Origin of the sequence: Desulfobaculum xiamenense (assembly GCF_011927665.1) — a bacterium.
In the GTDB taxonomy this organism is placed as follows: Bacteria; Desulfobacterota; Desulfovibrionia; order Desulfovibrionales; family Desulfovibrionaceae; genus Desulfobaculum; species Desulfobaculum xiamenense.
In genome coordinates this window covers 680,497-793,311 of the sequence record NZ_JAATJA010000001.1, presented here as the reverse complement: position 1 = coordinate 793,311, position 112,815 = coordinate 680,497, and the positions used below count along the sequence as shown (strand labels likewise).

Below are 112,815 nucleotides of genomic sequence, written 5' to 3'. Positions count from 1 at the left end.
CGCTGTCGCAGGCGGCGTGGATGCGCGAACGAGGCCTGCCCCTGCCCGAGGGGCCGGACTGGGTGCACGTCATCGCGCGGATGCAGTTGGAGGAACTGCGACCGGACATCCTCTACCTTACCGAACCCATCACCTTTGACGGGCGCTTCGTACGTTCCCTATCCTTCACGCCGAAGCTCGTTCTGGGCTGGCGTGCGGCGGATATCCCGCAGGGTACGGACTGGGGCGGCTTCGATGTCATGCTCTCCAGCCTGTCGCGATTGCGGGAGGAGGCGGTACGTCTGGGCGCGGCGCATGCCGAGGAGTTTTCTCCCGGCTTCCCTGAATTTCTCGCGCAGGCGACACAGGGCACCCCGCAGGAGACGGATGTGGTCTTTTGCGGGCAATGGACCCTTGGCCAGCATCGGCGGCGCAACGCGCTGCTTTCCGCGCTGGGCCGTGCGGCGGATGCGCCGTCTGGCGGTTTTTCCTGCGCGCTTCATTTGAGCGGCGACCTGCACGCCATCCCGGCCGACCTGCAACCGTACGTTCACGGGCCGCTGTATGGCGTGGCCATGCACCGGGCGCTGGCGAGCGGGCGCATTGCCTTTGACGGGCGCGGGCGCATAGGCATCCCCGATGGCTCCCGCATGCGCGACCTTGCCGGTCGCGAGAGCGCCAACATGCGCATCTTCGAGGCCACGGGTAGCGGGGCCTTCCTGCTGACCGAGCATTTCGACAATCTGTCGCGCTATTTCGAGGTGGGGCGCGAGATCGAGACCTTCCGCGACGAGCGCGAGCTGGTGGACAAGGTCCGCTACTACCTCGCGCATGCCGACGAGCGGGAGGCCATTGCCCGGCGCGGGCGCGAGCGTTGCCTCGCGGAGCATTCCATGTCCGCCAAGGCGCGGCTTTTCGACACCATTGTCCGCAGACACCTTGCAGCGCGGCGCGACGACGCAAAGGGGGCGGAGCTTCCGCACTCGGCCCCACGAAACCCTGAGGAGTCCGTATCCATGCAACCGGTCATCAAGCGCCTTGAAGCGTCATTCGACGCCATGCGCGGTATCCTGAATGGTTTCGATCACTCCTCGCCAGCGGCGAAGCAACTCATCGACGCCAACATCCGTCCCTTCCTTGGCGATGTGGTTGGCGTTTCGACCGGAATGGTCGCGGCGGGCGACAACGCGGGAGCACTGCGTCTGACGAGCCGCGCCAAGTCTCTGCGTGTGCCGGTCCCCGGAATGGATTTCGTCCGTGCGCGGGCCTTCATCGGCCTGCGCGATGCTCCTTCGGCCGTGGAGGCCCTCAAGGAGGAACTGCGATATTTCCCGGATAACGCGCAGGCCCGTGAAATGCTCGCGCAGTTGCGGCGTCATGGTTTTGGCGGCGTGGGCGCAGGCCATGAAGGAGAATTCGCGGAACTGCTTGCCGCCGTGAAGCCCTACACCATGGTTCCCGAGGCGCGGCTTCAGTCGCTTTATCGCCTCGCCCGACGGATCTGCGAGGAGGACGTGCCCGGAAACTTCGTGGAGTGCGGCGTGGCCGCCGGAGGCTCCAGCGCGCTCATCGCCTCGGTCATCCGTCGCTACAGCCGCCGCGAGCGGGTGCTGTATTCCTTCGATAGCTTTGAGGGCATGCCCGAACCCACGGCTGATGACGTTCACGAGGGTGTCCACGCCGAGGACACCGGATGGGGTACGGGCACCTGCGCCGCGCCCGAGGACAGCTTACGCGAGATTTGCGCGAAGCTCGGCGTGGCGGACATCGTGCGCCCGGTGAAGGGGCTCTTTGGCGACACGCTGCCGTTGATGCGCGGCGAGATAGGCTCCATCGCCTTCCTGCACATGGATGGCGATTGGTACGAGTCCACCCGCGACATCCTCGTAAACCTCTATGATCTCGTTCATCCGCAGGGACTCGTTCAGGCGGACGACTACGGCTTCTGGAACGGATGCAGCAAGGCGCTGCACGAGTATGAGCGCGAGCGCTGCATACGCTTCGACCTGCACCCCATCGACCGCGACGGCGTGTGGTTCGCAAGGGCCGAAACGCGCAGCGCCGAGGAGATCGCGCGATGAAGGTCGTCCACGTGTGCATGCAGCATTACGGCGGTGCGGGCACGGCGGCCTATCGTCTGCACCGGGCGCTGCTCGGGGTTGGTGTGGAAAGTTCCATGTGCGTGTTGAACCGGCGGGGGGACGATTCGTCCATCAAGGTCGCGGTGCCGCAGGGGGGCGGCATGCACGCATTGCCCGGCGAGAATGGGGCCGTGACCTTCGTCTCCGACGAGTGGATTCGCGCGGGAAGGCGCTGGCGGAGCATGCTTGATGACTATCCGGCGCGTCCCGGTAATCTGGAGATTTTCACCGACGTGCATTCGGGGCTTTCCCCGTACGATCTGCCCGGTGTGGCGGAGGCCGACGTGGTGCATCTGCACTGGGTTGCGGGCATGATCGACTGGACGGCCGACCTCGGTCCGCTGGTGGACAAGCCCGTTGTCTGGACGCTGCACGACATGAATGCATTCACCGGCGGCTGTCACTATTCGGCGGGATGCGAACGCTGGCGCGAGGGCTGCGGCGCATGCCCGGCCCTCGGCTCGTCTGCGCAGGACGACGTGTCGCGTCGGGCATGGGATGTGCGTCATCGTGCCTATGCTGACTTCGACCCTGTGGTGGTGACGCCCAGCCGTTGGCTGGGGCGTTTGGCTGCGCAGAGTCCGCTGTTTGCCGGGCGGCGGGTGGAGGTCATCCCCAATGGGCTGGATACGGAGCAGTTCCGCCCGTGGCCTGCGGACGCCGTGCGCTCCGGGGTGGGGCTTGATCCCGACTCGTTCGTCATTCTATTTGGCGCAGCCAGCGTTCACAATCATCGTAAGGGATTCCGGCAGATGGTGCGTACGCTTGAGGCCCTGAAGACGGAGTGCGGCGTGGAGAATGCCGTGCTGGTCATTTTCGGTCAGTGGTCGGGTGGCGAGCCGGACCTGCCGTATCCGGTGATGGAGTTCGGTTACATGGATGACGAGATGAAGCTCGCCGCCGTGTACAGCCTTGCCGACGTATTTCTGCTCCCCTCGCTGGAGGACAACCTGCCGAGCGTGGCACTGGAATCGCTTGCCTGCGGAACTCCCGTCGCGGCTTTCGATGTGGGCGGCATGGGCGACATGATTGTCCACCGCGAAACCGGATGGCTGGCGCAACCCTACGATGCGCTTGATCTCGCCAAGGGATTGGTGTGGGCCAGAGCTATGCGCCATGCGCGAAAGGGGCTGGCCGCGCGGTGCCGCGCCACCGTACTGGAACATTTTACGGCACAGGCGCAGGCGCGGGCACATGCCGCCCTGTACCGCTCCATCCTTATGCATGCTCCCGCCTGACGCTGAAGGCAACCGAACTCCCACAGCGGCTTCGAACGATGCGGAAAGCCTGCTGTTTTCAGTTGTCCCGATTTCCTCTATTGTTCCGGCGAAGGACGGGGCGTGCGATGTACGCCCGCGTCCGCAATAGGACCGGGAGGCATGACATGGAAAGACGGGATGACTGCCTCGTGAGGGCGCTGGGCGTACGGCGCGGAGGGTTGGCGTGATGCGCCGTATCTGCGTGGTCAACATGGGCGACCTCGCCCGCGAGTTCGAGACCATGGGTTTCGAGGTGCTGAATCTGGCGCTCGAACCCGGCGTGCATGACGTCTCCGCCATTCTGGACGAGCGGGGTTTCGTGCCCGATCTGCTGGTGGAGGTGGAGAGTCTCGGCCCGCGCACCATTCTCGCCGGACTGGAGAATCTGCACTGCGTCCGGCTGTTCTGGTCCATCGACACGCATCTCAATTCATGGTGGCAGCGCCATTACGGGCGGCTGTTCGACGCGGTGCTGACCACGCAGGGCCACTGGGTGCGCCGTCTGGAAGAGATGGGCGTGCCCGCCGCGCATTGGCTGCCGTGGTTCGGAACCGAGCGGCCCTTTGTCCCGTGGGACGAGCGGGAGCACGACATGGGCTTCATCGGCCGTCTGACCGGATTCCGCCCCCTGCGCAAGCGCCTCGTCGATTTTCTTTCCGAACGCTATGGGCTGGCACATTTCGACAATGTTCCCTTCGCGCGATTGCTTGAGACCTACGAGCGCTTCCGTATCGTTCCCAACGAATCCATTCTGTCCGAGGTCAATTTCCGTCTGTTCGAGGGTGCGAGCGCGGGATGTCTGGTCGTCAACCAGCAGGTGGGCTGCGACGTTGGCCAGCTTTTCGTGCCCGGCCGCGAGATTCTCGTCTATTCCGACATTCTTGAGCTGGACGAACTGGTCCGGCGCACGCTGGCCCGTAGGGACGAGGCGCAAGCCATGGCCCGCGCCGCGTGGGAACGCGTCCGGCGCGAGCACCTGCTGTCGCATCGTGCGGCATCCATCCTGTCCATCGCCAGTGAGGCCGCTGGCCGCGCCGCAAGTGGGGCTGAGGCGCGGACGGCCTTCGTGCGCACGCTCGCCATTCTGCGCGAGGCGGAATTCATCATCTGCAACGACGCAAAGCTGTTGGCCATGCTCGATGCCCTGTCCGCCGATCCGGAGCTTCTGGCACGGGCGCTACGGCTGCGGACCATCATCGACAGGCGCGACGAGGTGCGTTCGGCGTGCGTGGGCATCCTCGACGCCGCAGCGCATCGCGAGAGCTTCGACGTCAACTTTGCCGGAAGCATGTGCATGCTGGCCTGCGGCGAATGGGACATGGCCAAGAGCTTCTGGTACCGGCAGGTGGACGCATGCGGCGCGAAGTGGTGCAAGCCGGAGTCCCCGCGTGATCTGCATCTGGCGTGGTCGCGCGAGTGCGTGCGCCGGGGGGCGCTGTATCGGCCCGGCCTGCGTTATGACGTGGTGGAAGGTCTGCCCGAGGCGGCATTGGAAAGCCTCATCGCCGCCGACTCCGCCGCGCCGGGCGACATGGAGGTCAAGAGCCGCATGGAGACCGTGCTGTCGCGGCTGGAAGGCGTGGACGAATTGCGCCTAGGCGTGCTGTCCGAACTGTCGCTCCACGCGCCGGACAATTGGCGGATCGGCCTTGAACTGGGGCTGGTGAATCTGCGGGCCATGCGGCTGGAGGCGGGGCTTGAGGAATTGCGGCTGGCGCTCGATATCGCCGTCGGTCAGGGCAAGGAGACGATGTTCATGCGCGCCTTGGCCGCGAGGGACATTTCTGGGCGCACGGCCCGTTTCCTGAAGCTTGGGCGGCTTATGAGCGGGGCATCGGCGAGTTTGTGAGAAACACGCCCTCGGCGATCCACAGTCCGTCGTAGGCCGTCCATCCGTCGCCGTTGCCGTCGCCATGGTGGACGCAGACCGAGAGGGGGAGCGGATGCTCTGCCCGGACGCGTTGGCCGAAGGCGCGAAGCCTCAGCTTTTCGAGTCCATCGGCTTCGATGTGGATATCGAAATGGCTGGTCTGCACGGGAAGTGGTGGCAACGCCCGGATGCGGCGGTTGTTGGCCAGTTGTTCGCCGCGTAGCGCTGTGCAGTTGTTGCCGGGGTGAACGCGGTACCAGTAGAGGCGTTCGGGGAGGAAGTGCGTCTTCCACATCCCGGCGCGTTCGATGAGCTGAAAGTAGAGCGCGAGGTCGCCCCCGGCGCGGACCGGACGGCCATCGGCACCGTTTACGGCCTCGCGGTCGAGTCCTTCGAGCAGATAGCCCTTGAAGCTTCGAAGTTGCGACAGGCACCACAACTGCTGGCGTACGGGAACGCCGGGAATGAGCGCCGCGCCTGTGGAGCCGGTGATGCCCTGAATGTCCATGTCCGTCCAGACCACGTCGTAGCCCTGCGAATGGGCTTCCCATATTGCCGACAGCGCTCCGGGCAGGAGCCTGTCGTCCCCGTCCACGATGGCCACCACGTCCGCCGGGCCCGGAGCCACCTCGTCCAGCGCCGAGAGCGTGTTGCCCATCAGCCACGTCCGTTCGGGTAGCGTGCGCAGGGTGATGCGCGGATCGTCGAGGAACGCCTGCGCGGCCAGCGTGGTGTCGTCCGTGGAGGCGTCGTCCGCCACGAGGACCGTCCAGTTCTCGAAATCCTGTGTCACGATGGATTCCAGACATTCGGTTATCCACTGCCCGCAGTTGTGGCAGGGGATGACGATGCGCAGGGCCGTGGGAAAGAGTTTGCTTTTCATTGCGGAGTGTTTCAGCGCAGGGTGTCGTAGAAGCCGCACAGCCGTTCCACCACCTTGCGCTCGCTCCAGTGGCGTTCCATGAAATCGCGGCTGCGTGCACCAATGGCATCGCGCAGGTCGCTGTCCGCCGTGAGGGTGCGGATGGTCCGCGTCAGTTCCTCGCGCCCCCGCGCCACCACCCACGGCAGGTCGCCCGTATCCGCGAATTCGCGCATGTGGGCGGCGCACCAGTCGTCCAGCCCCGCCACCGTGGGTAGGCCCTGACTCAATCCTTCCAGACTGCTCATGCCGTAATAGCCCTGCATGTGGTCGAACTGCATGTGGCAGCGGCGCTTGCGACGCAGGCATTCCTCGTGGGGCGCGTTGTCGATGAGTTCCAGCCGCGGCCCGTTGCCGTCCATGCTCGCCAGCACGTCCAGCAGATCGTCCGTGTTCTTGAGATCCCTTCGCGTGGGGGAATGGGCCAGACGCACGGGGCCGCAGGGGCGTTCGTCCAGCGGCGTGTAGAGGGGCGCTGTTTCCGGCACGAGGTTCGGCTGCCATGTGGCCTCAGGCAACAGGCGCAGCAGGTCCGGCGTGCTCACCAGCAGGTTCTCGCGCCCAAGCCGGGCGTATTTATCGCGATACTTTCCGGGGTTGCCCCGGAAGTCCGGGTGCCCGTGATGGTGATGCACCAGCGTCTTGCCATGCAGGTGGTCGGCCGGGAGAAAGGGGCCGAGGCGCAGATGCTCGTCCGCCGTCATGTGGAAGTGGAAGACGTCCGCGTTGGTCAGCTCGCCGTGCAGTTCCTCAAGCCCTGCCTCGTCGAGGTCCGGGACGTGGAGGTCCTTGCGCCACGAGTGGGTGTAGCGGGTCTCCAGCGTTACCACGCGGCAGAAGTGGTCCGTCAGGCGGTTGAGCGCGTCGGCGAAGCCGATGGCCGTTCCGGCGGGGTCGTTGATGGCGATCATCAGGATGCGCATGGCGAGTATTCCTCTTATTCCGCCGCGGCCCGCAAGGGCTGTTTCGCGAGCATGGCGTCCCATGCAAGCTGGCCGTCCGCCGCAATGTCGCGCACGAGGACGCGCCCGATCACCTCGTCCCACGCGGCCGGGGAAATGCCGGTGCCGGGGCAGCGTACGGTGATGTCCGACTCTGTCAGCATCGTGCCTGCGGTGAGATTTCGTGCGGCGACGATGCTCTTCCGCAATTTCGCGGCGCAACGGGCTTCCGCCTCGAAGACGCGCTTGTCGGTGATGCGAAGCGCGGCCTCGGTTTCACGAATCATGAGGACGAGGTGGGCGAACTCTGCGGGGTCGAGGGATGCGGTGTGGTCGGTGCCGCGCATGGTGCGGTCGAGCGTGAAATGGCGTTCCACCACGCAGGCCCCGTGCGCCACCGCCGCAAGGCTCGGCGCGATGCCGCCCTCGTGCCCGGAGTAGCCCACGGGCAGGCCGTAGCGCGTGCGCAGGCGGTTCATGACCGGGATGGCGGTCTCCTCCGGCGGGCAGGGGTAGGAACTGTTGCAGTGCAGCAGAACGGTGCGCGAGCGGTCCAGTTCGTTCACGGCGAGGTCGATCTCGGCGAGGGTGCTCATGCCCGTGGACAGCAGCACCGGTCGCCCCAGAGCGGCGATGCGGCGCAGCATGGGGACGTTCACGAGGTCGGCGGAGGCCACCTTGAACAGTTCCACGCCCATGGCGGCCAGCCCGTCGAGGCTTGGCATGTCCCACGCCGAGGCGAAGAAGACCATGCCCAGTGCCTCGGCCTGCCGCTTGAGCTGTTCGAGCTGTTCGAAGTCGAGTTCCAGTGCGCGGCGGTGCTCGCCGTAGGTGGGGCCGAAGCTGTTTGGGCCGGTGTAGGGAGCGTCCAGCCCTTCGCGGGTGAAGAGCGCGGCGTTGTCGCGCTTCTGGAACTTCACCGCGTCCGCACCGGCCTCTGCGGCGCTACGCACCATGGCGCGGGCGATGTCGAGGTCGCCCTGATGGTTGTTGCCGATTTCGGCGATGACGAAGCAAGGGGCCTCGTGGCCGATGGCTGCGCCGTGGGGCAGGCGGATGAAGGGGACCGTTCTCATAGTCTTACCACCGGGATGTTTCGGGTTTCGGCCAGCGGGCGCACCTGTTTGAGAATGTCGTCCGCCTGTCCGAAGGACGTGACGACGATGGCGTCGCAACCGATGCTTTCGATGACGCGCGGGGGAAAAATGGTGTGCCCAGCCAGCACCTCGCCGTGCTTGGCAGGGTTGTTGTCCAGAAGCGCGAGCACGGTGAGATTCATGGCACGCACGGCGGACAGGGCGATTTCGCAGGTCTCCGATGCGCCGAAGAAGACGAGGCGGCGTCTGCCGTCGCGCTCCAGCCCGGCGAGCTTGCGATGCACGAGCTGCTTGAGCGCCGTGTAGCTGCGCACGATCTCCGCGCAGTAGTCGGCGAAGAGGTCGCGGCGCAGGCGCTCGCCCTGTGCGGTGAGGACGTATTCGTTGCTGCGGGCGTTGAGGGGCCGGACGTCGAGGATGTTCCTGTCGCGCAGGTCCTTCAGGTAGTGATTGACCATCGCGCCGGACAGGCCCGTTCGTTCGCCGAGTTGCGATTGGCTCAGCGTGTTGTCCTCGGCCAGTTCCTCTAGGATGGCGAGGGTGCGGTATTCGGTGCTTGGCCGCAGGAATTGGCCGTTGATGTGCAGCATGCCGTCTCCGTCGGGTTCGTGTCGATCGTTCACCAGCTTATCATTTATATGCAAGGCGTGCGCCACTGTCAAAGAAGACAGCGATTGCGGTGTGTGACGAAGTTGGGCCGACGGCGGTGAAAATGCGCCCTCTGAATAACCTGAAATTTCGGTAGGATAACCATTTCGCTTCGGGGGCGGTTTTTGTCGGAATTTCGACGGCTTTGGAGACGGTGCGGAAAATCCGTCCATGACGGGGGGATTCATCGTTCAGCGAATGAACAATCTGCCGGGTGCCATGCCCTCGAAGAGAAAAAAGGCCCTCGCCGGAGCGAGGGCCTTGTCGTTTCGGGGAAACGCCGCATGTGCGGCGAGTGCGACGAAAGCGAGGGAGATGGGCGCGCTGCCCGGAGTCTATTCGGACTTCGATGCCGCGGCGGACATTTTTTTCTTGGCGAAGGTGAGCATCTTGCGGGCTTCGGTGAAATCTGGCGACAGCTTCACGGCCATCGCCGCAACCCGCGCGACCTTGTCCCACTTCTTCCAGTCGATGTAGAGCCTGCCGATGTTGAAGTACAGGCCGGGGTCTTCCTTGGCCAGCTTGAGGGCCTTGGCGTAGTACTTCTCGGACATTTCGAAGCGCGTCATCTTGCGCAGGACCATGCCCACCCGGTTGTACAGGTGCGCGGACTCGGGGAATTCCTTGAGCGCCTGCGTCAGGAATTCCAGCGCGTCCTCGTGGCGTTCGGCCTTGAGCAACATTTCGGCGATCTGGGTCTTCAGGTCCGTATCGTCGGCGAACTGGAGCACCAGCTTGTTGAAGACGAACTTGGCGTCCTTGAACTTCTTGCGGGCGAGGAGCTCCTCGCCGCGCTTGAGGCCGATGACCTTCTGCTCCTCGATGGCGGCCAGAAGCTGCTTGGCCTCGTCCACGGCCGTGCCCTGAAGGTCCTCCAGCAGTTCCTTGAGGCTCGATAGGAGCTGCCGTTCTCCGCCCTCGTGGTATTCGAGGATGATGGGGCAGACCTTTTTGAACTCGGCATCGTGGTTGAGGACGTAGAGCGCCTGCTCGACGGATGTCGCGAACTCCTTTTTCTCGTGCCCCATGAGCGGCGTGCGCAGGATGATGTTCAGCGCGTCATGCAGGCTGACGATGGCCGGAAGCAGCTTGTCCTGCTTCAGGTACCGCGATATTCCGGCCAGTTGGGTGCGAGCCTTGATGAGTTCGGTAGACATTCCGTTTCCTTGAGTGGTGCTGTTTGCATCCTGTATAGGGCAAATGCGCCGCGCATGCAAAGCATGTTAGACGCCGGCATGCTCCCTGATGAGTTCGCGGAAGCGGTGGAAGAAGTACTGGCTGTCGTGCGGGCCGGGGCCAGCCTCGGGGTGATGCTGGATGGCGAGCACGGGCTTCTTCGTGTGGCGGAATCCTTCAAGCGTCTGGTCGTTCAGGTTGATGTGGGTGATTTCCACATCCTTGAGGCTCGTGATGTCCACGCAGAACCCGTGGTTCTGGGAGGAAATCTCGATGCGACCGGTGGTCAGGTCCTTGACCGGGTGGTTCAGGCCGTGGTGGCCGAACTTGAGCTTGTAGGTCTTGCCGCCGAGCGCCTGTCCCAGAATCTGGTGGCCAAGGCAGATGCCCGCCAGCGGATAGCGGTCCGCCAACTGGGACACGTTCGCCACGACATCCGTGAGGGTGGCGGGGTCGCCGGGGCCATTGGAAAGGAATACCGCATCCGGGGCAAGGCGGTCCACCTGTTCGGCGGTGAAGCTCGGGGGAACCATCAGCAGGTCCAGCCCTTCGGCGGCCAGAAGGCGCAGGATGTTCCACTTCACGCCGAAGTCGTACGCCACGACCTTGGGGCCGTTGCCGGGCCAGCGGTAGGAGCCGTCGTCCTCAAGGGACACGGAGCGCGGGCCTTGCGCCGTCCAGACGTAGGGTTCGGCGGGGCAGACGCGGGCGGTGAGGTTCTGGCCTTCCATGGAGGGCAGCGCGCGTGCGCGGTCCACGAGTTCCTGCGGGGTGACGTCGTCGGTGCTGATGATGGCGCGCATGGCGCCATGCAGGCGCAGATGGCGGGTGAGGGCGCGGGTGTCGATGCCCTCGATGCCCATCACGCCGTGTTCGACGAGGTAGTCGGGCAGGCTCTTCACGGAGCGCCAGTTGCTCGGCACCTTGCAGCATTCCTTGACGATGAACGCCTCGACCCAGACCCTGGAGGATTCGACATCCTCAAGGTTCACGCCGTAGTTGCCCACAAGGGGATAGGTCATGCACACCATCTGTCCGGCGTAGGAGGGGTCGGTGAGGACCTCCTGATAGCCGGTCATTCCGGTGTTGAAGATGGCCTCGCCTCCGGCGTTGCCGTGGCCGGTGAAGGAGCGGCCCTCGAACCAGGTGCCGTCTTCCAGGGCTAGAATGGCTTTCATCAACTGTTCTCCGATAAAGCTTTGATGACTTTGTCGATGTCTTCGGGACGGTCCACGCCGTGCGTGCGGTGCTGGGTGGGAACGACGTAGATGGGAATGTCGTTTTCCAGCAGCCGCAGCTGCTCAAGCTTCTCCAAACCTTCGAGCTCGCTTTGTCCCAGGGCGACGAAGCGCCGGAGCGTGCTCATGCGGAAGGCGTAGAGACCGATGTGCCCCCAGTAGGTCCCTTCGCCGCCATCGCGGACGAAGGGGATGGGTGCTCTTGAAAAGTACAGTGCCGAGCCGCTTCTGGTCCAGACAACCTTCACCTGATCCGGGCTTTGCGCCTCTTCGGCGCTGATCCGGGTGGCGAGGGTTGTGACGCGGATGTCGGGATCTGCGAAGGGTTCCAGCAGTTCCGTAAGCATGGCCGGGGCGAGAAGCGGTTCGTCGCCCTGTATGTTTGCCACCACGGCATCCTCGGGCAGCGAGAGCATCTCGGCGGCTTCCAGCACGCGATCCGTGCCGCTGGCATGGTTCGCGGAGGTCATGACCACCGGGATGTTGTACTTGCATGCCGCGGAGTAGATGCGGTTGTCATCCGTGGCCACCACGACCTTGCCGAACAGCGGGCACTGGATGGCGCGCTGGTAGACGTGCCAGAACATGGGGCGGCCGAGTATGTCGGCCAACGGCTTGCCCTCGAAGCGGGACGAGCCGTACCGCGCGGGGATGATGCCGTAGCAGGGTGGAAGTTTGGGCATGTCTAGAGATACCTGGCTATGCAGGCCGCTGCCTGGGCCGTGCCGCCCCGGCGTTCCGCTATGTAGCGGGTGGCGCGGTCGCGTACGGATTCCCGAGGTTCCGGCTGGTTCAGGTTTCTGATCAATTGGTCCGCCAGCGCGTCGGCATCGGTGACTTCGTGCACGAGGCCGCAGTCGATGATCTCGCGGCCGATCCAATCGAAGTTCTTCCAGTGGGGACCGATGACGGGTGTGACGCCGTGAATCAGGGGTTCAAGGAAGTTCTGCCCGCCCAGAGGGTGCAGGCTACCGCCGACAAAGGCGGCCGAGGCGAAGCCGTAGGCCGCGCCCAGTTCTCCGAAGGCGTCCCAGAGGACGGTCGTCCCAGCGGGTGGCGTTTCGGTGAGCTGCGAGCGCAGCACAACGGGCAACCCGGCTTCATACAGGGCTTTTGCCCAAAAGTCGAGCCTGTGCATGTGCCTCGGGAACAGGGCCGTCAGCGCGTCGGGGCGCGCCTCGCGCACGCGGGCGATGGCGCGGACGACCTCCGTCTCCTCCTTGCTGCGTACGGAGCCGAAGATGGCTAGCGGCGCGGCATTGCCGAGGATGCGGGCAACCGGGGCGTCTGGCGCGGGCTGGGCGGCTTCCAGCGGGCATCGGTCGAACTTGATGTTCTGCATTTCCTCGACACGGTCGGACCCGAAGACGAGGGAGAAGCGCTTGGCCGAGGTGCCTGCGATGGCGAGTACGCGTTCCGGGGCGATGTCGCGCAGGAAGCTTCCTGCGGCCATGTAGCCGCCGAGGCTCGACGCGCTCATGCGGCCGTTGACGATGATGGCCGGGATTTCGTTTTTGCGGGCCGCCCAGAGCAGGCCGGGCCACAGTTCGGTTTCGAGGATGACCATGAGGCGCGGGGAGAAGCGTTTCATGGCCATGTCCATGAGCGCGGGCATGTCGAGCGGGAAGAAGGCCTGCCGGGTGGCCAGCATGGGCTTGGAGGCCGCCTTTTCACAGGCCTTGGCGAGGATGTCCATGCCCTGCCGCGTGCCGGAGGTCACCAACACTCGAAGCGGCTTGTCGTCCGGAAGGGCCATGAGCAACTCTTCGGCGAGGTAGGCCTCACCAGCGGAAGCGGCCTGCATCCAGATGTCCACCGGGCCCTCGGGACCGTTGAGCAGCACACGTTCACGCCAGCCGTCGCGCATCCGCCGGGATAGCGCGAGGGCTGGCATGGCCAGCGGCCAGACCAGATTGTATAGCCCCAACAGCGCCCGCGTCGTGGCACGGGGGTAGGGGCGCAGGGGCTGGGCTTCGATCATCGTGCCAGCCCCAGTTCGATGAGCCTGCCGATGAGGGCGGGGAAGTCCATTCCGGCCTGCGCCGCCGCCTGCGGGACGAGGCTCGTGGGCGTCATGCCGGGAAGGGTGTTCATCTCCAGCAGGTAGGCCGTGTCGCCGTCGACGATGAAGTCGCCACGGCTGTAGCCGTACAGGCCGAGGGAGCGGTGCGCGGTCAGCGTGGCGGTGCTGATCTTCTTCGCCACGGTCTCGTCGATGGGTGCGGGGCAGATTTCGCGGGCCATGCCGGGCTTGTATTTATTGTCATAGTCGAAGTAGCCGGCCTTGGCTGTCGGCTCGATGAGAATGAGCGGCAGCGCTTCATCGCCGAGGATGGAGCAGGTGACTTCCTTGCCGCGAACCAGCGGTTCGAGGAGCGCCGTCTCGCCGAGGGCGAAAATCTTGTCGAGGGCGGGGGCGAGTTCCTCCTCGCTTCGAACCATGCTCATGCCGAGGCTCGATCCGCCGGTGTTGGGCTTGGCGAACAGGGGGCAGGGCATGGCGGGCTTCCAGTCCGCGTCCGGGTGGGACGTGACGAGCTGCCAGTCCGGCGTGAGGATGCCGTTCGCGCGGAAGACGTTCTTGGCGGCGGCCTTGTTCAGCGCGAGGAAGGAACCGGCGGGGCCGGAGCCCTGATAGGGGCAGCCCACGGTATCGAGCATGGCCTGCACAAGTCCGTCCTCGCCGGGAGCGCCGTGCAGATTGATGAACGCGAAATCGTGCCGACGGGCGGTTTCGATCAGGCTATCGAAGGATTCGGAAAGGTCGAGAAACGTGACGTCGTGCCCGAGCTGTTCGAGCGCGGCGCGGACGGCCTTGGCGCCGCACAGGGAGACTTCCCGTTCAGTCGACCAGCCGCCCGCAATCAAAAGTACACGCATTGAGATCTACCTTGAGATGTTCGTTGAAGCAGTTTTCTATGGCCTGGGATTGGGCCAGCGCCTGTCCGATGCGGTCGCGCGCCGTGTCGTTCTTCCCGTAGCGCTCGAAGAGGTCCGAGAAGCGTACGCCAAGGGGGACTATCTCGTCGTGGCGGACGCGCTTGTCCGCGTAGAGCACGGCAAGCGGCAGGAAGTGGCGGATGGGGTCCACGGTGAAGGGCCACCATACGTGGTGCAGCACGCCCTGCGCGAGGAGTGGGTTGCCCGTGTGCTCCATGACCCATGCCGCGCCGAGCTGGCTATGATGCCCGCCGTGGGTGATGCAGTAGATCTTGGCGAGATCGTGCAAGAGGGCCGAGGAGCGTACCGCCTGTACGGCGGCGTCTCCGCGGATGAGGTTTTTTTCTGCGGCGCGACGGGCCATCGCCGTGGCGATGAGCGCCACGTTGGTCGAATGGTTGCGGATGTGTTCCGGCATGTCGCGCTGGTCCCAGTAGCGTTCGCAGGTCGCGTCGTCCGGGACGAAGAATTCGTCGGGGTCGAAGGGGATGCGAATGTCCAGCTCATCGGGCGTGGGCGGAAAATCCCTGTCGACTCGGGAGGCCTCCCGGGTGGGGCAGGAAGAGTCGGGGCGATTGGATGACCGCATGAAAACAGGTGTCCTTGCAGGAATGAAGGTGGGGTCCGGCGCATGCCGAACGCGTGCTTCTTCTACCAGCCGTCGGCGGAAAAATAAAGGGGCGGCTTGTGCTTCCGGCCCCTTTCGTAGTATGCCCCGAGTCTCCCGCAACACTTCGAAATGTTCGGGAATCTCCCATGTTCCGGTCTGCCCGGTGCCATGGGTGAACTGCAACCCGACCGGAAACCGGCGAAAGGATACGACTGTGAGTGTGCTCGACAAGTTCAGCGATCCGAAGCTCTGCCGTTCGCTTCTGGACCGGATTCATGCGGAACTCGACGGCGAGCTGCGCTTCATGGAAGTCTGCGGCACCCATACGGTGTCCATCTTCCGTAGCGGCCTGCATTCGCTTCTGCCCGACCGCGTGATTCATCTCTCCGGACCCGGATGTCCCGTGTGCGTGACGCACGAGAGCGAGGTCGCCATGTATCTCGATCTCGCTTCGCGCGATGACGTCATCGTCGCCACCTTTGGCGACCTCATGCGGGTGCCCGGACCGGGTGGCCGCAATCTCAAGGCCGCACAGGCCGACGGCGCGCGCGTTGCCGTCGTCTATTCGCCGTTCGACGCGGTGAAGCTGGCGCAGGCCAACCCCGATGCCAAGGTCGTCTTCCTCGGCATCGGCTTCGAGACCACCGCCCCCACCGTCGCCGCCACCATCCAGATGGCCGCGAAGGCGGGGCTCGACAACTTCCATGTGGTCTCCTTCCACAAGCTCGTTCCGCCCGCGCTGCGCGCCCTGATGGCGGACCCCGAACTTCGGGTCGACGCGCTCATCATGCCCGGGCACGTCACCTCCATCATTGGCCCCCGCGCCTACGACTTCCTCGCCGAGGAATTTCATCTGCCCTCCGTGGTCACCGGATTCGATCCGCTTGACATTCTCCAGTCGCTGTTGGAACTGGTGCGCCAGAAGAATGCCGGACGGGCCGAGGTCGTCAATATGTACACCCGCGCCGTGCCCGAGGAGGGCAATCCCAAGGCCATGTCCATCATGAACGAGATATTCGTTCCGGCGGACGCCCTGTGGCGCGGCATCGGCATGATTCCGGGCAGCGGTCTGGAGATCGCCCCGGCATACGAGCGTTTTGACGCGAAGAAGGTCCTTGGGCTTGAGCTTGTGGATGTGCCGCCCATCAAGGGCTGCCGCTGCGGCGACGTGCTTCGGGGCAAGCTGACGCCCAACAAGTGTCCGCTGTTCGGCAAGGCCTGCACCCCGGCCAAGCCCGTGGGACCGTGTATGGTTTCCACCGAGGGATCCTGCGCCGCGTACTTCAAATACAACACGGAGCTCTAGGCCATGAGCGACAAGAAGGTTCTTCTGGACTACGGCAGCGGAGGCAAGGCCTCCCAGCGTCTCATCAGCGAGCTGTTCAAGGCGCATTTCTCCAACCCGGTGCTGAATAGGCTCGACGACGCCGCATTCCTCGACATCGCCGGTCCCATAGCCATGAGTACCGACACGTTCACCGTCGATCCCATTTTCTTCCCCGGCGGCGACATCGGCTCCCTCGCTGTGCACGGCACCGTGAACGACGTGGCCATGCTTGGCGCAAGGCCGCGCTTCCTCTCCTGCGCCTACCTCATTGAGGAAGGGCTGGAGTTCGAGGTGCTGGAGCGCATCGTGGCGTCCATGGCCCGTGCCGCCGAGAAGGCGGGCGTGTACATCGTCACCGGTGACACCAAGGTCGTGCCCCGCGGCATGGCCGACAAGATCTTCATCAACACCACGGGCGTCGGCACCATGCTTACCGACGCATATCCCAGCGGCGAGAATGCCCGCCCCGGCGATGTGGTGCTGGTGTCCGGCACCATGGGTGACCATGGCCTGACCATCCTCGCCCAGCGTGAGGGCCTGCCCCTTGAGACGAAGGTCGAGAGCGACAGCGCCGCACTGAACCACCTGACCGAGAAGCTCGTCACCGAGGTCGGCGACATTCACGTCCTGCGCGATCCCACGCGCGGCGGCCTCGCCACCACCCTCAACGAGATCGCGCAGTCCTCCTCCGTGGGCATCCAGCTCGAAGAGGAACTCATTCCCGTGAACGACGGCGTGCGTTCGGGCTGCTCCATCCTCGGACTCGATCCGCTCTACCTCGCCAACGAGGGCAAGTTCCTGTGCATCCTGCCCGAGGACAAGGTCGAGAAGGCCCTTGAGGTCATGCGGGCCGACGAGAACGGTCACGGAGCCTGCCGCGTGGGCACCGTGTCCGCCGAGAACGCGGGCAAGGTCATCATGCGCACGCCGCTTGGCGGCAAGCGCCTGCTCAACATGCTCGAAGGCGAACAGCTTCCGCGCATCTGCTAGCGTCCTTCCCCACGATGATAGGAAGCCCCCGGTGGAACATGGTTCCGCCGGGGGCTTTTTGTTCGGATATGCCGGTGCGACCTCGCGGCGCGTCAGTAGCTCAGGCGTGCGGCAAGGGGCATGCGCCAGCCGGTGCCGAAGGCGCGGTCCGTGATCTTGATGCCCGGAGCGGCCTGCCTGCGCTTGAATTCCGCGATGCGCAGCAGATGGCGCACGCGGTCGATGGTGGCGCGGTCGTACCCCGCCTGCTCGATGGCGTCTGGCGACAGGCGCTGCACAACGAGGCGGTCGAGGATGGCGTCGAGCACCTCGTAGGGCGGCAGGCTGTCCTCGTCCTTCTGTCCGGGGCGCAGTTCCGCCGACGGGGGCTTGGAAATGACGTTTGCGGGGATGATGTCGCGCCCGCGCGAGCTGTTCAGCCAGCGGCACATGGCGAAGACCAGCGTTTTCGGAACGTCGGAGATGACGGCGAGGCCGCCGGACATGTCGCCGTAGATGGTGCAGTAGCCCACGGCCAATTCGGACTTGTTGCCCGTGGACAGGAGCAGCGAGCGGAACTTGTTGGACATGGCCATGAGCAGGTTTCCGCGGATGCGGGCCTGTATGTTCTCTTCCGTGACGTCGGCGGGGTGGCCTTCGAAGGCCTCGCCAAGCGCGTCGTCGAAGGAGCGCATGAGGCGCTTGATGGGGATGGTGCGGGTGCGGATGCCGAGGTTGGTCGCCAGTTCCTCGGCGTCTGTGATGCTGCCGACGCTGGACCACGGTGAGGGCATGAGCACGCCGAGTACGTTCTCCGGGCCGAGGGCCTCGGCGGCGATGGCCGCCACGAGGGACGAGTCGATGCCGCCGGACAGGCCGAGCAGCGCGCTACGGAAGCCGCACTTGCGGGCATAGTCGCGCACACCGAGTACGAGGGCGCGCCATGACTCGCTTTCCGGCGAAAAGTCGTCGTTCTCCATGCGGCCGGTGCGGGCGTCGGTATCCACGATGAGGATGTCCTCGGCGAAGGATTTGGCGCGGGCGAAGAGCTTGCCGTCCGGCCCGAAGGCCATGCTGCGCCCGGCGAAGACGAGGTCGTCGTTGCTGCCGATCTGATTGGCGTAGACGATGGACATGCCGTATTTGCGCGCCGTGAAGGACAGCATGTCCTGCCGGATGCGCTGCTTGCCGATGACGAAGGGCGAGGCCGAGAGGTTGACCACGATGTCCGCGCCGCGTGCGGCGATCATTTCGAGGGGGTCGCTCGGGTAGAGCGGTGAGGACCAGAAGTTGGAGTCGTTCCAGATGTCCTCGCAGATGGTTACGGCGATGCGCCTGCCCTTGTGGACGAGGATGTCCGGACCTTTGCCCGGCTCGAAGTAGCGGTCTTCGTCGAAGACGTCGTAGGAGGGCAGAAGCGTTTTGCGGAAGACGTCGCGCACTTCTCCGCCGTAGAGGAGCGCCGCGCAGTTGTGCAGCGGCTTTCCCGTGCCGGAGTCGTTGACGGCGGCGATGCCGACGAGCACCGGTGGCATGTCCTTGAGTTCAAGGGCGAGGGCGGCGAGGCGCTCCCACGCCGCGCTGACGAATCCGCCCTGAAGCAGAAGGTCGCGCGGGGGGTAGCCCATGAGGGCCAACTCCGGGGTGACACACAGGTCCGCCCCGGCGGACGCGGCGGTGCGGACCGCATCGGCGATGCGGCGGGCGTTTCCCTCGATGTCTCCGACAGTGGGGTTCAGTTGCAGCAGTGCGAATTTCATGCGCAGGTATGACGCATCCCGGCTCCGAGGCGGGACCGGGATGCGGTTTTGCAAGCGTTGTCGGGACGTTGGAGACCTATTCGGACTCTTCCATGTATTTGGCGATGAGATCCTTGGCGCGCAGGGCAAGCCGCGACACTTCGGGTTTCGATATCTGTTCATCTGCGCCGACGGAATCGCCCTTGTGGCGAAGCTTGTCGGTGATGAGCGAGGAGAAGAGCATGACCGGGAGCTTTCGCAGCACCGGGTCCTGCTTGACGCGCAAGGTCAGGTTGTGGCCGTCCATGCTCGGCATTTCGATGTCCGAGACGAGGACGTTGACGTAGTCCCAGATGGGTTTTCCGTTCTGGGTCGCGAGGTTGCGCAGTTGTTCGAGGCGATCCCACGCCTGCTTGCCGTTGTGCACGGTCTCGACGATGAATCCGGCCTTCTGCAACAGGTCCTTGAGCATTTCGCGCACGAGGGTGGAGTCGTCCGCCACGAGGGCCTTGTAGTTCTCGGACTTCTCCCAGACGATGGATTCGTCGAGGCGCAGGCCGAGGGACGGGTTCAGGTCCGCCACGATCTTTTCGAGGTCGAGGATGAAGATGATGCGATCCTCCATCTTGACCACGCCGGTGATGGAATCGCCGGACAGGGTGGAGACGAAACGGTTCGGCGGTTCGACCTCCTCCCAACTGATGCGGTGGATGCGCGTGACGCCGGAAACGAGGAAAGCTGTGGTCACCTTGTTGAACTCGGTGACGATGACCTTCGGAGGTTCCTTTTCCACGCGTTTCTTGCCGAGCCACATGGAGAGGTCCACCAGCGGGATGATGTGCGAGCGCTGGTTGAACGCGCCGAGCACGCAGGGGTGGCTTACCTCGGGCATCTCCGTGACCTGGGGCATGCGGATGATTTCGAGGACCTTGGCGACGTTGACGCCGTAGTAGCCTTGGTAGTGGCTGCCCTCCACGGCGGGTTCGTCGAGGTAGAACTCGACGATTTCCAGCTCGTTGGTGCCCGCTTCGAGAAGAATGTTGGTCTGGGCCATGGGAACTCCTTCGGCGATTCGTCGTGAACGGCCGCTGGTGTTAGAAAGACTGCAGCCTTTCGACTATCTCTCTTATGATTTTATCGGGGGTGGAAGCGCCGGCTGTCAAGCCGATTCTGTTGAGTCCCCGGAAATCGTCGGCGTTGAGCTCGTCGGCGGTTTCGACATGGGTGCATGGCGTGCCCTGATCGCGCACCACCTGCACGAGGCGGCGGGTGTTGCCGCTGTTGCGTCCGCCGGCCACCACCATTGCCTCGACCTCGCGGGCGATGCGTATGGCTTCGTCCTGTCGGATGCGCGTGGCGTCGCAGATGGTTTCGAGCACCGGAAGCGGGCGCGTGGAAACGTGTTTCAGATATTCGTGGATTTTCTCGAAGAGCTTGCGGTCCTGCGTGGTCTGCGCGGCGAGAAAATAGTCCGTGCCCGGAACCACGCGTTCTTTCAGCTCATCGAGGGTTTCGAAGACGATGGCGTTTTTGTCTGCGTAGGACAGAAGGCCCCGCACCTCGGGATGGTCGGCCTCGCCGTACAGCAGCAGCGTTCTGCCGCGCTCGGTCTGGCGGGCGATGAGCAGCTGTGCTTTCTTGACCCTGGGGCAGGTGGCGTCGTGAACCGTTACGCCGCGTGCCTGAAGCTCGCGCTCCGTTTCCTGCGGCACGCCGTGGGCGCGGATGACCACAGTGTCGCCGGGCATGGCCTCGGCGGGCGTGGTGATGACGTCCACTCCGCGCGCGGCGTAGGCTTCCAGCACCTGCGGATTGTGGATGATGGGGCCGAGGGTGCGGATGCGGTTGCCCGTGGCTTCCTCCAGCGTGGAATCGAGCTTCTTGAGCGCGAGGCTCACGCCCATGCAGAATCCGGCCGTTTCGGCAAGAATGACGTCCATTGCGAATCTCCTCGTTCCTTGCGGCGGACTAGAGTGCGCCGTCGGTATCCTCGGGTTGGCGGCACAGGAAGTCCGTGACGATTTCGTCCAGCTCCTCCCACGATGTGCAGGCTACCACGCGTGAGCGCAGGATGCGCGAACCCGGTGTGTCGCGGACGTAGCGCGGCACGATGGTGCGCATCTTCACCAGCGCCTTGCGACCCTGAAAATATTCGCGCGCCAGTTCGGCGTGGCGGCGGATCATGTCCGCAATGGCCGGGCCGTCGGGCGTGATGGGCGTCTCGCCGTGCATGAGAGCGCGGAAGCGTTCGAAGATGTGCGGGCCGTAGAGTGCGCCGCGAGCGAACATGACGCCGGAAACGCCGGTCTCTTCGATGCAGCGCACGCCGTCCTCGGCCGTGAAGAGGTCTCCGCTGGCGATGACCGGGGTCTCGACAGCGCCAACCAGTTCCGCAAGGGCGTCCCAGTTGGCCGTGCCGGAGTAGCCCTGCTTGGCGTGGCGCGGATGCAGGGACAGCCACGAGGCTCCGGCCTGCTCCATGCGCTTGCCGATTTCAAGATAATTTTCCTCGCCAGCCGCCCAGCCGAGGCGGAACTTCACGCCCGTGCGGCCCGGTGCCAGCTTCGCCATGACGGCTACGATGGCTTCGAGGCGGTCCACATCGTTGTGCAGGGCCGCGCCCGCGCCGGTCTTGGTCACCTTCTTGACCGGACAGCCCGAGTTGAGGTCGAAGTATTCGTAGCCCCGTTCGAGCAGGATGCCCATGGCCTTTTCGATGAACTCCGGCTCCGCGCCGAAGAGCTGGACCACCAGCGGCGTGTCCTGCGGCGAGGTGTCGAGAAGGTTGCCGGTGCCGGGGCCGCCATAGACGAGCCCCTTGGCGCTGACCATTTCGGTGCAGGCCACACTGCATCCGTGCTCGCGGCACAGCAGGCGGAAGGGCAGGTCCGAGAACCCGGCAAGGGGGGCGAGCCAAGGACTGTCCTTGGCGATGAGTGGATGGCGTTTTTCGTTCATGTCCGGTCTGGTGTGAAATATCCCTGAAAATGTCCGCAGCGGTTACGTCGCCGGGAAGAGGTGTCTACCATTGCGGTCGCGCGAACTCAAGCGCGTGCGGTTAGACGCGAAGGCGCAGCCTGTGCCCCGGGCCGCCCTGCGCCAGACGGGCCAGCACCCCTGCGTGTGCGTCCTGCGGGAGCGGCTGGGGTGGCAGCACGCTTGCGGCAAGGCCAGCGGGCACGAGGTCGAGCGCGGCTTGATGGAGGCGGGGCGACGGGGCCGGATGTTCCATGGACAGTCGGCAGGTGGCACGGGGTGGAGCCGCGTAGATGCGGATTTCGCACTGCCCCTCATCGGGGAGGGAAAAAGAGAAGCCCGCTTCGCCGCCTTCGCCACGCATGAGTGCGCTGTCGAGAAGGATTTCACTGGAAAGGGCCTCGGGCAGCAGCCACGGCTGGTAGTCGGCACGCCATGGCCCACGTGAGGTCAGGAGCGCGTTGAGCGCGGCAAGGGCATGGGCGATGGCCGCCCACGCGTCCCCGATGTCCGTCGTGCGGGAGACGCCGTCGAGCCATGCGTCATGACGTTCGGAAAGCGTGGTGTTTTGCGCGGCAATGTCGGCGCGCAGGGCGTGGGTGCGGCTTTCCAGCGTTGCGCGCGCGGCCCAGAAGGCATGCAGCGCGGCGAAAAGCGGATCGTTGCCGCCATCGGACACGCCGAGTTCCTGCAATACGATCTCGGGAACGAGACGCAACACGCGGAAGAGGACGAATTGTCCGGGCAGCGGCAGTGGGGTCGATTCGATGCGGGCGGTGAGTTCGAGGCCCTGAAAGTCGATGCGAGCGAGGCCGGGGCGCTCGTAGGCGATGAGCCGTCCGCTCAGGCGTTCGCCGAGGCGGTGCCTACCACGGAAGGTGTCCGCGCGATTGCGGTCCCGTCCGGAGCCGTCGCCGGAGCCGTTGCCGCCATATCCGCCAATGCGCATGGTGTTTGCCTAGAGTCCGGCCTGTTCGAGGATGAGCTCGACCTCGTCCACAGAGAGCCCGGTGGTCAGAGCCAGTGCCTGCGGGGACTTGCCCTTGCGGCGTCCGGAGATGATGACTTCGCGCAGGAACTGCGGCGAGCGGGAGATTTCCTCGGCCTGCCGTACCAGCTTGCGCAGGTCCTTGGCGCGCTCTTCCAGCAGGTTGTCCAACTGCGACAACTCAGACTGGCGCTTCGCAAAGGTGGAGACCAACTCCTGTTCGAGTTCCGCGTTGAAGTGGAGCTTGGCGAGGATGGATTCCTGCTTCTGTTGCAGCGTATTGAGCGCGGATTCGGAACGGCGCAGGCGCAGGAAGAAGACGAGCAGCAGGCCGAGCAGCAGAAATTCGGTGATGCTCATGATGAGCAGAAGCGTGAGCGTGGGGTTCATTGTCGGGCTGCCGTGGTCGTAGGGTGAGTGGGCGGATGCGCGTGTTGGACGCTAGATTTTCCTGTTGATGATGTTTCCGGACCACGGGCTCTTGGACGGAGCGGGGGCGTCTTCCTTTTCCTCGTCGGCCTTGCGTTCGCGTTCGCGCATGCGTTGGTCGCGCCGGTGGTCCTTTCGCTTTTCGTCGCCTACGGCCTTTGGCCGATCCTGCTTTTCGACTTCCTCGACGGATTCCTGTCGGCGCTTTTCCTCCTCGCGGGCCAGACGCTGCGAAAACGCGGCCTGCGTGTCCGGGCGCGTCTGCTCTGCGCTGGTCAGCTTGGCCAGATGCGGTAGCTGGGCCAGCAGCACGGGGAGGTTTATGTTCGTCGACATCTACTTCACCAGATATTCCTCGATGAGCAGGGTCTCTATCCTACCGGTGCTGAGATACTGGTTCATCACGGACAGGATGTCGGCCTTCAGGGCTTCGGCGTTATTCGTGTCGGCCAGATAGGTCAGGTCTTTGTTCTTGAGGTAGTAGAAGATCGCATCGCGCAGGATGACCATCTTCTGGGCAACCTCGAAGGAAAGTTTCTCGTCGTCGGTCACGGTGGAGAAGCGGCAGACCAGAAAGCGGACGTTGCCCGACGTGTCGCGCTGCTCCACCCAGAACGGCTCGAAGGCGACGAGGAATTCCTGCATCTCGCCTTCCGGTACGGCCATGGGCTGTTCCTCGGCGGGAATGACCTCTTCGGTCGTGGCCTCGGGTTCAGCCTCTGGCGGCGCGGGCTGGCGCATGAACAGCCAAACGGAAAGACCCGCCACGACGAGCAGGAGTGCTGCCGCAGCGGGAATGACAATCCGCAGATTCTTGAACCAGACCGGGCCCTTTTCTCCGGCTTCCTCAAGGACGGGAGCCGGTGCGGCAGCCTCGGGCTGTGGTTCTTCCTCTTCTTCCTCTTCCTCGTCGAGGAATGGTGCGTCTTCGAGGTCGAGTTCGACCTTCTGGGACTCACGGGGAAGCGAGGCGTTCAGTTCGTCGGTGTCGAGCTCGGCCTTTGCCGCGTCGTCACCGTTGAGGAGATCCTCAAGCTCATCGATCATCGCAACCCTTCCGGCCACCGTCCGCTATGCGGATTAAGTGGCTATCCCTCGAAAATCTTGTTGATTTTCTGGCTGAGGGTCTCTGCGGTGAAGGGCTTGACGATGTAGTTGGACACCTTGGCCTGCACGGCTTCGATGATGTTCTCCTGAAGTCCCTCGGCGGTAACCATGAGGAAGGGAATGTGCGCGAACTCCTCGCTGGCGCGGACCTTGCGCAGCAGGTCGATACCGGGCATTTCGGGCATGTTCCAGTCGGAGACGATGAAGTCGATCTTGTCTTTGTTCAGGATGTCCCAGGCCGTGGTGCCATCGTCCGCTTCAACGATGTTGTTGAAGCCGAGCTGGCGGAGGATGTTCTTTACAATCCTGCGCATGGTGGAGAAGTCGTCCACAACGAGAATGCGCATGTTCTTGTCGATGGCCATGTGTGTCTCCCGATTCTTGCGAGTTATTCCCGGCCGTATGCGGCGCGGAATTTCGTCTTGAGTTTTTTGAGTGCCTGCGAGTGGAGCTGCGAGACGCGGCCTTCCGTGATGCCCATGACCTCGGCAGTCTCCCGCATATTCAATTCTTCGCTGTAGTAGAGGGATAATACCAGTTTCTCCCGCATCGTCAACTCATCTATCAGACTGGCGATTTTGTCGATGATGTCCTGAAGCGCGGTCGTCTTGTAGGGTTCGTTATCGATGTGCGCGCTCTGGTCGGGCGAGAAGTGGTCCTGAATGGCGTCGAGGCTCAGACAGAGCTGATTCTGGAGCGCACCAAGCGCCGCCTCCACCTCGCGTTCCGAGAGGCCGGTCTCCTGACTCAGCTCGTCCTTGCTGGCGCGGTGGCCGGTGCGGTTCTCGATCTTGCGGATGGCCTCCTCAAGCATGCGCACGCGCTGGCGCAGCCCGCGCGAGAACCAGTCCATGCGGCGGAGTTCGTCCAGCATGGCACCGCGGATGCGGTTTTCAGCATAGGTCTCGAACTTGATGTTCAGTTCGGGCTTGAATTTGCCAAGGCACTCGATGAGACCGAGTGTGCCCGCAGAGAGCAACTCGTTCAGTTCCACCTGCTGTGGGAGCTTCCCCTTGAGCCGGAGCGCCAAGATCTTGATCTTGGGCGCGTAGTGCCGGACGATCAACTCACGCTCAAGGGACGAGAAGTCGTCCCAGCGGCAGTCGCCGGACTCCAGGCGTTTCCAGGGCTCAGTCCTGGAAGAGGAGTTTTTTCCAGAAAAACTTAATGTTTCCATCGAGTTGCGTGGGCGCCTTCCAGGCGTTGATTCTTCGTGCCACTCCCGCCAGCGCCATGCTGGCGGGGCTTTCGGGGTAGACGCTGGTGAAGGGCTGCTGACGGATCACGGATGCCCGCACGTTGGGGTCGTGGGGCAGCACGCCCAGAAGGTCCAGCGAAATCCCGGAAAGGAACTGATCGCAGGCCATGTGCAGCTTCAGGTACACTTCCTTGGCCGCGGCCATGCTCTTGGCCATGTTCACCACCACACGGAACCGTTCCACACCGTGCTGGGCCTTGAGCACCTTGATGAGGGCGTAGGCGTCGGTCAGCGAGGTCGGCTCCGGCGTGAGGACGAGGATGCGCTCCTGCACGGCGAGGTTGAAGTACAGTACATTGTCGTTGATTCCCGCGCCGGTGTCCACGAGCAGGTAGTCTATCCTGTTCTCCAGCGTGTCCATGGATTCCAGCAGTTCGAGCTTCTGCCCGGTGTCGAGCTCCAGCATGTCCGAGACGCCGGACGTGGCGGGCAGGATGTGGAAGCCGTAGGGCGTGGGGAACAGGATGTCGTCGAGCTTCGCGTTCTCGTGGAACAGGTGGAAGATGTTCTTCTGCGGCGTCAGGCCGAGGATGACGTCCACGTTGGCCAGCCCGAGGTCCGCGTCGAGCAGGACCACGCGCTTGCCCATGGATGCCAGCAGGTATGCCAGATTGGCACTGACGTTGGTCTTGCCCACGCCGCCCTTGCCGGACGTGATGGAGATGACGTGCGGAAATCCCGTCGCGGTTTTGGCGGGTCCGGTGGGATGTTTGCTAATGAGCGTAGTTGCCACGTTTTTCCTCGAGAGTGCTTTCGGGAAGCTGACGCTTGAAAACGAGTTTCCAGAGCATGACGGTTTCGGCCGGAACGAGCGTCCCGCGCAGGCCGGAACCGATGGACAGGGCGGCCACGGGCAGCCCCGTGGCGTAGGCCGTGTTGACCACTGCACCGAAGTTACAGGCTTCGTCGAGCTTCGTCCAGACGACGGAGGCGCATTTCGGGCAGTTGTAGCGCCGTGCGAAAAGCTCCAGCTGGCCGGGGGCGTAGTGCGGCGAGAGGACCATGTGCACGGCCATGTCGTCGCATTCGCCAAGCCCGATGAGCGAAAGATAGCGGGTGAGGTCCATGCCTGCGGGAAGCGTGGGCAGGTCCACGAATATCCTGTCAAATTTCCGGCTGTCCCGAAGCAGGGCCAGCATGTCCCGAGCGCTTGCGATCTCCACGTAGGCCATGCCCGAGAGTTCCGCGAAATGCTTGAGATACAGGCGTCCCTTGCCGCCGGTGGCGTCCACGTTGGCCACGCAGATGCGCGTGTCGGGACGGGCGGCATGGCAGGTCATGGCCATGCGCAGAAGTGTCGAACTTTTGCCACTGCCGCTCGGACCGGCCAACACATGGACCCTCTGCGTCCAGTTGCGCACGGTCCACGGGCGGGTCTTCACGATGTCGCCAAGCGGGGCGAGGATGGACAGGTTGCGGTCTTCGCGCAGGCGGTCGTAGATGGCGAGGTTGACGCCCTCGGAGACGCCTTCCTTCTCCAGATGCTCAAGGGCCATGCGCTGGCGCGGGGCAAGGCTACGCATGTCGAGCTGGGGCTTGATGAGCGCCATCATGTGCGTCTTGATGAGGTCCCATTCACGGTGCCATTCATCCCATCCGGGAACCGGAGCCGACATGCCGGTCGTGTCGTCCTCGCGAGGGGCTGTCTTCGGAGCGTCCACCGCTGCGGTGATTTCGCACCATTTGCGGCCATCCTCGCACACATCCTGCGTGCCGAGGATGACGGCGTCCGCGCCGAGGTCGATCTTGACCTGTCGCAGCGCGTCGGAAGTGTTTCTGCCTCGGAATGTCTTAACCTGCATAATTGATGTCCACGTTTGCGAGGGTTACGAGTTTGATGTCAGCAGGAATTTCAGCTTGCGAGATGACAGGCAGGTTGGGAATGAACCGAACCAGAAGCTGTGCCAGATGCGGACGGGTGACGGGGGTGGTGAGCAGCACCGGCTGCCCGTCCGTCGCCACGGCGCGTTCCGCGGCCTCGTTGATCTCCTGAATTATGCGCTGAGCCAACCCGGGTTCCATTGCAAGGAAGGTGCCTTGTTCGGTCTGGCGCAGGCTTTCCGTGAATGCTCGCTCCACGTTGTGGGACATGGTCACGATGGGCAGCGTGCCTTCGCTGTCCAGATAGGGCTTGATGATTGTGCGGGCCATGCGCGAGCGGACGTACTCCGTGAGCTGGTCCGGGTCCTTTATGCTGGAGCCGAAGTCGGCCATGGTTTCCGCGATGGTCAGCAGGTCGCGCACGGAGACGCTCTCGCGAACGAGGTTCTGAAGCACCTTCTGCACCGTGCCGAGGGACAGCGTGCCGGGCACCAGATCCTCCACGGCTTTGGGCGCGCGCTTGGAGAGATTGTCCAGCAGGGCCTGCGTCTCCTGCCTGCCGAGGAACTCGTGCAGGTTGCGGCGGAAGACCTCGGTGAGGTGCGTGGCGATGACCGTGGACGGGTCCACAACCGTGTAGCCCGCAAGCATGGCCTCTTCCTTCTGGCCCTCGGGAATCCACAGCGCGGGCAGGTTGAACGCGGGTTCCTGCGTTTCGATGCCCTGAATGCGGTGCTTGGCGTCTCCGGGGTCCATGGCCAGATAGTGGTCGATTATGATTTCGCCGGTGGCGACCTCGTTGCCCTTGATGAGCACGGAGTACTGGCCGGGCTTCAGCTGCAGGTTGTCGCGCAGGTGCAGCGAGGGCACCACCACGCCCATGTCCAGCGCGAACTGGCGGCGGATGGAGCGGATGCGGGCCAACAGGTTGCCGTTCTGGTCCTCGTCCACCAGCGGGATGAGTCCGTAGCCGACCTCCAGCTCCAGCACGTCGAGGGGCAGAAGGCTCTGCACTTCCTCGGGGGTGTCGAGGGCCGGGGCCTGCGCGCTCTTCTTGCCGCCAGCCTTGGGGTCGCCACCGAATTCCGCCACGGCCTGATGGTAGCGGGCGGACATGATGGAGATGGCGTAGAGGATGCCCGCCAGCAGCAGGAAGGCCATGGTGGGCATGCCCGGAACCAGCGCGAAGATGATGAGGATGAAGCTCGTCAGCTTGAGCGCGCGGGAGTGGAAGGTCAACTGGCCGATGAATTCCTCGCCCATTCTGGCCTCGGCGGCCGCGCGGGAGACGATGATGCCCGAACTGGTGGAGATGATGAGCGAGGGAATGGTGGAGACCAGACCGTCGCCGATGGTCAGCAGGGTGTAGGTTTCGGCGGCCTCGCTCCACGGCATGCCTTTCTGGGCCATGCCGATGAAGATGCCGCCGATGATGTTGATGAAGGTGATGAGGATGCCAGCCTTCACGTCGCCGGAAACGAACTTGCCCGCACCGTCCATGGCGCCGTAGAAGTCGGCTTCCTTGCGGATGGCGTTGCGGCGGGCGGTGGCTTCCTCCTCGTTGATCAGTCCGGCGTTGAGGTCGGCCTCGATGGCCATCTGCTTGCCGGGCAGGGAGTCGAGGGTGAAGCGCGCGGCCACTTCGGCGATGCGCGTGGTGCCGTTGACGATGACCATCTTGTTCAGCGCGAACAGGATGAGGAAGATGACGACGCCGATGACGAAGTTGCCGCCGACGACGAACTGGCCGAAGGATTCGATGACCTTGCCCGCCGCGTCCGTGCCCTGATCGCCGTGGAGCAGGATGAGACGCGTGGACGCCACGTTGAGGGCGAGCCGCAGCAGGGTGGCCACCAGAAGCAGTGTGGGGAAGATGGAGAATTCGAGGGGGGACGTCATGAACATGGTCGTGATGAGCACCACCAGACTGAGCGAGATGGAGCAGGTCAGCATCACGTCGAGGATGATGGTCGGCAGTGGGATGAGCATCACGAACAGGATGATCACCACGCCGAGCGCCAGCATGATGTCGCCCTGCTTGGCGAAGCGCTGGTAGTCCATGTTCATTATCGGAGTCGGTTGTGCCATAAAATTGACGTCCTATCTCGGGCGGATTCGGGTTCAGCGACGGCGGAGTTTGTATATCTGGGCCAGAATCGAGGCCACCGCCTGGTACAGCTCCTCGGGGATGACATCCCCAATCTCCACCGATTTATACAAGGCCCGTGCCAGCGGCTTGTTTTCGCGGATGGGAATGTTGTTTTCGCGGGCGATCTGCTTGATCTTCTCCGCAAGGTGATCGACGCCCTTGGCGAGGACCATGGGGGCCGGAGCCTCCATGGCGTCGTACTTGAGGGCCACGGCGATGTGCGTGGGGTTGGTGACCACCACGTCGGCCTGGGGTACCTTCTGGAGCATGCGCCCGGCCATGGTCTTCATCATCTTCTCGCGCTGCTTGCCCTTGACGATGGGGTCGCCCTCGGCCTGCTTGTGCTCGTCCTTGATCTCCTGCTTGGTCATCTTGATGTTCTCGTTGTAGTCCCAGAACGTGTACACCGTGTCCGCTATGCCGATGATGAGCATGGGGATCAGCGCATAGATGGACATCTTGAGTCCGATGGTCAGGATGTAGGCCGCGATACCTTCGGCGTTGGAGAAGAACAGCGGGGCGAGCTTGGGAATCTCGCTCTTGAGGACGATGTAGGGGGCGATGCCGATGAACAGCGCTTGAAGCACGCTCTTGCCCAAACGGATGAAGACCTTGGGGTCGAGGAGTAGGCGTTTAATGCCGCTGAAGACGTTGAATATCTTCTCGAACTTCGGCTCGAAGACCTTGGTCGTCCACAGCTGGCCCACCTGAAGGCGCATGGTGAGGAAGGCCACCACCAAGAGGACGGCCATGATGGGCAGGATCATCAGGGCGAGGCTTTCGGAAAGCGACGTGAACAGCGCGTAGACGCTTTGCGGGTTCACCTCGAAGAGCAGCCCCTCGCCACAGAACCACGCGAAGATGTGCTTCATCTCCTTGGCGATGAGATCCATGAAGATGTAGAGAGCCACCAGACCTCCCATGAGGATGGTGGCCTTGCCAAGTTCCTGACTCTTGGCGACGTTGCCTTCCTCGCGGGCCTTGTTGCGCCGTTTCGGTGTGGCTTTTTCTGTTTTACTCGGATCTCTCGCCATGTGCGGTCCGTGGGTATCGTATCGGGCCTATCCGCTCATCGTCCTGAGCAGGGTGTGGAACATCGGCCCCATGGTGTGAATGAATTCCTCCACGTGCCGTGAGAGGTACGTGAAGAGGATGCCAAGGAAGAAGAAGCCCACCGTGATCTTGATGGGAAAGCCCAGAATGAGCACGTGCATCTGGGGAGCCGCGCGGCCCACCAGCGCGAGGGCGAGGTCCACCATGAACAGCGCGGCCATGACCGGCGCGGCGATGCGAATGGCCAGCACGAATATCTGCCCCGCCATGCGTAGTATGCCCTCGCCCAGTTCCGGCGTGATCAGAAGGCCCCCCGGCGGGATCAGCGCGAAGCTGTCCGCCAGACCCTGAATCAGGTACAGGTGCCCGTTGAGCGTCAAAAACGTAAGCAGGGTGGTCATGTACAGGAAATGCGAGGTGACCACAACGGAGGTGCCCGTCAGCGGATCGACGATGTTGATCATGGCGAAGCCCATCTGGAAGCCGATGAGCTGGCCGCCCATCTGCACCGCCGCGAAGAGGAAGCGCACCACCAGCATCAGCACGAGGCCGATGAGCAGTTCCCCGGCGATCATGAGCGTGATCTGAAAGATGTTCTTGGGGAACATGACGCCCGTGAACGACAGCGCGGGCCATACCGCCCACGACAGCACGAGGCATAGGGCCGCTTTCACCGGGTTGGGGATGGAGTTTCCGCCGAAGAAGGGCAGCACGAACAGGATCAGGCTGACCCGGAAGAGGGTCAGGAAGAAGCTGAAGATGGATTCGGGGTCGAATGCGAAGATGTCCATGCGCGCAAATGTGCAAGAGGCGGACCATTTGCACAGTGGCGTCCGGCGGTGCGCATGGGGCCTTGCGCGGCGCGATCAGGAGCCGTCGTCCGGCGTGTACTCCGGTACGATGCGGACGAGATTTTGGCGGATGAGCGTATGGTCGCGCGCGTCGGCGGCGGCCTTGAGGTCGTCGATGAGCGGGGCGAGTTCGGCGCTCTCGCAGGTCTGCCCGCGCAGGACCATGATCTTGTTGTGTCCGGTGGGTACCACGCCCTCATCCTGCGTGATGAGTTCCTCGTAGAGCTTTTCTCCGGGGCGCAGGCCGGTGAAGCGTATCTCCACGTCGCGCCCCGGTTCGCGGCCGGACAGGCGGATGAGGTCCGCCGCCATGTCCGCGATGCGCACCGGGCGGCCCATGCGCAGCACGAAGATTTCCCCGCCTTCCCCCATGCTTCCGGCCTGAAGGATGAGCTGACAGGCTTCCTCGATGGTCATGAAGTAGCGCACCACGTCCGGGTGCGTCACGGTGACTGGTCCCCCGCATTCGATCTGGCGGCGGAACAGCGGCACCACGGACCCCGCCGAACCCAGCACATTGCCGAAGCGCACGGCCATGAGCCGCGTGCCGTTGCCGCAGTGGGACTGCATGATGCGCTCCGTTACGCGCTTGGATGCGCCCATGACGCTTGTCGGGCGTACGGCCTTGTCCGTGCTGACCACCAGGAGGCGCGGCACGCCGAGGCGTACGGCGTGGCCGATGAGGCTCTGCGTGGCGAGGACGTTGTTGTAGATGGCCTGCCACGGGTTGACCTCCAACATGGGCACGTGCTTGTAGGCGGCGGCGTGGAAGATGACGTCCGGCCGATGGGTTTCGAGGGTGTCGCGCAGCCATTTTCCGTCGCACAGGCTACCGAGGAGCGTTTCATAGTCGTGGAAGCGCAGTTCGTGCTCCAGCTCCATCTGGATCGTGTAAAGGGCGAATTCGCTGGCGTCGAGCAGCAGGAGTTTTCGAGGACCATAGCCCGCGATCTGGCGGCAGAGTTCGGAGCCGATGGACCCGCCCGCCCCGGTGACGAGCACCGTCTTGCCGCGCAGGTATCCGGCGATGCCTTCCACGTCGAGGTTTACCGGTTCCCTGCCGAGGAGGTCGCGGTAGTTCACGTCGCGCAGGTTCTTGATGGATACGCGCCCGGCCGCGATTTCCGACAGGCTCGGAATGCGACGGCAGGTCAGGCCAGAATCTTCGCACAGCTTCATCATGTGGCGCATTTCCTCGCCAGTTTGCGCGGGCGTGGCGATGAGCGCCTCGGTCGTCTTGAATTTCTCGATGCGCTTCCATTCCGGGAGCGCATCGAGCGCGCCGACGACGGGCACGCCGTGGATGCAGCGTCCATGGCTGCTCTTGTCGTCGTCGAAGATGGCCACGATGCGGATGTCGGAGTTCGGATTGCCAACGCTTTCGCGGAGCATGCCCTCACCGGCTTCGCCCATGCCGAGTAGCACGCAGGGCGTGCGCGGGCGGGTTGGTCCGCGCCGGGTGAACATGCTGGAGAGCGCGACGAAGCCTGTGCCGTAGACCATGCGGATGCCGAGGCGCAGCCCGGCCACGAGGGCCACGGTGTAGAGCGCGTCGAGAATGAAGACCGAGCGCGAGAAGCCCTGAAAGTTGTGGAACAGGACCACGTAGGCCAGCACAAGCACCGAAGCCACGGCTGTGCCCTTGGCGATGTCCACGAGCTCCGGCAGGCTGGTGTAGCGCCACATGCCCTTGTACAGGTCGAAGGACAGGAAGCACACGAGCTTGATGGGCACGAGCATGGGCAGCACGGCCACGAGCTGTTGCAGGTGCTGGGGCGGGATGTCGAATTCGAAGCGGGTGAGGTAGGCCAGCAGATGGGCCACGCTGACGAGACCTGCGTCGAGGGCGATGAGCACGTAGAAATTGATCGACTTCAGGCGCTTGTTCACCGATTCCGTCTCCTGTCCTCAATGGGCCTGTGCGGGCGGGTGCGTTCGGTCTGGGGTTGCCGTTCGGCATGGACGGCAGGGCTGGTTCCAGTCTCCTGTTGTAACAGAAAGTGGAAGAATTCTGTCAACTTGTTTTTGAGGCGAAACGGCGAATGTGCAGTTCGGCAAGCGGAAGCAGTGCAAGGCAGAGGGCGATGCATGTCGCGGGGCCGTAATCCGCAAATGCGGTGATGGCGAGGGCGCAGAGGATGGTCAGCGCGATGTAGAGCGTTGTCACTCTGGCGTGTGACCAGCCTGCCGTATTGTGCAGGCGCTGGTAGATGTGGCTGCGGTGGGCGTGGAAGATGTTTTCCCGGCGCGAGAGCCTGCGCAGGATGGTGTAGGTGGCGTCGACGGTCAGTGGCAGCGTGACGGCCAGCGCTTCGGCGGCGAGTCCGCGTGTGGGGCAGCCCACGATGGCGATGGCCGCGCATGCGCCGAGTGTGGTGCTGGCGGCGTCGCCCATGAATATGCTGGCCCGGGGCCAGTTCCACGGCAGGAATCCGGCGATGCCCGCCGCAAGGAGCAGCCACAGCGGCTGGTCGAGCTGGATGGCGAGGAAGAACATTTGGACCAGCGCCGTCCCGGCCACGAGTCCGTCCAGTCCGTCCATGAAGTTGTAGAAGTTGATGAGCGCGGCGGTGCCCACGATGGTCACCGCCCATTGCACGATAAGGCCCGGCGTTCCCATGTCCGGTGCGAAGGGCAGCGGCACAGGGCCGAACAGGGCGCAGGTCAACCCGCCCAGAAGCAGATGCACGGGCAGGCGCGAGCGGGCCGGGAGGTTCCATGCGTCGTCCGCGAGGCCGAGGAGCACGAGCGGGATGATGACCGCGAAGACGCGCATGGCCTGCGGCGGAGCGAACCATTGCCCCGTGACCGCGTCGAGGCTCCCCAGCACGAGGAATGCGGTAACGAAGCCCAACCCGCCCCCGCGTGGCGTGGGAACGGTGTGGGAACTGCGCTCGTTGGGGATGTCGATCATGGCGCGGCGAAGGGCGATGGTCCGAACGATGCGGGTGAGCGCGAAGGAGAGCGCGGCGCTCACTGCGCAGAATGCGGCGATGCGAATCACTGCCTCGCTCCGGGATGCATGCGGCGGGAGCGGATGAACCAGTCGGCCGTTTCGGCCAGTCCCTGATCGAGGGAGAAGGGTGGGGTCCAGCCGATGCCATCGCGCAGGGCGGATGCGTCCACGGCGAGGGAACCGGTAAGACGGCGGATTGCCGGGCCTCGTCCGGTCAGAGCGGCGGCGAGGGCGAGCAGCGAGGGTGGGATGTTCCACAGCCGCGCCCTGCGGCCAAGGGCGCGGGCGATGCGTCGGATGAGGTCCGGCGTGGAGACGTCCTCCCCATCGCTGGCAAGGAAGGTGTGCCCCGCCGCATTGGGATGCGCGGCGCAGGTGGCGAGAACATCGGCCAGATTACCGGAAAAGAGCAGGCTTCGGCGGTTGTGGATGGCCCCCAGCGGCAGGGGCAGGCCGTTGTCCACCGCGCGCATGAGCCGCAGGAAGTTCGCGCCCACGCCGGGACCGTACACCAGCGGCGGGCGCACGATCACGCATTCGAGTCCCGTTCGGGCGCAGACCTCGGCAAGCGCCATCTCAGCCTGATGCTTGGAACGCGCGTAGGCATCGTCCGGTGCCGGGGCGTCGGCGGGTGTGTAGGGCGCGGCGCGGCCCTCGCCGTTGACCTTCGCCGTGCTGACGAAGACCAGCCTGCGCACGCCAGCGTCGGCGGCCTGTTCGGCCAGCCGTTTCGTGCCAAGCACGTTCACTTCGCGGAATGCGGATTCCGGGTCGGGGTGGCTGTCGTGCATCACGTGTACGCGCGCGGCGAGATGGACGACACAGTCGGCCCCTTCCAGAAATGCGCTCCAGTCCGTGTCCGGCCCCACGTTGCCGCAGGCGCTCTGTTGATAGTGGATGTCCTCGGCTGGCGGAAGGATGGGGGCCATGGCCAGGCGCACCGCCGCGCGCACGGTGTGTCCACGGCTGGTCAGCAGCCGCAGCAGATGACGACCGACGAAGCCGTTCGCGCCGGTGACGCAGATGATCGGGAGGCCGGGGGTGTCATTCATGGTCGGTCTCCAGCATGGATGCGTAGAGGTCGAGCGTGCGGGATGCGACGCTGTCGATGGAGAAGCCGTTCAGGGCAAGGGCGCGGCTGGCCGTGCCCATGACCTTGCGCGTTTCGGCGGAGGTGACGAGTGTCGTCAGCGCTTCGGCCAGACGTTCGGGGTCGCGCTCCGGAACGAGAAGCCCGTTGCGTTCGTGGCGGACGATTTCCCTGCACCCCGGCGTGTTTGTGGTGACGATGGGTTTTCCCGCCGCTGCGGCCTCGATGAGGGCGAGGGGGATGCCCTCGCGATAGTGTGTCGGCAGGCAGACGATGTGACTGCGGGCGAGTAGGCCGGGCATGTCGTTGCAGTAGCCGATCCATTCAACCCCCGGTTCCCGGCTCCAAGCGGCAAGCGTCTCCTCCGGAATGGCCTGGGGGTTGTGACTGTCGGGTACTCCGGCCAGCACGATGCGGAATTTGACGTTGCGCTGTCGCATCAGGCGTGCGGCCTCCACGAGCACTGCCGCGCCCTTGTCCCAGATCATGCGGGCGGCGAAGAGGATGACCGGCGGTCCTTCGGGTTCGGGACAGGGGTGGAAGAGCGTGGTGTCCACTCCCGACCCGAGAATGAGCGTGCAGGATTCGCACGGAGCGATGCCGCAACTCGTGAAGAGTTCGAGATCGTCGGGATTCTGGAAGATGATGCGCGTTTCGGGGCGGGTGAGGGCAAGGCGCAGCCACTGCGAGATGACGGTACGCAGGATGGCGCGGCGCAGGCCTTCGCGCACGAAGACGTAGCCGAGCCCGGTGACCGCGTTGACCACGTGGCTTACGTGGGCCAGCCGCGCCGCCACACAACCGAGCAGGATGGGCTTGAGCGCGACGTGATGGACGATGTCCGGCCGGGTCCAACGATAGAGCGCGGCAAGCTCCCTGATTGCGGCGAGCTGTTGGATGGGACCGGTGCTGCGGCGATTCATGCCCAGCGGATGGAAGGTGAATCCTTCGTCGCGGATGCGCTGGGCGTATTCCCCGGCGCAGGCGGCAACGGAAACGCGGTAGCCCGCATCGCGTGCGGCCCGGGCCAGCGGAACGCGATGTTTCCAGAAGTACCAGTCCTCGGTGACGACGTAGAGGATCGAGGCGTTGGGCAAGGGTTCATGCTCCCGGTGCAGATTCGGTGATCCAGGCCCTGAACATGAGTACTGCCCATAAGTGATACTGCCAGTTGAACTTTCCGGCAAGGTGTTCGCGCCATTTTCTGCGGATGGGGTCCGGGTCCAGCCAGCCGTCCTCGCGCAGGGCGCGCACGTCCAGAAGTTCCTCCGCCCATGGGCGCAAGGGGCCGCGCAGCCACGAGTCGATGGGAACAGAGAAGCCCTGTTTGGGGCGGTCCATGAGCTCCGGCGGCAGATGGCGGGCGAGAAGTCGGCGTAGCGGGAGCTTGCCTTTGCCGTCGGCGATTTTCATGGATGCGGGAAGGCTCAGGGCGAATTCGCAGATGCGGTGGTCGAGGAGCGGCACGCGCGCTTCGAGCGAGACGGCCATGCTCGCCCGGTCCACCTTGGTCAGAATGTCGCCGGGGAGGTAGGTCGTCATATCCATGGTCATCATCCACTCTGCGAAATCCTCGTTGGGCGGCCACGTTTCCGGGCGCTCAAAGGTCGATTCCGGGAAGTCGGCACCCCTGACAGGTGACTGCCCGCCGTTCCAGCAGGACACAAGCAGGCCGTGGAATTGTGCTCTGTCGCGGGCGGACAGGGCCGAGGCGACCTTGAGGAGCTTGTCGCGGAAGATGGCGTGGCGCTGGGCGGGGGCGAGGAGATTTTCCGCGCGCTCGTAAGCATCCGCGAGCATGCGTCCAGCCGTACCCTTGAGCATGGCCGACATGGCGCGGCGCAGCGGGAGCGGAATGCGTCGCTGCGCGTTCCATAGCCGTGGACCGAAGAGATGACGCGAATAGCCGCCGAAGAGTTCATCGCCGCCGTCGCCGGAGAGCGCCACGGTGACATGCTCCCGCGCGAGGCGCGAGACGATGAGCGTGGGAATCTGCGAGACGTCGGCGAAGGGTTCGTCGAAATGCCGGGGCAAAAGCGGGATGACATCCAGCGCGTCATCCGGGGAGAGGCGCAGTTCCGTATGCTCCGTGCCCAGTCGCTTCGCTACCTCGCGGGCATGTGTGGCCTCGTCATAGCCCTTGGCGTCGAAGCCGATGGTGAAGGTCCGGGCCGGACGGCTGCCGATGCGCTGCATGGCGGCCACGACGGCCGTGGAGTCGATGCCGCCGGACAGGAACGCGCCGAGAGGGACGTCCGCCAGCATGCGCAGGCCCACGGCGTCGTCGATCAGCGTCTGGAGGCGATCCGTCGCGTCGTCGAGGTTTCCGGCGAAGGGCGCGGCCATGCCCCGTAGGGCCATGGTCCGTACGTCCCAGTAGCGGGCGGGTTCGGGGATGCGTCGCACGGCGACGTCGGCGGGAGTTATGGTGAGCGTCGCGCCGGGCGGGAGCTTGCGGATTCCCTGAAAGATGCAGTGCGGCTCCGGGATGTGAAGAAAGCGCATGTATAGGGCCAGCACCTCGCGGTCCAGTTCGCCGGTCCATTGCGGGTGTTGGCGCAGGGCGGACGGGGTGGAGCCGAACAGGAATGCCGATCCGCACAGGCCGTAATACAGCGGCTTGATGCCGAGCCTGTCGCGAACGAGCGTGAGGGTGCGTTCGGCCCTGTCCCACAGGGCGAAGGCGAACATCCCGACGAGGCGGGGCAGCGTGGCGTCAAGCCCGTGGGCGGAGATCAGCGCGAGAAGCGTTTCCGTGTCGGAGTGTCCGCGCCAGCCGTGGGGCGGGGCGTCTCCTTCGCGTTCGAGGGCCGCGCGCAGTGCCGGGTGGTTGTAGATTTCGCCGTTGAAGGTAATGACGAAGCGCCCGCAGGGGGATTCCATGGGCTGCGCGCCAGCCGGGGAGAGGTCGAGAATGGCGAGCCGGGCATGGGAGAGGCCGATGCCGGAGGCCGGGTCCGCCCACGCGCCGGAACTGTCCGGCCCGCGATGCGGCATGGCGTTCGTCATCGCCTGCAGAACGGGCGTGTAGAAGTCTGCGGGGCGTGGGTCGCCCATGAATCCGGCAATGCCGCACATGCTGCTGTCCTCCCGATGGGGGTTGACGGAACGCGTGTCGGTCGGTCGGGGATGGAAAAGAAGCCCTCCTGCGCGGGCAGAAGGGCTTCGGAATGTCTAGGGGGCGAAACGCGGACGCTAGTTGAGCACGTAGCGCATGGGGTTCACCGGAACCCCGTTGAGCCGCACCTCGTAGTGCAGGTGCGGACCGGTGCTACGGCCCGTATTGCCCACGTAGGCGATAAGCTCGCCACGGGAGACCTTTCTGTTGGCCTTCACGGCCAGCGAGTGCAGATGCGCGTAGCGGGTTTTGATGCCGGACCCGTGGTCGATCATCATGCTCAGGCCGTATCCGCCATCAGCGCCGGAGAAGGTGACCACGCCCTTTGCCGGGGCGTAGATGGGCGTTCCCGTGGGGGCTGAAATGTCGATGCCCTTGTGGAATTCGCGCTTGGCGGTGAAGGGGGACGTCCGCGCGCCGAAGGGCGAGGAGACCCAGCCCTGCGTGGGCCAAATGCTCGGCGTTGCCGCCCAGAGATCCTGATTGCTGCGAATGACGTGCATCAGCTCTTGCTGCCGGACCTCTTCGAGGCGGGCTTCGGTATTCAGCTGGTGCAGGAAGTTGTGCATCTTGCGGGCGAGCAGTTCCTGCCGGTGCATGGGGAGGTAGCTGTTCGCGAAGTCTGCGGATTCGGGGCCGCCGATGGGGGATTCGCTGACGCGGCGGTCCTGGTCGAGGTTGATCATGACCCGGAGTTTGGAATCGAAATCTCTGATTCGCAGGAGGTCTTTTTCGAGGGTTTTGATCTTGGTGGCCAGCGCGAGGAGTTGGGTCTTCTGTTCTTGAACGGTCTGCTCGGAGTTGCCGAGTTCCTTTTTCATCACCTTGAAGTTGATGAAGTAGTTCCAGAAGAAGATGTTCGACGCGATAAGAGCGCAGAGAAGACCGGCCAGAGCGATGCCGAACCATCCTCGTAGGCGGAACTTTCTGGAGATCCCTTCGTTCTCCTTGAAAACAACGATGTCGTATTTCCGAAAAAGCATGGGCTTCTGGAATGATCCCGCGATATTGCGGGGTTGCGGTTAGATCTGGATTTCTACGGTAATTGCTTGAGAACTATTGCATTTTCAAGGTCAAGTCAAGCTGCCAGCGCTGCAATGCCTTCAAAACGTTTCCCTTCATCGTCCGGTCCTTCCCGCAGGTCTTCTCGATCCACTCCTGCGTGCGGGAGCGCTCAGTGGCTCCGGCGGAGGGGCAGGGGTTCTGCCAGACGGGAAGGCCGAAGTCCTTCGCGGCCTTGATGATGGTCTTCTTTTCAAGGTAAAGGAGCGGACGGATGACCTTGAGCTGGCCGCCGAAGAAGTCCTCGGCCATGGACAGGCCGTAGACGTTGCCGGTCTTGAAGATGTTCATGAAGAACGTGGCCGCGAGGTCGTCGGCGGTGTGGCCAAAGGCGAGGTGCGTCAGCCCGTACTGCTTGCATAGCTCGAAGAGGCGCTTGCGGCGGAGCATGGCGCAGTAGAAGCAGGCCGAGCGCTTCAGGTTTTCCTCGGAATGGGCGCGGGGGCCGTAGTCCGTGACTTCGAGATGCCCGCTGACGCCGTTTTCGCGCAGCCAGGCCGCCAATGGGGCGTGGCTTGTGGCGTCGAATCCGGGGTTCAGGTGCAGGGCCATGAGTTCCACCGGAAAGGGGATAATTCTCTGGCGCATAGTCAGTATCTTCAGCAGGACCCAGCTGTCCACGCCGCCGGAGACGGCGATGCCAACCCGTGCGCTGGGACTGAGCATGCCTGCCTGCTGCATGAGTTTGCCGGTGCCGCCGAGGCACTGCTTCTGGGCGTAGGTGAGTTTTCCCCATTGAGCCATGTGTGGAATGCTCCGTTGTAATCAAGTTTCAGGATGCGCGCGTGCTCGCGGCGGTAACCGGCCGCGAAAAGCCGTGAATCCCGGAAGCGCATGAATAGTTCATGGCGGCGGGGTCCGCAATGGGAAAAATCCCGCCTGTCAGGTTGGCGTTTTATCTTGACTTGCTTTTTTGCCTGATTTAGCGAAAGAATTTTTCCCAATCGGGTTTCCTGCTGCACAAGTCGCTGGTGTCGGAGTCCGCAGGCAAGGGGGCATCCGTGGGGCTGGGGCGTAAATGTGTTCTGATTGGCCTTGCAGGGCTGGTCATCCTCGTGGGGATGCTCTTCGGGGATGGCGGGTTTCGGGAGGTCGTGCTCGAAAGAGCGTGGCCGCCGGTTCGTCCGAACGCCGTCAATGGCATTGCCATCCAGAATGAGACTGGCGCGTATGTCCTTACACGTGTGGGCGGAACGTGGACGGTGTCCGTTCCGGACGTCGCCGAGCCGCTTCCCGCCGCGTCCGACCGTGTGCAGGCCTTTGCGGATGCGTTGCTGAGCGCCTGCCCGGGACGTAAGGAGTCCCTCGGCGAGCTGGATTCGTCCTTTGCTGTGGATGCGCCGCTCGCACACATCAGCCTCGACGGGGCGCACCGCGCGGCGGTGGTCAGATCCGACGTCTCGGGGCTTTGCCTGCTGTATGGCGGGCACGTCTATGCCTTTCCTGATTGGCGAGCCGAGATGTTCCAGCGCCCGGCCGCGTGGTTTCGCGATTCGCGCTTGCTGGATTTCTCGGTTGACGACGTTCGACGGATCGAGGTGTCTCCCCTTGCGGGAGAGACGTGGTCCGCGCGGCGTGTCGGCGATGGTTTTGAGTTTCTGACACCGGCCCGATTCGTTGGCGTGCACGTGCTGGGTAGCGCGATGGAGCAGTTTCTGCTCGGGGTGTCGGCCATGCGGCAGGGAGCTGTTGTCGCGGAATCCGTGCCGGGGGATACGCCGCCGGATATGGCCGTATCGCTCGAAACCGGACGCGATGGGCGCATGAGGCTGGAGGTCCATCTTTCCGAGGAAGGTGGCCCGGTTGTGCGATCTTCGCGGCTTCCGCTGTGGTTCGAGCTTGACCGGGACGGCCTGCGTAAACTAGACTTAAACGCTTTTTTGCTCGTCGATAGAAGAGTGGCCGACTTCGCGCCAGGAATGGTGCGGGTAGTGCGGCTTTTTCGCGGCGAGCGGGCATTCGGGGCGAAGCGTGCCGGTAACGGCTGGGTTGATGCAAGTGGCGCCTGGAAGCATGCGGGTATTGACATGCTCCTGTGGCGACTTACTTCACTCCAGTACGAATACGGCCCGGAACGTCTGCCGGGAACGGCAGTTCCGGCGCTGTCGGTAGAGCTTCTCCTCGAGGGCGCAGGCTCCATGCTGGAGCTTGACTTCTATCGCGATCCCGCCTTGCCGCATGGGCAGTGCTGGGTTCGCCTCTCTCGCGGGGAGGATTTTTTCCCCGTGAACGACAGAGTTCTGAACGATCTGGAAGGCCTTCTCCCCGCGTCCGCGCAGAGGGGGGAGGCATCCTAGTACATTCTGCCGCCACGCACGGGGCGTCGCGGCGAAACAAGGAGACATACATGGCACGCATTACCGTCGAAGACTGCCTGGAGCAGGTCAACAACCGCTTCATGATCGTGCAGATGGCCATCAAGCGCGTGAAGCAGTACCGCGAGGGTTACGAACCGCTGGTTGAGTGCAAGAACAAGGAAATCGTCACCGCTCTGCGCGAGATCGCCGCAGGCAAGGTGATTTCCGAGGAAGATCTGACCGACGTCGGTGTCAAGACCGCCAACAAGTAAGCCATGTCCCAGAGAGATTACTACGAAGTCCTCGGCGTATCGCGTGAAGCGTCCGAGGATGAAATCAAGAAGGCCTACCGCAAGCTGGCCTTCCAGTTCCACCCCGACCGCAATCCCGACGATCCCGAGGCCGAGGCGAAGTTCAAGGAGGCTGCCGAAGCCTACGAGGTGCTGCGCAACGCAGACAAGCGCGCCACCTACGACCGTTTCGGCCATGCCGGAATGAACGGCTCCGGTTTTGGCGGATTCTCGAATTCCGAGGACATCTTCGCCTCCTTCGGCGACATCTTCGGCGACCTGTTCGGTTTCGGTGCCACTGGAGCGCGACGTGGCAACCGGCCGACCGCAGGTGCGGACCTACGCTACAACCTGAACATCACGTTCCGGCAGGCGGCCAAGGGGGATGAGATCAAGCTGAGCATCCCGCGCAAGGCCCACTGTTCGGACTGTGGCGGCTCCGGTGCCGCGGCGGGAACCACCCCCGAAACCTGCCGCCATTGCGGCGGAAGCGGGCAGGTGACCCAGTCGCAGGGCTTCTTCCGTGTCGCCATGCCGTGCCCTGTGTGTCGTGGACGCGGGCAGGTCATCAAGACGCCGTGCGCCCGCTGCAAGGGCGATGGCGTCGTGGAAGAGATCCGCGAGCTTTCGGTGCGCATTCCCGCAGGCGTGGACAACGGTTCCCGTCTGAGGTTGCGCGGCGAGGGCGAACCCGGCGAATTCGGAGGGCCTCCCGGAGACCTCTACGTGGTCATCTACGTGGAGGAGGACGAGGTCTTCGAGCGTCAGGGACAGGACCTCGTGTATCGGCTCGTTTTGAGCTTTCCGCAGGCCGCCCTTGGCGACACCGTGGAGGTTCCGACTCTCGACGAGCCGTCCAAGCTGGTCATTCCCAAGGGAACGCAGAACGGCAAGGTGCTGCGCCTTCGCGACCTCGGCATGCCGAGCCTCGGCGGACGTCAGCATGGTGATCTTCTCGTTCAGGTGCTGGTGCAGACCCCCGAGGATCTCACCCGCGAGCAGGAAGATCTCCTGCGCGAGTTCGCTCGTCTGGAGGAGGAGAAGCAGGCCAAGCCGCTCCACAAGGTCAAGAAATTCTTCAAGAAGGCCGCCGGAAAGGCCATGGGAGACTGATAGACCGTGACTGCACAGCTTTCGCATATTGATGAGGACGGCAACGCGCGCATGGTGGATGTGGGCCACAAGGCCCAGACCCAGCGTGTGGCCATTGCCGAGACTCGCGTCGTCCTGTCGCGTGAGACGTTCGACCTGCTGGCCGCCAATGCGTTGCCCAAGGGCGACGCGCTGACCACGGCCAAGATTGCGGGCATTCTCGCCGCCAAGAGGACCTTTGAACTCATCCCCATGTGTCATCCGCTTCCGCTGAGCTATGTCGATGTCCGCTTTACTCCCGTGGAGGAGACGGCGACCATCGTCATCGAGGCGGAGGCCCGCACCGCCGGACAGACCGGCGTGGAGATGGAGGCGTTTACCGCGGCGCAGGTCGCCGCGCTCACCGTCTACGATATGTGCAAGGCCGTGCAGAAGGACATCCTGATCACCGGCTGCCGTCTGCTCCACAAGAGCGGCGGCAAGAGCGGGACCTACGACGTCCGCTAGGCATCATTCCCCTTCCGAATGGTTTTCGAGACCCGCGTGGCTATGCCGCGCGGGTCTTTTGTTTTGTCGTGGGGTTGGCTATGGTGGGACGCGTACGTCCCGATGGATGGACGCGGCACGTTGACCGGAATGGATACACGGCCCGGTTGGGTGCCGGGGCGCACGCGATGCGCATCCGTGGCTTGGGGCGTTTTCGGAGCGCCTAACCTTTTCTTTCCTCGCCATGTCCTACGAGGAGCATGAGATCCTCATCCTCTGGAGATGGGCACGCGGACGGATTATAGTCCAGGAAGTGCTTGAGGATCACCTCGCCGCATCCCGGCGAGAAGTAGAAGACCGTGGCCGGGCGGCTCTTTTCGCGCAGCGCGTACATTCTCATCTCGCGCGGGGCGTCGTGCTGCGTCCATGCGCGGATGAAGCGGTCCTGCAAACGGGACGTTCCGCCCTGTGCGATGTCCTGTAGGCTGAGGGTGATGCGGTACCAGTCCATGCGATCCTCCTCGGCTTGTTGGTGGCTGTGGCATTTCGATTCTACCTCATGTTGTCGGAGTCCGGCAACGCGGGCGTGCGCAATTATGGAAAATGCAAAGGAGTGAACGATGAGCAGGACTAAAGAGAATCTCGAAGCGGCATTCGCCGGTGAGTCGCAGGCGAATAGGCGGTATCTGGCCTTCGCCGAGAAGGCGGACAAGGAGGGCCTCGCGCAGGTCGCGAGGCTGTTTCGGGCCGCTGCGGCAGCGGAGACTGTTCATGCCCACGCGCATTTGCGCCTTCTGAAGGGCGTGGGGTCCACCGAGGAGAACCTGAAGTCGGCCATTGCAGGCGAAACCCACGAGTTCAAGGAAATGTATCCGGCCATGATCGAGGACGCCAAGGCCGAGGGCGAGCGCGCGGCCGAACGCTATTTCGGCTTCGCCAACGCCGTTGAGGAGGTGCATGCGAACATGTACCGCAAGGCGCTTGAAAATCCGGCGGGACTGCCCGAGACGAGCTACTACGTGTGTAGCGTGTGCGGACACGTGCACGAGGGCAGGCCCGAGGCGGCGTGCCCCGTGTGCGGTGCCAAGCCGGAAGCCTATTTCCTCGTGGAGTAGCCGCAAAAGAGCCATTGCCCCGAGCTATGCTGGGGTGACTTGGGAGAATCGAGGGCGACCTTGTCTGTGACGGGTCGCCCTTTTCCTTTCATGGGCCGGTAATGTCGGGATTGAGCCGCGCGATTAGGAGCGACCGCGTCCGCCGCCCATGCCGCGTCCCATACCGCGCCCGCCGCCCATGCCGCGTCCGCCACCCATTCCACAACCGCGTCCGCGTCCCATGCCGAGGCCGAGACCGCGTCCCATGCCGGGGCCGACGGGCTGCTGTGCCGCCGAGGTGGCGGGCTGCGCTTCCGCAGGGGCGTTCTGCGCTTCGTTGAGCGCCTCGCGTACGGTGGCCGCCGTGGTGGTGATGATGCGCACTCCGGCCTGCGTGAGCGCCTGTTCCGCATTGGGGCCGACGCGCCCGGTGACGACGGCCTGCGCTCCTGCGCCGACCACGGCCTGCGCGGCCTGGATGCCCGCGCCCTGCGGCTGCGTGGCGTTCGCCGTGTTATCGATGACGGTGTGCTCGCCGCTTTCCGCGTCGAACACGATGAAGTGCGCGCAACGTCCGAAACGCGGATCAAGCGCGCTGTCGAGGGTCGTGCCCGTGCTGCTGATAGCATACTTCATGGGTATCCTCCTTTTCGAAGTGTTTACTTGGAGAGGAGCAAGCAGTGTGCCGAAATGAGAAGCGTGTAATTCCAATGTGTTGAAAATTTGTCGATGTCGCGCCGGGCGAATATTACGCCCATTTATAGAGGCTGTGGCGCATTGTGCGTCCGGACGAAAAAGCCCCCGGAAGCGCGTGCTGCCGGGGGCGTGTGATTGAGGCTGTGGTGCGGGGGTGAGCTACCAGACGTCGCGTACCTTCACGCCACGGCTTTTCATGATCTCCTTGCACTGGCGGATGGAGTATTCGCCGTAGTGCACGATGGAGGCGATGAGCGCGGCGGAGGCCTTGCCCTCGGTGATGGCGTCGGCCATATGTTCGGGCGTGCCTGCGCCACCGGAGGCGATGACCGGGATGTTCACCGCCTCGGCGATGGTGCGGGTGAGGTTCAGCTCGTAGCCGTCGCGGGTGCCGTCGGCGTCGATGGAGTTGACGCACAGCTCGCCAGCGCCAAGGGATTCGACGTGCTTGGCCCACGCGATGGCGTCGATGCCCATGTGCTTGCGACCGCCGTGGATGACGATCTCGTAGCCCGAGGGGATGGACTCGGTGACGGGCACGCGCAGCACGTCCATGCCCACGACGATGCACTGCGAGCCGAAGGCCGCCGCGCCTTCGGAGATGATGTCCGGGGTCTTCACGGCGGCGGAATTGACGGAGACCTTTTCCGCGCCAGCCAGCAGCACGGCGCGCATGTCGGCCACGGTGGAGATGCCGCCGCCCACGGAGAAGGGAATGAAAATCTGCTTGGCGACTTCCTCCACGACCTTGAGCATGATGCCTCGGCCCTCGTGCGAGGCCGTGATGTCGTAGAAGACGAGTTCGTCCGCGCCTTCCTCGTAGTAGACGCGGGCCGTTTCCACGGGGTCGCCGATGTCCACGTTGTCGCGGAAGCGGATGCCCTTGGTCAGTCTGCCGTCGCGCACGTCGAGGCAGGGAATCACGCGCTTACTGAGCATTCTTCACCTCAAGGCAGTAGTCGTGGAAGTTGGCGAGGAGCCTCAGGCCCGGTCGGCCGCTTTTTTCGGGGTGGAATTGCGTGGCCCACAGGCCTTCGCGTCCGTGCATGGCGCAGAACTCGATGCCGTAGGTGGTGGTGGCCAGCACGTATTCCGGGGCCGGTGCGGGGTAGTAGCTGTGCACGTAGTAGAATTCGGAGCCGGGCTCGATGCCTCGGAACAGGCGCTCCTGCGGGTCGCGCGGGGTGACGCTGTTCCAGCCCATGTGTGGAACGTGGACGGGGGTGCCGTCCTCCTCGTGCATGCCGGGGGCGAAGAGGCGGCATTCGCCGGGGATGATGCCGAGGGTCTTCGTGTCGTTTTCCTGCGAGTAGTCGAGCATGATCTGGCAGCCCACGCAGATGCCGAGCAGTGGCTTGCCGGATGCCACCAGACGGCGCAGTTCGGCGTCGAGTCCGGTGGTGGTCAGCTCGTTCATGGCCTGTCCGGCAGCGCCCACGCCGGGGAAGATGACGCCGTCCGCGGCGGCGAGAATCTGCGGGTCCGCGGTGATGGCGCACTCGATGCCGAGATGATCGAGCGCCCGGCGCACGGACGTCTGGTTGCCAGCTTTGTAGTCGAGAATTGCGAGCATTTTTTCCTCCGTGAAACAATGCGCATTAGTAGATATGCGCGCGCAACACAAGCGTTCCGTTGTCAGCGGTAGCCGGATTTCCCGAAATGGCGCGTCCCTGCGGGCTTGCGTCCCGTGCCCGGGTGATAGTATGGGTTGTGTTTCCGCGCAAACTTTCTTCCGAACAATGGAGATTCCATAGATGCATATCGTTACCGGAGGCGCCGGGTTCATCGGCAGCGCATTCGTGTGGAAGCTGAATTCGATGGGCGTCACCGACATTATCGTGGTCGACGATCTCGGCACGAGCGACAAGTGGAAGAACCTCGTCAACAGGACGTACGTCGACTACGTGCACAAGGACATGTTCCTCGAAATGGTCATGCACGAGGATATGCCCTTCGATGTGGATTCCATCATCCACATGGGCGCGTGCTCCTCGACCACCGAGCGCAACGCCGACTATCTCATGGAGAACAACTACCGGTACACCATGACGCTGGCGCACTTCTGCCTTGAGCATGATGTTCGGTTCATCAACGCCTCCTCCGCCGCTACTTACGGCGACGGAAGCCTCGGCTTCGACGACGATCCTGACGGCATCGAGGCCCTGCGTCCGCTCAATATGTACGGCTACTCCAAGCAGCTCTTCGACCTGTGGTCGCTGCGCACCGGGGCCGTTGATTCGCTGGCGAGCCTCAAGTTCTTCAACGTGTTCGGCCCTAACGAATACCACAAGGGCGACATGATGTCCGTGATCTGCAAGGCGCACCGCCAGATTCGCGACAACGGCTTCATGTCCCTGTTCCGTTCCGGACGTCCCGACTATGCCGACGGCGGCCAGATGCGCGATTTCGTCTACGTGAAGGACTGCGTGGACGTGATGTGGTGGCTGCTCCAAAATCCGCAGGTCAACGGCATATTCAACCTCGGCACCGGCACCGCGCGGACGTGGAATGACCTTGCCCGCTCCGTGTTCTCCGCCATGGGCGTACCCGAGGACATCCGCTACATCGACATGCCCGCAGCGCTTGAGGGCAAGTACCAGTACTTCACCGAGGCGAAGATGGACAGACTGCGCGAAGCGGGCTGCCCGGTCGCCTTCCGTTCCCTTGAGGACGCGGTGGCGGACTACGTGGGCAACCACCTCTCCGCTCCCGATTCGTATCTCTAGACACATCCCGCCGGGCGCGACGTGGGGAATCTTCGTTGCGCCCGGTCTTTGGCGTTTCGCCTGCGCGTTGGCGTGAGGGTAAAGCGTCATCTTCGGGCCAGCGCCCGCAATCTTTTCATTCCGGTGGAAAACCGAGGTCAGGCATGTCGTGCTCCCGTAATCGGCTGGTTGGCATTGTGTTCGCTCTCGCGGCGACCGTCGTGTGGTCCGGAAACTTTATCGTCGCCCGTGGGCTGGTGGATAGCGTCCCGCCCGTGACGCTCGCGCTCCTGCGCTGGACCACTGCACTGGTGGTGCTGCTTCCCTTCGGCGGCATGTCCTTCATCCGCTCGCTGACCGCCGTGCGATCGCACTGGCGCTATCTGGCCCTCACCGCGCTTCTGGGCGTCACCATCTTCAACACGCTCATCTACATGGCCGCGCACCATACCAGCGCGTTGAATCTGTCCCTCATCGCCACCACCTCGCCCATGTTCATCCTGCTTTTCGCCCGGATATTCCTTGGCGAGGCGGTGTCGCCCACCCGGCTTGGCGGCGTGGTCGTTGCCGTCCTCGGCGTGATCGTGCTGATCACGCGGGGACAGGTGCATCGTCTGCTGACGCTGGAGCTTTCCGTGGGGGATTTGGGCATGCTGGCCGCCGCCATGCTTTTCGGCGCGTACAGCATTCTCGTGCGCCGCATGCCGCGCGATGTGCCGCAGGGTGCATTCCTGACCACCACCTTTGGCCTTGGCGCGCTGATGCTGGTGCCGTGGGCGGCGTGGGAATGGAGCGCGGGCGGTGTGGAGTTGCACGTCACGGGGCAGCTTGTCGGTGCCGTGCTCTACATCGGCGCGGGAGCTTCGCTGTTTTCGTTCTGGTGCTGGAACAGGGCGGTGGAGCACATAGGGCCGTCCATGGCCGGAGCTGTCTACTACTCGCTGCCGCTGTTCAGCGGAATCGAGGCCGTGGTGTTTCTCGGGGAACCTGTGTGCTGGGCGCACTTCTTGAGCGGCGTGCTGATTCTGGGTGGCATATGGCTGGCCACGCGGCAGGGCTCGCGGCCCTAGCGTGAGTCGCAACCTGTCGCGATCTGCACGAATGAAATCGCTGCGTCGGGGGATGCCCTGACGCAGCGTGAGTGGGAAGCGCGGGAAGCGGCCCGGTCAGGGCGAAAGAATGGACGTGAAGTGGAACATGGCGGACTCCACGAGTTCGCCGGGAATCGTCTCGTCCAGAGTGATGCCGAATTCGCGGCCGTCCGGGGTTGTCCAAGCGACGACTCCCGAACGGCCAGCGAGAAATTCGAAGGTTTCGGAGGAGGGGGAGAGCAGTTGCACGCGGAGTCCTTTTTCGACGACAGGCGTTGCGCCGTCCGCCACAATGATGCTGCCGCGTAGGCCGCCGGTGCTCAGGTCGAGCAGGTCGCACTCCACGACGGCCTCGGCGAGGTTCGCCGTGCAGGTGTTTTCCTCGCCGCCTATCTTGAGCAGGAAGCGGTGGGCCTGTCTGCGGTTGTCTCCTGTGCCGGTCATGATGTCCTCCTCCGAGAGACGGCTGATCGTCCCCTTCTACAGTTCGGGCAGTTCAACGGGCGGGAAGTCGCCCATGTCGAGTTCCTTGCCGGTCTGCGAGAAGAGCAGCGGTTCGATCATTCTACGTCCCTTGCTGGGGCCGTCAATGGCTTCGAGCTCGCGGCTACCGTAGGTCATGCCGGTGATGAGCGGTTCCTCGAATCCGAAGTCTGCGAAGGTGTCGATGCGAACATCCAGCCGTGCCGGGGAAAATTCGTCCTTCATGCCGTCGAGACGGTAGGACATGGTGCCCTTGTCCACGGAGCCCATGAGCACAAGCACCTCGTCTTTGTGGACTTCGGGCAGCAGGGACTGCATGCGCACCGGATTATCCACGGTGTGGAGCTTGGAGGTGTAGAGCTCCATTTCCGGTACGCCGTCGATGCAGGCGGTGACCTTGAGACTTTCCTCGAAGCTGTAGGCCGCGCGGTGGTAGAAGCGGTTGGCCTCCCACCATCCGTTCCATTCGTAGTCGAGCGAACGGGCGAATTTGCCGGCGAGCTCCTCGTCGAAGTACAGGACGCCCTTGAAGCAGTTGTTCGCGAAGTAGGGCGTATTGTTCTTGCCGAGGCAGTGCATGTAGATCTTGTGGACGAAGCGCCTCGGCAGGGCGGTGATCACAACTTCGTTCTTGTAGCCGGAGATATCGATCCTCAGTTCCATGACGGCTCCTTTTTCGGCTCTTCATGATGGCGCGTGAGCGCACCCCGTATGAAACCACTATCCCCTATCCGGGGGATATAGCAAGCGAAACCGGACTGTTGGGCCTCCGCCAATTCTCCTTTGGCGTCTATGCCTTGCGCTTGAACAGACGCTCCAGCTCTCCGATGCTCCACGAAACGCGGATGGGGCGTCCGTGCGGGCAGTAGTCCCTATCCGGAGTGTCGCACCATGCGGACAGAAGGGCCAGTGCCTCGTCCCGCGCCAGCGGCTGGTTGGCCTTCACGGCGGCCTTGCACGAGAGCATGGCCCACAGGCTGCGGATGCCTCGCGATTGCTCGCTCAAGGCGGAGCGCAGGTAGTCGCGCGCCTTGGCGGCGGTCAGAAGCGCCGGAATGGCCGTGACGGCGAGCACGGTCTCCGAGGGGCGCTCCATGGAGAAGCCCAGCCGCAAAAGGTCGCCCCATATCTCTTCCAGCAGTGGGACTTCCGCCGGGTGCAGCGAGAGTTCGATGGGCAGCGCGAGGGGCTGCGAATCGCCGCGTTCCCCTGCCTTCTCGAAGGTGTGGAAGAGCACCCGCTCGTGTGCGGCGTGCTGGTCCACCAGCGCGAGAGTGCCGTCCGCGTGGCGGATGATGAGGTAAGTGTTCGCGAGCTGGCCGAGATATTCGCCACCATCCGCCGTCCGTGCCGGGACGGCCGTCGCGGCGGCGAAGGGCGTCGGTGCCGGCGTGCCCATCTCGACTGCATGTCCCGCTTCGGGTTCGCAAAACGTGGTCGCCGCGCTACGTGTCGGGTCCGGCTTGATGTCCAGCAGGTTCTCGCGTTCCGTGACGCGGCGATACTCGTGGTAGGTCGCGAAGCCGGGGCGGGCGTCGAATCCCGATGCAGCGGTGCTGCCGGTTCCGGAAGGCCGTGAGGCTGCGGGCGCGCCGGAGCCGAAGGACGCTGCCGGGCGCGGGGTGCCGAAGGACGAGGGCAACTCATCCATGGCGTCCATGGCCGACGAGCCGACGGATTCCGGCGAAAATGTTCCGTGCCCGGCGGGCATGGCGGCGCTGGCGGCATCCGCATGATCCAGCGCGGACAGGATGGCCCGGCGGATGACGGAAAAGACGGCGTGCTCGTCGCGAAAGCGGACTTCCGTCTTGGCCGGGTGGACGTTCGCGTCCACGTGCTCGGGCGGCATTTCGAGGAAGACCACGGCCTGCGGATATTCGCGGGTGAGGATTCTGCCGGAGTAGGCCTCGCGCACGGCGCGCATGAGCACCTTGTCCGTGACGGGGCGGTTGTTGACGTAGAAGAGCAGTCTGTCGGCGCGGGCCTGCGCGGCGCGGGGGCTTCCTGTCACGCCGTGGGCGCGGTAGCCGTCCTGCTCGTGATCGAAGGGAATGAGCCCATCGGTCACGGCCGGGGGCCACGCCGCGCACAGCCGTTTGGAGATATCTTGCCCTGGCGTGAAGGCGTAGACCTTGCGGCCGCCCACGGTCAGGGTCATGCGCACGTCGAGCCGGGTGAGGGCAAGGCGAAAGAATGCCTCCTGACAACGCCGGGTCTCCGTGGTGGGGGCCTTGAGAAATTTCAGCCGGGCCGGGACGTTGGCGAACAGGTCGCGGATTTCGATGCGCGTACCGGCGCGCAGTGCCGCAGGTCCACGGTCCGTGACGCGCCCGGCGTCCACGTCGATGAACGCGCCTGTGTCCGCTCCGCGCGCGATGGACGAGATGCGCATGCGCGAGACCGAGGCGATGGACGGCAGCGCCTCGCCCCGGAAGCCGAAGCTGCGGATGGTGTTCAGCTCATGAAAATCGGTGACCTTGCTGGTGGCGTGGCGCGTGAGGGCCAGCTCCATTTCGTCCGGGGCCATGCCCCAGCCGTCGTCCTGAATGTCTATGAGTCCCTGTCCGCCCTGTTCGATGGCGATGGAGATGCTTTCGGCTCCGGCGTCGAGGCTATTTTCGGCAAGTTCCTTGAGGACGCTGGCCGGGCGTTCGACGACTTCGCCCGCCGCGATCTGGTTTTGCAGTTCGGGCGAGAGGATGCGGATGGGGCGTTGTGTCTGCGGGGAAGTGTTCTGACTCATGAGGAGGTTGTACAGCAAAGGCGGGCGGCTTGCCACTGTTGGTGGTGGCGCGCTGGCGGCAGGCAGGCAGGGCAAGATTTGGCGCGAAAAAAGGCGCGGAAGCCGTGGCTTCCGCGCCTTTGCGCATTTCGGTGGTCGCTTTGGCTACATGGTCAGCCCAAGCAGGGACACGCGGGCCTCCACGCGGGCCTCGTCGTCCGTGGTGGTGAGGAGCACCTCGAAGCCGTAGCACTGGTGCGTGTACATCAGGCGCAGGGTCTTTTCGAGGTCCGTGGCGTTTTCGATGTCGGTGCGGTAGAGCATGCCAAGCGCCCAGTGGCGGTTGATGGCCCAGTCCACGCCGAGCTTGAGTTGGCGGATGCGCTCGCGGTCCTGCCGCTTGTACTCGTCGAGGGCTTCCTGGAAGTCCACGCCGAAGTTCACGCGCAGCGTTTCAGGAAGTTCGAGGGTCACGAAGTGCTCGTGCTCGGTCATGTCGCCGAGGTAGGGCGAGACGAGAGTGCGGCTGGTCCAGCTCACGTAGTTGTTGTAGCGCAGCACGGCTTCGGCGAGGAAGTCCGAGAACGGACGGCGTTCGTAGGTGTCGAGTTCATCCTCGCGGGTGGCCTCGCGGCGGTCGTAGCTCTGTTCGAGGCGCAGCCGCAGGAAGTCGAGGTAGTCCACCACGGGGGCGTAGGTCGTGTCGTCGCCTTCGCCGCGCGGGGTGATGGTTACGCGCCTGCGGTCGAGGACGTTGGTCAGCGAGTAGGTGATCTCGTTTCGCGCGTCGAGGCGGTCCGTCTCGTCGAAGTAGGGATTTTCGGTCTGGCCGACGTAGGGCGTCCAGTCGAAGTCCACGCGGGGCTGGATGGCGTGGCGGATGCGCTGCCAACGGGATTCGCCAGCGTTCTCCGCCGTGGCGGGAAGGGCTGCGGTGTCGAGGTCGAATACGCGGGAGAATTCCGTGAAGGTGGCCACGTTGACGCTGGGCAGGTGCCGCATGCGGCCGGTCTCGGCGTCGGTGTTCTCGTTTTCGAAATCGTCCTCGATGTAGAGTGTCTCGTGCATTCCGGCGGAGGGAATCACGGACACAGGGCCGAGGAAGAAGGGCACGCTCACGGTGGGGTCGACCTCGACACGGCCGCCGGAGTCGCCCTTGGCGCGCCAGTTGTAGCCCACCGTGGAATCCATCATGAATTCGACGGGCAGGTCGGGGACGATGCGGTCCTTCCATACGTAGGCCGAAAGTTCGGGCAGGCGCTGGAGGGTGGGGTTGTCGTCCGGGTCGAGGTTGTCGTTCATGTAGCTGAGGTTCTGGGTGTACTGCATGCGTCCGGCCACGCCGAAGCGGTCCCACGAGCGGGAGACGAGCAGCGTGGTGGTGCGTTCCAGCGAGTCGGCATCAGCGATGTCGCGGCCGAATTCGTCGAGGAACAGGTCCTTGGCGCGGTCGAAGCCGGACAGGCCGGATTTGAATTCGCGCAGGTAGTTCTGGTCCGAGGCGTAGTCGATGTCGAGCTTCACCTTCCACTGCGGGTCGGGCAGGTGGCCGTTGAACTTGCTGCGGAACCAGTAGCGGTTGCGGTTGGGGCGGATGAGTCCGTCATCGTCGAACTGGGAGTCCTCGTCGGATTCGGAGTTGGCGCGGATGCTGTCGTGTAGCCAGTCCGCCTGCCAGACGCTCTTGGAGTCCGAGTCCGGCGTGTTGCGGTACTCGATGCCCTGACGCAGGCCGCGATTGGCGAGGAAATTCTCGTAGAAGGTCGCGTCGCGCTCTTCGTCGATGGCCCAGTAGATGGGCTGGTTGATGTAGAAGCCGTTGCGCGAGCTGACGCCGATCTCGGGGATGAGCAGACCGCTCTGGCGCTTGACCTTGGCAGGCAGGACCATGAAGGGCGTGGCCAGAAGGGAGGTGTCGCCCACCTTGAAGGCGGTGCGCTTGAGCCATGCGTAGCCCTCGATGGTCACCTCGCCCTCGTCCATGTCAATGGACCATGCTTCGGACGGATCGTCGCAGGAGGTGACGGTGGCCGAGCGGAAGGTGTAGGTGTCGCCCTCGTGCTTCTCGATGTGTCTTCCGGAGAAGTAGAGGTGGGCGTCGTCGATGAAGACATAGCCGTTCTTGAGCCAGCCCACGCGGGATTTGAGGTCGAACTCGGCCTCGTCAGCGGTGAGGCGGTCCTTCGTCCACATGGCTTCGACGTTGCCCTTCAGGTACACCCAGCCCGTCTTGCGGTAGTAGCGCGCGAAGTCCGCGCGCAGGGTGCGCTTGCCCTGCGAGAGCACCACGTTGCCGGATGCCTCGATGATTTCGGGGTCGTGCTCGGCGGCCATGGAGTCGGCGCTGAGCTGCCATGCTTCGGCGTCCTGTGTGGCGCTTGCGGCGAGGTGGTCCGAAAGGATGTCTCCGCCAGCAAGGGCGGGACGTGCGGCGGCGAAGAAAAGCGCCGTCGCGATCACAGCCAGAAGGGCCGGTACGAGGCCGGTCGTGCGATGGAGCGGCGTGCGGATCATTGCGGTCATGATCGTCCGTGCGTTATAGGGTACTGTTGGGATTGGCCGTTGCGGCTGCCGGTGCGACTTCGGGGCACGTACCATATGTTACGGTAAATGAACAGTAGGCATAACGACGGAAATTCCTTATAGAACCTCCCGGTCCGGGGACGTTCCGGACGTGTCCGAATAACCGGTGAGGATGCAATGACCATCGCCTACAATCATCTGGAAACCATTGTCTATCCTGAAAGAATAGCTGAAAATTGGCGCAGGCTGGAAGCCATTGGCGGACATGCCTGCGCGGTGATCAAGGCCGACGCCTACGGGCATGGCCTGCTGGAAACGGCGCGTGCCCTCGACCGCGCCGGTGCGCATACCCTTGGCGCAGGAACCGTGGAGGAGGCCGCCCGCATCAGGGCCGACGGCTACTCCGGGCGAGTGATGTCGCTTCTGGGCGCGCAACTCGATACGGATTTCGAATTGGCCGCCCGCGAGCGCATCGTGCCCTTCACGGGGCGCATGGAGCAGTTGCGGCGCATGGACGAGACCGGACGGCGGCTCGGCATGCGCGTGCCCATCGCCCTGAAGCTCGATACCGGCATGGGCCGGCTCGGCTTCGTGCCCGAGGACGCCCCTGCGCTGGCCGAGGCGCTGGCGGATATGTCCGGCGTGGAGGTGAGCATGGTGTGCTCGCATCTGGCCACGGCGGACATGCCCGAGGAGCGCGACTACGTGCTGGAGCAGGGCCGCAGATTCGCGAACGCCGTGGACGTGCTGCGCCGTGCGGGATATGCCTTCGAGGCCAATCTCGCCAACTCGGCGGCGCTTCTGGCCTATCCCGAGTTGCGGCATGACGCGCAGCGTCCCGGCATCAGCCTGTACGGCTGCAACGTGTTCTGGGGCACGGACATGGCGGAACTCGGCGCGGATTTCGCGCCCGCCATGGAAGTCCGTAGCCGCGTGTATCAGGTCCACGAACTGAAGACGGGGCAGTCCGTGAACTACGGGCGCACCTTTGTGGCTCCGTGCGACATGCGCGTGGCCATCATTGCCGCGGGCTACTCGGACAACTTCCCGCGTGCGCTGTCCAATCGCGGTTTCGCGAATATCGGCGGCACGCGCGTGCCGTTGGTTGGGCGCGTGTGCATGCAGATGTCGGCCCTCGACGTGACGGAACTGCCCGGCGTGAAGCCCGGCGACGACGTTTGGCTGCTTGGCGGACCCGGTGCGGGTGCCATCCGCGCCGAGGAGGTTGCCGACTGGTGCGGAACCATCAGTTATGAGGTATTGTGCCTTCTGGGCCAGAATCCCCGCAGGTTTGCTTGACAGGCCGGGGGGCTTGGAATAATGACTGCGTTTTGCCTTGCTCTTGCCATTGGCGGCAAGGGCCAATAGACCATGAGGAGGAACTTATGAGAAAGTTCGAGACTTTGCTGCTGCTCTCCCCCGAGTTCGCAGCCGAGGAGCGCCAGACGATCCTCGACAACCTGACCGGCGTCATCACCCGTGAGGGCGGCGTTGTGGATCTGGTTGACGACTGGGGCCTGCGCGATCTTGCGTACCCCGTGAAGAAGAAGACCCGCGGCTACTATGTGCGCCTGGAGTACACTGCTCCCGGTCAGCTCGTTGCCGAGCTTGAGCGCAACATTCGTATCACCGACGGCATCTACAAGTTCGTCACCGTTCGCCTTGGCGAAGAGGCCGAAGCCGAGGAGGTTGCATAAATGGCTTTCCGTAAAAAATTCACTCCGCGGAAGAAGTTCTGTCGTTTCTGCGCCGACAAGGACCTCCCCATCGATTACAAGCGTGTCGACATTCTGAGGGATTTCATCACCGAGCGCGGCAAGATCATCCCCCGTCGCATCACCGGTACCTGCGCAAAGCATCAGCGCCGCCTCACCGTGGCGATCAAGCGCGCCAGGCAGATGGCCCTTCTGTACTACACCGCTGTGCATAGCACCGTGGTGAAGAAAAGGACGCTCTAGGGGAGGCTTGCACCAATGAAACTCATTCTTCGAGCAGATATCGACAATCTCGGCCGTCTGGGCGACATCGTCAAAGTGAAGCCCGGCTATGGCCGTAACTATCTCCTGCCCCAGGGTCTTGCCATGCTGGCTACCGAGGCGAACGCCAAGGTTTTTGAGCTGGAGCGCAAGAAGCTGCAGGAAAAGATGGACAAGATCCGCTTCGAGGCCGAGGAGATGGGCAAGAAGCTGGAAGAGGCCAAGCTCGTCCTGCGCGTTCGCGTGGGCGACGGCGACCGCCTCTACGGCTCCGTCACCAACTCCCACATCGGCGAAGCCCTTGCTGAAATGGGCTTGGAAGTCGACAAGAAAAAGATTATTCTCGGCGATCCGATCCGTTCCCTTGGCGTGTACTCCGTGCCCGTCAAGCTGCATCCTGATGTGCAGTGCGAACTGACCGTGAGCGTTGTGCGTCACGACTGGGTCGAAGGCCAGCCCATCACCTCCGAGGAGGCCGAGGCTGCCCTGGAACTGAAACTTGAAGCTGAGGCCGAGGCTACCGCCAAGGCGGCCGAAGAAGAAGCTGTAAGCAATGACGCAGGACAGGCCGACGAGTCTGAACAGGCCTAGAAAAGATCGCTCCCGGTCCCCGCAGGGGACCGGGGGTTCCGCTGTCGCCGAGGCCCTTGATAGGGCCTCCGGCGATATGCTGCGAAAAGTTCCCCCCCACAACCTCGAAGCCGAACAGGCGGTTCTGGGGGGCGTTTTTTTGAAGTCCAACGTGTTCCACGACCTCGTGGACGTCCTCGGCGAGGACGATTTCTACTCGCCAGCCCATCGCATCATCTACAGGGCCTTTCAGGAGTGCTTCCGCAAGTCCGTCCCCATGGACCTGCTGACCGTCGCTGAAGAGCTGCGCAGCATGGGCAAGCTCGACGATGTGGGCGGCCCCGTCTATCTGGCGGAACTGGCCGATTCCACGGTGAGCACCTCCAATGCCCTGTTCCACGCCAAGATCGTCCGCAACCGCTCCATCCAGCGCCAGCTGATCGGTGTGGCATCGGACATCATCGAAAACTGCTTCGATGGCGCGAACGATGTCGATGCGCTGCTCGACGAGTCCGAGCAGTCCATCTTCGCCATTTCCGAGCAGCGCTCCAACAAGACCTTCGTCGCTTCCAAGGAACTGGTGAATCAGGTCTTCGAGAAGCTGCAGGAACTCTACAGCCGAAAGGAAATCGTCACCGGCGTTCCCACCGGCTACTACAAGTTCGATGAACTCACGGCCGGTCTTCAAGCGACCGACCTCATCATCATCGCTGGCCGTCCCGCCATGGGCAAGACGTCCTTCGCGCTGAACATCGGCCTGCGCGCCGCGTCCGACTATGGGACGCCGACGGCCGTGTTCTCGCTCGAAATGGGCATGGACCAGCTGATGATGCGTATGCTGTGCACCAAGGCGCGGGTCAACCTCGCCGACATGCGCCGCGGCTTCATCGACGACGAGGCATGGGCGCGCCTGTACGACGCCGCGGAGGATATGTCCGCTGCGCCGATCTACATCGACGACACCCCCGCCATCAGCACGCTGGAACTGCGTGCGCGTTGCCGTCGCCTCAAGGCCGAAAAGGGCCTCGGGCTGGTCATCGTGGACTACCTTCAGCTTATGCGGGCCGGGCGCACCATCGACTCTCGCGAACAGGAAATCTCCGAAATCTCGCGGACGCTCAAGGCGCTGGCCAAGGAAATCCAGGTCCCCGTCATCGCGCTTTCGCAGCTCAACCGAAAGGTCGAGGAACGCACGGACAAGCGCCCGAAGCTTTCGGACCTTCGCGAATCCGGCGCTATCGAGCAGGACGCCGACATGATCGTCTTCCTGTACCGCGACGAGGTCTACAACACGAGCGACGACAACCCCAAGAAGGGCATTGCCGAAGTCATCATCGGCAAGCACCGAAACGGTCCCACCGGAGTGGTGGAGCTGACGTTCCTCAAGGAGCACACTGCGTTCGAAAATCTTGCCATGGCTGCGGAACCTTCCGAATACTCCAATTCCTGACGCGCCTTGCGCCGGTCACCCTCAACTGCATCTGGAGCCACACGTGTACTTCGATAAGGCCGAGACTTACTCTCGTGAGGAAATTGAACGGATTCAGGTTGTACGACTTCGCAATGTGGTCGAGCGCGCCGCGCGCTCGCGCTTCTATGCAGAGAGCCTCGGTGGCATCGACCCTGCTGACATTCGCAGCGTCGACGACATTCGTCGCCTGCCGCTGACCACGAAGAACGACCTGCGCGCCAGCTATCCCGATGGACTGCTGACCGTTCCCCACGACCAGTTCGTCCGGCTGCACGTCTCCAGCGGCACCACCGGCAATCCCACGGCCGTCTACTACACGCAGAACGATCTCAATTCATGGGCGGACCTTATGGCCCGCTGCATGCATATGATCGGCATTCGCCCCGGCGACGTGTTTCAGAATATGAGTGGCTATGGCCTGTTCACCGGCGGTCTGGGCATCCACTACGGCGCGGAGCGCCTCGGCTGCCTCACCATTCCGTCCGGCGCGGGCAACACGGCGCGTCAGATCAAGCTGATGAAGGATTTCCGGACCACGGCCATCCACATCATCCCGTCCTACGCGCTGTACTTCGCCGAGGCGCTGACCAAGTCCGGCATCGACCCCCGGCGCGACCTTGCCCTGCGCGTGGCGCTCGTCGGTGCGGAGCCGCACACCGAGGAAAGCCGTCGCAAGATCGAGGACGCCCTCGGCATCAAGGCCTACAACTCCTACGGCCTGTCCGAGATGAACGGACCGGGCGTCGCGTTCGAGTGTCTTGAGCAGAAGGGCATGCACGTCTGGGAAGACGCCTACCTCATCGAGATTCTCGATCCCGAGACGCTCGAACCGGTGAAGGAGGGCGAGATCGGCGAGATCGTCATGACGTCGCTTCTGCGCGAGGGCATGCCCATAATCCGTTACCGCACCCGCGACCTGTGCCGCTTCCTGCCGGGCGAATGCCCCTGCGGACGCAAGCACCGCCGCATTGACCGCATCCTCGGCCGCGCGGACGACATGATGATCCTCAAGGGCGTGAACATCTACCCGATGCAGATCGAGCAGGTGCTGATGGCCATGCCCGAGGTGGGCCAGAATTACCTCATCGAGCTGGACAACGACGGCCACATCGACCTCATGCGCGTGAAGGTCGAGATCAAGGAAGAGTTCTTCATTGAGGACATGCGCGCCCTCAACGCCCTGCGCGAGCGCATCCAGACCGCACTGCGCTACGAGATTCTGCTCACGCCCAAGGTCGAGCTCGTGGAAGCCAACACCCTGCCCAAGAGCGAGGGCAAGGCCAAGCGCGTGATCGATTTGAGGAAGCAGTTCTAGTGGAATACGTGAGTGGCATCCTGACCGTTCTTTTCGTGCTCGCCTGTTTTGGTGCGCTGGTTCTGCACGTCTTTTCCCTGCCCGCCAACTGGGTGGTGCTGGGACTGGTGGCGCTGTGGAAGGCGACGCATCCGGACATGGCGCTGACGTGGATCGGTTTCGGCGGGTTGGCGCTTCTGGCGCTGGCTGGCGAGGGGCTGGAATTCGTGATCCGGCTCAAGGGTGCCAAGCAGTATGGCGCATCCTCCAAGGGCAACTGGGGCGGCGTGCTCGGTGCCATTGCCGGTGCCATTGTCGGTGCCGGGTTCCTGTTCGGCATCGGTGCGCTGCCCGGCGCACTGCTCGGCGCGTTCGGCGGCTGCCTTGCCGTCGAGCGCATTCAGGGCCGCACATTCGAAGAGGCCCGCACGGCGGCCATGGGCGCAATGTACGGGACCTTCCTCGGCCTTGTGGCCAAGGTGGGTATCGGCGTGGTCATGGCAACCATGGCGGCCGGAAGCGTGTGGGGCGCGTAACGCCCCGCCAAGCACCATTTTATCGCACAAGGATGGAACGATGCCAGAGATGAACGCGTTTCCCGCTTACAGGGGCCGCATGGAATACTTCTGCCTCGGCTGCGGCGCACGCTACGGCACCGAGGAATTGCACTATACCTGCCCGAATTGCGGCGGCGTTTTCCTGCTGCGCGATGCGGGCTTCGATACCCTGCGCGAGCGCTCTGGCGAAGAGTGGCGTACGGTGTTCGACACCCGCGCCGGTGCCAAGAGCGACGCCCTGCGCGGCATCTTCCGTTTCTATGAGCTGATGGCTCCGGTCATGGACGAGGCGGACATCGTCTACCTCGGCGAGGGCAACACGCCCATCATCAGCTCCAGCAATCGCCTGTCCGCCCAGCTTGGCGGGCAGCGCATGGCCTTCAAGAACGACGGCCAGAACCCCAGCGCCTCCTTCAAGGACCGGGGCATGGCCTGCGCCTTCAGCTTCCTGAACCACCTCATCCGGACGCGCAATCTGGACGAGATTCTCGCGGTGTGCGCCTCCACGGGCGATACCTCCGCAGCCGCCGCGCTGTATGCCTCCTACGCGGACGGACGCATCAAGTCCGCCGTCATCCTGCCGCAGGGCAAGGTGACTCCGCAGCAGTTGGCCCAGCCGCTGGGCAGCGGTGCCGTGGTGCTCGAAGTGCCCGGAGTGTTCGACGACTGCATGAAGGTGGTCGAGCATCTGGCGGACAACTATCAGGTGGCGCTACTCAATTCCAAGAACGCGTGGCGCATCCTCGGTCAGGAGTCCTACGCCTTCGAGGTCGCCCAGTGGTACGACTGGGATCTCGCGGGCAAGGCCATCTTCGTGCCCATCGGCAACGCGGGCAACATCACCGCGATCATGAGCGGCTTCCTCAAGATGTTCGAACTCGGCATCATTACGGCGCTGCCCCGCGTGTTCGGCGTGCAGTCCCACCATGCCGACCCCGTGTATCGCTATTACGCCGCGCAGCCGCAAGAGCGCGAGTGGCACCCCGTGACCGTGGAGCCGAGCGTGGCGCAGGCCGCGATGATCGGCAATCCCGTGTCCTTCCCGCGCGTGCGGCACTTTGCCGAGCGCTACGAGGCCATTGCCGGTCCCGGAAGTTTCCAGGTGGTGCAGGTCACCGAGCAGGCCATCATCGAGGGCATGCTGCTGGCCAACCGCCACGGCCACATCTCCTGCACGCAGGGCGGCGAATGCCTTGCCGGCCTCATCCGCGCCCGCGAGCTTCGGCTCATCGACGCAGAGGAGACGGCGGTGCTCGACGCCACGGCGCACATGCTCAAGTTCATCGGCTTTCAGGACATGTACTTCGAGAACACCTTCCCACAGTCCTATGGCATCACGCCCGATCCGGCGCGCTCCAATCGCCCGGAACTGGTCATCGAAGCCGCCGAGAAGGAGCGCCTCGCTCCGGCGGAGTACACCGTGGCCTGCGCGCAGAGCGTCGTCGAACGTCTCGGCCTCAAAGCCCGCTAGTTTCGTATTCAATCGCCAATGATGAAGGGGGAGTCCTAGGACTCCCCCTTTTTTGTGCCGTTGTACGGTTCCGGCGTGCTGTCCGAGGCGTCGGGCTGTGTTTCGTCGTGATGCGGCTTGAGCGGCGGCAGGTGGATGGTGAAGCGTGTCCACTCGCCGGGTTCCGAATCCACGCGGAACTCGCCGCCGTGATTGCGTGTGATGATGAAGTACGACACGGAAAGCCCGAGTCCCGTGCCGAAGCCGACGCCCTTGGTAGTGAAGAACGGCTCGAAGATGCGCTTGTGCGATTCGAGGCGGATACCCGGCCCGTTGTCTTCGATTTCGATACGAACCTTTCCGTTCTCTGGGGCCGTGCGCAGGGTGATGCGCGGTGTCTGCCCCGCGTAGTCCTTTTCGGCCATGGCCTGTCCGGCGTTTTTGAGCAGGTTCAGAAACACCTGCTCCAGTTCCGTGCCGTTGACGGCGATGATCGGCGTGTCGGGATCGTATTCACGTACGATTTCTATCTGCTTGAAATCGTATTTCTTCTTGAGGTCGTAATCCTTGGAGGCGAGTTCCGCCGCGCGGTCGAGGAGCATGCCGATGTTGTGGGGCGTTCTGGTCGTTTCGCTCTTGCGGCTGAAGTCCAGCATGTTCCGGACGATGACGGCGGCGCGGTTGCCTGCTTCCTGAATGCCTTCTATGTACGTGGATATCTTTCTGCGCTGCATGTATTCGTGCACCAGCGTGAGGTCCAGCCCCAACTCGTCGGCGACGGTCTTGTTCGCGGGCATGTCTGGCGAGAGACGGCGTGTGATGTTCTGGCTGGCCTGAAGCACCGCGCCGAGGGGATTGTTGATCTCGTGGGCCATTCCCGCCGCAAGGCCGCCGACGGACATCATCTTTTCCGTCTGGATCATCATGTCCTCAATGTGGACGCGGCTGGTCACGTCGTCCAGCCGCATGACGGCGCCCTCCACGGTCTGGGCGCCCAGCGGGTAGACGGTGAGGTCGAAGAATCGTTTTTCGCCCTCTACAAGCCGGGGAATCCTTGTCGCGAACTGCGGCTCCGCGTCGCGCATGGCCTTGTGTACGGCCTGACAGTCGTCTCCAAGGATGTGGAAGACCTCTTCGAGCGGTCGGCGTTGGGCCTTCGTGGCGGAAATCCCCGTGCGTTCCGCTGCCGCGCGGTTCCACTGTGTCACCCGGCCCAGTCTGTCCACGGCGATGAGGATGGAGGGCATGGAATCGACGATGTTGCCAAGGAGCGAGCGCAGGCTCTGTACCTCGCGTTGGGAGTTCACGCGTTCGGTGATGTCGCGGAAGTTGAAGACTCTGCCCATGACATGCCCGTCACGCACGAGGGGGTAGGCGTAGCGCTCTATGGTGCGCCCGTCGCGGCAGGCCAGTTCGTCGAAACGTACGGAATCCGGAGCGAGGAGGGCGAAACCCTCGCGCAGGGTGTCGGGAGCCTGCACCTGCTCCGCCATGAGGGCGAAGACGCTGGCGCTGTCGTCAAGCCCCATCCTTTCCGGAATACCCCACATGGTGGCGAACTGCGGGTTCGTATCCACGATGTTCCCCGTCTGGTCGAGGACGAGGATGGCGTCGCCCGTGGAGTTGAAGGTGACGCGCAGCAGTTCCTCGCGCCGCCGCAGGGTGTCGTTGGCGGTGACGAGTTCGGCCGTCTTTTCGCGCACGTGGATTTCGAGGGTGTCGCGCGCCTGCTGGAGCTTTTCCTGCGCCATGTCGCGCTCGCGGATCATGCGGTTTGCCGGTTCGGCGAGGGCTGCGAATTCATCGAATTCCAGCGCGCCTGGGTCGATGTGCGCGGCTCCCTTGGCTGCCTTGTCGAAGAACGATGAGAAGGCCGTGAAGCTGCGGTTGATCTGTGCGGTCATAAGCCGTGTGGAAAGCGAAATGCCGACGATGAGCAGGGCGAGAAGCGCCCCGATACGCAGGAGCCGGTCCCGGATGTCGCTTATGAGGCTGGAGCGCATCTGGCCGATGGTCTGGTCGATTTCATCGAGGTAGACACCCGCGCCGACCATCCAGTCCCATTCATCGACGGGCCGGATGTGGCTCATCTTCGGATGCTGCTCGTCGGACCCCGGCTTGCGCCACATGTAGGTCATGAACCCGCCCCCAGGCTGGGCTGCGGCCTCTTGGCCGAGTTGCATCAGGCTTGGCGATCCGGGGGCGGTGTTGTCCGGCACCGGTTGGCCGACGAGTTCCGGTTGCAGGCCGTTGGCGAGCATGGTGCCGTCCCGGTGTACGACGAAGATGTACCCACTTTTTTCGAAGCGGATATGGCCGAGGCGAGAGAGCACTTCGGCCTTGATGTCCCTCTCGACGTCATCGAGATACTCGCCGGTGCCGATGAACCAGCCGAATGGCGCGAATGTTTTGACGTAGGCGATCTTGGGAAAGCTCGAATCGGGGATTCCGGGTTTGGGCCAGTGATATTCGTAGAAGCCCTCGCCGTTGGTCCTGCATATGTCTATGACATCACGTATGACGAGGCGGCCCTCGGTGTCGCGCAGATCGAGCAGATAGCGCTGTTCGTATTTCTGGTTGGGTGGGAAGAGTTGTTCGACGCCGCTGAAATCTCCAGCAAAGAAGTATCCTCTCCCATTGTTGAAGGAGATGGGGCGCAGGGCTTCGCGGACAAGGGATTCGAGGCGTTCGCGGGGCGTGTCCGCGCCGAAGGTGTCGACGATGTGCGTGGCAATGGCGTGGGCCTCGTAAACGCGCGAGCGGATGGACTCCCGCAGGCGTTCATCGGTGGTGCTCTTCATGTAGCCGATGTAATCGAGCACGTTGCCCAGTTCCTCGCGCAGCTTTTCCTTTCGGCTGTCGAGGTAGACTGAACGGAGTTGTCCGATTTCATCGCTGAAGGAGCGATACTCGCTGTGTATCCAGAGGGCCGCCGTGAGCGTGGCGGATATGACCGCGAGCGCGAGCATGCGCCGCTTTATGTCGTTGGTGAGACTTTTCTTGATGCATATGCCCATGTTCATGTAGTGTTGGCGATGAGTTGCGCGTGATCCTGTTTGCAGTTGTACGCTATTTCATCATCGGTCCGCAGACTCCAGCTCTCGTGCATTGTAAATGCACCGGGCGATGCAAGGCAACAAAAGTGTGCATCATGGCTCGATATTTCGATACGCTCGCTTGCCCTACGGCGCCGTCTGTGACATGTGAGCCCGGTCGCAGAGAATTTACAGAAAGTGAGAGCGTATGGCGAAAAATAGGATACGGGCGGACCAGTTGCTCTATGAGCAGGGACTGGTGGAAAGCAAGGAAAAAGCCGAGCGGCTCATCATGGCCGGGCAGGTTTTCGTGGAGCGGGTGGGCTGTCGCGAACCCGTGACCAAGCCGGGACAGCAGCTTTCGCAGGATGACGAGCTGTCGCTCAAGGGAGTGGAGCGTTTCGTTTCGCGCGGGGCGTACAAGCTGCTCACTGCCATCGAGCATTTCGGCCTGTCGTGCGAGGGCAAGGTCGCCCTTGATGTCGGCGCGTCCACGGGCGGCTTCACGGACTGCCTGCTCCAGCATGGGGCGAGCCGGGTGTACGCGGTGGACGTCGGCTACGGCCAGCTCGATTCGCGACTGCGCAACGATCCCCGCGTCGTGAACCTTGAGCGCACGAACATGCGCCTTGCGCCGGACGATCTGTTGCCGGAACAGGTGGACATGATCGTGGCTGACGTGTCCTTCATTTCGCTGACCAAGGTCATGGAGCCGAGCCTGCGTTTCCTGAAGCCCGGCGGCGAGGTCGCCGCGCTGGTCAAGCCGCAGTTCGAGGTCGCTCCGGGGCAGACGGACAAAGGTGTCGTGCGCGACGAAAATCTGCGTCAGCAGACCGTGGACATGGTGGTTCACTATCTCGTGAACGAGCACGGCATGGAGTTTATCGGCGTCATCCCCTCGCGCATCAAGGGGCCCAAGGGCAATCAGGAATACATCATCTATTTGCGGCGTCCGGAGGAACAGAGGTCCTGAAATTCGAATCCGGGAGGGCGAGATGGAACATCTGCGTGGCGTCTCCGAGATTGATCACCTCTTTAAACAGGCCGATCATGTAGACGTGAAGGTCGTTGAGGGCGAGGTGGAGCTGGCGGAATTCATCGCGGGAATGATGTCGTATTCCCCGGGGTGGCTCCGTAGCCTGTACGCCGTGCGCGGCGTGTTCGCCCGTGCGCTCGGGATGGGGCATTCCGGCTTCGACGGCACCGTCTTCCGCGCCGAGGATCTCACGCTTCTGCCCGGGGATAAGCTGATGTTCTTCACGACGGTCGCCGCGCAGTCCGGGCTGTTCTGGATCGGGGAAGTGACGGACAAGCCTCTGACCGCATATCTCGCCGTCGCCATGGAACCGCTGGGGAATGGTCGCAACAGATTCCACGTCGCCACGTTCATTCGCTACCGGAATTGGACGGGGCCTATCTATTTCAATCTTATCCGTCCGTTCCATCATGTCGTCGTGCGGCAGATGGCAATGGCCGGAGCGGTGGCGACCGCCTGATCCCGCGTCGTCGCGCCGGTTTCAGTCTTTGCGCGCAACCTTGTCGAGCAGCGTTCCCAGCGCCTTGAGGTGGCGTTTTTCCTCGTCGGCCATCTTGTAGAGCAGGGCGCGCGAGGCTTCGTTTGCGGAGCGCGCCGCATAGCGCGTGTAGAGGTCCAGCGCCTGTGCCTCGAACATCATCCCCGCCTCGATCACACCCGTGGGCGTGTCGAGGGCCGGTGTGTTGCGCCGTATGAATTCCTCCGCAGTCAGGCCGCCTTCGAGCATGGCGGCGCCTTCATCCTGCGCGCTGGCGGTCAGTAGCGCCGGGTCGAGCGCTTCGCCCGTCAGCTTCTGGTAGATCGTCAAGAGCCACGTCTGGTGCCTGTCCTCAAAATCGGCCAGTTTTTCGAGCAAATCCCGCACATCGTCCACCGTGGCCGTCTTGGCCATGGTTCGGTAGAAGTCGCCCAGCTGCACCTCCATGCGGCAGGCCAGCGCCACGACTTCCGCCGTCGATTCGTCCCCCGAAAAGGCGAGCAACCCGGCCGATCCCGGGCCGACGGCCGCCTCCCCACGCCATCCGGACATGCCATCCGTGAGGTTGTAGACCTCGGCCACCTTGTTGTCGCGCAGCATGGCCGCCGCGGCGGAGCTGCGCCCGCCGGAGCGGCAGTAGGCGATGGCGGGCTTGTCGCGGGGAATTTCGTGCAGACGGTCGGAAAGTTCCGGCAGAGGGATGTGAAAGGAACCGGGGATGTGTTCCTCCTCGTATTCCCAGTCCTGCCGGACATCGAGCAGGGTATAGGTGCCTTGCCTGCGCGACTTGATGAACGCGCGAACTTCGTCGGCGGTCAGGTCCCTGTATCCGGTTCTCATTTTACGCATTCCGTTCAGAAGTTTGATGAGCATGGTGAAACATAGCATGGGCGTGCATTTCGTGCCAATATTTGGCAAGCGAGGTGTGCTGTCCGTTTCGCGCCCAAAAAAGGCTTGATGATAACCGCCCGCTGTCGCAGAATTTCCCGGTTCGACCACTGCCGGGCATCGGTCCGGAAAAGCGAGGTGCAATGCGACTTCTTTCCCCCCGTCTTACCGTGCTGTACGAGATGGCATTTCTGGTGGCCGTATCGGTCGCCTGTGCGCATTTCTTCAATATCCATCATCCCGAGGGACTGACGTGGGAGCGCGCGCCGCTGCGCCAGAGCATGCTGCCCGCAGCGGCAGAAACCCTGCCCGGCGCATCCGCCGCGCAGGGAATCGACACGCCGGAAGCTCTGCAGGCCTTCACCGAGGGTGGGGCACTGTTCATTGATGCCCGTTTTGTGGAGGATTTCGAGGAAGGGCATGTGCCCGGTGCCGTCAACATTCCGCCCGGCATGTTTGCCGAGGACGCGCAGCGCCTTATCGGCGCGCCCGACGCGGGGCGGCGGATCATCATCTATTGCAGTTCCATCACCTGCCATATGAGCGCCGAACTGGCCGAAAGCCTCGACATGCTCGGTTACGGGAATCTTTTCGTGTACGGCGAGGGCTTCGCCGGCTGGCTGGCCGCTGGCGGCGCGGTGGAGGTCGGTTCCGGGGATGTTCCTGCCGATTCGGATGACGCTACCGGGGCGGCACCTGAATCCGAAGCCGCAGGGGAGGGGACGCGATGAATCGTTTCTACGAGGCGTGCAGCGTCATCCTCGGGCTGGTGTTCATCGCCGCCGCAGTGGACAAGGTGCTGCATCCGGCCCTGTTCGCACAGGTCGTGGTCAATTACCAGATTTTGCCGCCGGTGCTCATCAATCCGGTGGCAATGGTTCTGCCGTGGCTGGAATTCGCGTGTGGCGCGGCGCTGGCGTGCGGCGTGATGCGGCGCGGCGCGTCCGTCATCATTACGGGCATGCTGGCCGTGTTCATCGGCCTCATGTGGTACAACATCTCGCGCGGGCTGGACATCAGTTGCGGTTGTTTTTCCGTTCGCCCCGGCGCACGCGGGGACATGATGATCTCCGTGTGGCGCGATACGGTCCTGTTCTCCCTCGCCGTCATCTCGTGCTGGCGGGCCTTTGCCGATCATGCGGCGGAGCGTGCCTCGGCCCGCTTGCAGCGTGATATCCGTTTGGGACGTTTACGGCCTGCCCCCGCGTCGGTGCCCGTTTCCGTGCCTGCGGCCGGTGCGGCGTTCGGGCTGGCCACCGAGGCCCTCACGACGCCCGATGTTCATGCCGAGGCCGCCGACTGGGCGGCTCCATCTGGGCTGGAGTGGACACCGCAGGCGTCTGAGGAGGCTGGTTTTGCGGAGGCTGGTTTTGCCGAACCTGACGGGCAATCCGAGGAGTATCGGTCCCTGCTCGCGCAGGAGCCGGACGCGGCGTTAGCGGCTGATGCTGCGGAAGGTGCTGAGGTTGAAGCGACCACGCCGATGCAGTGGGAGCTTGAGGATTCGTTCGCTACGGATGACGCGGCTTCAGAGCCGCGCAAGGACGCAACCGACGAGGATGAGAAGAGCACCTAGCGCCCAGTGGGCGGCGTTGAGGGGAAAGCGCGTCTGCCATGCGCTTTCCCTGTCCAGCCCACGGGCCGCGATGGCCACGGTCTGATTCCATGTCTTGAGGGAGAGCGCGCGCATCGCCGCCTGCGGGAAGAGCATGATTCGCGAACGCAGTGGGAGGTTGGATGCGCGTAGGGCCATGGTGTGCCGGACGCGGGTGAAGACCTGCCACGTCAACGGTAGAAAGTGGATCATGAGCGCCATTGCGAGGGCGACGATCCATGCCTTCCCCCGCAGAATCGGGCGCAGCATCCACGCCAGCGCAGTGCCCATCGTGCGTGGCGATGCCGACAGGGCGAGGCACAGGCCGATAAGCATGAGCGCGAACAGGCGCATGCCGAGGATGCCGCCGCCCATGAGCGCCTGCGTGGGCGCGATGCCCGACCACATATCCACCCCCGTCTTGATTCCCACCCAGAGGCCGACGAAGGCCGCGCAGGCCTTGAAAACGCTTCGGTCCGTCGGATGCGTGCGCGTTACCGCCAGAGCGACCGCGCACAGCGCGCCGAGTATGACCGCCAGCCCCAGCGTGCCCGAGTGGAGCACCACCAGACCATAGCTGAAGGCCAGCAGTACCCGCACGCGTGGGTCGAGGGTGGGACGTTCGCGTCCGGGTGCCGGACTTTGCGCGTGTGGCGTGCTTTCGTGCGCCATGCCGGTCAGTCCCATGGCTGCAAGGTGCGGTTGGCGGTCCACGAGCTGGGCGGGCGGACTCCGAATTCGCGCACATGGTCGAGGATGTCGCGCGGTGCGCCCGAGAGGGCGATGCGTCCCGCATGCATCACGGCCATGACGTCCACGATGTCGGCCAGCGGCTCCAGATCGTGCGAGGTCACCACCTGCGTGAGGCCCGCGGAGCGGCTTGCGATGAGCATCTCGCGCATTTCGATCATGCCTGGATAGTCGAGCCCGCTGAAGGGTTCGTCCAGCAGCAGGCAGTCGGGCTGGCGGAGCAGGGCGGCCGCGAGGCACAGTTTGCGCTTCTGCCCCCACGAGAGATGCTGGACGGGCGTGTGCCACTGGTCGGCGAGACCGAAGCGTTGGGCCATGTCCAGCGCCTTGGTCCGGGCTACGTTGTCGTCCGTGGCGAAGCCGAGCAGGATGTCCTCCTCCACGGTGGCACCGAGGATTTGCAGGTCCGCGTCCTGAAGGAGCAGGCCCGAACTGCGGCGCATGGCGGCTTCGTCTCCGGGAGAGGTGAACCCGCCGCGAGAGATTGTGCCCCGCGTGGGCCGTAGAATGCCCGCCAGAAGCGAGAGCAGCGTGGATTTGCCCGAGCCGTTGGTTCCCACGAGGGCCAGTAGGGTTCCGCGCGTTATGGATAGGTTGATGTCGGAAAGCACGGTCGTGCCGCCCGGATAGGAATGGCTGAGTTGGTCGATGCGAATCATTGTTTTTCGTGTAAAGTGATGTTTGGGGAAAAAGATTCGCACATGCCGGGCGATGCGTCCAGAGCCGCGCCTACCGGCGTGTTCCGGGGATTGGCGCGACAACGGCGCTTGCGACGCGGTCTGTCCCGCGCGACCTGCTGAATGGAGGTGATATGCTCCTGTTTCATCCCGTATCCATGGTGGTGGTCAATCTGCTATCGCTCTATGTGCTGCACCTTGGCGCGCGGCGTTTCCGAATGGCCCATTTCGGCCAACCGGTGCGCTTCGCGTGGCGTAGACACGTGACGCTCGGGCTGGTTGTGCTTTGCGGCTGGGGGCTTGGCATGGCTGGCGCGATGGCCATTACGTGGCACTTCTGGGAGCGCGTGGGCGCAACCGGGTGGCATTTCGTCAACGCCGCAGGGTTCATGGCACCGCTTCTGTTCGTGGGCCTCGCTTCCGGGGTGTACATGGACCGTCGGCGCGGCCGCCGGGTGCTTTTGCCCGTGCTGCATGGCCTGTGCAATGTCGTCCTCGTCACGCTGGCGATGGGGCAGGTGTTCACGGGCTGGCATGCGCTCGTCGAGTTCGTCTTCTGAAAATCCGCCCTGATCGGTCGAGCCCGGAGATGCATCCGGCTGCGACGCATTCCTTTCACTGCGGCACTGTCCGCCGCGTCATACCCGATTGCCGTCTGGTGCCCGCCATTTCGCAACATGCTCCCGCAGGGATGCCATGGCTTGTGCCTGTGGAGTTGACATCGTGCTACCACGGGTGTACCGCGCTCCAATGAAGTGGAGAACTGGCGGCGCGTTGCCGCATATGGCGGAGGCACACCCGTGGGCGTGAAACGTGGCGCTACCATTGTCGATCTGGACGGTCCCAGGCAGCGGCTCGAAGTTGTGGCCGCTGGTCGGTCGTGGCTCATTGAGCGCACCGCGGACCTCGAAACGCTGTGGGAACTCATCGGCGAGGACGAATTCACCGAGGACGAGCGCCTGCCCTATTGGGCGGAGGTGTGGCCGTCCAGTGTCGTGCTGTCGGCGTGGCTGGGCGCGAACCGTGCCCGCATCGCCGGGCGCGTATGCGTCGACATGGGGTGCGGGCTGGGGCTGACGGCTTTGGCCGGTTCGCTTTTCGGCGCGCGCGTCATCGCCTTTGATTACGAATTCGAGCCGCTGTTCTTCGCGCGCGGCAACGCGGACCTGAACCGCGTGGCGCAGCCTCTGTGGATTCAGATGGACTGGCGCAATGCGGCCATCGCTGCTGGCAGCGCTCAATTCGTCTGGGCCGGGGACGTCATCTACGAGAAGCGTTTCATCGGCTCCGTGCTGTCGTTTCTGGATCATGTGCTCGTCCCCGGCGGGCGGGCATGGATAGCCGAACCTGACCGCGCCGTGGCCAGACCCTTCGGCGAGGCCGTGGCCGCACTCGGCTGGGGCTGCGAGCGGGTGCATACCGAGCACATCCAGTGGGAGGGGCATTCTGTTACGGTCCACATCCTTGAAATTTCGAAAAGGCCTTGACCCTCGCGGGGCAGGCATGAAACACCACTCAACTTCCGGAGGACGCAATGGGAAAGACGATTCGTTTCGGTGTTTCGCTTGATTCCGATCTGCTGGACAAGTTCGACAGTCATTGCGAGGAAAACAGTTATCAGACGCGTTCCGAGGCCATTCGCGACCTCATCCGCAATACGCTGGTGAAGAAGGAATGGGAAGAGTCGGACCGCGAAGTCGCGGGAACCCTGAGCATGGTCTATGATCATCATCAGAGCAATCTCTCCCAGCGGCTGACCGAATTGCAGCACGAGGCCCACGATTTGATTCTGTCCTCGCTGCATGTACATCTGGATCATCACAATTGTCTTGAAGTTCTGGTCCTCAAGGGACCGGCGGATAGAATCCGCAATCTGGGGCAGAGACTCGTCTCGACCAAGGGGGTCAAGCACGGGAAGCTCAGCCTCACAACCACCGGACAGGATTTGGTATAAGACCGATGAAGGATGTTCAGAGCGGCCCGGCCGAAGTGGCCATGCCCATCGACCGTGTCGGTGTGAAAAATCTGCGGCTGCCCGTGCTGGTTCGCAGCCGGGACAACAAGGGTGAAGTGCAGCATACCGTGGCCAGCGTGGATCTTTCAGTCGATCTGCCAGCCCGGTTCAAGGGCACTCACATGAGCCGCTTCATCGAGGCGCTGCGTGCCTGGAGTGAGGAGCTCGATTATTCGAGCTTCAAGCGGCTGCTTGAGGATGTGCGCCTGCGCCTGCAGGCCGAGCGCGCGCACCTCATCTTCCGTTTCCCCTATTTTCTCCAGCGGCTCGCTCCGGAGACCGGAACGCCCGCGCTCATGGATTACCAGTGCACCCTGCTTGGCGAGTTGGAGAGCGGCAAGCTCACCTTCGAGCTTGGCGTGGACGTGCCGGTGATGACGGTGTGCCCCTGTTCGCTGGCCATCTGCAATGGCGGAGCGCACAGCCAGCGCGCCATCGTCCGCATCCGGACCCGCTCCACGGGCATGGTGTGGATCGAGGATCTCATCGCCATTGCCGAGCAGGCCGGTTCCTCGCCCGTGTACGCGTTGCTCAAGCGCGAGGACGAGCGCCGCGTGACCGAGGACGCGTTTGCCAAGCCCGCCTTCGTGGAGGACGTGGTGCGTTCCGCCGCCGACGAACTGCGCAGGCTGGAGCAGGTGTCGTGGTTCCGCGTCGAGGTGGAGAGCCAGGAATCCATTCACAATCACAGCGCTTACGCCATCATTGAATTGGACAAGAATGTGTGAGACTCTGTGAGGGGCCGGATGCGTTGTCCGGTCCCCCGCATTCCACACGCATCGGGATGACGTCATGAACGTGCTCGCCGCGGCGCAGTCCGCACTCGACGCCTTTTCCACGGCGCAGGCCGTGACCGCCAACAACATCGCCAACGTCAACACGGAGGGCTTCGCGCCTTCGCGTGTGGACTTTGAGGAGCGCCTCGGCTACGGGGGCGTTGGCGTGTCCGACATTGTCACCGCCGACGCGGCGGCCGACGGTGCCTCGGGCACCGACCTCGCTGTGGAGATGACGTCCCTCATCGTCAACGAGCGCTCCTTCGAGGCTTCCGCAGCGGTTGTCGCCACGCAGGACGAGATGCTCGGCACCTTCCTCGATCACGTGGTCTGACCCGTTTTCCATCGCCGGGCCGGAGTTGAAGCCTCCGGTTTTCGCAATCCTCGGCGACATTTATCCAAAAGACTCTTGACTTTGCGTCATGAAATTGACAGCAATGACCAGATAGCGCGCGAACCTGCGCGCACTGCCTGTCGTTCGGAAGGGAGAGCCGGACGTCGGGCTTCATCGTGGAGGACGAATGGATATCGACAAGAGCGGAATCATAGGTCAAAGCCCGGCGCTGCGGAAGGTCTTCGGCGTGCTGGCCAAGGTCGCGCCTACGGAGAGCACCGTCCTTGTGACGGGCGAATCCGGCACGGGCAAGGAACTGCTGGTCCGCGCACTGCATACCAACAGCAAGCGGGCGGACAAGCCCTTCGTGCCCATCAACTGCGGAGCCATTCCGCGCGACCTGCTCGAATCCGAACTCTTCGGCCACGAGAAGGGAGCCTTTACCCACGCCATCCGCTCGCGGGCCGGGCGATTCGAACTCGCGGACGGCGGTACGATCTTTCTCGATGAAATCGGCGAGCTTGATCTCTCCCTACAGGTGAAGATTCTGCGCGTGTTGCAGGAAAAGGAATTTGAGCGGGTGGGCGGCACCAAGACCCAGCAGGTCGATGTGCGCATCGTGGCCGCCACCAATCGCGACCTTGAGCAGGAGGTAGCCCGGGGCAACTTTCGCGAGGACCTTTTCTACCGCCTGAACGTCATTCCGCTGCACCTGCCCCCCCTGCGCGAGCGCGGGGCGGACGTGTTGCTGCTGGCGGACTATTTCCTCTCGCGTTTCGCGCAGGAGCAGGGCATCACGCCGCTACGCCTCGCCCCCGAGGCGCGGGCCATGTTGCAGGTCTACGACTGGCCGGGCAACATTCGCGAGCTTGAGAATTTCATGGAGCGTCTCTCCATCCTGTGCGAGGGAGAGATCATCCAGCCCACGGACCTTCCGGAGAAGATATGGTCCAGCGCCGGGCGCGAGCTGCCCGAAGCGCCCTTGCCCGCAGAGCCGGTTCAGGTCGGCTTCGCATGGCCGCAGATTCGCGACTTGCGCGATCACGATATGGACCTCAAGACCTTTCTGGACGCCGTGGAGGAAAAGTTGCTCCTCGAAGCCCTCGACATGGCCGATGGCGTCAAGAATCGGGCGGCGGAGGTGCTTGGCATCAAGCGGACCACGCTCATCGAGAAGCTCAAGAAGAAGGGGCTGTGATCGTTGTGCGGCCCTCGCGCCGTGGGGGCCGGACATCCTGTCATGCGGGCACGGGGAGGCGAGTCCATTGACGAGCGTTTTTGCATGGTTATTGCAAGAAGTGATGACGTGAACGCGCGTACGACCCGCAGGCCTTCCTGCATCCTCATCCTGTTGAGCCTTTTCTGGCTCCTTCTCCCGTCCGATGGCGGGGCCGTTTCCTATACATTCGGCCTGCATCCGGATCGGGAGCGGCTTGTTTTCACCTTCCCCGGCACTCTTCCGAAGTATGATGTGGCCCGCACCGGCGGGCGCGAATTTTCCGTCTCCATTCCCGCCGGGATGGGGGGCGTGAGCGGTCCGCGTCCGGATTTCGGCGGTGCTGCGCTCATCCGCGATGTGCGTGTCGCCCCCTCAGGGGCTGATGTGCGCATGGGAACTGACGCCTTCGGCTACGTCGCCTTTACGCTCGAAAATCCATCACGCCTCGTTATTGACGTGTTTCGCGATCCCCTTGGTGCGCGTTGGCGTCCCAACGGGACAACGCCTCGCCCTCGTGCAGAGGCCCCCGCGCCCACTCCTGTCGCCAAGCCCGAACCCGCCGCGCACAAGGCTGCGGCTACGGACCGGGGCGCAGCTCCTGTCACGCAATCCACTCCCGAAGTGCAGACTCCTCCGGCCGCGACCGCGCGGCAGGCCGACATTCCGCCTGTGGCCCCAGCTTCGCAGCCCACCCCTGCGGCACCCGTAGTGTCGCGCACCGATGGGCATGTGGTTTCCGGAAAGGTCGCCCGCCCCGGTGCTACTGGGAGCGACGCCGGAGAGTCCGCACCTGCACCGGCCCGACAGGACGAAGCGCCTGCGCAGACCGCCCCTCGTCAGTCGCAGCCGGAGCCGCCGTCCGCGACCGCCAATGTCTTTCGTGGCAAGGTGGTGCGCGGTGGTGAGGTTCCCGAGGCGCGCGAGTCCGTGCCGCTGGCCGAGCCGGTTGCCCCTGCGCCTGCCGCTCCCGTCGCGCAGGTGCCCGCAGCACCTGCACAAGCGCCCGCGCCTGAAGCTGTTTCGAAGCCGATGGGCGAGGACAATGCCTCTCGCGTGACGCAGGATGTCGCCGATTTCATTCGCGAGGAATCCGGGCCGTGGGTCTATCGCGCCCGGCTCGGCAAGGATGGTGCGCCGCAGCCGCCCACGGCGGAGGTTCCCGCGCCCCGCGTCGCCGAGGAGGCTCCCGTTGCGCCGCGTACGCCGGATTTGCCGCAGCCGCTGGTGGAGGCGGAGCCTGCGAATGCGACCGAGGAGGTCGCCGCCGAGGAGGCCGAACAGGCTCCGGCGGAGGGCACCAACGCCACGACGCCCGATTTCGACGAGGTCATGCTGGCCGCGCAGACCGCCCAGAGCACGGGCGAGCACGACGTGGCTCTTGAGCATCTCGACATCCTGACACGCGATTCGCGCGTCCCCGCCGAGTTGAAGGAGGAGGCGCTCTATCTCAAGGCGGACATCCTGTATTCGAAATACTCCGGCGAGTTCGACAAGCATTTCGACGAGATCAACGGCGCGTACGAAGCGGCCATGAATTTCAATCTCGATTCCAAGCGCGTTCCGGCCGCACTGCTCAAGCGTGGCGTGCTGAACCTGCACGTGGAGAACGTCCCCGAGGCCACTGCCTTCTTCAACCTGCTGCGCAACAGGCACAAGAACGATCCCAACGTTCCGCTGACCTACTACTACTGGGGCGACTACCACTTCAAGAAGAAGGACTACCAGCGCGCTGCCGACGAATTCCAGTATCTGGTGCAGGTCTATCCGGACAGCCCCTTCGTGCGCGAGGCGTCGCTCGGTCTGGCGCGTTCGTTGCGCGAGCTTGGCTACGACAAGCAGGCCTTCCAGATCGTGGACTTCATCGAGAAGCGCTGGCCGCGCTACTACATCGAGTTCCCGCCGTTCCTCCAGCTGCAGGGCGACGCGGCCTTCTCCGTCAAGAATTATCAGGCCGCCAAGGACTATTACTGGGCCTACTACAACATCGACCCGCAGGGCGACGACGCGGACGTCATCCTCGCCCGCCTCGGCGACATCTACGTCAATACGGATAAGCCCGCCGCCGCGCGCGAAGTGTACGAGAAGGCCATAGCCGAGTTTCCGGACCGTGAGGGTGGGCTCGTCTCCAAGATGCGCCTCGCCGAGGAAGGCATCTACGACGAGCCGAGCGTGGAGCAGATGTTCACAATTTTCGACAGGCCTCTCAATCTCAAGCCGTCGCAGATTTATCAGGAGATCATCGCCGATTATCCTGACAGTGAACTTGCTCCGTTGGCGCAACTCAAGCTGGGCATCTGGCAGTTGTGGAACAAGAAGTATTTCGACGCCATCGCCGCTTCCCGCGATTTCGCCACGCGCTATCCGGACAGCCCGCTCTTGCCCCGCGCCCGCGACGTGGGCCTTCAGGCCTTTAGCATGGTCGTGGAACCTCTTGTGCGCGAGGAAAACTATCCGATGATCCTCAAGCTCTGGAAGGATTACGATTTCCTGCGTGACAGCCTTGAGGAGCTTTCCCCCGGTGCACGCATGGCCCTTGCCCTGAGCTTCTGGAAGCGCGGCGAACCTGCGCAGGCGCTGGACATCGTCACGCCGTTCCTGCGTCAGCCGCAGATTCCCGACGTCTCCGAGATGGCCATGAGCCTCGCCCTGTCCGTGTATCTGGAGAATCAGGCGTGGGACAAGGTGCTCGACGTGTCGCAGGCGGTGCGCAATTGGGAACTTTCGCCTGACCATCGCCGCGAGTTGCGCTATGCTCAAGCCCTCGCCTACGAAAATCTTGGCGACTTCGAGCACAGCCGCCCCCTGTGGGCGGAACTGGGCATGGATACCCAGCTCGACGAACGCCAGCATGCCTACGCGTTGTACTTCATGGCGCTTGGGGCCATGGATTCGAATCAACTCAAGCAGGCGTACGACTATGCGCAGGAGGCCCTGGAAACCTTCCTGCGCACGGGTGAGGACAAGGGCAAGATTCGCGACAGCCTGCGTATGCTCATGGATGTGACCGAGCGGACCGGGCGCGCTGGCGAGGCCTTGAAGTGGGCGGCGGAGTACGAGAAGAACATCGATTCATCGGACCCGAGCTGGCCGGCGCTTCGCTACCGCATGGCCGGTCTGCACAAGAAGCTGGGCGACCTCGTCGAGTGGCGCAAGATTTTGGAGGCGCTTTCGCAAGCCATGCCGGGTTCGCTCTATGGGCGCATGGCCGCCTCGGATCTCCAGCTCGACAGTCTGGAGCAGGCGACCCGGCCCTATCAGCCCGACGCCCGCATGCAATAGCGCGGCACGCGCGGCATGCGCGACAAGGAGGGGGCATGGACAGAAATCCCGTCGTTGCCGGTCAGTTCTATCAGGGAAATCCCGTCGGCCTGCGCCGTGAGGTGGAGGCCTGCATGTCCGGAGTGGATGCTCCGCCAGCGGATGCGCCCCGGACGCTTCTAGCCATGGTGCCCCACGCCGGATACATGTTTTCCGGGCGGGTCTGCGGGCGCACGCTGGCATCCGCCAATCTCTCCTCGACTATCCTTATGCTCGGGCCGAATCATACCGGGCGCGGGCAGGCCATTGCCGTATGGCCCGACGGGCACTGGTTCATTCCCGGATCGGACGTGCCTGTGCTGTCGGAACTGGCCTCACGCATCGCGTCCTGCCATCCTGCCGTGAGTGCTGATACCGCCGCGCACGCCATGGAACATTCCCTTGAAGTGATCCTGCCGTTTCTCGCGTTTCGCGATCCGGGCGTCGGCATCGTGCCGGTGGCCGTTTCGGAGCACCGTTTCACAGTGCTCGAAGAGGTGGCCGCCGCCATAGTGCCGATTCTCGCAGCGGCGGAGGCACCCGTTTCCATTGTGGTCAGTTCGGACATGAGCCATTATGTTTCCAGACAAACGGCCCGCACTCTCGACACGGCTGCGCTGGATGCCGCCGTGGCCCTCGATCCGCGCGGGTTGTATGATGTCGTGCGCGAGCGCGGCATCACCATGTGCGGGGTGCTGCCCATGACCCTTGGCCTCATGATCGCCAAGGGGCTTGGCGCGCGGGAGGGGCGGTTGGCGGCGTACGCCACCTCGGGAGATGTGACGGGCGATCAGGAACAGGTGGTGGGCTATGCGGGCGTGCTCGTCCATTAGTCCGCCAACGAACATGTGAGGAATGAAGACATGACTGCCGCAAGGCGTACACGATTGGCCGTTGTTCTGGTGGTGCTCGTTTCCATGCTTGCGGCGCTTGGGTGTCAGCCGACGAGGCCGTTGCCCCAGCCGCGCAGGGTTGTCGATCCGTCCACGGTGGACGGCGCGGTGGTCACTCCGCGCTGGGACATCGCCGCCGTGGCCTACGAGCATTTTGGACAGGGAATGGATTACGCCGAGGCCGGGCTCGCGCCTGTGTTCCTCGTTTTTCGCAACAAGAGCCTGCAGGCCCCCGTGGTGCAGGTCGAGGAAGTGCGCGGGCAGGGCGTCGATGGCGAATATCTCGCCTACAGCCTTGAGGAGGCGACCAGCCTTGTCTTCGCTTCCGAGTCCTTCCGCAATACCGCGTACAATGCCGGGCGCAGCGCCGCTCTGGGGTCGTTCCTCGGCGCGGGGCTTGGCGCGTTGATCGGCACCATCGGCGGTGGTGACAACATCTGGAAGGGTGCGGCCATCGGTGCCGCCGGAGGCGCATTGGCTGGCGGTGCGGCCGGAGCGTATGGCTCGTCCGAGCGCGACCTCAAGCAGGTCATCCGCCGCGAACTCACGCAGTACGGCTGGAACGATGAGCCGCTGCCGTCCGACTACACGCGCGTGGGCTATCTCTATTTCCCCGCTGATCGCGGCGTTTCGTCCGTCAGCCTTGTCGTGCGCGTGGGCGGCGAGATTTTGTCCTACAAGGTGCCTGTGGCCAATCCGGCCGCAAAGACAGACAAGTAAAGCGCGACACCCGGGTGTGGCCCGGCGTTTCGTTATGTATTTTCGGGGAGAGGCAAGTGCCTCTCCCTTTTTTGTGCTCCGTTGAGCGGCTGGACGAAGCGGATTCTCATGCGTGTGTCGGCATGCAACGGGTCGCCGTGTGTATTCAGTGGTGGACATTCCAGCGCGAATTGCGTAACCAGAGCGGCTTTTCGGCGTCTGGGCGGCATGGGCTGGCTATGCGCGGCGCGATGAAAGGTGGAAATTTCAATGCCTGATGCGTTGTAGAACTTCGCGATGTGTATGGCAATGTCGCTACGGTATGTGTCATACGCACGGTTTCGGCGTGCGTGTCGTGAAGGTTGAAAGCGAGTTCGCTCGCATATGTTCTGGTGTGCCGCTGTTGGGCAACGCGAATGGTGATGTTTTGGAGATGAAGAGTTGAAGACTGTGCGTAAGAGTGGTTTTACACTTGTGGAAATGGCTGTGGTGCTCGTGGTGATTGGTTTCATTCTCGCGGGTGTCATGAAGGGGCGCGACCTTGTCCGAAGCGCTCAGGCAAAGCAGTATGCGCAGGGATTCGTCAATAAGTGGGTGACGATTGCGCAGACCTATCGCGACAAGACCGGTCAGGTGCTGTTCGATGGCACTGGCAACGGCGGCGAGCGCTCGCACAACGCCATTTCCGACGGCATTATGGACGGAATGGTATTTCCCAAGAAGTGGCACAGCCATGCCGAGGGCGTGTATACGGCGCTCATGGACGCGGGGATTGATCCCTGCACGCTCGTGAAGTCCGACCTCAACGACTACGAGCGGGCTGTGGGCTGCGCCAACGACTACGATCCCTTCGGGCGCACCGTGTATGGCGAGTTTACCGGTCCGTCCACCATGTGTGTCGGGTTCTGGGGGCTGAAGCTCGGCGGGCCGAGCTCTCCTGTGCGCAACTGCGTGATTTTCTGCAACGTGCCGAGCGATTTGGCGCGTACGCTCGATACCTCGACCGATGGCGTCGCCGATGGGCGAAACGGAAGCCTCGTGTGCGTGTTCGTGCACGAAAGCGATAAGATCGATACCGACGCGGCTTGGAATCTCGTCAACTGGGAGAACAGTGTGGTCGAGACCGTTTCGCTGGCGGACTGGCCGGAATCCGGCAGTGCGCCGCGCTGGTGCACCATCGCCGTGACGCTGGACTAGAGCGCACATCTGTTGCCCATCCCGCAACGGCTTGAATAAGGAAAGGCCCACCGACGTATGTCGGTGGGCCTTTTTGTCCTCAATGAGGGACGGGGAACCGGACTAGCTGTTGAGGATGCGCTTCGCGGTTTCGTCCTGAATGTCGGTGATGAAGGGAATCTTGGTCTCGCGCTCGGTTTCGCGGTTGGCGGAGGCAATGTCCTCGCGACGGATGTCGTTGATGGAGAACTTGCGCGCACCGGCCAGAAGCTGCTGAAGTCCGGCGGACAGCTTGTCCACGAGGGTGCAGATGGCGATGGCACCGTAGGGGATGTTCTTCATCTCGTCCTTGCCGACCTTCTTCTCCACATCGTGGTAACCGGCGAAGATTTCCTCGGCGGTGGTGCCGAGCTCGCTGACGGTGGCGGGCAGGCTGTCCCAGTTGCCGCAGACCTTCTCGCGGCGCTCGGGGCGCAGCACGCCTTCGATGTTGGAACCGAGGAAGCCCGGAATCATCATGGCGCGGCCCATGCAGATCATCTTGGTGTAGGGCGCGCCGAGGGCGAGGGCCTTGAAGATGTTGGAACACTTGGCAAAGCCGCCCGCGAAGCTCATGTCCACGACCTTGTGGCCATTGGCGGCCAGAATGGAGGCGTACTCGTGAGCCTTGGAATGCAGGAGGATGGACGGAACGCCCCAGCTCTCCATCATGTTCCACGGGCTCATGCCGGTGCCGCCGCCAGAGCCGTCCATGGTCAGCAGGTCGAGCTTGGCCTCGGTGGCGAACTTGATGGCCATGGCCAGCGCTTCCATGCCGTAGGAGCCGGTCTTCAGCGTGATGCGCTTGAAGCCGAGCTTGCGCAGGTAGGCAATGGCCTGCATGAAGTTCTCGTGAACCTGATCGTAGGAATGCAGGTTCGTGTAGCCGAGGCGGCTGTGGCGCGCGAAGGAGTGGATGGCGCCGGTCTTGAAGGCTTCCTGCACTTCGGGACGCTCGGGATCGGGATCGACGAGGTAGCCGCGCTCCTTGAGGAACTTGGCGTATTCGAGGCTCTTGACCTCGATCTCGCCGCCGATGTTCTTCGCGCCCTGACCCCACTTAAGCTCGATGATGACCTTGTCGCCGTACTTCTCGGCGATGTACTCGGCCACGCCGTTGCGGGTGTCCTCGACGTTGAGCTGCACGATGATAGCACCGTAGCCGTCCTGATAGCGCAGGTAGGTGTCGATGCGGCGCTCAAGTTCCGGAGCGCTGGAGATGCGGCCGTTCTCGAGCTGGGACTTGCGGTCCACGCCCACGACGTTTTCACCCACGACAATCGGGATGCCGACGAGAGCGCCGCCCACGGCGAAGCTGTCCCAGTATTTGGCGGCGATGAAGGTGGAGCCCAGAGCGCCGGTCATGAAGGGCACGCGGCAGGTGGTCTTTTCCTCTGCGCCGAAGGTCGTTTCGAGGGACACGTCCGTGAACAGACAGTCGCCGCAGGCGGCCTTTTCGCCGCCGCCGATGGCGCCGTAGTTCGAACCCTGAATACGCAGGGAGTTGTAGGACACGCCGACGTGGCTGGTGTTGCCGCTACCGGCGGTGACCAGACCGAAATCGCGGGGATAGAGAACCTGACGGCCGCGCAGGCTGGAAAGCCAGGTTTCGCATTTACCCTTGCAGTCGGCCCGGCAAAGGGTGCACAGGCCGGATTCGATGGCGTTACCACGGTTGGTGGTGCCAAGGACGTCGTTATTTTTCGACCACTGCGACATGACAGCTCCATTTGAAGATTGTGAGTCCGAGTCCGAAAGGGGGATGGATATTAACCCCCCGGAATAAAAAATCAATCACCTATGCCGATAATGGTATTGGGGAATGTTGCGATCACAGTGAGTAATCGCTTTTGGCAAATCCGTCAACGGGGTTCATGTTTCCCCTTGCACCAAGGGGGTTGCGGGGATTTTTCGGTGCAGGATGGATCGTTGTGGATTTTGGCGTGGGCAGTCTTTCGTGCCATGCGGTGGATATTAGTCAAGCGCGTCGTGTCCGGAAGCTGACATGTGAGGCCAGCATGGGATGGTCGAAGGCTTTGCGGATTTGGGCGGGTGAAGGGAGAGCCTGATGCGCTGGCGGGGTGCGCGGACGGCATGGGGACGTGGGAGCGGGCGGGCAGATGCGAAGACTGCCGAGGGACTCGGGTCCGCTTGGTTCGCGCTGTTCGAAATGGCTATGAAAAAGGCCGCCTGCGGTATTCCGCAGGCGGCCAGTGTAATGACTAGGTCGGGACTAGCGGCGTCCGCCGCCACCACGACGGTCGCCACCGCGATCGCCGCCACGGGGACGATCGCCACCGCGACGTTCGCCGCCGCGCTCGCCGCCGCGGTCACCACCGCGCGGCTTGCCGCCGCCGGTCTTGGCGAAGTCGGCGAGGTCGACGGTCTGACCGGCGTCCTCCATGAGGACTGCCTTGCGCGACAGGCGCACACGGCCGGTCGGCTCGACTTCGAGAACCTTGACCTTCATGGTGTCGCCGAGCTTGGCAACGTCGCCGGGCTGCTCGACGCGGTTGATGTCGAGCTGGGAGACGTGCACCAGGCCATCGACGCCGGGCAGGATCTCGACGACCACGCCGCAGTCGATGACGCGGGTCACGCGGCCCTCGTAGTTCCGGCCGACTTCGGCGGTCTGGTCATGGTAGAGCACCAGTTCCTTCGCGCGCTCCAGAGACTCTCTGGTCGGGGCGAAGATGAACACGCGGCCATCGTCCTCGATGTCGATGTCGGCACCGGTGTCGCTGGTGATCGCCTTGATGTTTTTGCCGCCGGGTCCGATGACGGAGCGGATCTTGTCCGGATGCACGGTGACCACTTCGAGCTGCGGAGCGTACTCGGAAAGTTCCGGACGCGGCGCGGCGATGACGGCCTCCATGTTTTCGAGGATGTGCAGGCGGCCTTCCTTGGCCTGAGCCAGGGCGGAACGCAGCACCTCGGACGGGATGCCGGTGATCTTGATATCCATCTGGATGGCGGTGACGCCTTCGCTGGAACCGGCAACCTTGAAGTCCATATCGCCCAGAGCGTCCTCATCGCCAAGGATGTCGGTGAGCACGAGGTACTCGTCGTCTTCCTTGATGAGACCCATGGCCACGCCCGCGATGGAGCACTTCACCGGGATGCCGGCGTCCATGAGCGCAAGGGAGGAGCCGCACACCGTCGCCATGGAGGAGGAGCCGTTGGACTCCATGATCTCGGACACGACGCGCACGGTGAAGGGGAACTCCTCAATGGAGGGCAGAATGGGGCTGATGGCGCGCTCGGCGAGAGCGCCATGGCCGATTTCGCGGCGGGACGGTCCGCGCATCATGCGGACTTCACCGACGCAGTAGGGCGGGAAGTTGTAGTGCAGCATGAAGCGCTTCACGCAGTCGCCCACGAGGGAGTCGGTGCGCTGCTCGTCGCGGGTGCTGCCCATGGTGGCGGTGACCACGGCCATGGTTTCGCCACGTGCGAACAGGGCGGAACCGTGGGTGCGCGGCAGCAGGCCGACCTCGATGCCCAGCGGGCGGACGGTGGTCAGGTCGCGGCCGTCGATGCGGGTGCGCTCGTTCTTGATGCGGCCACGCACGATGCTCTTGGTGATGTCCTTGAGGATTTCGCCCACGGGGGCGAGGCGTGCGGGCTCTTCAGCGAAACGCTCGGTCAGGGAAGCCATGACTTCGCTCTTCACGGCGTCCTTGGCGGCGTAGCGGGCGAGCTTCTCGGGGATGGCCAGAGCCTCGCGCAGCTTGGGAGTGGCGATCTCCTCGACGGCGGCCTTGACTTCCTCGTCCACGGGAGCCTCGGCGACTTCCATCTTGGGCTGGCCGCACTCGGCGCGCAGGGCTTCCTGAGCGTCCAGAAGGGGCTGCATCTGCTGATGTCCCCATTCGATGGCGTCGGCGATGAGGGATTCGGGCGCAAACTGGGCGGAACCCTCAACCATGACGACGGCCTCGCGGCTGCCAGCCATCACGAGGTTCAGCTCGCTCTCGGCGATCTGGGCGTAGGTGGGGTTGAAGACGAACTTCTTGTCCAGGTAGCCGATGCGCGCACCAGCGATGGGGCCCATGAACGGAATCTTGGAAATGCCGAGGGCAGTGGACGCGCCGCAGATGGCGAGCACGTCGGGATCGTTCTGATCGTCGGCGGAGTGGACCTGCGCGATGATCTGGACTTCATCCCGGAAGCCCGCGGGGAACAGCGGACGGCAGGGGCGGTCGATCAGGCGGCAGACGAGGACTTCGCGCTCGCTGGGACGGCCCACTTCGCGGCGGAAGAAGCTGCCGGGAATGCGACCGGCGGCGTAGGCAAGTTCCTTGTACTCAACGGTGAGGGGGAAGAAGCCCTTGTCGACGGGCAGCGGCTGGGTGACCACGGTCACCATCACGACGGTGCCGCCGCACTGGATCCACACCGCGCCGTGAGCCTGCTTTGCCAGCTTGCCGGTTTCGATGGTGATCTCGCGATCACCGATCAGCGCGGTCTTGCGGAAGGGGGAAAAGGTGAGAGAATTCATCAATGTGATACCTCTTAGTGAGAAATGTCGGTCCCGGTGGACACCGGACCGATTCCCCCGACAAACGATCTAAGCTGCAAAGTTGTAAGGATGGGACGCCACCTTGCGTGCGCCCCATTGTCGCAACCTCGCAGCTTGTCACACTCCAGTCGGGGTGGGCGGGAGGCCCATCGGGGCCTCCCAGCCGAGGAATGCTACTTGCGCAGGCCCAGACGAGCGATCAGGTCCCTGTAGCGCTGAACGTCCTTGTTCTTCAGGTAGTTCAGCAGCATACGACGCTGACCGACCAGCTTCAGAAGACCCTGGCGGGAGTGGAAGTCCTTCTTGTGGGTCTTGAAGTGCTCGGTGAGGTACTCGATGCGGGAGGTGAGCAGCGCGACCTGGACCTCGGGGGATCCGGTATCGCCTTCGTGCTGCTTGTACTCTTCGATGATCTTGGCCTTGGCTTCGGGAGTCATAACCACAGCGGTATCCTCCATGGATAGGTGTGTTTCCGCGTCATGCGGAGTGTGCGGCGCCGCGGTGCTACCAGAGGCCGCGCAGTATGGACCATAACAGAACGCCATCCCGCTCTGCGGATTCGACCAGTGCGAGGGGGACCTCGTCCGGGCCGATAAGCATGGCGTTCGCTCCGGCTTCGGTCACCGGCTCGGTGGCGGGGAAATCCGCTACCGGAAGCCATGTGCCGTTGCGCACCTGACCGGCCTGCTCTTCGTCGAGGACGATGGCTGGCCAGTGGGGCAGGGCATCCCGCAGGGGGACGACCAGCTCGGGCAAACGCTCGGGCGAGGCGAGAAGCTCGTCGAGACCGACGGCTCGCTCAAGCCCGAAGGGATGGCAGTCTTCTCGGATCAGTTCCGTGAGCACCGCACCGCAACCAAGTCGAATCCCCAAGCTGTGGACCAGGGACCGCACATAGGTTCCGGCGGAACAACCGACCCGGAAGCGTACCCACGGGAGGTCCATTTCGAGGACCTCCGCGTGGAAAATTTCAATAGACTTCGTTTTGACCGGAACTTCGCGTCCGGCACGGGCCAACGCGTACAGGGGCTTGCCCTCGTGCTTGGCCGCAGAGACCGGAGGAACGGTCTGCGTCTCCAGTTCCTTCCAAAACAGGACTTCTCTTTCTACCGCTTCAGGCGAGAGATGGTCAAATGGCTTTTCATCGGTGACCGTGCCTTCGGCGTCGTAAGTGTCGGTCGTCTGACCGATCCGAAACTGTCCAGAATATGTTTTTCGTCCGCTTGTCAAGTATGGGGCGAGTTTGGTGCCGTGTCCGAGGAGGACCAGCAAAACGCCCTTGGCCATGGGATCGAGGGTTCCGGCATGGCCTATGCGCCCCTGATCAAGGGCGCGGCGGATGGTGTTCAGACATTGAGCCGAAGAGGGGCCGGTGGGCTTGTCCAGCACGAGGATGCCGTCGAGCTGGCTGACGCTGCGTTTTCTTTTCTTTCCCATGCCTATCCAGTCAGTTGCTGTCGAAGTGGCCTGCCGCCGCTTCAAGGATCAGACGTTCCGCCTCGTCGAGCGGAACCGTGAGCAGGATGCCCGCCGCGTTCTTGTGCCCGCCGCCGCCGAGTCTGCTGGCGATGGCCTGCACGTTCATTTCGCCGGACGAGCGCAGGCTGACCTTGGTCCTGTCCGGACCGTCCTCGCGCAGGCTGACGGCGGCTTTCACGCCCTTGACGCGACGGATGTAGTTGACGATGCCGTCCGTATCCTCGGAGGTGGTGCCCGTTTCGTCGAGCATGTCCTGCGTGATGCGGATGGTGCCGACCCTGCCGTCGAGATGCAGTTTCGCCCCGCTCAGCACGCGGGACCACAGCTTCAGGCGACCCATCGTCCACTGGTTCAGGAAGCGGGCGTTGAAGAATTCGGGGTCCAGACCTTCGCGCAGAAGCTCCGCCGCGAGGATGAGGGTTTCCGGATGCGTGTTGCCGTAGCTGAAGTAGCCGGTGTCGGACACGAGAGCGAGATAGACGCCTTCGCCGAGCGCACCGCTGAGCGGAATGTCGAGATCGCGAGCCAGCGTGGCCACCATTTCGCCGACCGAGGAGAAATTGGGATCAACCCAGTTCACGTCGGCATATCCGGGATTGCCCAGATGATGGTCGATGTTGACGGTGGAGGTGGTACCGAAGCGCGCGGCGAGCGCATCTCCGAGGCGGCGGACATCGCCGCAGTCGAGGGCGATGAGCCACTGCGGCAACTCGTCGGGAAGTTCCGACACCAGTGGGCAGGGCAGGTCGATCCAGTCGAACTGGTTCGGCACGCCCGAAGGGTTGTAGAGCGTGACCTCTTTGCCAAGCTGGACGAGCAGGTGGCCGAGGGCGGCGGTGGAGCCGAGGGCGTCGCCGTCCGGGCTTGCATGCGCCGCAACGAGGAAGCTCTGCCCTTCGCGGAGGATTTCCTTAATCTTCTGCCTGGGGGTGGTCATAGACCATATCCTCAAGGTAGTCGTCGTAAACGAAGCGAAGCAGGGGAATGGACTTGCTCTTGAGGCGCTTGCCCAGAAGCGAGCGCATGAAGCCAGCCGCCTTGGCAAGGCCCTTTGCCGCGTCCTCGCGCTGTTCCGGACCGCCGGGCACGGTGTAGAGAATCTCGGCGATGGAGAGGTCCTTGTTCATGCGCACACCACTGACAGTGACCATCTCCACGCGGGGGTCCGAGACCTCCTTGAAGAGCATGGATGCCACTTCGCGCATGACCTGGTCGCCAAGCCTGTGGGACCTGCGGGAATCTGAGCGTTGCATTGGAGTCGTTCCTAAAGGGTGTCCGACGGGTCGTCGGCGCTGAAAATTTCCACGCTGGTGTCCATGAGTTCCTCGCTCGTCGATGATTGGACGAAGTCGAGAGCCTTGGACAGCGTGCTCTGCGCGTGGCGCGTGTCGTTGGAAACAGTGACCACGCCCAGGACAAGCCTGTCGTGGCTGTCCTGGGCGCAGATTTCACTTACGGAAACATTGAATCGGTTTCTGAGTTTCTGCTTCAGGCTGCTCGCAATCTGGCGTTTTCCCTTGAGGGACCGGACTGCGTGCAGCCTGAAGCGTAATGTCAGTGTGCCGATGATCACGTGCTGTGCGTCGTTGCCCAGCCGTGGCTGGCGCTAGTCGAGGGTTGCGGCGGTTTCGACAACCTCGAAGGCTTCGATGATGTCCCCGACCTTGATGTCGTTGAAGTTCTCAAGGCCGCCACCACATTCGTAGCCCTTGCGGACTTCCTTGACGTCGTCCTTGAAGCGCTTCAGGGAGTTCATCTTGCCGGTGTAGATGACCACACCGTCGCGCAGCAGGCGGATGCCAGCGTTGCGGCGAAGCTCGCCATCCACCACGAAGCAGCCTGCAACCGTGCCGACCTTCGGGATGGAGAAGGTGTCGCGGACTTCGGCCTGACCGAGATACTTCTCGGAGATGACCGGAGCCAGCATGCCAGCCATGGCGTCCTTGATCTCGCCCACGAGCTTGTAGATGATGTCGTAGAAGCGGATTTCGACGCTTTCCTGCTCGGCGACTTCCTTGATCTTCGCGGTCGGGCGGACGTTGAAGCCGATGATGATCGCCTGCGACGCGGCGGCCAGCAGGATGTCGGACTCGGTGATGGCACCGGCACCGCTGTGCACGATGTCCACCTTGATCTTGTCCGTCGAGAGCTTGCGCAGCGCCTCGGTGATGGCTTCCAGCGAACCCTGCACGTCGGCCTTGAGCACGAGGTTGAGGGTCTGGCTTTCGGCTTCGGGGCGGGAGGCGAGGAAGCTTTCCAGCGTCACCTTGCTTTCGCGAGCCAGAGCGCGCTCGCGCTGCTTGATCTGGCGATCACCGGCGATGCGGCGTGCGACCTTTTCGTCCTCGACGCAGATGAACTCGTCACCGGCCTCGGGCACGCCGTCAAAGCCCTGGACTTCGACCGGAGTCGCCGGTCCGGCTTCCTTGACCTTCTTGCCCTTGTCGTTGTGCATGGCGCGGACACGACCATTGTGGGTGCCGCACACGAAGTTGTCGCCCTGGCGCAGGGTACCGGCCTGGATGAGCACGGTGGCGACAGCGCCACGGCCCTTGTCCAGACGCGCTTCGACGATGTGGCCGACGGCGCGCTTGTCCGGGTTGGCCTTCAGTTCGAGCACTTCGGCCTGCAGCAGAACCATTTCCAGCAGCTGGTCGAGGTTCTCGCCGGTCTTGGCGGACACGTAGCAGAAGATGGTTTCTCCGCCCCAGTCTTCCGGAACCAGACCGTGGTCGGCCAGTTCGCGCATGACGCGGTCGGGGTTGGCCTCGGGCTTGTCCATCTTGTTCACGGCCACGATGATCGGAACACCAGCGGCCTTGGAGTGGTTGATGGCCTCTCGGGTCTGCTCCATGACGCCGTCATCGGCTGCGACAACGAGAATGACGATGTCGGTGACCTGCGCACCACGGGCACGCATGGCGGTGAACGCTTCGTGACCGGGGGTGTCGAGGAACACGACCTTGCCGCGGTCGGTCTCCACGTCGTAGGCGCCGATGTGCTGGGTGATGCCGCCTGCTTCGCCGGAGGTGATCTTCGACTTGCGGATGGCGTCCAGAAGAGACGTCTTGCCGTGGTCGACGTGACCCATGATGGTCACGACGGGGGCGCGGGACTTCAGCGTTTCAGGCGTATCCTCGTGCTCGGGCAGGAGGTAGTCGTTCTCGGAGAAGCCGACTTTCTCGACCTCGTATCCGAATTCGGCGGCCACCAGCACGGCGGTCTCGAAGTCGATGGACTGGTTGATGGTCGCCATCACGCCGAGACCGAAGAGCACCTTGATGAGAGCCTGGGCCTTGACGCCGAGCTGCTTGGCGAAATCGGCGAGGCGCATGGCCTCTTCCATCTTCACCTTACGCTTGGCAGCCTTGAGGGGCTGGGTGTTGGCGGGCTGAACCATCTGTTCCATCCCGCGGCCCTTGCCCTTCTTGCGGCCGGTCTTCTGGAAGCCCTGCTGGTCTTCATTGACCTTGCGCGAAAAATCGACGACGCGCTTGTCCTTCTTCTTCCTGCGGCGGGCTTCGCCACCACCGGGCACTTCGGAGTCCGGAGTGAAGGAGGGCGCACCGGGACGACCGCCAGCCGGGCGCGGTCCTGCGGGGCGAGGAGCGCCGCCAGCGGGACCGGGACGACCACCAGTGGGACCGGGACGACCACCAGTGGGGCGGGGACCGGCAGGGCGAGCGCCAGCCGGACGGCCGCCAGCGGGACGGTCGCCATAGCTGCGATCGCCGGAGGGGCGGTCACCATAACCGCGATCGCCGGAGGGACGATCGCCATAAGTCCTTTCGCCGGAGGGGCGATCACCGTAGGAGCGCTCGCCGGCAGGCCGTCCGCCCGGAGCGGGACGGCGGGTTTCGGCAGCCGGTGCGGGCGCGGCAGGTGCCGCGTTCGGATCGGGCCGGGAAATGATCCTGACCTTGGGAGCCACGGGGACTTCCTTCTTCTTGACCTTCTTCTTCCTCTTGGCACGACGATCGTCGTCGGATTCGGCCTTGTCCTGTTCGGCCGCCTGTGCGGCTTCTTCAGGCTGCTTGGCCGTCTCGTGGGAAGTCTTTCTCACTTCGATCTCGATTTCGGCGGGCTTCTCCTCCGACTTGATGGGCGCTTCCTGTGCCTTGGGGGCGGCAGGGGCTTCGGTTGCAACGGGGGGTTCGGCCTTTACGGCTTCGGGAACAATGACGGCTTCGGCTACAGGCTTCTTTTCTTCTGCGATCACTTCGGGCTCAGGGGTTGTTACGGTCTTGGGCTTGATGATTCTGACCTTGGGCGCGGTCTTCGTGACGGGCTTGGCTTCCTCTGCGTCTTTCGGCGCAGGCTTCGGCTCCGGTTCCACTGCGGGCTGTTCGGCAACGGCTGCGACTTCGGGCTCGAAGTCGGCGTTTGCGGGGGCGGCGGTGATGTCTTCGGGAGTCTCGGAGACTTTTTCGGGGACTCTGGCGGATTCGGTCTTCTTGACCGGCTTTCTGCGCCTGCGCACGACCATACCGGGCTGAACCTCCTTGCGGACCACCTCGGTGGACGCGGAGGCTTCACGGATCTTGGAGCGCAGGGTGTCTGCCTCCTCGGTCGAGAGCGTGCTCATGTGGCTTTTGACAGGAATGCCGATTTCGCGGCAGGCCTGTATCAGATCCTTGTTCGTTACCCCAAGTTCTGTCGAGATATCCTTTACCCGAAGCTTATCTGCCATGCTTTACCCCCTGGCCTTTCCTTCGCCAGCCCTTGTATTTCGGAAACCGTTTGCCGCAGTCTTCATCGGAGCAGAGATAAAAGCCCCGGCCCGGCATCGTGCCCTTTTCGTCCCGGACCAGTTGCGGCTCGTCCCCACCCGTGCAGACGAATCTTTGAAGTTCGCGCTTGGGGAAGCGCCGGCCGCAAATGACGCACCGGCGTACGGGGACATGCCTGCTCCGTGTTTCCATATTCTTGTGGTGGACGTCCGCGCGAGGCGGACGTCCCGCTTACTCCCCTCGGGGAGCTTCCTCTTCGTCGGTTTCGTCGTCTTCTGCGGAGTAGACTTCCGACATGTCGGCGATTTCGTCCTCGTCCTCGTCGTCGAAGCCTTCTCCTTCCTCTTCCTCGGTGCGGAAGGACCGCAGGAGGTTGATGGCGGAGCGGATGTCGTCGATCTGGGTCTCGGTAAGAACGCCAATGGCCATGAGATCTTCGTCGTCGGCCTCATCGAGCTTCTCGACGCTGTCGAAGCCCGCGGCGAGGAATTCCTCGACCGGGATTTCGGCAACGCTGGCGATCTGTTCCAGATGCTGAAGCTCGGCATGCAGGTCGCCGTAGCGGGACTCGGTGAAGATGTCGATCTTCCAGCCGAGCAGCTTGGCGGCCAGCTTGACGTTTTGGCCCTTGCGGCCAATGGCCAGCGTGAGCTGATCGTCCGGGACGACCACTTCGAGCATGTTGTCTTCCTCGTCCACGGTGATGCGGCTGATCACGGCGGGGGAGAGGGCGTTGACCGCGTAGGTGGCGACATCGGGGCTCCAGACCACGATGTCGATGCGCTCGCCGCGCAGCTCCTGCACAATGTTCTGGATGCGGGAGCCACGGATGCCGACACACGCGCCCACGGGATCGACGTCGCGATCGCTGGACTGGACGGCAACCTTGGCGCGGCTGCCAGCGTCGCGGGCGACGCCGAGAATGCGCACGGTACCGTCGCCAACTTCAGGCACTTCGCGCTTGAAGAGGGCAATCATGTATTCGTTGTGCGAGCGGGACACGATGACCTGCGGTCCGCGGCCTTCGCGGCGCACGTCAACGAGGTAGGCCTGTACCCGGTCGCCGCGCTTGTAGCGCTCGCGGGGGATCTGGTGCTCCTTGGGCAGAAGCGCCTCGGTACGACCGAGGTTGATGATCCAGCCAGCCTTGTCGCGGCGCTGCACGATGCCGCTGATAATTTCGCCAATGCGGTCCTTGTATTCCTCGTAGATGATTTCCTGCTCTGCGTCACGCATGCGCTGGATGATCACCTGCTTGGCGGACTGGGCCGCGATGCGTCCAAGGTCTTCCACCTTGAGGCGGAAGCCGAGTTCGTCGTCAATCTGCGCGCCGGGATCGTGTTCCCGCGCGTCTTCGAGGTTGATTTCAGTGGCTTCGTCATCGACTTCCTCGACGACGGCCTTGAACTGGTAAACCTCGATTTCGCCGGTCTCCTCGTTGAAGCTTACTTCAACGTCGATATCGTCGCCATACTTGCGGATGACGGAGGAGCGTACGGCTTCTTCAAGGGTATCGACGAGCATGTCGCGGTCAATACCCTTGTCCTTGCTGATCTGTTCGATGGCCTTCTTGAGTTCCATGCTCATGGAAAAACCTCCAAAGCGCTATGCCCGGTTTGTTGTCCGGCACAGCTCGGCTTGCGGCGATTGAAGTCCTAGCCTTTCTTCCCCTTGGTTCCGGGTACCGGGAACGCGTAGCGGAGGTTGGCCTTCTTGATCTCGTCCCAGTTGCACGTGACGGTGCCTTCCCCATCTTCGATGGTGATGGTCTGCGCCTCGACGGCGACGAGCTTTCCGGAGTACCCCTTGCGGCCATCAAGGGCCTCGATGAGGGCTACGGAAACGTTCTGGCCAATGTACGGGACCATCTGGGCCGGGTCGAAGAACTTCCGATCCAGCCCCGGGGAGGAGACTTCCAGCGTGTAGCGCGTGGAAATGATATCCTCCACGTCGAGCGCAACGCTCACATCGCGGGACAGGCGGGCGCATTCGTCGATGGTCACGCCGTCCTCTGTGTCGACATAGACACGAAGGATGGAGCTGTTGCCGCCGGTGGCGAAATCGAGCCCCCACAAATCGAGGCCCAGCGCTTCGGCCATGGGCCTGATCAGGTCTTCGAGTTCCTGGATCAGTTGTGCGTTCATAGGTGATCTGCCTGAAAAAAAAAGTGGACCGCGAGGTCCACTCGTCTCATTAGATAAAGATCCGAGGGGTTAGAGGTTTTGGAGCGGGTGACGAGGTTCGAACTCGCGACTCCAAGCTTGGGAAGCTAGTACTCTACCAACTGAGTTACACCCGCGCCTCGGAACGAGACCAAATACCAGAAACGCCCTCATTGTCAAGCCTTCGGTCTAAAATCCGGATATTTTTTGGAGTTCGCCTCGCGCGTTCTCCAGGGCGGTCCCGAACCGGGCTGTCACCACAGGATGACCTGCCATCAATTACCATAACTATGCGCCGTGTAAAAGCCCCCACGCGAAAGAAAGGCCTTTTCGTTAGGGTGGACCCGCCGGGGTGAGGCTGTGCCTTTGGCCCGGTACTTGCTTGGTGTGGGCAAGGAAACTCGCGCCAAGGAGGCGGAAACCATGCAGGACGGTATGTATACAGCGCTGTTCGGGGCTTTGACGCAGGAACACCGCATGAACATCATCGCCAATAATTTGGCGAACGTGAACACGACAGGCTTCAAGCAGGACCGGACGGCCTTCAAGGACGTCTTCGTCCGCTTCGCGCACGACACCATTCGCGAGCCCATCCTTCACCTTCGCGACAAGGGGCTTTTCCCCGAACCGGACTACATGTCCAAGGTGCGCATCGCCGAATCCCGTATCGATTTCAGTCAGGGAAGTCTCAAACGCTCCGACAACCCGCTGGACATCGCCATCTCGGGCGAGGGCTTCTTCAAGGTGCGCACCGATACTGGCGACTATTACACTAGAAACGGTCATTTCACCGTGTCCGCCGACGGAACGGTGGTCAATGCCTCGGGGCATCAGCTCCTTGGCGAGGGCGGTCCCATCACCATTGAAGGGAACGCGCGCATAGACATCTCTCCCGAGGGGCAGCTCTTTGCCAACGGCGAGGCCGTGGACACCATTCAGGTGGTGACGGTGAGCGACCTCACCGGCCTGCGCAAGGTGGGGCAGAATAATTTCGAGATTCATCCGGACAGCGGAGCCACCGAGGAGGCGGCGACGGACGTCGTCGTTCAGCAGGGGTTCCTTGAGGCGCCAAATGTCGAGGTCGTCACCGAGATGGTGAACATGATCGAGACGCAGCGCTCGTTCGAGGCCTACCAGAAGGCCATAATGACGTCCAAGGAAACTGATTCCAAGGCGGTAAACGAGGTCGGAAAGGTCTGACCTGGAGGGTCGTAAGCCATGATGCGCTCACTGTGGACAGCCGCCACGGGCATGGTCGCCCAGCAGCTCAACATCGATGTCATTTCAAACAACCTCGCCAACGTGAACACCATCGGCTTCAAGAAGAGCCGGGCCGAGTTCGAGGATCTGATGTACCAGAACCTCAAGATCGCCGGTTCTCCGACCGAGGCCGGAGGTCGCATTCCCACCGGCATGCAGGTCGGTATGGGCGTCAAGCCGACGACGGTGCACAAGTTCTTCACGCAGGGCGATTTCCAGAACACCAACAACCCGTTGGACATGGTCATCGAGGGTGATGGCTTCTTCCAGGTGGATGTGAATGGCGAGTCTGCCTACACCCGCGCAGGAGCCTTCAAGCTGGACAACGAGGGCCGCGTGGTCACCGCCAACGGCTACGTGCTCCAGCCCGAATTCACCGTGCCCGTGGAGACCGCGAATATCGTCGTCACCGAGAACGGCCACATGGCCGCGCTGGACAAGAACGGCGAGGAACTGGCCGCCACAGACATCACCTTGTTCAACTTCATCAATCCCGCGGGCATGAAGAGCGTCGGCAAGAACCTCTACATTCCCACCGAGGCCTCCGGCGACGCCAACGAAGGGACTCCCGGCGAGGACAACACGGGCACCATCGCGCAGGGCTTCATCGAAATGTCCAACGTCGAGATTGTGGACGAGATGGTGGCGATGATCGTGGGCCAGCGCGCCTACGAGATCAATTCCAAGGCCGTGACGACCTCGGACCAGATGCTCCAGATCGCCAATCAGCTCAAGAGGTAGCCCGGCGAAGGAGACGAAGCATGAGAACGATACGCAACACTATGGGCATGAGGAAACTTACCGGATTCGCTCCGGCTTTGGCGGTGCTGACGGCGCTGGCCGTCATGCTGGTCTGCCTGATGGCGGCCATTGCGCAGGCGGGCGAGGTCAAGGCCTCGTGGCGCATTGCGGTGCGTCCCGCCGCCGTCGTGGAGGGCGATGTGGTTCGGCTTGGCGACATCGCCTCCGTTGTCGGCAAGCTGTCCGCGCCTCATTGGCAGACACTGGCCGCAACGGAACTTTGGCGCGCGCCCGCCACACCCGGAGAACAGACGAGCATCCCGCGCGAGAAGCTGAACGAACTGCTCGCGTACTATCTCGAAGACCTCGCGCAGTTGTGCATCGTTCCCGGACGGCTGGTGGTGCAGCGTGGCGGAAGTCTGGTCCAGCGCGACCGGATCGTGTCCATGATCGTCGAAACTTTGACGCCGCAGATGCGAAACATGCCCGGCGAGAACTCCCTGCGAGATTTTCGTCTGCCCGAATACGTGTTTTTGGGTGACAGCCAGAATTATCTGGAGTGCGAGGTTTCCGGCGAATTCGCGCCGGGGCGGCTTTCGCTTCTCATCCGCGAGGTCGGCCCGGAGGGCGGCGTGCGCCGCAAGTTCACGGGCACGGCCTTTCTGGATTCGTGGCGTACCGTGGCCTGCGCCCAGCGCCCGCTCAACATGCGCGAAACCCTCACGCCGGACGCCGTTTCCTTCGAACGCAAGAACGTGGCCTATCTGCGCGGCGAGGTATGGGATGGGCGGACCTTCGGCATGCGCGTGATGCGCACGGTGGGGGCGGGACAGGTGATCTACGCCGACATCCTCGATGATGTGCCGCTCATTTCGCGCGGCGACAAGGTGAGCCTCGTCTACGAGGGCCAGCACATCCAATTGGCCGTTTTGGCCCGCGCCATGGAGGATGGACGCTTCGGAGAGAGCATCGTGGTGCGAAACCTGCAAAGCAATCGTGACGTGTCGGGAACAGTGCGCGACGGATCGACGGTGGTCGTCCGCTAGACACCCGAAACGCAGGACAGGAATCATGAAAGGATACGCAATATTTCTTCTCGCGACACTGGGCCTTGCGGCGTGTACGCCCGCCCAGAAGATGCCCGAGCCGATGCCGGTGCTCACCCAGCCGGTGGAGCAGCCCGCGCCGCCGCAGGACAACCCCGGCTCGCTGTATTCCCCCGGCGAGGCGGATTTTCTGTTCACGGACAACAGGGCCCGGCGCGTCGGCGACATCGTGCTGGTCAACATCGTGGAGACATCAAGCGGCAAGCACAAGGCCGACACCACGTCCGACCGCACCGCGAACATGAATATGGGCATCGAGAATTTCTTCGGGCGCGGCAAGGCCAAGCTGCCCCTCGTGGGCAGCATCGGTGACACGGGCACCACGCCGCTGCTCAAGGCAGGCGTGGCCAACACCTTCGAGGGCACGGGCGAGACGTCCCGGTCGTCCAACGTGTCCGCCACTGTGGCGGCGCGGGTGGTGCAGGTGCTGCCCGGCGGCGTGATGCAGGTGGAGGGCGCGCGACAGGTCAAGGTCAACAACGAGACGCAGATTCTCGTGGTGCGTGGCCTTGTCCGCTCCAAGGACGTTCGGCCGGACAACTCCGTCACGTCGAACCAGCTCGCCAACGCGCAGATCGAATACTACGGCCAGGGCGTTTTGGCGGACAAGCAGCGCCCCGGCTGGCTGACGAGAATTCTGGACAACGCGTGGCCGTTCTAGCGGCCGCGGGAATAGGGCACATCGGAGAACGAACATGAATCGAGGCACCATCGCGACACGTCAACGGAACCGTTTCGCCTTGCGCGCGCTGGCAGCGGCGCTCGGCCTTGCCATCGCCCTTGCGGGGATGACGTGGCCGTCGACGGCCGAAGCCGTGCGCATCAAGGACATCGCGAGCTTCGCGGGCGTGCGCTCGAACCAGTTGGTGGGCTACGGCCTCGTGGTCGGCCTGAGCGGTACCGGAGACAAGAAGAAGTCCCAGTTCACCATCCAGTCCATGGTCAACATGCTGGAGAAGATGGGGGTGGCCGTGGACGCCGCCAGCATGCAGCCCAAGAACGTGGCCGCCGTCATGGTCACGGCGAAGATGCCCGTCTCCGCAGTGCCCGGTTCGCGACTGGACGTTACCGTCTCCTCCCTCGGCGATGCGACGAGCCTGCTTGGCGGGGTGCTGCTGCTTACACCTCTCAAGGGTATCGACGGCAACGTCTACGCCCTTGCGCAGGGGCCGCTGGCGCTGGGCGGTGTGTCGGTCAACGGCGAGGCCGCAAGCGCGCAGAAGAACATCACCACCGTGGGCAGCATCCCCAACGGTGCGACGGTGGAGCGCGGGGTTCCGTTCAGATTCAACAACCAGCAGGAGATGGTCCTGCACATGGACGACCCGGATTTTTCCACGACCATGAACGTGGTGAACAAGATCAACGAGACCATGGGGCAGGAGTACGCCCGCGCGGACGACATCGCCACCGTGCGGCTGTCCATCCCCCGCGAGTTCCAGGGTAATCTGGTCCCGCTCATGGCCTCCATCGAAAATCTCGAAATCAGCCCGCAGGGCAAGGCGAAGATTGTCGTGGACGAGAAGACCGGAACCGTGGTCCTCGGCCGCAACGTGCGCCTGTCCAAGGTCGCGGTGGCGCATGGCAGCTTGCAGATCGTGGTGCGTGAGGGCGCGCAGGTGTCGCAGCCCACGGCACCCTTCGGCGGCGGGCAGACCGTTGCCACTCCCACCACCGACATCGGCGTGCAGGAGGAGAACCGCAGGCTGATGCTGATGGAAGGCGCGACATTGCAGGAACTGGTGGATGGATTGAACTCCATCGGCGCAACCCCGCGCGACCTCATCTCCATCCTGCGCACGCTCAAGTCCGCTGGCGCACTGCACGCGGAACTGGAGGTCATCTAGATGATCGGCCCGAAGCTCGACGCGGAAATGGCGGCCATCAACGCCAGCCAGTCCGAGGATCTCAAGCGCAAGCTCGGCCTCGACCGCCTGCGGCGCGATCTCACCTCGGGGAAGAACGAGGAGAAGAAGCTGCGTGAGGCGTGCGAGGGCTTCGAGGCCGTGTTCATTGACAAGCTCTGGCAGCAGATGCGCTCCAACGTGCCGCAGGAAGGTTACCTGCACAGCAAGGAAGAGAAGTTCTACGTGGGCATGTTCGATAAGAACCTGTCCGAGAAGCTCGCCACGTCCGGCGGCATTGGCCTTGCCGATCTCATGTTCAACCAGTTGCACGAACAGCTGCTGGAAGGGAGCCGCTCTTCGCGGGCCGTTCCCAAGGACCCTAGCGAACTGAAGCCGCTGCACCCCGAGCGGACGCCGACGAATCCGCTTTCCGCAGGCGAAGGTATCCCGCTTCGGCGCAAGCCGCCGCTGGTCGTGGAGTCCGCCCCCGCTACGGAGAGCGCGCCGCTCGTCGCCGGACCGGAGACGGAGGGTGTCACAGTGGACCGGGCCGAGGCGCAACTCGCCCCGAAGCCTGTTCATGCGGCACCCGACGCGGCAAAGCCCGCTTCGCCGGTCATGGCTGATCCGGCCATCATGGCCCGCGCCATGTCGCTTGCCGCGCGCATCGAGTACGACCATGTCCGCACTGCGGCCGGGCAAAGCGCGCAGAGCGCGGGCCGTATCGCCGCCGCCGATGGCGCGGGTGTGGAGCGCGGAACCCTGTCGTGGCCCGCCCTCGGGACGGTGACCAGCGAATTCGGCTGGCGGACGGACCCCGTGACCGGCGCGCGCGAGTGGCATCCCGGCCTCGACATTGCCGGACGCGAGGGGGACCCCGTCGCGTCGTGCTGGGGCGGGACGGTGGTCTTCGCCGGAGAGCGCGGACGGTACGGCAATGCCGTCGTGGTGGAGCATCCCGACGGATGGCACAGCATGTATGCCCACAACAGCCGCAATCTGGTCCGCGAGGGTCAGATCGTGAAGGCTGGCGAGAAAATTGCAGAGATGGGCAGTACCGGGGACGCACCCGGCACGATTCTCCACTTCGAATTGCGACAGGGCGAGCAGGCCATGAATCCCGAAAAGGTCCGGGAAACCATGCAGGCCAAGCTCCCCGACGATGACAACGCTTAAATGGAGCACGCAGATGCAAAGCCGCATCAGGGACAACATGCATAGGCAGGCGGGAGCTCTGAAGGTTCTCTTTGGGCTTCTTGAGGAAGAATTTGCCTGTCTTACCGGGCGTGACCCGCAGGCCGTGACGGGCATCGAACTGTCCGTGCAGGAACTGCTGCGTCAGGTGGCCATGGAGCGCGTGGCGCTTCGTAAGCTGGTCGTGGCCACTGTTCCCGGCGCACAGAACATGGCGGACTTCGTGGCGACGCTGCCGCAGGAGGATCGTGGCGAATTCGAGCGGCTTCTGCGCGAGGCCGACGAACGTGAGCAGGCGTGCGCCGTGCAGGCGGAAAAGAATGCCCAGCTCGCCTACGCGCTGGTGGAGCAGAGCAGGGGCATGCTCGATTTCATGCATAGGCAGATTCAGCCCAAGGATACCACGACCTACGGCCGCTCCGGCCGCTACGCCCAGCACCACCCGCAGGCCGCTCTTCTTAGAGGGAGGCTGTAATGCCCGGCGTCAACTCGATTCTCGACATCGGCAAGCTGGCGCTGTTCGCCTCGCAGTCGGCAATCGAGGTTACCGGCAACAACATCTCCAACGTCAACACGCCCGGATACAGCCGGCAGCGGGTGAATCTCGAAGAGTCGATCAGCATCGACTACGCGCCCGGCCAGCTTGGAACGGGTGTGAAGGCGACGGAGGTGTTCCGCTATTTCGACGAGTTCGTGGAAGAGCAGTTCACCGTCAAGGTGGCCGACCGCAATCGCTGGGACGCCCTGTGGCAGAACCTGCGCAGCGTCGATGGTCTGTTTAACGAGTCCTCGTCTCGCGGCATCAGTTCCGCCATGGATCAGTTTTGGAATGACTGGCAGGACCTCACCAGCCCCGGCGTGTCCACGGCCAAGCGCGAGGCGCTTTTGGGCAATACGCGTACGCTGCTTAACGCCATCCACTCCACGCAGGCCGACATGGCCCGCATGCAGTCGCAGATGAACGGCTTCATTGAGCAGGAAGTGGAGGAGGTCAATGGCCTTCTGCACGACATTGCCGAGATCAACCGGCAGATCAATTCGCATGACATTCCCGGCCAGAACAACGCCAATGCGCTGCTGGACCGCCGCACCGTTCTCGTGCGCGAACTGGCCCAGCGCATGGACATCGACACCATCGACAACGGCAGCGGGAATTTCACGGTCCTGACCAAGGCCGGGCAGACCCTCGTGGATGGGCAGGAGACCTTCGAGATCAAGTTCGAGGGACCAAGCTCCACCAAGGATCTGACCGCCGGTTCGAATTTTGCTGGGGACGTCTACTTCGATGGCAGTGACGACTTCGAGTACACCGTCGAAGTGGTGCAGGACGGCAGTGTCACCAGTAACGCCGGCGGCGGCGCGGCCCTGTTCAGGGTCTCCCTCGACGGCGGGCGCACGTGGATGACCGACGAGGACGGCAACGAGAAGCATTTTTCCGCCCGGCCCGAGGGCGAGAAGGTCTCCATCGGCGATCTCAAGATCTGGTTCGGCAGCGAGACGGATTCCGGCGGCGTGGCCACCGGCACGCTACGCCAGGGCGACACGTTCACCATCGTGCCCAAGGAAGGGCTGTACTGGTACGAGACCACGTCCTCGCGTGTGAACATCACTCCGCAGATTTACAGCAACGGCGCGGACGACACGCGCAGGCTCACCGGCGGTAGCCTGACCGGCTATTTCCACTTCCGCGACTACAACGTGGGCCGCTATCAGGACCGCCTCGACGCCTTCGCCAAGAGCCTCGCGTGGGAGGTCAACCGGCTGCACAGTCAGGGCACGGGCGAGCAGAAGTACTCGGACCTCACCGGCACCTACGCCGTGGACTCCACGAGCGCGCCGCTCGGCAGCAATTCGTCCGGTCTTGCCTTCGCGGACAAGCTTCAGGCCGGAAACCTGCAAATCTACGTCTACGACGCGGCGAGCGGGCAGATGGTTTCCAACGGCTCTCTCGACTTTGGCGGCGGCGCGAACTTCGATCCCGAAGTGCACAGCCTCGACGACGTGGTCAACGCCATCAACACGAAATTCGCCGGAACTCTCACCGCCGAGGTCGCCAGCGGGCGGCTGCGCATCAAGTCCAACGATCCGAACAACGAATTCGCCTTCGGCACGGATACGTCGGGCCTGCTGGCCGGGCTTGGAGTCAATACGTTCTTTCAGGGCAGCGACGCCTCAAGCCTCGAACTGAATGCCAACGTGGTTCAGGACCCGGATTTCATCGCCACCAGCCACGTCAACGGTGCGGGCGAGACCAACCACGGCGATAACACCACCGCCAAGGCCATCGCCGAGCTCAAGGACCGCAAGGTGACCCTGAGCACCGCCCGTGAAGGCGCGACGAGCCAGACGCTCAGCGGCTATTTCAACAACATCGTGGGAACGGTGGGCGCGGACACTGCCGCCGCCGAGTACAATTACAAGTTCCACAATACGCTGGCCCAGAATCTGGAGGACCGTCAGGAAGAGGTCTCCGGAGTGAATCTGGACGAGGAAATGGGCAATCTCATCAAGTTCCAGCATTCGTACACCGCCGCGGCCAAGCTCATCTCCACGGCGGACAAGATGCTCCAGACGGTGATGTCGCTCAAGAACTAGGAAGGTCGGACCATGCCAATACGAGTTTCCCATCGCAGCCGCTTCACGTTCTTCATCGGCAACATGAATTCTTCGCTTGCCGATCTCATGGATCTGAACACGCAGGCTGCAACGCAAAAGAAGATCAACAAGCCGTCCGACAATTCCTCGGGCATGGTTCGCATTCTGGACCACCGCAATACCCTGAACTCCATCGACAAGTATCAGGAGAACGTCACCGAGGCCAAGGGCTGGCTCGGCGTGGCGGACAACAAGCTCACGACCATAAACGACATTCTCATCCAGTTGCGCGGGCTGGCGGAGCAGGCCGCCACCGGCACCATGAGCCCGGACAACCGCGAGCAGACCAGCTACCAGACGCGTCAGCTCTACGAGGAACTGGTGTCGCTGGCCAACACCGAATATGAAGGCAGCTACATCTTCGCGGGCCACAAGACCGACGCCCAGCCCTACGAGCGTGCCCTGTGGGTGACCGACAACGATGGCTCCACCACCAACGCCGACGGCTCGCCGCGTTTCTCCCTCACGGGAGACATGGAGCGCTCCGCGCTCATCCGCTTTACGTCTGCCGGAACGGTGGGAACGGACGCCCTGACTTACGAATATTCCCTCGATGGTGGGCGGACCTTCGACACGGGCACCATCCCCGCTGTAGCGGGCGATAAGACCATCACCATCGGCGGTGCGCAGTTGACACTCGACGCAGGCGTGACCGTGACGGCAAAGGATCCCAATGTGGATTCAAGCACGAATAACGGTACGTGGATGTGGGTGCGCCCCACGGCGCGCTACAAGGGTGACGACGTGGATACCGTGGGCGTGGACCAGTTCGGCAACATCCCCGCCACGGTCACTTCCACGGCGCAGGGCCTTTTCAGCGGCAACATCGCCGTGCGTCTCGATGGCGACGCCACGCTGACGGCGGGGCAGTCCTTCACGTACTCCTATTCCATGGATGGCGGCGCGAGCTGGACCACCGGGCAGTCGGCCACGGTTCCGGCGGACGGGGAAGTCTCCATCGTGGTGCCGGGCGGGCATCTCGACCTTGCCGGAAACGCGGGCGACACCGTCACCTCCGGTTCGCAGTTCAACATCCACCCCCGCACGGGCAGAATCGAGCTCCAGATCGGGCCTAACGAGTCGATCCAGATAAATAACATTGGCAAAGACGTACTTGGCGGTGTATATGCGTCACCAGACGACGGCTCCGTGAGCCTCGCTCCCGGCCTGTCGAACGAGAAGAATCTCTTCGACGTCGTGGGACGACTGGTGGGCTACATGGAAACCAACAATCAGAACGGCTGTCAGGAATGTCTGGCCAATCTGAACGACGTTTCCATCCACATCATGGACAATGCCGCCCGCGTCGGCGCCAGCGAGAATCGCCTCGCCGTCACAGAGAACATTCTGGGTACGCTCGAACACAACGAGGAGACGCGTCTCTCGGCTGTCGAGGACGCGGACGTGAGCGAACTCATGACGGAGCTGGCCAACCAGCAGATCATCTACGAAACCGTTCTGCGGTCATCCTCGATGATCATGCGGATGAACCTGGCGAATTTCCTCTAGTTCCTTCCCGGCCATGGCGGCGATCCTTCGATCGTCCGGCTGGCCGCGCAGGACAAACCTTCAGGCCTTCGGTATGGCATGCTCATCTTAACCAGACGCCCCGGCGAAAGCATCTACCTCGGGGACGACATCAAGATCACGGTCCTCAGCGTGCAGGGCAAGCAGATCAAAATCGGGCTTGAAGTGCCCGACGATCTGCCTGTCTATCGCGAGGAAGTTTATTTGCGGGTTCAGGAGCAGAACAGGCTCGCCCTTCAACTGTCAGATCAGGATTTGTTCGCCGCTACACAGTTATGGCAGACAGAAAAGAAGAAAAAGTAATCCAGACGCGGCTGGGAACGCTGGCCGTGGACATGGAGCGGGTGATCACCTTCCCGCGTGGGCTCATCGGCTTCGAGGACTGCAAGCAGTTCAGCCTCGTGCAGTTGCGCGAGGATTCGCCGTTTCTGATCCTTCAGAGCATCACGCATCCGGAGCTTGGACTTCTCGTGGCCGACCCGTTCTCGTTCATGCGCGATTACAACGTGAAGCTCGGCAACGCGGAACAGAAGATTCTCCAGCTCGAAAGCGCCGAGCAGGTGGCCGTGCTCGTCACGGTCAACATCCCGCAGGGACGTCCTGAACTGACGGCGCTCAACCTCACCGGCCCGATCATGGTCAACTATCAGGCCCGCATCGGCTTGCAGGTGCCGCAGGTCGACACCAAGTACCCCAGTCGGTACTACATTCACGGTGAAAATGGAGAAATGCCGAAACCCGGCGCGCCACGGCCCGCCGGTGCGGAAGGAAAGGACAGGGAAGAGGAGTCCTGATCCCGTTGTCTGGCCCCATGGTCAGATGATTTGATCAAGATCCTCTTCCACCAGCTTCTGCGCGGTCTTTCGGGAGTCGGGGACGTACTCGCCCGATTCCACCTGTGCCTTGATGGCGTTCACCTTTGCGCGGCGCACTTCGGGTGCCGCCTGCGCCTCGCGCAGGGCACTGCTGAAGAGCCTGCCCTCGTTGGACAACTGCACCGAGTCGCCCCGGCTGGTGCCGGTCGTGCTGCCTGCGCGGCTTCTGCCGTTTGTGCCTCCGGGCTTTTCGAGCCGCTCATAGCTCTTGAGTCCGGTCAGCGGTCCTAGAACCTTCATTGTCCCTCCCCCTGAGTCTGCAACTAGAGCATGGTGTCGTCGACCTTCTCAAGCGTGATTTCCCAGAGTCTCTTGATGATGGCGTTGCGTTCCTCGATGGAGACCTCGATGGGGCCTTCGTTCGTCTGTCTGTAGATGCGCATGTCCGCCTCTGCGGGCGGGTAGGTCAGTTCGAGCGTGTCGCCGAATTCGGATTCGAGCGCGGAGCGGATTTCCTGCACGGTCTGATTCGTGCTGCCCGAAGCCATTAGATTCTCGACGATTTCCCTTGCCACCTGCTCAACCAGTACCCTTCGTCTCGCGAGGCGGGAGATTTCCACCTCGTCTTCCGCTTCGGCCGCGGCAAGCGTACGCTTGAACCGGGCGAGACGACGGGCACAGTTCAACTGCCGCCCGTATGTCCGAAGCATGGTCTTGATCTGGTATGAGCGTGCAGTCACTTGGTTGGTCCCTCTTGTCACCCTTATCGGTCATGAGGTTCAGAACCTTTACACCCCGCGTGAATTTTTTTTCCATTGGGGCCATGGCGGGTGAAATGTCGCGCAATCCTTGAATACCGCGCCACTTTTGTCTAGGTATGTACACCTATGCTCAAGGATATCAGAAAAATATTCATCGTGACCAAGGCCGGCGAGCCGCGCGCCGCCGCGCTTGCCTCCGAGGTGGCCACATGGCTTGCCTCGCGGGGGATAGACAGTCTTACCGTGCCCCATCATTGCGGCATGGGCAACTTCCCGTGCTCCATGACGACCTGCGACCTCGTGCTCGTGCTCGGCGGCGACGGAACCATGATCGGCGTGGCCCGAGAGGTGGGGGGGCAGTCCCCCATGCTGGGCGTCAACCTCGGACGAGTGGGCTTTTTGACCGAAGTCCCGGCCGATGACTGGCAGCAGTGCCTTTCGGACCTTCTCGACGGTAGGATGGTCGTCCGCCGCAGACTGACGCTGGCCTACGCTGTGCTACGCGACGGCGTCCGCGTTCACGAGGGGCGGGTCGTCAACGACATCGTGGTCAACCGGGGCAGTCTGGCCCGGCTCATCCGCCTGCGCGTGGCCATTGCGGGGGAGTGGCTTGGAAGCATCCGGGCCGACGGCATGGTCGTTTCTACGCCCACCGGGTCCACCGCCTATTCCATATCCTCCGGCGGTCCCATCGTGCACCCGGACATCGCAGCCGTCGCCGTGACGCCCATCTGCCCGTTCATGAACGACTTTCGCCCCATGGTCCTGCCGGGTGACTGCCATCTCGAAATCGAGGTGGAGGAGCCCGCCTCGGAGGTCTTCCTCACGCTGGACGGGCAGGAATGCGTGCCCCTCGCGCTTGGCGACGTCATCGCCATCGACGCGGTGGACGGCGGACTTCTGCTCGTGGAGCCGGAGGAATCGACCTATCTGTCCCGGCTGCGCACCAAGGGCGTCATCGAGTAGCCCTCGCCAACCGGAAATCATCAATCAGGGAGGATCATGCTTCGTTTTGTCCGGCTCGTCGCCGTGTTGTTCGCGCTTGCGCTCATCGGATGCGCAAGGCCTTCTGTTCCGCCGGTTCCGCCGCTCACGTTCGTCCAGTCCGATGTCGATGCAAAGGATATGGTCAAACGCCTTTCGCCCCGTGGGCAGTCCTTGTCCTCGTGGCAGGAGCTGGCACCGGCGCTGGAGCGAAGCCTTGCGTTCACGGCGGTGAAGCCGCGCGCTGGCGTGGCGCTCGAAGGCGACGGACTCACGCTGACATGGGGCCAGCTTCACGACAGCATCGCGAAGCTCCTTGAAATCCTGCCGCGGCTGGACGCGGAGCCGGAGCTTCTCACCGAGAATTTCGCATGGTTTCGCCTGACGCAGGGCGTGCTGATGACCGGGTACTATGTGCCCTATGTCGAGGCCAGCTCCGTGCGCACGGCGGAATACCGCTATCCGATCTATGGCCTGCCCGATGACTTGCGAAAGCTCGACCTCGGGGAGTTTCATCCGCGTTGGAAGGGGCAGCGGCTCATCTACCGCGTCGAGCACGGCGAGGCTGTGCCCTATCCCGAACGCGCCGAAATCGACTTCGAGGGCGCGTTGAGCGGGCGCGGGCTGGAAATCGCGTGGGCGAGGGATCTGGTGGATGTCTTCTTCCTTCAGATTCAGGGATCGGGGCTGTTGCACTTTCCAGACGGCAGCCGCCATCTCGTGGGCTACGCGGGTAAGAACGGGCACCGCTACGTGAGCCTTGGCCGGGTGCTCGTGCGCCGTGGCCTCATGGACCTCGAGCATGTCAGCATGAAGTCCATTCGCGAATATCTCGCCGCGCATCCCGAGGAAGTGCCAGCGCTTCTGTCCACCAATCCGAGCTACGTGTTCTTCCGTCTCGGCGAGGATGGGCCGGTCGGCGCGATGGGGAAAATGTTGACGCCGAAGGTCAGCATGGCTACAGACCCTAAGTTTCTGCCGCTTGGATCGCTTCTGGCCTTCGAGGCCGATCTGCCACCCGAGGCTCCGGGCGAGGATGACTCGCACGTGGCCGGTCTCGGATTGGCGCAGGATACCGGCGGCGCCATCACGGGTGCCCGCGTGGACTGGTTCTGCGGCAGTGGGCCCGAAGTCGAATTCTTCGCCGGACACATCAAGAATCCGGCGTCCATACATCTGCTTGTAAGCAAAGAGGTTCTCAAGTGAATAGGAAGCCCGGCATCGCCGAGTTGAAGGAATGCCTCGAACAGTGCTTCGCCGAGCAGGCCGCCTTTGTGGCCGCATGGCACGAGGCCGAGCCTGACGATATCGCCGTTCCCGAAGGGGAGGCCACTCCCGCAACGCTTCGTGCGCTGGTCGCCCGCGAGCACCTGCGTAACTATCGCCTTTGGCATGTCGAGGACGAGGCGCGCCGCAAGGATGTCGACGCCGAAGTCATCGCCCGCTGCAAGAGGGAGATCGACGGCCTGAACCAGTCGCGCAACGACCACATGGAGCGCGTGGACGCCTGCGTCGTCGAGCTTGTGTCCGGGCTGCTGCCGCAGGACGCCGCCGAGCGCTACAATACCGAAACCATCGGCGCGGCGCTCGACAGGCTGTCCATCATCAGCCTCAAGATTTTTCACATGCGCGAGCAGACCCTGCGTTCCGACGTGAACGCCGAGCATGTCACCTCCTGCGAGCGCAAGCTCGCCGTCCTGCGTGAGCAGCGCGAGGACCTCATGCGCAGCGTTGTGGAACTCGTCGACGAATACGCCGCTGGTACCAAGCGCCCCAAGGTCTACTACCAGTTCAAGATGTACAACGATCCCAGCCTGAACCCGGCGCTGTACGGTGCCGCGCGGGCCGCGTCCAAGTAGGGGAGGTTTTCCATGGCCGACTATGAAGCCGTCATCGGGCTTGAGGTTCATGCCCAGCTCAAGACGAAGTCCAAGCTCTTCTGTTCCTGCTCCACCGAGTTCGGCCAGGAGCCCAATACCAACGTCTGCCCCGTGTGCACGGGCCAGCCGGGAAGCCTGCCGGTGCTCAACGCCCGCGCCGTGGAGTACGCCGTGAAGATGGCGCTCGCCATCGGCTGCACGGTGAACGAGCGCTCCGTGTTTGCGCGCAAGAACTATTTCTACCCGGACCTGCCCATGGGTTACCAGATTTCGCAGTTCGATCTGCCCGTGGCCGAGCATGGCCGAGTGGACATCGAGGTGGATGGCGAGCTGAAGACCATCGGCGTCACCCGCATCCACATGGAGAATGACGCGGGCAAGAGCATCCACTCCCACGCCGAGAATGCGAGCTTCGTCGATCTCAACCGCGCGGGAACCCCGCTCATCGAGATCGTCTCCGATCCGGACATGCGCTCCCCCGAGGAGGCCGTGGCCTACCTCAAGTCCCTGCATTCCATCCTGCTGTACCTCGGCATCTGCGATGGCAACATGGAGGAGGGGAGCTTCCGCTGCGACGCCAACGTGTCCATCCGTCCCCGTGGGCAGAAGGAATTCGGTACCCGCGCAGAGCTGAAGAATATGAACTCGTTCCGCAACGTGCAGCGTGCCATCGCCTACGAGATCACCCGGCAGGAGGACCTGCTTGAGGATGGCGAGGAAGTGGTGCAGGAAACCCGCCTCTTCGACGCTGACCGTGGCGTGACCCAGACCATGCGCGGCAAGGAAGAGGCCCACGACTACCGCTATTTCCCGGACCCGGACCTCGTGCCGCTGGTTCTCGACCATGACTGGATCGAGGGACTGCGCGCCGGTCTGCCCGAGCTTCCCGCCGCGCGTCTGGCTCGGTTCATGGAACAGTACGACCTGCCCCGTAGCGACGCCGAAGCCTTGACGGGCGACCGCGCCCTCGCGGACTACTACGAGGCCGCCGTGGTCGCCTACGCCGAGCCGCGCAAGGTCGGCAACTGGATGATGACCGAGATGCTGCGCATGCTGAATGAGAACGGCGGCACCATCGCCGCATGCGGCATGGCTCCCGCGCAGTTCGCCGCGCTGGTGCGCATGGTGGACGAGGGCGCGATCAACCAGAAGGTCGGCAAGCAGGTCTTCGCGGACCTCTTCGCCGAGGGTGGCGATCCCGAGGCGCATGTCCGCGAGAAGGGACTGGTGCAGATTTCCGACACCAGCGCCCTCGAAGCCGCAGTGGATGAGGTCATCGCCGCCAACCCCGAGGAGGCCGAGGCCTTCCGTGGCGGCAAGACCAAGCTCATGGGCTTCTTCGTCGGTCAGGTGATGCGCCGGACCAAGGGACAGGGCAATCCCAAGCTCATCAACGAGATTCTCATCAGCAAGCTCAGCTAGCGGAGGGACTTCCATGGACTGGCACATCCGTTTTTCCGACGAGAAGGGCTGTCTGCTGCTTTTGGACCAGCGTTTTCTCCCCAACCGGGAGGACTGGTTCGAGTGCACGGACACCGCGAGCACCATCTACGCGCTCCAGACCATGGTCGTGCGCGGAGCGCCCGCCATCGGCGTGACTGCGGCCTACGGCTGCTGGCTCGCCGCGCGCGAGGCCGCGGGCGAGGGCTGGGAGAAGCGTCTGGAGACGCTATTGACCGACCTCGAAAATGCCCGTCCCACCGCCGTGAATCTGCGCTGGGCCGTGCGGCGCATGCGTGCCGCTCGCGATGCCCGCCCCGGTCTCGATCACGAGGCCCTGTGCGCCTTTTGGCTTGAACTGGCCAAGGAGATTCACGAGGAGGACAAGCGGTTGTGCCGTCTCATCGGCACGCATGGCGCCACCGTTATCGACGACGGTGACACCGTGATGACCCACTGCAACGCGGGCGCTTTGGCCACGGCCGATTACGGCACGGCCCTCGGCGTTATCCGTGGCGCGGTGGACGCCGGAAAGCGGGTGGAGGTCATCGCCAACGAGACCCGGCCGTTCCTGCAGGGCGCACGGCTCACCGCCTACGAACTGCACAAGGACGGCATCCCGGTGAAGGTCGCCTGCGACAACGCGTGCTCGCTGCTCATGAAGCGTGGTATGGTTGACAAGGTCGTGGTCGGCGCGGACCGCATCGCCGCCAACGGCGACGCGGCCAACAAGATCGGCACCAGCGGTGTGGCGATTTTGGCCCGGCACTACGGCATTCCGTTCTACGTGGCGGCTCCGCTGTCCACCATCGACCGCGAGACGCCCGACGGCGACGCCATTCCCATCGAGGACCGTACCCCCCGCGAGGTGACCCACGTGGGCGACCACCAGATCACTCCCGATGGCGTGGGCGTGTTCAACTTTGCCTTCGACGTGACGCCCGCCGAGTTCATCACCGGCATCGTCACCGAGCGCGGCGTGCTCCTGCCGCCATATTCGGAATCCATCGCCCGCGCTTTTGCCGAGCGCGAGGCCGAGGAGTCCGCCCGGTAGTTTTCCCCGCGCCACCGATGCAGGGCGCGGTCCAGCGAGACATACGCGCGGGCCGGGAGGGTGGAAAAACCCGGTCCCGGCCCGCCTCCGTGTTTGAAATCATGTAAAATTCGAGTATGACGGTATTATCATGTTACCGACAATAGCACTTATCGGCCGCCCCAACGTGGGCAAGTCAACGCTCTTCAACCGGCTTATCCGCCGCCAGAAGGCCCTGACCCACGACCTGCCCGGCGTGACCAGGGACCGCATCTACGGCGAGGTTCGCCAGTCGGAACGTCCGTTCGCGCTCGTGGACACGGGTGGTCTCGTTCTGGATGAGGATCAGAATTTCGAGAAGGAAATCCTGGAGCAGGCCCACGAGGCCATTCAGGAGTCCCACGCCATTCTCCTCGTGGTGGACGGCAAGGGCGGTCTGAACCCCGTGGACGAGCAGGTCGCCCGCGATCTGCGCGAGAGCCACAAGCCCGTGCTGGTGGTCGTCAACAAGGTTGACGGCTACGAGAAGGAAGACCTCGCGTCCGAATTCCATGCCCTCGGGCTGGAGCTTGTTCCCGTGAGCGCCGCGCACGGCTACAACGTGCCCGAGCTGCTGGAGCGCGTCTCCGCCATCATCGACGAGCTCGGCTTCGAGTACGGCGACGAGGAGGAGGAAGAGGACCGCACCGGCCTGCGCGTGGCCATGATCGGCCGCCCCAACGCGGGCAAGTCGTCCATGTGCAACGCCATCCTTGGCGAGCGCCGTTTCATCGTCAGCGACGTGGCTGGCACCACCCGCGATAGCGTGGACGTGACCTTCGAGCGTCAGGGCCACCGCTACACCTTCGTGGATACCGCCGGTCTGCGCCGCAAGACCAAGATCTCCGACGATCTCGAACGCTTCTCCGTGCTGCGTTCCCTCAAGGCCACCAAGCAGGCGCAGATTGCCGTGCTCGTGCTGGACGCCATGGAAGGGCTGACCGTGCAGGACAAGAAGCTCGTGTCCATCCTCGACCGCGAGAAGACGCCCTTCATCGTGGCGGTGAACAAGATCGATCTCGCGCCCAAGGGCAAGCTGGAGGAGATCAAGCGCTACTTCGCCGAGCAGTTGCGCATCTGTCCGCACGTTCCGGTCATCTATACGTCCACGATGACCAGCGCCGGACTGGGCGGTCTGCTGCCGCTGGCCGAGAAGATATGGGCCGAGTGCCAGATCCGCGTGACCACGGGCGTGCTCAACCGCACCCTGCAGGACGCGATCAC

General features: G+C 63.4%; 108 protein-coding genes and 1 tRNA gene (2 of these 109 cut by a window edge). 51 read left to right on the top strand and 58 right to left on the bottom strand.

The genetic code is table 11. The features are described from left to right. The 3 genes from GGQ74_RS03615 to GGQ74_RS03605 form a co-directional block, all read left to right on the top strand. Positions 1 to 2,060 carry the 3' portion of a TylF/MycF/NovP-related O-methyltransferase gene (locus GGQ74_RS03615; RefSeq protein WP_167940161.1) on the top strand. 1,150 nt of this gene lie to the left of the window's left edge, so 2,060 of the gene's 3,210 nt are visible here — the last part of the coding sequence; the start codon falls outside the window, past its left edge; the stop codon is at positions 2,058 to 2,060. Then, positions 2,057 to 3,358, top strand: a complete 1,302-nt coding sequence (locus tag GGQ74_RS03610; protein WP_167940160.1) for a glycosyltransferase family 4 protein — start codon at positions 2,057 to 2,059, stop codon at positions 3,356 to 3,358. Before GGQ74_RS03615 ends, GGQ74_RS03610 begins: the two co-directional genes overlap by 4 nt. Positions 3,359 to 3,566: 208 nt before the next feature. Continuing rightward, positions 3,567 to 5,228 carry a glycosyltransferase family protein gene (locus tag GGQ74_RS03605; protein ID WP_245168174.1) on the top strand — a complete coding sequence of 554 codons (1,662 nt, stop codon included), beginning with the start codon at positions 3,567 to 3,569 and terminating at the stop codon, positions 5,226 to 5,228. Here the strand turns inward: GGQ74_RS03605 and GGQ74_RS03600 are convergent. The 10 genes from GGQ74_RS03600 to GGQ74_RS03555 all read right to left on the bottom strand — a co-directional run bounded on the left by GGQ74_RS03600 (position 5,200) and on the right by GGQ74_RS03555 (position 14,800). Beyond that, the gene (locus GGQ74_RS03600) at positions 5,200 to 6,132 is read right to left on the bottom strand and encodes a glycosyltransferase family 2 protein (RefSeq protein ID WP_167940158.1); all 933 of its coding nucleotides are present in this window, start codon (positions 6,130 to 6,132) and stop codon (positions 5,200 to 5,202) included. The two genes, GGQ74_RS03605 and GGQ74_RS03600, sit on opposite strands and share 29 nt — an antisense overlap. A gap of 11 nt (positions 6,133 to 6,143) precedes the next feature. Continuing rightward, positions 6,144 to 7,094, bottom strand: a complete 951-nt coding sequence (locus tag GGQ74_RS03595; protein ID WP_167940157.1) for a glycosyltransferase — start codon at positions 7,092 to 7,094, stop codon at positions 6,144 to 6,146. Positions 7,095 to 7,108: 14 nt separating this feature from the next. Continuing rightward, the gene (locus GGQ74_RS03590; RefSeq protein WP_167940156.1) at positions 7,109 to 8,188 is read right to left on the bottom strand and encodes an N-acetylneuraminate synthase family protein; all 1,080 of its coding nucleotides are present in this window, start codon (positions 8,186 to 8,188) and stop codon (positions 7,109 to 7,111) included. After that, entirely contained in the window at positions 8,185 to 8,799 is a 615-nt protein-coding gene (locus GGQ74_RS03585) for a winged helix-turn-helix transcriptional regulator (protein ID WP_167940155.1), read from the bottom strand. The genes GGQ74_RS03590 and GGQ74_RS03585 overlap by 4 nt, the downstream gene beginning before the upstream one ends. Before the next feature lie 393 nt (positions 8,800 to 9,192). Beyond that, positions 9,193 to 10,014, bottom strand: coding sequence for a tetratricopeptide repeat protein (locus GGQ74_RS03580; protein WP_167940154.1), 822 nt, complete (start codon positions 10,012 to 10,014; stop codon positions 9,193 to 9,195). 66 nt (positions 10,015 to 10,080) lie between these two features. Continuing rightward, complete coding sequence (gene carA, locus GGQ74_RS03575; RefSeq protein ID WP_167940153.1) at positions 10,081 to 11,211, bottom strand: glutamine-hydrolyzing carbamoyl-phosphate synthase small subunit; 1,131 nt, start codon at positions 11,209 to 11,211, stop codon at positions 10,081 to 10,083. After that, a complete protein-coding gene (kdsB, locus tag GGQ74_RS03570; RefSeq protein ID WP_167940152.1) occupies positions 11,211 to 11,954 on the bottom strand; it encodes a 3-deoxy-manno-octulosonate cytidylyltransferase in 744 nt (247 codons plus the stop codon). The genes carA and kdsB overlap by 1 nt, the downstream gene beginning before the upstream one ends. A 2-nt stretch (positions 11,955 to 11,956) precedes the next feature. Next, positions 11,957 to 13,252, bottom strand: a complete 1,296-nt coding sequence (locus GGQ74_RS03565) for a 3-deoxy-D-manno-octulosonic acid transferase (RefSeq protein ID WP_167940151.1) — start codon at positions 13,250 to 13,252, stop codon at positions 11,957 to 11,959. After that, entirely contained in the window at positions 13,249 to 14,151 is a 903-nt protein-coding gene (locus GGQ74_RS03560; RefSeq protein WP_167940150.1) for a D-alanine--D-alanine ligase family protein, read from the bottom strand. Before GGQ74_RS03560 ends, GGQ74_RS03565 begins: the two co-directional genes overlap by 4 nt. Continuing rightward, entirely contained in the window at positions 14,114 to 14,800 is a 687-nt protein-coding gene (locus GGQ74_RS03555) for an HD domain-containing protein (RefSeq protein ID WP_245168111.1), read from the bottom strand. Before GGQ74_RS03555 ends, GGQ74_RS03560 begins: the two co-directional genes overlap by 38 nt. Positions 14,801 to 15,035: 235 nt before the next feature. On the opposite strand from GGQ74_RS03555, the gene hypD reads away from it, so the two are divergent. Together hypD and hypE are read left to right on the top strand one after the other, a co-directional pair. Continuing rightward, a complete protein-coding gene (gene hypD, locus GGQ74_RS03550; RefSeq protein WP_342448575.1) occupies positions 15,036 to 16,127 on the top strand; it encodes a hydrogenase formation protein HypD in 1,092 nt (363 codons plus the stop codon). Between the two features lie 3 nt (positions 16,128 to 16,130). Next, positions 16,131 to 17,138: a hydrogenase expression/formation protein HypE gene (hypE, locus tag GGQ74_RS03545; protein WP_167940148.1), complete on the top strand. Its 1,008-nt coding sequence runs from the start codon at positions 16,131 to 16,133 to the stop codon at positions 17,136 to 17,138. 92 nt (positions 17,139 to 17,230) lie between these two features. Here hypE and GGQ74_RS03540 read toward each other — a convergent pair whose 3' ends face one another. The 22 genes from GGQ74_RS03540 to GGQ74_RS03435 all read right to left on the bottom strand — a co-directional run bounded on the left by GGQ74_RS03540 (position 17,231) and on the right by GGQ74_RS03435 (position 40,458). Next, positions 17,231 to 18,877: an NAD+ synthase gene (locus tag GGQ74_RS03540; RefSeq protein ID WP_167940147.1), complete on the bottom strand. Its 1,647-nt coding sequence runs from the start codon at positions 18,875 to 18,877 to the stop codon at positions 17,231 to 17,233. Positions 18,878 to 18,953: 76 nt separating this feature from the next. Next, the gene (locus GGQ74_RS03535; RefSeq protein ID WP_167940146.1) at positions 18,954 to 19,910 is read right to left on the bottom strand and encodes a chemotaxis protein; all 957 of its coding nucleotides are present in this window, start codon (positions 19,908 to 19,910) and stop codon (positions 18,954 to 18,956) included. Positions 19,911 to 19,950: 40 nt separating this feature from the next. Then, complete coding sequence (gene ispH, locus GGQ74_RS03530; RefSeq protein WP_167940145.1) at positions 19,951 to 20,796, bottom strand: 4-hydroxy-3-methylbut-2-enyl diphosphate reductase; 846 nt, start codon at positions 20,794 to 20,796, stop codon at positions 19,951 to 19,953. A 28-nt stretch (positions 20,797 to 20,824) separates the two neighbouring features. Continuing rightward, a complete protein-coding gene (locus GGQ74_RS03525; RefSeq protein ID WP_167940144.1) occupies positions 20,825 to 21,814 on the bottom strand; it encodes a tRNA dihydrouridine synthase in 990 nt (329 codons plus the stop codon). Between the two features lie 100 nt (positions 21,815 to 21,914). Continuing rightward, a complete protein-coding gene (locus GGQ74_RS03520; protein ID WP_167940143.1) occupies positions 21,915 to 22,781 on the bottom strand; it encodes a hypothetical protein in 867 nt (288 codons plus the stop codon). Between the two features lie 9 nt (positions 22,782 to 22,790). After that, on the bottom strand, positions 22,791 to 23,210 hold the full coding sequence (locus GGQ74_RS03515; protein WP_167940142.1) for a hypothetical protein: 420 nt from the start codon (positions 23,208 to 23,210) through the stop codon (positions 22,791 to 22,793). A gap of 51 nt (positions 23,211 to 23,261) precedes the next feature. Further along, on the bottom strand, positions 23,262 to 23,585 hold the full coding sequence (locus GGQ74_RS03510) for a hypothetical protein (protein ID WP_167940141.1): 324 nt from the start codon (positions 23,583 to 23,585) through the stop codon (positions 23,262 to 23,264). Further along, positions 23,586 to 24,296, bottom strand: coding sequence for a flagellar basal body-associated FliL family protein (locus GGQ74_RS03505; RefSeq protein ID WP_167940140.1), 711 nt, complete (start codon positions 24,294 to 24,296; stop codon positions 23,586 to 23,588). Between the two features lie 41 nt (positions 24,297 to 24,337). Continuing rightward, complete coding sequence (locus tag GGQ74_RS03500; RefSeq protein WP_167940139.1) at positions 24,338 to 24,721, bottom strand: chemotaxis response regulator CheY; 384 nt, start codon at positions 24,719 to 24,721, stop codon at positions 24,338 to 24,340. A gap of 23 nt (positions 24,722 to 24,744) precedes the next feature. After that, entirely contained in the window at positions 24,745 to 25,533 is a 789-nt protein-coding gene (locus GGQ74_RS03495) for a FliA/WhiG family RNA polymerase sigma factor (RefSeq protein WP_167940138.1), read from the bottom strand. Beyond that, the gene (locus GGQ74_RS03490; protein WP_425338079.1) at positions 25,487 to 26,347 is read right to left on the bottom strand and encodes a MinD/ParA family protein; all 861 of its coding nucleotides are present in this window, start codon (positions 26,345 to 26,347) and stop codon (positions 25,487 to 25,489) included. Before GGQ74_RS03490 ends, GGQ74_RS03495 begins: the two co-directional genes overlap by 47 nt. After that, complete coding sequence (locus tag GGQ74_RS03485; protein WP_167940137.1) at positions 26,328 to 27,416, bottom strand: flagellar biosynthesis protein FlhF; 1,089 nt, start codon at positions 27,414 to 27,416, stop codon at positions 26,328 to 26,330. The genes GGQ74_RS03490 and GGQ74_RS03485 overlap by 20 nt, the downstream gene beginning before the upstream one ends. Continuing rightward, entirely contained in the window at positions 27,406 to 29,523 is a 2,118-nt protein-coding gene (flhA, locus tag GGQ74_RS03480) for a flagellar biosynthesis protein FlhA (protein WP_167940136.1), read from the bottom strand. Before flhA ends, GGQ74_RS03485 begins: the two co-directional genes overlap by 11 nt. A gap of 33 nt (positions 29,524 to 29,556) precedes the next feature. Further along, positions 29,557 to 30,618: a flagellar biosynthesis protein FlhB gene (gene flhB / locus GGQ74_RS03475; RefSeq protein WP_167940135.1), complete on the bottom strand. Its 1,062-nt coding sequence runs from the start codon at positions 30,616 to 30,618 to the stop codon at positions 29,557 to 29,559. 27 nt (positions 30,619 to 30,645) lie between these two features. Next, on the bottom strand, positions 30,646 to 31,428 hold the full coding sequence (gene fliR, locus GGQ74_RS03470; RefSeq protein ID WP_167940134.1) for a flagellar biosynthetic protein FliR: 783 nt from the start codon (positions 31,426 to 31,428) through the stop codon (positions 30,646 to 30,648). 75 nt (positions 31,429 to 31,503) lie between these two features. Continuing rightward, positions 31,504 to 33,378, bottom strand: a complete 1,875-nt coding sequence (locus tag GGQ74_RS03465; protein ID WP_167940133.1) for a polysaccharide biosynthesis protein — start codon at positions 33,376 to 33,378, stop codon at positions 31,504 to 31,506. 124 nt (positions 33,379 to 33,502) lie between these two features. Continuing rightward, entirely contained in the window at positions 33,503 to 34,492 is a 990-nt protein-coding gene (locus GGQ74_RS03460; RefSeq protein ID WP_167940132.1) for an MraY family glycosyltransferase, read from the bottom strand. Beyond that, positions 34,489 to 35,496: a UDP-glucose 4-epimerase family protein gene (locus GGQ74_RS03455; protein WP_167940131.1), complete on the bottom strand. Its 1,008-nt coding sequence runs from the start codon at positions 35,494 to 35,496 to the stop codon at positions 34,489 to 34,491. Before GGQ74_RS03455 ends, GGQ74_RS03460 begins: the two co-directional genes overlap by 4 nt. Further along, positions 35,489 to 36,631, bottom strand: a complete 1,143-nt coding sequence (locus tag GGQ74_RS03450) for a glycosyltransferase family 4 protein (protein WP_167940130.1) — start codon at positions 36,629 to 36,631, stop codon at positions 35,489 to 35,491. The genes GGQ74_RS03455 and GGQ74_RS03450 overlap by 8 nt, the downstream gene beginning before the upstream one ends. Positions 36,632 to 36,635: 4 nt before the next feature. Beyond that, positions 36,636 to 38,612, bottom strand: a complete 1,977-nt coding sequence (asnB, locus tag GGQ74_RS03445; RefSeq protein ID WP_167940129.1) for an asparagine synthase (glutamine-hydrolyzing) — start codon at positions 38,610 to 38,612, stop codon at positions 36,636 to 36,638. A 117-nt stretch (positions 38,613 to 38,729) separates the two neighbouring features. Then, positions 38,730 to 39,635, bottom strand: coding sequence for a M23 family metallopeptidase (locus tag GGQ74_RS03440; protein WP_167940128.1), 906 nt, complete (start codon positions 39,633 to 39,635; stop codon positions 38,730 to 38,732). A gap of 73 nt (positions 39,636 to 39,708) precedes the next feature. Further along, entirely contained in the window at positions 39,709 to 40,458 is a 750-nt protein-coding gene (locus tag GGQ74_RS03435) for a tRNA lysidine(34) synthetase (RefSeq protein WP_167940127.1), read from the bottom strand. Between the two features lie 350 nt (positions 40,459 to 40,808). On the opposite strand from GGQ74_RS03435, the gene GGQ74_RS03430 reads away from it, so the two are divergent. From GGQ74_RS03430 to moaC, 4 genes are read left to right on the top strand one after another with little or no spacing between them, the layout of a single operon-like run. Further along, a complete protein-coding gene (locus GGQ74_RS03430) occupies positions 40,809 to 42,011 on the top strand; it encodes a hypothetical protein (protein ID WP_167940126.1) in 1,203 nt (400 codons plus the stop codon). A gap of 50 nt (positions 42,012 to 42,061) precedes the next feature. After that, on the top strand, positions 42,062 to 42,283 hold the full coding sequence (gene rpoZ, locus GGQ74_RS03425) for a DNA-directed RNA polymerase subunit omega (protein ID WP_167940125.1): 222 nt from the start codon (positions 42,062 to 42,064) through the stop codon (positions 42,281 to 42,283). 3 nt (positions 42,284 to 42,286) lie between these two features. After that, the gene (gene dnaJ, locus GGQ74_RS03420; RefSeq protein WP_167940124.1) at positions 42,287 to 43,414 is read left to right on the top strand and encodes a molecular chaperone DnaJ; all 1,128 of its coding nucleotides are present in this window, start codon (positions 42,287 to 42,289) and stop codon (positions 43,412 to 43,414) included. Between the two features lie 6 nt (positions 43,415 to 43,420). Then, complete coding sequence (gene moaC / locus GGQ74_RS03415) at positions 43,421 to 43,900, top strand: cyclic pyranopterin monophosphate synthase MoaC (RefSeq protein ID WP_167940123.1); 480 nt, start codon at positions 43,421 to 43,423, stop codon at positions 43,898 to 43,900. 202 nt (positions 43,901 to 44,102) lie between these two features. On the opposite strand, the gene GGQ74_RS03410 is transcribed toward moaC, so the two are convergent. Then, on the bottom strand, positions 44,103 to 44,390 hold the full coding sequence (locus GGQ74_RS03410; RefSeq protein WP_167940122.1) for a hypothetical protein: 288 nt from the start codon (positions 44,388 to 44,390) through the stop codon (positions 44,103 to 44,105). 109 nt (positions 44,391 to 44,499) lie between these two features. Here GGQ74_RS03410 and GGQ74_RS03405 point away from each other — a divergent pair, with 109 nt between their 5' ends. Next, positions 44,500 to 44,994 (top strand): rubrerythrin family protein, encoded by a 495-nt coding sequence (locus GGQ74_RS03405; RefSeq protein WP_167940121.1) that lies wholly within the window; start codon positions 44,500 to 44,502, stop codon positions 44,992 to 44,994. A 123-nt stretch (positions 44,995 to 45,117) separates the two neighbouring features. On the opposite strand, the gene GGQ74_RS03400 is transcribed toward GGQ74_RS03405, so the two are convergent. The 3 genes from GGQ74_RS03400 to hisH all read right to left on the bottom strand — a co-directional run bounded on the left by GGQ74_RS03400 (position 45,118) and on the right by hisH (position 47,242). Further along, positions 45,118 to 45,609 carry a NifB/NifX family molybdenum-iron cluster-binding protein gene (locus GGQ74_RS03400; protein WP_167940120.1) on the bottom strand — a complete coding sequence of 164 codons (492 nt, stop codon included), beginning with the start codon at positions 45,607 to 45,609 and terminating at the stop codon, positions 45,118 to 45,120. 219 nt (positions 45,610 to 45,828) lie between these two features. Further along, positions 45,829 to 46,608 carry an imidazole glycerol phosphate synthase subunit HisF gene (hisF, locus tag GGQ74_RS03395; protein ID WP_167940119.1) on the bottom strand — a complete coding sequence of 260 codons (780 nt, stop codon included), beginning with the start codon at positions 46,606 to 46,608 and terminating at the stop codon, positions 45,829 to 45,831. Then, the gene (gene hisH, locus GGQ74_RS03390; protein ID WP_167940118.1) at positions 46,598 to 47,242 is read right to left on the bottom strand and encodes an imidazole glycerol phosphate synthase subunit HisH; all 645 of its coding nucleotides are present in this window, start codon (positions 47,240 to 47,242) and stop codon (positions 46,598 to 46,600) included. Before hisH ends, hisF begins: the two co-directional genes overlap by 11 nt. Positions 47,243 to 47,423: 181 nt before the next feature. On the opposite strand from hisH, the gene rfaD reads away from it, so the two are divergent. Both rfaD and GGQ74_RS03380 read left to right on the top strand, forming a co-directional pair. Then, positions 47,424 to 48,395 carry an ADP-glyceromanno-heptose 6-epimerase gene (gene rfaD / locus GGQ74_RS03385; protein WP_167940117.1) on the top strand — a complete coding sequence of 324 codons (972 nt, stop codon included), beginning with the start codon at positions 47,424 to 47,426 and terminating at the stop codon, positions 48,393 to 48,395. A gap of 143 nt (positions 48,396 to 48,538) precedes the next feature. Continuing rightward, on the top strand, positions 48,539 to 49,444 hold the full coding sequence (locus GGQ74_RS03380; RefSeq protein WP_167940116.1) for a DMT family transporter: 906 nt from the start codon (positions 48,539 to 48,541) through the stop codon (positions 49,442 to 49,444). Between the two features lie 96 nt (positions 49,445 to 49,540). On the opposite strand, the gene GGQ74_RS03375 is transcribed toward GGQ74_RS03380, so the two are convergent. The 4 genes from GGQ74_RS03375 to GGQ74_RS03360 form a co-directional block, all read right to left on the bottom strand. Next, positions 49,541 to 49,909, bottom strand: a complete 369-nt coding sequence (locus GGQ74_RS03375) for a PilZ domain-containing protein (protein WP_167940115.1) — start codon at positions 49,907 to 49,909, stop codon at positions 49,541 to 49,543. A 36-nt stretch (positions 49,910 to 49,945) separates the two neighbouring features. Next, the gene (locus tag GGQ74_RS03370) at positions 49,946 to 50,611 is read right to left on the bottom strand and encodes a hypothetical protein (protein ID WP_167940114.1); all 666 of its coding nucleotides are present in this window, start codon (positions 50,609 to 50,611) and stop codon (positions 49,946 to 49,948) included. Between the two features lie 127 nt (positions 50,612 to 50,738). Further along, positions 50,739 to 52,691 carry a DNA mismatch repair endonuclease MutL gene (mutL, locus tag GGQ74_RS03365; RefSeq protein ID WP_167940113.1) on the bottom strand — a complete coding sequence of 651 codons (1,953 nt, stop codon included), beginning with the start codon at positions 52,689 to 52,691 and terminating at the stop codon, positions 50,739 to 50,741. Between the two features lie 144 nt (positions 52,692 to 52,835). Further along, positions 52,836 to 55,193 carry an LPS-assembly protein LptD gene (locus GGQ74_RS03360; protein WP_167940112.1) on the bottom strand — a complete coding sequence of 786 codons (2,358 nt, stop codon included), beginning with the start codon at positions 55,191 to 55,193 and terminating at the stop codon, positions 52,836 to 52,838. A 177-nt stretch (positions 55,194 to 55,370) separates the two neighbouring features. Here GGQ74_RS03360 and alr point away from each other — a divergent pair, with 177 nt between their 5' ends. The 8 genes from alr (at position 55,371) to thrC (ending at position 62,532) form a co-directional block, all read left to right on the top strand. Further along, complete coding sequence (gene alr, locus GGQ74_RS03355; RefSeq protein WP_167940111.1) at positions 55,371 to 56,492, top strand: alanine racemase; 1,122 nt, start codon at positions 55,371 to 55,373, stop codon at positions 56,490 to 56,492. Between the two features lie 86 nt (positions 56,493 to 56,578). Beyond that, entirely contained in the window at positions 56,579 to 56,890 is a 312-nt protein-coding gene (rpsF, locus tag GGQ74_RS03350; RefSeq protein WP_167940110.1) for a 30S ribosomal protein S6, read from the top strand. Then, entirely contained in the window at positions 56,891 to 57,151 is a 261-nt protein-coding gene (gene rpsR / locus GGQ74_RS03345) for a 30S ribosomal protein S18 (RefSeq protein ID WP_167940109.1), read from the top strand. It abuts the gene before it with no gap. Positions 57,152 to 57,166: 15 nt separating this feature from the next. Continuing rightward, positions 57,167 to 57,760: a 50S ribosomal protein L9 gene (gene rplI / locus GGQ74_RS03340; RefSeq protein ID WP_167940108.1), complete on the top strand. Its 594-nt coding sequence runs from the start codon at positions 57,167 to 57,169 to the stop codon at positions 57,758 to 57,760. Next, positions 57,723 to 59,189 (top strand): replicative DNA helicase, encoded by a 1,467-nt coding sequence (gene dnaB / locus GGQ74_RS03335; protein ID WP_167940107.1) that lies wholly within the window; start codon positions 57,723 to 57,725, stop codon positions 59,187 to 59,189. Before rplI ends, dnaB begins: the two co-directional genes overlap by 38 nt. Before the next feature lie 43 nt (positions 59,190 to 59,232). Next, entirely contained in the window at positions 59,233 to 60,525 is a 1,293-nt protein-coding gene (locus tag GGQ74_RS03330) for an AMP-binding protein (protein WP_167940106.1), read from the top strand. After that, entirely contained in the window at positions 60,525 to 61,040 is a 516-nt protein-coding gene (locus GGQ74_RS03325; RefSeq protein WP_425338078.1) for a DUF456 family protein, read from the top strand. Before GGQ74_RS03330 ends, GGQ74_RS03325 begins: the two co-directional genes overlap by 1 nt. Positions 61,041 to 61,080: 40 nt before the next feature. Continuing rightward, positions 61,081 to 62,532 (top strand): threonine synthase, encoded by a 1,452-nt coding sequence (gene thrC, locus GGQ74_RS03320; RefSeq protein WP_167940105.1) that lies wholly within the window; start codon positions 61,081 to 61,083, stop codon positions 62,530 to 62,532. Positions 62,533 to 62,567: 35 nt separating this feature from the next. Here thrC and GGQ74_RS03315 read toward each other — a convergent pair whose 3' ends face one another. Further along, complete coding sequence (locus tag GGQ74_RS03315; protein WP_167940104.1) at positions 62,568 to 65,534, bottom strand: cache domain-containing protein; 2,967 nt, start codon at positions 65,532 to 65,534, stop codon at positions 62,568 to 62,570. Between the two features lie 220 nt (positions 65,535 to 65,754). Here GGQ74_RS03315 and GGQ74_RS03310 point away from each other — a divergent pair, with 220 nt between their 5' ends. Both GGQ74_RS03310 and GGQ74_RS03305 read left to right on the top strand, forming a co-directional pair. Beyond that, on the top strand, positions 65,755 to 66,519 hold the full coding sequence (locus tag GGQ74_RS03310; protein WP_167940103.1) for a TlyA family RNA methyltransferase: 765 nt from the start codon (positions 65,755 to 65,757) through the stop codon (positions 66,517 to 66,519). A gap of 22 nt (positions 66,520 to 66,541) precedes the next feature. Beyond that, a complete protein-coding gene (locus tag GGQ74_RS03305) occupies positions 66,542 to 67,042 on the top strand; it encodes a DUF2867 domain-containing protein (protein WP_167940102.1) in 501 nt (166 codons plus the stop codon). A gap of 21 nt (positions 67,043 to 67,063) precedes the next feature. Here GGQ74_RS03305 and GGQ74_RS03300 read toward each other — a convergent pair whose 3' ends face one another. Beyond that, entirely contained in the window at positions 67,064 to 67,900 is an 837-nt protein-coding gene (locus GGQ74_RS03300) for a rhodanese-like domain-containing protein (RefSeq protein WP_167940101.1), read from the bottom strand. Positions 67,901 to 68,091: 191 nt separating this feature from the next. Here GGQ74_RS03300 and GGQ74_RS03295 point away from each other — a divergent pair, with 191 nt between their 5' ends. Together GGQ74_RS03295 and GGQ74_RS03290 are read left to right on the top strand one after the other, a co-directional pair. Next, positions 68,092 to 68,679 carry a rhodanese-like domain-containing protein gene (locus GGQ74_RS03295; protein WP_167940100.1) on the top strand — a complete coding sequence of 196 codons (588 nt, stop codon included), beginning with the start codon at positions 68,092 to 68,094 and terminating at the stop codon, positions 68,677 to 68,679. Continuing rightward, entirely contained in the window at positions 68,676 to 69,524 is an 849-nt protein-coding gene (locus GGQ74_RS03290; RefSeq protein ID WP_167940099.1) for a MauE/DoxX family redox-associated membrane protein, read from the top strand. The genes GGQ74_RS03295 and GGQ74_RS03290 overlap by 4 nt, the downstream gene beginning before the upstream one ends. On the opposite strand, the gene GGQ74_RS03285 is transcribed toward GGQ74_RS03290, so the two are convergent. Further along, positions 69,477 to 70,214: an energy-coupling factor transporter transmembrane component T gene (locus GGQ74_RS03285; protein ID WP_167940098.1), complete on the bottom strand. Its 738-nt coding sequence runs from the start codon at positions 70,212 to 70,214 to the stop codon at positions 69,477 to 69,479. The two genes, GGQ74_RS03290 and GGQ74_RS03285, sit on opposite strands and share 48 nt — an antisense overlap. A gap of 5 nt (positions 70,215 to 70,219) precedes the next feature. After that, positions 70,220 to 70,951, bottom strand: coding sequence for an energy-coupling factor ABC transporter ATP-binding protein (locus GGQ74_RS03280; RefSeq protein ID WP_167940097.1), 732 nt, complete (start codon positions 70,949 to 70,951; stop codon positions 70,220 to 70,222). A 152-nt stretch (positions 70,952 to 71,103) separates the two neighbouring features. Between GGQ74_RS03280 and GGQ74_RS03275 the strand changes: the two genes are divergently transcribed. The 10 genes from GGQ74_RS03275 to GGQ74_RS03230 all read left to right on the top strand — a co-directional run bounded on the left by GGQ74_RS03275 (position 71,104) and on the right by GGQ74_RS03230 (position 81,398). Continuing rightward, positions 71,104 to 71,529 carry a DUF4079 domain-containing protein gene (locus GGQ74_RS03275; protein ID WP_167940096.1) on the top strand — a complete coding sequence of 142 codons (426 nt, stop codon included), beginning with the start codon at positions 71,104 to 71,106 and terminating at the stop codon, positions 71,527 to 71,529. Positions 71,530 to 71,769: 240 nt separating this feature from the next. Further along, positions 71,770 to 72,456 (top strand): class I SAM-dependent methyltransferase, encoded by a 687-nt coding sequence (locus GGQ74_RS03270; RefSeq protein ID WP_342448574.1) that lies wholly within the window; start codon positions 71,770 to 71,772, stop codon positions 72,454 to 72,456. 47 nt (positions 72,457 to 72,503) lie between these two features. Beyond that, positions 72,504 to 72,923, top strand: a complete 420-nt coding sequence (gene nikR / locus GGQ74_RS03265) for a nickel-responsive transcriptional regulator NikR (protein WP_167940095.1) — start codon at positions 72,504 to 72,506, stop codon at positions 72,921 to 72,923. Positions 72,924 to 72,928: 5 nt separating this feature from the next. Further along, positions 72,929 to 73,711 (top strand): GTP cyclohydrolase FolE2, encoded by a 783-nt coding sequence (gene folE2 / locus GGQ74_RS03260; protein ID WP_167940094.1) that lies wholly within the window; start codon positions 72,929 to 72,931, stop codon positions 73,709 to 73,711. A gap of 64 nt (positions 73,712 to 73,775) precedes the next feature. Continuing rightward, positions 73,776 to 74,093, top strand: a complete 318-nt coding sequence (locus GGQ74_RS03255) for a flagellar basal body rod C-terminal domain-containing protein (protein ID WP_167940093.1) — start codon at positions 73,776 to 73,778, stop codon at positions 74,091 to 74,093. 187 nt (positions 74,094 to 74,280) lie between these two features. After that, positions 74,281 to 75,291 carry a sigma-54 interaction domain-containing protein gene (locus GGQ74_RS03250; RefSeq protein ID WP_167940092.1) on the top strand — a complete coding sequence of 337 codons (1,011 nt, stop codon included), beginning with the start codon at positions 74,281 to 74,283 and terminating at the stop codon, positions 75,289 to 75,291. A gap of 84 nt (positions 75,292 to 75,375) precedes the next feature. Then, positions 75,376 to 78,591 (top strand): tetratricopeptide repeat protein, encoded by a 3,216-nt coding sequence (locus GGQ74_RS03245; RefSeq protein WP_167940091.1) that lies wholly within the window; start codon positions 75,376 to 75,378, stop codon positions 78,589 to 78,591. A 35-nt stretch (positions 78,592 to 78,626) separates the two neighbouring features. Continuing rightward, on the top strand, positions 78,627 to 79,442 hold the full coding sequence (gene amrB, locus GGQ74_RS03240) for an AmmeMemoRadiSam system protein B (RefSeq protein ID WP_167940090.1): 816 nt from the start codon (positions 78,627 to 78,629) through the stop codon (positions 79,440 to 79,442). Positions 79,443 to 79,472: 30 nt separating this feature from the next. Continuing rightward, the gene (locus GGQ74_RS03235; RefSeq protein ID WP_167940089.1) at positions 79,473 to 80,222 is read left to right on the top strand and encodes a hypothetical protein; all 750 of its coding nucleotides are present in this window, start codon (positions 79,473 to 79,475) and stop codon (positions 80,220 to 80,222) included. Positions 80,223 to 80,651: 429 nt separating this feature from the next. Continuing rightward, on the top strand, positions 80,652 to 81,398 hold the full coding sequence (locus GGQ74_RS03230; RefSeq protein WP_342448597.1) for a type II secretion system protein: 747 nt from the start codon (positions 80,652 to 80,654) through the stop codon (positions 81,396 to 81,398). 102 nt (positions 81,399 to 81,500) lie between these two features. Here GGQ74_RS03230 and GGQ74_RS03225 read toward each other — a convergent pair whose 3' ends face one another. From GGQ74_RS03225 to GGQ74_RS03170, 12 genes are all read right to left on the bottom strand, one after another. Next, complete coding sequence (locus tag GGQ74_RS03225; RefSeq protein ID WP_167940088.1) at positions 81,501 to 83,135, bottom strand: glutamate synthase-related protein; 1,635 nt, start codon at positions 83,133 to 83,135, stop codon at positions 81,501 to 81,503. A gap of 514 nt (positions 83,136 to 83,649) precedes the next feature. Continuing rightward, positions 83,650 to 85,917 carry a polyribonucleotide nucleotidyltransferase gene (gene pnp / locus GGQ74_RS03220; RefSeq protein ID WP_167940087.1) on the bottom strand — a complete coding sequence of 756 codons (2,268 nt, stop codon included), beginning with the start codon at positions 85,915 to 85,917 and terminating at the stop codon, positions 83,650 to 83,652. Positions 85,918 to 86,111: 194 nt separating this feature from the next. Beyond that, positions 86,112 to 86,381 (bottom strand): 30S ribosomal protein S15, encoded by a 270-nt coding sequence (gene rpsO / locus GGQ74_RS03215; protein ID WP_167940990.1) that lies wholly within the window; start codon positions 86,379 to 86,381, stop codon positions 86,112 to 86,114. A 61-nt stretch (positions 86,382 to 86,442) separates the two neighbouring features. Next, positions 86,443 to 87,375: a tRNA pseudouridine(55) synthase TruB gene (gene truB, locus GGQ74_RS03210; RefSeq protein ID WP_167940086.1), complete on the bottom strand. Its 933-nt coding sequence runs from the start codon at positions 87,373 to 87,375 to the stop codon at positions 86,443 to 86,445. Between the two features lie 10 nt (positions 87,376 to 87,385). Continuing rightward, entirely contained in the window at positions 87,386 to 88,354 is a 969-nt protein-coding gene (locus GGQ74_RS03205) for a DHH family phosphoesterase (RefSeq protein WP_167940085.1), read from the bottom strand. Then, positions 88,329 to 88,670, bottom strand: coding sequence for a 30S ribosome-binding factor RbfA (gene rbfA / locus GGQ74_RS03200; protein ID WP_167940084.1), 342 nt, complete (start codon positions 88,668 to 88,670; stop codon positions 88,329 to 88,331). Before rbfA ends, GGQ74_RS03205 begins: the two co-directional genes overlap by 26 nt. 11 nt (positions 88,671 to 88,681) lie before the next feature. After that, complete coding sequence (locus GGQ74_RS03195; RefSeq protein WP_167940083.1) at positions 88,682 to 88,990, bottom strand: DUF503 family protein; 309 nt, start codon at positions 88,988 to 88,990, stop codon at positions 88,682 to 88,684. A gap of 33 nt (positions 88,991 to 89,023) precedes the next feature. Then, a complete protein-coding gene (infB, locus tag GGQ74_RS03190; protein ID WP_167940082.1) occupies positions 89,024 to 92,107 on the bottom strand; it encodes a translation initiation factor IF-2 in 3,084 nt (1,027 codons plus the stop codon). Continuing rightward, a complete protein-coding gene (locus GGQ74_RS03185; RefSeq protein ID WP_167940081.1) occupies positions 92,097 to 92,339 on the bottom strand; it encodes a YlxR family protein in 243 nt (80 codons plus the stop codon). The genes infB and GGQ74_RS03185 overlap by 11 nt, the downstream gene beginning before the upstream one ends. A gap of 39 nt (positions 92,340 to 92,378) precedes the next feature. Continuing rightward, complete coding sequence (nusA, locus tag GGQ74_RS03180) at positions 92,379 to 93,734, bottom strand: transcription termination factor NusA (protein WP_167940080.1); 1,356 nt, start codon at positions 93,732 to 93,734, stop codon at positions 92,379 to 92,381. 68 nt (positions 93,735 to 93,802) lie between these two features. Further along, a complete protein-coding gene (locus GGQ74_RS03175) occupies positions 93,803 to 94,291 on the bottom strand; it encodes a ribosome maturation factor RimP (RefSeq protein WP_167940079.1) in 489 nt (162 codons plus the stop codon). A gap of 79 nt (positions 94,292 to 94,370) precedes the next feature. Next, a tRNA-Gly gene (locus GGQ74_RS03170) sits at positions 94,371 to 94,446 on the bottom strand. A gap of 286 nt (positions 94,447 to 94,732) precedes the next feature. Here GGQ74_RS03170 and flgF point away from each other — a divergent pair. The 11 genes from flgF (at position 94,733) to fliW (ending at position 105,433) form a co-directional block, all read left to right on the top strand. Further along, positions 94,733 to 95,509 carry a flagellar basal-body rod protein FlgF gene (flgF, locus tag GGQ74_RS03165; RefSeq protein ID WP_167940078.1) on the top strand — a complete coding sequence of 259 codons (777 nt, stop codon included), beginning with the start codon at positions 94,733 to 94,735 and terminating at the stop codon, positions 95,507 to 95,509. An 18-nt stretch (positions 95,510 to 95,527) separates the two neighbouring features. Continuing rightward, complete coding sequence (flgG, locus tag GGQ74_RS03160) at positions 95,528 to 96,310, top strand: flagellar basal-body rod protein FlgG (RefSeq protein ID WP_167940077.1); 783 nt, start codon at positions 95,528 to 95,530, stop codon at positions 96,308 to 96,310. 20 nt (positions 96,311 to 96,330) lie between these two features. Further along, positions 96,331 to 97,356, top strand: coding sequence for a flagellar basal body P-ring formation chaperone FlgA (gene flgA / locus GGQ74_RS03155; RefSeq protein ID WP_167940076.1), 1,026 nt, complete (start codon positions 96,331 to 96,333; stop codon positions 97,354 to 97,356). A 25-nt stretch (positions 97,357 to 97,381) separates the two neighbouring features. Beyond that, a complete protein-coding gene (locus tag GGQ74_RS03150) occupies positions 97,382 to 98,077 on the top strand; it encodes a flagellar basal body L-ring protein FlgH (RefSeq protein WP_167940075.1) in 696 nt (231 codons plus the stop codon). Positions 98,078 to 98,111: 34 nt separating this feature from the next. After that, entirely contained in the window at positions 98,112 to 99,263 is a 1,152-nt protein-coding gene (locus GGQ74_RS03145; protein ID WP_167940074.1) for a flagellar basal body P-ring protein FlgI, read from the top strand. Further along, positions 99,264 to 100,439 carry a peptidoglycan DD-metalloendopeptidase family protein gene (locus GGQ74_RS03140; RefSeq protein WP_167940073.1) on the top strand — a complete coding sequence of 392 codons (1,176 nt, stop codon included), beginning with the start codon at positions 99,264 to 99,266 and terminating at the stop codon, positions 100,437 to 100,439. A 13-nt stretch (positions 100,440 to 100,452) separates the two neighbouring features. Then, a complete protein-coding gene (locus GGQ74_RS03135) occupies positions 100,453 to 100,932 on the top strand; it encodes a flagellar protein FlgN (RefSeq protein WP_167940072.1) in 480 nt (159 codons plus the stop codon). Next, on the top strand, positions 100,932 to 103,052 hold the full coding sequence (gene flgK, locus GGQ74_RS03130) for a flagellar hook-associated protein FlgK (RefSeq protein WP_167940071.1): 2,121 nt from the start codon (positions 100,932 to 100,934) through the stop codon (positions 103,050 to 103,052). Before GGQ74_RS03135 ends, flgK begins: the two co-directional genes overlap by 1 nt. Positions 103,053 to 103,064: 12 nt before the next feature. Beyond that, positions 103,065 to 104,621 (top strand): flagellar hook-associated protein FlgL, encoded by a 1,557-nt coding sequence (gene flgL, locus GGQ74_RS03125; RefSeq protein ID WP_167940070.1) that lies wholly within the window; start codon positions 103,065 to 103,067, stop codon positions 104,619 to 104,621. Positions 104,622 to 104,699: 78 nt separating this feature from the next. Beyond that, a complete protein-coding gene (gene csrA / locus GGQ74_RS03120; RefSeq protein WP_167940069.1) occupies positions 104,700 to 104,942 on the top strand; it encodes a carbon storage regulator CsrA in 243 nt (80 codons plus the stop codon). Further along, positions 104,915 to 105,433 carry a flagellar assembly protein FliW gene (gene fliW, locus GGQ74_RS03115; protein WP_167940068.1) on the top strand — a complete coding sequence of 173 codons (519 nt, stop codon included), beginning with the start codon at positions 104,915 to 104,917 and terminating at the stop codon, positions 105,431 to 105,433. The genes csrA and fliW overlap by 28 nt, the downstream gene beginning before the upstream one ends. A 21-nt stretch (positions 105,434 to 105,454) precedes the next feature. Here the strand turns inward: fliW and flgM are convergent, their stop codons facing one another. Continuing rightward, entirely contained in the window at positions 105,455 to 105,754 is a 300-nt protein-coding gene (gene flgM / locus GGQ74_RS03110; protein ID WP_167940067.1) for a flagellar biosynthesis anti-sigma factor FlgM, read from the bottom strand. Between the two features lie 23 nt (positions 105,755 to 105,777). Further along, on the bottom strand, positions 105,778 to 106,194 hold the full coding sequence (locus GGQ74_RS03105) for a DVU0524 family FlgM-associated protein (protein ID WP_342448573.1): 417 nt from the start codon (positions 106,192 to 106,194) through the stop codon (positions 105,778 to 105,780). A gap of 147 nt (positions 106,195 to 106,341) precedes the next feature. On the opposite strand from GGQ74_RS03105, the gene GGQ74_RS03100 reads away from it, so the two are divergent. The 6 genes from GGQ74_RS03100 to der form a co-directional block, all read left to right on the top strand. After that, positions 106,342 to 107,181, top strand: a complete 840-nt coding sequence (locus GGQ74_RS03100; RefSeq protein ID WP_167940066.1) for an NAD(+)/NADH kinase — start codon at positions 106,342 to 106,344, stop codon at positions 107,179 to 107,181. A 36-nt stretch (positions 107,182 to 107,217) separates the two neighbouring features. After that, positions 107,218 to 108,405, top strand: a complete 1,188-nt coding sequence (mltA, locus tag GGQ74_RS03095; RefSeq protein ID WP_167940065.1) for a murein transglycosylase A — start codon at positions 107,218 to 107,220, stop codon at positions 108,403 to 108,405. Further along, positions 108,402 to 109,058, top strand: coding sequence for a DUF4254 domain-containing protein (locus tag GGQ74_RS03090; protein WP_425338077.1), 657 nt, complete (start codon positions 108,402 to 108,404; stop codon positions 109,056 to 109,058). Before mltA ends, GGQ74_RS03090 begins: the two co-directional genes overlap by 4 nt. A gap of 12 nt (positions 109,059 to 109,070) precedes the next feature. Next, complete coding sequence (gene gatB / locus GGQ74_RS03085; RefSeq protein ID WP_167940064.1) at positions 109,071 to 110,501, top strand: Asp-tRNA(Asn)/Glu-tRNA(Gln) amidotransferase subunit GatB; 1,431 nt, start codon at positions 109,071 to 109,073, stop codon at positions 110,499 to 110,501. Between the two features lie 13 nt (positions 110,502 to 110,514). Beyond that, complete coding sequence (gene mtnA, locus GGQ74_RS03080) at positions 110,515 to 111,573, top strand: S-methyl-5-thioribose-1-phosphate isomerase (protein WP_167940063.1); 1,059 nt, start codon at positions 110,515 to 110,517, stop codon at positions 111,571 to 111,573. 130 nt (positions 111,574 to 111,703) lie between these two features. Further along, positions 111,704 to 112,815: the 5' portion of a ribosome biogenesis GTPase Der gene (der, locus tag GGQ74_RS03075; RefSeq protein ID WP_167940062.1), read on the top strand. 217 nt of this gene lie beyond the right edge of the window; 1,112 of the gene's 1,329 nt are visible here — the first part of the coding sequence; its start codon is at positions 111,704 to 111,706; its stop codon lies beyond the right edge, outside the window.

Bases quoted from the DNA above. Each gene is read 5' to 3' on its own strand.
- nikR (WP_167940095.1), top strand. From the start codon at position 72,504: ATGGGAAAGACGATTCGTTTCGGTGTTTCGCTTGATTCCGATCTGCTG.
- GGQ74_RS03535 (WP_167940146.1), bottom strand. From the start codon at position 19,910: ATGGCCCAGACCAACATTCTTCTCGAAGCGGGCACCAACGAGCTGGAA.
- GGQ74_RS03150 (WP_167940075.1), top strand. From the start codon at position 97,382: ATGAAAGGATACGCAATATTTCTTCTCGCGACACTGGGCCTTGCGGCG.
- GGQ74_RS03580 (WP_167940154.1), bottom strand. From the start codon at position 10,014: ATGTCTACCGAACTCATCAAGGCTCGCACCCAACTGGCCGGAATATCG.
- GGQ74_RS03300 (WP_167940101.1), bottom strand. From the start codon at position 67,900: ATGAGAACCGGATACAGGGACCTGACCGCCGACGAAGTTCGCGCGTTC.
- truB (WP_167940086.1), bottom strand. From the start codon at position 87,375: ATGGGAAAGAAAAGAAAACGCAGCGTCAGCCAGCTCGACGGCATCCTC.
- flgM (WP_167940067.1), bottom strand. From the start codon at position 105,754: ATGAAGGTTCTAGGACCGCTGACCGGACTCAAGAGCTATGAGCGGCTC.
- GGQ74_RS03485 (WP_167940137.1), bottom strand. From the start codon at position 27,416: ATGCAGGTTAAGACATTCCGAGGCAGAAACACTTCCGACGCGCTGCGA.
- rbfA (WP_167940084.1), bottom strand. From the start codon at position 88,670: ATGCAACGCTCAGATTCCCGCAGGTCCCACAGGCTTGGCGACCAGGTC.
- GGQ74_RS03175 (WP_167940079.1), bottom strand. From the start codon at position 94,291: ATGAACGCACAACTGATCCAGGAACTCGAAGACCTGATCAGGCCCATG.
- mtnA (WP_167940063.1), top strand. From the start codon at position 110,515: ATGGACTGGCACATCCGTTTTTCCGACGAGAAGGGCTGTCTGCTGCTT.
- GGQ74_RS03360 (WP_167940112.1), bottom strand. From the start codon at position 55,193: ATGACCGCAATGATCCGCACGCCGCTCCATCGCACGACCGGCCTCGTA.
- carA (WP_167940153.1), bottom strand. From the start codon at position 11,211: ATGAAAGCCATTCTAGCCCTGGAAGACGGCACCTGGTTCGAGGGCCGC.
- kdsB (WP_167940152.1), bottom strand. From the start codon at position 11,954: ATGCCCAAACTTCCACCCTGCTACGGCATCATCCCCGCGCGGTACGGC.
- dnaJ (WP_167940124.1), top strand. From the start codon at position 42,287: ATGTCCCAGAGAGATTACTACGAAGTCCTCGGCGTATCGCGTGAAGCG.
- rpoZ (WP_167940125.1), top strand. From the start codon at position 42,062: ATGGCACGCATTACCGTCGAAGACTGCCTGGAGCAGGTCAACAACCGC.
- flhB (WP_167940135.1), bottom strand. From the start codon at position 30,618: ATGGCGAGAGATCCGAGTAAAACAGAAAAAGCCACACCGAAACGGCGC.
- thrC (WP_167940105.1), top strand. From the start codon at position 61,081: ATGCCAGAGATGAACGCGTTTCCCGCTTACAGGGGCCGCATGGAATAC.
- GGQ74_RS03505 (WP_167940140.1), bottom strand. From the start codon at position 24,296: ATGATCGATGAGCTTGAGGATCTCCTCAACGGTGACGACGCGGCAAAG.
- GGQ74_RS03290 (WP_167940099.1), top strand. From the start codon at position 68,676: ATGAATCGTTTCTACGAGGCGTGCAGCGTCATCCTCGGGCTGGTGTTC.
- GGQ74_RS03140 (WP_167940073.1), top strand. From the start codon at position 99,264: ATGATCGGCCCGAAGCTCGACGCGGAAATGGCGGCCATCAACGCCAGC.
- GGQ74_RS03370 (WP_167940114.1), bottom strand. From the start codon at position 50,611: ATGGAACTGAGGATCGATATCTCCGGCTACAAGAACGAAGTTGTGATC.
- flgA (WP_167940076.1), top strand. From the start codon at position 96,331: ATGAGAACGATACGCAACACTATGGGCATGAGGAAACTTACCGGATTC.
- GGQ74_RS03590 (WP_167940156.1), bottom strand. From the start codon at position 8,188: ATGAGAACGGTCCCCTTCATCCGCCTGCCCCACGGCGCAGCCATCGGC.
- GGQ74_RS03145 (WP_167940074.1), top strand. From the start codon at position 98,112: ATGAATCGAGGCACCATCGCGACACGTCAACGGAACCGTTTCGCCTTG.
- GGQ74_RS03510 (WP_167940141.1), bottom strand. From the start codon at position 23,585: ATGTCGACGAACATAAACCTCCCCGTGCTGCTGGCCCAGCTACCGCAT.
- GGQ74_RS03295 (WP_167940100.1), top strand. From the start codon at position 68,092: ATGCGACTTCTTTCCCCCCGTCTTACCGTGCTGTACGAGATGGCATTT.
- rpsF (WP_167940110.1), top strand. From the start codon at position 56,579: ATGAGAAAGTTCGAGACTTTGCTGCTGCTCTCCCCCGAGTTCGCAGCC.
- GGQ74_RS03560 (WP_167940150.1), bottom strand. From the start codon at position 14,151: ATGCGTGTACTTTTGATTGCGGGCGGCTGGTCGACTGAACGGGAAGTC.
- dnaB (WP_167940107.1), top strand. From the start codon at position 57,723: ATGACGCAGGACAGGCCGACGAGTCTGAACAGGCCTAGAAAAGATCGC.
- asnB (WP_167940129.1), bottom strand. From the start codon at position 38,612: ATGTGCGGCATTGCCGGATTCATGGGCGACCCACGCCCCGCAGACTTC.
- folE2 (WP_167940094.1), top strand. From the start codon at position 72,929: ATGAAGGATGTTCAGAGCGGCCCGGCCGAAGTGGCCATGCCCATCGAC.
- flgG (WP_167940077.1), top strand. From the start codon at position 95,528: ATGATGCGCTCACTGTGGACAGCCGCCACGGGCATGGTCGCCCAGCAG.
- csrA (WP_167940069.1), top strand. From the start codon at position 104,700: ATGCTCATCTTAACCAGACGCCCCGGCGAAAGCATCTACCTCGGGGAC.
- gatB (WP_167940064.1), top strand. From the start codon at position 109,071: ATGGCCGACTATGAAGCCGTCATCGGGCTTGAGGTTCATGCCCAGCTC.
- GGQ74_RS03595 (WP_167940157.1), bottom strand. From the start codon at position 7,094: ATGCGCATCCTGATGATCGCCATCAACGACCCCGCCGGAACGGCCATC.
- alr (WP_167940111.1), top strand. From the start codon at position 55,371: ATGACCATCGCCTACAATCATCTGGAAACCATTGTCTATCCTGAAAGA.
- rpsR (WP_167940109.1), top strand. From the start codon at position 56,891: ATGGCTTTCCGTAAAAAATTCACTCCGCGGAAGAAGTTCTGTCGTTTC.
- GGQ74_RS03495 (WP_167940138.1), bottom strand. From the start codon at position 25,533: ATGGAAACATTAAGTTTTTCTGGAAAAAACTCCTCTTCCAGGACTGAG.
- GGQ74_RS03500 (WP_167940139.1), bottom strand. From the start codon at position 24,721: ATGGCCATCGACAAGAACATGCGCATTCTCGTTGTGGACGACTTCTCC.
- hisH (WP_167940118.1), bottom strand. From the start codon at position 47,242: ATGCTCGCAATTCTCGACTACAAAGCTGGCAACCAGACGTCCGTGCGC.
- rfaD (WP_167940117.1), top strand. From the start codon at position 47,424: ATGCATATCGTTACCGGAGGCGCCGGGTTCATCGGCAGCGCATTCGTG.
- GGQ74_RS03605 (WP_245168174.1), top strand. From the start codon at position 3,567: ATGCGCCGTATCTGCGTGGTCAACATGGGCGACCTCGCCCGCGAGTTC.
- GGQ74_RS03520 (WP_167940143.1), bottom strand. From the start codon at position 22,781: ATGCGCATTGGCGGATATGGCGGCAACGGCTCCGGCGACGGCTCCGGA.
- GGQ74_RS03610 (WP_167940160.1), top strand. From the start codon at position 2,057: ATGAAGGTCGTCCACGTGTGCATGCAGCATTACGGCGGTGCGGGCACG.
- GGQ74_RS03375 (WP_167940115.1), bottom strand. From the start codon at position 49,909: ATGACCGGCACAGGAGACAACCGCAGACAGGCCCACCGCTTCCTGCTC.
- hisF (WP_167940119.1), bottom strand. From the start codon at position 46,608: ATGCTCAGTAAGCGCGTGATTCCCTGCCTCGACGTGCGCGACGGCAGA.
- GGQ74_RS03565 (WP_167940151.1), bottom strand. From the start codon at position 13,252: ATGATCGAAGCCCAGCCCCTGCGCCCCTACCCCCGTGCCACGACGCGG.
- flgK (WP_167940071.1), top strand. From the start codon at position 100,932: ATGCCCGGCGTCAACTCGATTCTCGACATCGGCAAGCTGGCGCTGTTC.
- GGQ74_RS03255 (WP_167940093.1), top strand. From the start codon at position 73,776: ATGAACGTGCTCGCCGCGGCGCAGTCCGCACTCGACGCCTTTTCCACG.
- GGQ74_RS03135 (WP_167940072.1), top strand. From the start codon at position 100,453: ATGCAAAGCCGCATCAGGGACAACATGCATAGGCAGGCGGGAGCTCTG.
- GGQ74_RS03310 (WP_167940103.1), top strand. From the start codon at position 65,755: ATGGCGAAAAATAGGATACGGGCGGACCAGTTGCTCTATGAGCAGGGA.
- fliW (WP_167940068.1), top strand. From the start codon at position 104,915: ATGGCAGACAGAAAAGAAGAAAAAGTAATCCAGACGCGGCTGGGAACG.
- GGQ74_RS03280 (WP_167940097.1), bottom strand. From the start codon at position 70,951: ATGATTCGCATCGACCAACTCAGCCATTCCTATCCGGGCGGCACGACC.
- mutL (WP_167940113.1), bottom strand. From the start codon at position 52,691: ATGAGTCAGAACACTTCCCCGCAGACACAACGCCCCATCCGCATCCTC.
- flgL (WP_167940070.1), top strand. From the start codon at position 103,065: ATGCCAATACGAGTTTCCCATCGCAGCCGCTTCACGTTCTTCATCGGC.
- GGQ74_RS03525 (WP_167940144.1), bottom strand. From the start codon at position 21,814: ATGAACGAAAAACGCCATCCACTCATCGCCAAGGACAGTCCTTGGCTC.
- GGQ74_RS03225 (WP_167940088.1), bottom strand. From the start codon at position 83,135: ATGTCGCAGTGGTCGAAAAATAACGACGTCCTTGGCACCACCAACCGT.
- mltA (WP_167940065.1), top strand. From the start codon at position 107,218: ATGCTTCGTTTTGTCCGGCTCGTCGCCGTGTTGTTCGCGCTTGCGCTC.
- fliR (WP_167940134.1), bottom strand. From the start codon at position 31,428: ATGGACATCTTCGCATTCGACCCCGAATCCATCTTCAGCTTCTTCCTG.
- GGQ74_RS03410 (WP_167940122.1), bottom strand. From the start codon at position 44,390: ATGGACTGGTACCGCATCACCCTCAGCCTACAGGACATCGCACAGGGC.
- GGQ74_RS03100 (WP_167940066.1), top strand. From the start codon at position 106,342: ATGCTCAAGGATATCAGAAAAATATTCATCGTGACCAAGGCCGGCGAG.
- GGQ74_RS03245 (WP_167940091.1), top strand. From the start codon at position 75,376: ATGGTTATTGCAAGAAGTGATGACGTGAACGCGCGTACGACCCGCAGG.
- GGQ74_RS03185 (WP_167940081.1), bottom strand. From the start codon at position 92,339: ATGGAAACACGGAGCAGGCATGTCCCCGTACGCCGGTGCGTCATTTGC.
- GGQ74_RS03405 (WP_167940121.1), top strand. From the start codon at position 44,500: ATGAGCAGGACTAAAGAGAATCTCGAAGCGGCATTCGCCGGTGAGTCG.
- GGQ74_RS03285 (WP_167940098.1), bottom strand. From the start codon at position 70,214: ATGGCGCACGAAAGCACGCCACACGCGCAAAGTCCGGCACCCGGACGC.
- flhA (WP_167940136.1), bottom strand. From the start codon at position 29,523: ATGGCACAACCGACTCCGATAATGAACATGGACTACCAGCGCTTCGCC.
- amrB (WP_167940090.1), top strand. From the start codon at position 78,627: ATGGACAGAAATCCCGTCGTTGCCGGTCAGTTCTATCAGGGAAATCCC.
- GGQ74_RS03585 (WP_167940155.1), bottom strand. From the start codon at position 8,799: ATGCTGCACATCAACGGCCAATTCCTGCGGCCAAGCACCGAATACCGC.
- GGQ74_RS03250 (WP_167940092.1), top strand. From the start codon at position 74,281: ATGGATATCGACAAGAGCGGAATCATAGGTCAAAGCCCGGCGCTGCGG.
- GGQ74_RS03540 (WP_167940147.1), bottom strand. From the start codon at position 18,877: ATGAAATTCGCACTGCTGCAACTGAACCCCACTGTCGGAGACATCGAG.
- pnp (WP_167940087.1), bottom strand. From the start codon at position 85,917: ATGAATTCTCTCACCTTTTCCCCCTTCCGCAAGACCGCGCTGATCGGT.
- flgF (WP_167940078.1), top strand. From the start codon at position 94,733: ATGCAGGACGGTATGTATACAGCGCTGTTCGGGGCTTTGACGCAGGAA.
- GGQ74_RS03455 (WP_167940131.1), bottom strand. From the start codon at position 35,496: ATGAATGACACCCCCGGCCTCCCGATCATCTGCGTCACCGGCGCGAAC.
- GGQ74_RS03205 (WP_167940085.1), bottom strand. From the start codon at position 88,354: ATGACCACCCCCAGGCAGAAGATTAAGGAAATCCTCCGCGAAGGGCAG.
- GGQ74_RS03305 (WP_167940102.1), top strand. From the start codon at position 66,542: ATGGAACATCTGCGTGGCGTCTCCGAGATTGATCACCTCTTTAAACAG.
- GGQ74_RS03235 (WP_167940089.1), top strand. From the start codon at position 79,473: ATGACTGCCGCAAGGCGTACACGATTGGCCGTTGTTCTGGTGGTGCTC.
- GGQ74_RS03555 (WP_245168111.1), bottom strand. From the start codon at position 14,800: ATGCGGTCATCCAATCGCCCCGACTCTTCCTGCCCCACCCGGGAGGCC.
- ispH (WP_167940145.1), bottom strand. From the start codon at position 20,796: ATGGACGTCATTCTTGCCGAAACGGCCGGATTCTGCATGGGCGTGAGC.
- GGQ74_RS03600 (WP_167940158.1), bottom strand. From the start codon at position 6,132: ATGAAAAGCAAACTCTTTCCCACGGCCCTGCGCATCGTCATCCCCTGC.
- rplI (WP_167940108.1), top strand. From the start codon at position 57,167: ATGAAACTCATTCTTCGAGCAGATATCGACAATCTCGGCCGTCTGGGC.
- GGQ74_RS03435 (WP_167940127.1), bottom strand. From the start codon at position 40,458: ATGGCTCAATGGGGAAAACTCACCTACGCCCAGAAGCAGTGCCTCGGC.
- GGQ74_RS03275 (WP_167940096.1), top strand. From the start codon at position 71,104: ATGCTCCTGTTTCATCCCGTATCCATGGTGGTGGTCAATCTGCTATCG.
- GGQ74_RS03515 (WP_167940142.1), bottom strand. From the start codon at position 23,210: ATGAACCCCACGCTCACGCTTCTGCTCATCATGAGCATCACCGAATTT.
- infB (WP_167940082.1), bottom strand. From the start codon at position 92,107: ATGGCAGATAAGCTTCGGGTAAAGGATATCTCGACAGAACTTGGGGTA.
- GGQ74_RS03315 (WP_167940104.1), bottom strand. From the start codon at position 65,534: ATGAACATGGGCATATGCATCAAGAAAAGTCTCACCAACGACATAAAG.
- GGQ74_RS03400 (WP_167940120.1), bottom strand. From the start codon at position 45,609: ATGAAGTATGCTATCAGCAGCACGGGCACGACCCTCGACAGCGCGCTT.
- GGQ74_RS03440 (WP_167940128.1), bottom strand. From the start codon at position 39,635: ATGCTTTTTCGGAAATACGACATCGTTGTTTTCAAGGAGAACGAAGGG.
- nusA (WP_167940080.1), bottom strand. From the start codon at position 93,734: ATGAGCATGGAACTCAAGAAGGCCATCGAACAGATCAGCAAGGACAAG.
- hypE (WP_167940148.1), top strand. From the start codon at position 16,131: ATGAGCGACAAGAAGGTTCTTCTGGACTACGGCAGCGGAGGCAAGGCC.
- GGQ74_RS03380 (WP_167940116.1), top strand. From the start codon at position 48,539: ATGTCGTGCTCCCGTAATCGGCTGGTTGGCATTGTGTTCGCTCTCGCG.